This is a genomic window from Deinococcus maricopensis DSM 21211 (assembly GCF_000186385.1).
GTDB classification, from domain to species: Bacteria; Deinococcota; Deinococci; order Deinococcales; family Deinococcaceae; genus Deinococcus_B; species Deinococcus_B maricopensis.
On sequence record NC_014958.1, the window covers coordinates 2,403,869 to 2,514,756 of the forward strand.

At 69.9% G+C, this 110,888-nt stretch carries 106 protein-coding genes and 1 pseudogene (2 of these 107 running past the window's edge); 56 read left to right on the top strand and 51 right to left on the bottom strand.

Annotation, left to right across the window (positions count from 1 at the left end):
• From DEIMA_RS11180 to DEIMA_RS11195, 4 genes are all read left to right on the top strand, one after another.
• Positions 1-179: the end of an FAD-dependent oxidoreductase gene (locus DEIMA_RS11180; RefSeq protein WP_013557366.1), read on the top strand. It extends 1,222 nt beyond the left edge of the window; only the last 179 of its 1,401 coding nucleotides appear in the window; the start codon falls outside the window, past its left edge; the stop codon is at positions 177-179.
• A 179-nt stretch (positions 180-358) separates the two neighbouring features.
• Positions 359-5,875 (top strand): HAMP domain-containing protein, encoded by a 5,517-nt coding sequence (locus DEIMA_RS11185; RefSeq protein ID WP_013557367.1) that lies wholly within the window; start codon positions 359-361, stop codon positions 5,873-5,875.
• Between the two features lie 120 nt (positions 5,876-5,995).
• Positions 5,996-6,781 carry a CheR family methyltransferase gene (locus DEIMA_RS11190; protein ID WP_280985085.1) on the top strand — a complete coding sequence of 262 codons (786 nt, stop codon included), beginning with the start codon at positions 5,996-5,998 and terminating at the stop codon, positions 6,779-6,781.
• Positions 6,778-8,451, top strand: coding sequence for a sensor histidine kinase (locus DEIMA_RS11195; RefSeq protein WP_013557369.1), 1,674 nt, complete (start codon positions 6,778-6,780; stop codon positions 8,449-8,451). Before DEIMA_RS11190 ends, DEIMA_RS11195 begins: the two co-directional genes overlap by 4 nt.
• 54 nt (positions 8,452-8,505) lie before the next feature.
• Here the strand turns inward: DEIMA_RS11195 and DEIMA_RS18285 are convergent, their stop codons facing one another.
• The 11 genes from DEIMA_RS18285 to DEIMA_RS11245 all read right to left on the bottom strand — a co-directional run bounded on the left by DEIMA_RS18285 (position 8,506) and on the right by DEIMA_RS11245 (position 19,097).
• A complete protein-coding gene (locus DEIMA_RS18285; protein WP_013557370.1) occupies positions 8,506-8,676 on the bottom strand; it encodes a hypothetical protein in 171 nt (56 codons plus the stop codon).
• 54 nt (positions 8,677-8,730) lie between these two features.
• The gene (locus tag DEIMA_RS11200; protein WP_013557371.1) at positions 8,731-9,882 is read right to left on the bottom strand and encodes an aminotransferase class V-fold PLP-dependent enzyme; all 1,152 of its coding nucleotides are present in this window, start codon (positions 9,880-9,882) and stop codon (positions 8,731-8,733) included.
• Between the two features lie 64 nt (positions 9,883-9,946).
• Complete coding sequence (locus tag DEIMA_RS11205; RefSeq protein ID WP_013557372.1) at positions 9,947-10,540, bottom strand: LiaF domain-containing protein; 594 nt, start codon at positions 10,538-10,540, stop codon at positions 9,947-9,949.
• A 151-nt stretch (positions 10,541-10,691) separates the two neighbouring features.
• On the bottom strand, positions 10,692-12,308 hold the full coding sequence (serA, locus tag DEIMA_RS11210; RefSeq protein WP_013557373.1) for a phosphoglycerate dehydrogenase: 1,617 nt from the start codon (positions 12,306-12,308) through the stop codon (positions 10,692-10,694).
• Positions 12,309-12,479: 171 nt separating this feature from the next.
• Positions 12,480-15,500 (bottom strand): PAS domain S-box protein, encoded by a 3,021-nt coding sequence (locus DEIMA_RS11215; RefSeq protein WP_013557374.1) that lies wholly within the window; start codon positions 15,498-15,500, stop codon positions 12,480-12,482.
• 15 nt (positions 15,501-15,515) lie between these two features.
• Positions 15,516-16,163: a leucyl/phenylalanyl-tRNA--protein transferase gene (gene aat / locus DEIMA_RS11220; RefSeq protein ID WP_013557375.1), complete on the bottom strand. Its 648-nt coding sequence runs from the start codon at positions 16,161-16,163 to the stop codon at positions 15,516-15,518.
• A 1-nt stretch (position 16,164) separates the two neighbouring features.
• Positions 16,165-17,256: a M23 family metallopeptidase gene (locus tag DEIMA_RS11225; protein ID WP_013557376.1), complete on the bottom strand. Its 1,092-nt coding sequence runs from the start codon at positions 17,254-17,256 to the stop codon at positions 16,165-16,167.
• Positions 17,257-17,323: 67 nt separating this feature from the next.
• The gene (gene dtd, locus DEIMA_RS11230; protein WP_013557377.1) at positions 17,324-17,770 is read right to left on the bottom strand and encodes a D-aminoacyl-tRNA deacylase; all 447 of its coding nucleotides are present in this window, start codon (positions 17,768-17,770) and stop codon (positions 17,324-17,326) included.
• Positions 17,770-18,030 carry a DUF1844 domain-containing protein gene (locus DEIMA_RS11235; RefSeq protein ID WP_013557378.1) on the bottom strand — a complete coding sequence of 87 codons (261 nt, stop codon included), beginning with the start codon at positions 18,028-18,030 and terminating at the stop codon, positions 17,770-17,772. Before DEIMA_RS11235 ends, dtd begins: the two co-directional genes overlap by 1 nt.
• A gap of 39 nt (positions 18,031-18,069) precedes the next feature.
• Positions 18,070-18,720, bottom strand: coding sequence for a uracil-DNA glycosylase (locus tag DEIMA_RS11240; protein WP_013557379.1), 651 nt, complete (start codon positions 18,718-18,720; stop codon positions 18,070-18,072).
• Complete coding sequence (locus DEIMA_RS11245; RefSeq protein ID WP_013557380.1) at positions 18,717-19,097, bottom strand: hypothetical protein; 381 nt, start codon at positions 19,095-19,097, stop codon at positions 18,717-18,719. The genes DEIMA_RS11240 and DEIMA_RS11245 overlap by 4 nt, the downstream gene beginning before the upstream one ends.
• 355 nt (positions 19,098-19,452) lie before the next feature.
• Between DEIMA_RS11245 and DEIMA_RS11250 the strand changes: the two genes are divergently transcribed.
• Positions 19,453-20,073, top strand: coding sequence for a LysM peptidoglycan-binding domain-containing C40 family peptidase (locus DEIMA_RS11250; RefSeq protein ID WP_013557381.1), 621 nt, complete (start codon positions 19,453-19,455; stop codon positions 20,071-20,073).
• 124 nt (positions 20,074-20,197) lie between these two features.
• Here the strand turns inward: DEIMA_RS11250 and DEIMA_RS11255 are convergent, their stop codons facing one another.
• Positions 20,198-20,854, bottom strand: coding sequence for an outer membrane lipoprotein carrier protein LolA (locus DEIMA_RS11255; RefSeq protein WP_013557382.1), 657 nt, complete (start codon positions 20,852-20,854; stop codon positions 20,198-20,200).
• A 130-nt stretch (positions 20,855-20,984) separates the two neighbouring features.
• Positions 20,985-21,848, bottom strand: coding sequence for a hypothetical protein (locus DEIMA_RS11260; RefSeq protein ID WP_052303308.1), 864 nt, complete (start codon positions 21,846-21,848; stop codon positions 20,985-20,987).
• Between the two features lie 87 nt (positions 21,849-21,935).
• Between DEIMA_RS11260 and DEIMA_RS11265 the strand changes: the two genes are divergently transcribed.
• Positions 21,936-22,430, top strand: a complete 495-nt coding sequence (locus DEIMA_RS11265) for an LEA/WHy family protein (protein WP_013557384.1) — start codon at positions 21,936-21,938, stop codon at positions 22,428-22,430.
• Positions 22,431-22,432: 2 nt separating this feature from the next.
• On the opposite strand, the gene DEIMA_RS18290 is transcribed toward DEIMA_RS11265, so the two are convergent.
• Positions 22,433-22,597 carry a hypothetical protein gene (locus tag DEIMA_RS18290; RefSeq protein WP_013557385.1) on the bottom strand — a complete coding sequence of 55 codons (165 nt, stop codon included), beginning with the start codon at positions 22,595-22,597 and terminating at the stop codon, positions 22,433-22,435.
• Between the two features lie 58 nt (positions 22,598-22,655).
• Between DEIMA_RS18290 and DEIMA_RS11270 the strand changes: the two genes are divergently transcribed.
• The 5 genes from DEIMA_RS11270 (at position 22,656) to DEIMA_RS11290 (ending at position 27,561) form a co-directional block, all read left to right on the top strand.
• Positions 22,656-23,822 (top strand): amidase, encoded by a 1,167-nt coding sequence (locus DEIMA_RS11270; protein ID WP_013557386.1) that lies wholly within the window; start codon positions 22,656-22,658, stop codon positions 23,820-23,822.
• Between the two features lie 32 nt (positions 23,823-23,854).
• Positions 23,855-24,664, top strand: coding sequence for a hypothetical protein (locus DEIMA_RS11275; RefSeq protein WP_013557387.1), 810 nt, complete (start codon positions 23,855-23,857; stop codon positions 24,662-24,664).
• Positions 24,661-25,086, top strand: coding sequence for a hypothetical protein (locus tag DEIMA_RS11280; protein WP_013557388.1), 426 nt, complete (start codon positions 24,661-24,663; stop codon positions 25,084-25,086). The genes DEIMA_RS11275 and DEIMA_RS11280 overlap by 4 nt, the downstream gene beginning before the upstream one ends.
• Positions 25,087-25,207: 121 nt before the next feature.
• Positions 25,208-26,956 (top strand): N-acetylmuramoyl-L-alanine amidase, encoded by a 1,749-nt coding sequence (locus DEIMA_RS11285; protein WP_013557389.1) that lies wholly within the window; start codon positions 25,208-25,210, stop codon positions 26,954-26,956.
• A gap of 68 nt (positions 26,957-27,024) precedes the next feature.
• Positions 27,025-27,561 carry a hypothetical protein gene (locus DEIMA_RS11290; protein ID WP_052303309.1) on the top strand — a complete coding sequence of 179 codons (537 nt, stop codon included), beginning with the start codon at positions 27,025-27,027 and terminating at the stop codon, positions 27,559-27,561.
• A gap of 49 nt (positions 27,562-27,610) precedes the next feature.
• Here the strand turns inward: DEIMA_RS11290 and miaB are convergent, their stop codons facing one another.
• Positions 27,611-28,993 (bottom strand): tRNA (N6-isopentenyl adenosine(37)-C2)-methylthiotransferase MiaB, encoded by a 1,383-nt coding sequence (gene miaB / locus DEIMA_RS11295; protein ID WP_013557391.1) that lies wholly within the window; start codon positions 28,991-28,993, stop codon positions 27,611-27,613.
• Positions 28,994-29,168: 175 nt separating this feature from the next.
• Between miaB and DEIMA_RS11300 the strand changes: the two genes are divergently transcribed.
• Positions 29,169-29,354, top strand: coding sequence for a hypothetical protein (locus tag DEIMA_RS11300; protein ID WP_013557392.1), 186 nt, complete (start codon positions 29,169-29,171; stop codon positions 29,352-29,354).
• Positions 29,355-29,402: 48 nt separating this feature from the next.
• Here DEIMA_RS11300 and DEIMA_RS11305 read toward each other — a convergent pair whose 3' ends face one another.
• Positions 29,403-29,822, bottom strand: coding sequence for a GatB/YqeY domain-containing protein (locus tag DEIMA_RS11305; RefSeq protein ID WP_013557393.1), 420 nt, complete (start codon positions 29,820-29,822; stop codon positions 29,403-29,405).
• 156 nt (positions 29,823-29,978) lie between these two features.
• On the opposite strand from DEIMA_RS11305, the gene trmFO reads away from it, so the two are divergent.
• Entirely contained in the window at positions 29,979-31,367 is a 1,389-nt protein-coding gene (gene trmFO, locus DEIMA_RS11310; protein WP_013557394.1) for a methylenetetrahydrofolate--tRNA-(uracil(54)-C(5))-methyltransferase (FADH(2)-oxidizing) TrmFO, read from the top strand.
• Between the two features lie 156 nt (positions 31,368-31,523).
• Positions 31,524-31,682 carry a hypothetical protein gene (locus DEIMA_RS18295; protein WP_013557395.1) on the top strand — a complete coding sequence of 53 codons (159 nt, stop codon included), beginning with the start codon at positions 31,524-31,526 and terminating at the stop codon, positions 31,680-31,682.
• A 52-nt stretch (positions 31,683-31,734) separates the two neighbouring features.
• On the opposite strand, the gene DEIMA_RS11315 is transcribed toward DEIMA_RS18295, so the two are convergent.
• Positions 31,735-32,757, bottom strand: a complete 1,023-nt coding sequence (locus DEIMA_RS11315) for a zinc-binding alcohol dehydrogenase family protein (RefSeq protein WP_013557396.1) — start codon at positions 32,755-32,757, stop codon at positions 31,735-31,737.
• Between the two features lie 88 nt (positions 32,758-32,845).
• On the opposite strand from DEIMA_RS11315, the gene DEIMA_RS11320 reads away from it, so the two are divergent.
• The 4 genes from DEIMA_RS11320 to DEIMA_RS11335 all read left to right on the top strand — a co-directional run bounded on the left by DEIMA_RS11320 (position 32,846) and on the right by DEIMA_RS11335 (position 34,806).
• Positions 32,846-33,217, top strand: a complete 372-nt coding sequence (locus tag DEIMA_RS11320) for a winged helix-turn-helix transcriptional regulator (RefSeq protein WP_013557397.1) — start codon at positions 32,846-32,848, stop codon at positions 33,215-33,217.
• A 9-nt stretch (positions 33,218-33,226) separates the two neighbouring features.
• Positions 33,227-33,874 carry an ankyrin repeat domain-containing protein gene (locus DEIMA_RS11325; RefSeq protein ID WP_013557398.1) on the top strand — a complete coding sequence of 216 codons (648 nt, stop codon included), beginning with the start codon at positions 33,227-33,229 and terminating at the stop codon, positions 33,872-33,874.
• A 103-nt stretch (positions 33,875-33,977) separates the two neighbouring features.
• On the top strand, positions 33,978-34,529 hold the full coding sequence (locus tag DEIMA_RS11330; protein WP_013557399.1) for a hypothetical protein: 552 nt from the start codon (positions 33,978-33,980) through the stop codon (positions 34,527-34,529).
• Positions 34,530-34,533: 4 nt separating this feature from the next.
• Entirely contained in the window at positions 34,534-34,806 is a 273-nt protein-coding gene (locus tag DEIMA_RS11335) for a hypothetical protein (protein ID WP_148234949.1), read from the top strand.
• Between the two features lie 57 nt (positions 34,807-34,863).
• Here the strand turns inward: DEIMA_RS11335 and DEIMA_RS11340 are convergent, their stop codons facing one another.
• From DEIMA_RS11340 to DEIMA_RS11350, 3 genes are all read right to left on the bottom strand, one after another.
• Positions 34,864-36,711: a hypothetical protein gene (locus tag DEIMA_RS11340; protein ID WP_013557401.1), complete on the bottom strand. Its 1,848-nt coding sequence runs from the start codon at positions 36,709-36,711 to the stop codon at positions 34,864-34,866.
• A 148-nt stretch (positions 36,712-36,859) separates the two neighbouring features.
• On the bottom strand, positions 36,860-37,171 hold the full coding sequence (locus tag DEIMA_RS11345; protein ID WP_013557402.1) for a Rieske 2Fe-2S domain-containing protein: 312 nt from the start codon (positions 37,169-37,171) through the stop codon (positions 36,860-36,862).
• A 28-nt stretch (positions 37,172-37,199) separates the two neighbouring features.
• Positions 37,200-38,171: a Gfo/Idh/MocA family protein gene (locus DEIMA_RS11350; protein ID WP_013557403.1), complete on the bottom strand. Its 972-nt coding sequence runs from the start codon at positions 38,169-38,171 to the stop codon at positions 37,200-37,202.
• Positions 38,172-38,302: 131 nt separating this feature from the next.
• Here DEIMA_RS11350 and DEIMA_RS11355 point away from each other — a divergent pair, with 131 nt between their 5' ends.
• Together DEIMA_RS11355 and DEIMA_RS11360 are read left to right on the top strand one after the other, a co-directional pair.
• Positions 38,303-39,136, top strand: a complete 834-nt coding sequence (locus tag DEIMA_RS11355; RefSeq protein WP_148234950.1) for a S1 family peptidase — start codon at positions 38,303-38,305, stop codon at positions 39,134-39,136.
• Positions 39,137-39,189: 53 nt separating this feature from the next.
• Positions 39,190-39,669: a cupin domain-containing protein gene (locus DEIMA_RS11360; protein ID WP_013557405.1), complete on the top strand. Its 480-nt coding sequence runs from the start codon at positions 39,190-39,192 to the stop codon at positions 39,667-39,669.
• A 107-nt stretch (positions 39,670-39,776) separates the two neighbouring features.
• Here DEIMA_RS11360 and sufD read toward each other — a convergent pair whose 3' ends face one another.
• The 4 genes from sufD to sufC form a co-directional block, all read right to left on the bottom strand.
• Positions 39,777-41,132, bottom strand: a complete 1,356-nt coding sequence (gene sufD / locus DEIMA_RS11365; RefSeq protein ID WP_013557406.1) for a Fe-S cluster assembly protein SufD — start codon at positions 41,130-41,132, stop codon at positions 39,777-39,779.
• A gap of 110 nt (positions 41,133-41,242) precedes the next feature.
• Positions 41,243-42,646 carry a Fe-S cluster assembly protein SufB gene (gene sufB / locus DEIMA_RS11370; protein WP_013557407.1) on the bottom strand — a complete coding sequence of 468 codons (1,404 nt, stop codon included), beginning with the start codon at positions 42,644-42,646 and terminating at the stop codon, positions 41,243-41,245.
• Positions 42,647-42,658: 12 nt separating this feature from the next.
• The gene (locus tag DEIMA_RS11375) at positions 42,659-43,027 is read right to left on the bottom strand and encodes a hypothetical protein (protein ID WP_013557408.1); all 369 of its coding nucleotides are present in this window, start codon (positions 43,025-43,027) and stop codon (positions 42,659-42,661) included.
• 7 nt (positions 43,028-43,034) lie between these two features.
• Positions 43,035-43,793, bottom strand: coding sequence for a Fe-S cluster assembly ATPase SufC (gene sufC, locus DEIMA_RS11380; protein WP_013557409.1), 759 nt, complete (start codon positions 43,791-43,793; stop codon positions 43,035-43,037).
• A 272-nt stretch (positions 43,794-44,065) separates the two neighbouring features.
• Between sufC and DEIMA_RS11385 the strand changes: the two genes are divergently transcribed.
• From DEIMA_RS11385 to dnaJ, 7 genes are all read left to right on the top strand, one after another.
• Positions 44,066-44,734, top strand: coding sequence for a MotA/TolQ/ExbB proton channel family protein (locus DEIMA_RS11385; protein WP_013557410.1), 669 nt, complete (start codon positions 44,066-44,068; stop codon positions 44,732-44,734).
• Entirely contained in the window at positions 44,731-45,129 is a 399-nt protein-coding gene (locus DEIMA_RS11390) for an ExbD/TolR family protein (protein ID WP_013557411.1), read from the top strand. The genes DEIMA_RS11385 and DEIMA_RS11390 overlap by 4 nt, the downstream gene beginning before the upstream one ends.
• Positions 45,104-45,751 (top strand): hypothetical protein, encoded by a 648-nt coding sequence (locus tag DEIMA_RS18435; RefSeq protein ID WP_179943986.1) that lies wholly within the window; start codon positions 45,104-45,106, stop codon positions 45,749-45,751. Before DEIMA_RS11390 ends, DEIMA_RS18435 begins: the two co-directional genes overlap by 26 nt.
• Complete coding sequence (locus tag DEIMA_RS11395) at positions 45,717-46,985, top strand: hypothetical protein (RefSeq protein WP_013557412.1); 1,269 nt, start codon at positions 45,717-45,719, stop codon at positions 46,983-46,985. The genes DEIMA_RS18435 and DEIMA_RS11395 overlap by 35 nt, the downstream gene beginning before the upstream one ends.
• A gap of 53 nt (positions 46,986-47,038) precedes the next feature.
• Positions 47,039-47,728 carry a hypothetical protein gene (locus DEIMA_RS11400; RefSeq protein ID WP_013557413.1) on the top strand — a complete coding sequence of 230 codons (690 nt, stop codon included), beginning with the start codon at positions 47,039-47,041 and terminating at the stop codon, positions 47,726-47,728.
• Between the two features lie 90 nt (positions 47,729-47,818).
• Positions 47,819-48,622 (top strand): type III pantothenate kinase, encoded by an 804-nt coding sequence (locus DEIMA_RS11405; protein WP_013557414.1) that lies wholly within the window; start codon positions 47,819-47,821, stop codon positions 48,620-48,622.
• Positions 48,623-48,717: 95 nt separating this feature from the next.
• Complete coding sequence (gene dnaJ / locus DEIMA_RS11410; RefSeq protein WP_013557415.1) at positions 48,718-49,842, top strand: molecular chaperone DnaJ; 1,125 nt, start codon at positions 48,718-48,720, stop codon at positions 49,840-49,842.
• 55 nt (positions 49,843-49,897) lie between these two features.
• Here the strand turns inward: dnaJ and DEIMA_RS11415 are convergent, their stop codons facing one another.
• On the bottom strand, positions 49,898-50,578 hold the full coding sequence (locus DEIMA_RS11415; RefSeq protein WP_013557416.1) for a hypothetical protein: 681 nt from the start codon (positions 50,576-50,578) through the stop codon (positions 49,898-49,900).
• Positions 50,579-50,612: 34 nt separating this feature from the next.
• Positions 50,613-51,152 (bottom strand): hypothetical protein, encoded by a 540-nt coding sequence (locus DEIMA_RS11420; RefSeq protein WP_013557417.1) that lies wholly within the window; start codon positions 51,150-51,152, stop codon positions 50,613-50,615.
• 293 nt (positions 51,153-51,445) lie between these two features.
• On the opposite strand from DEIMA_RS11420, the gene DEIMA_RS11425 reads away from it, so the two are divergent.
• Together DEIMA_RS11425 and DEIMA_RS11430 are read left to right on the top strand one after the other, a co-directional pair.
• Positions 51,446-52,384 carry a ribose-phosphate diphosphokinase gene (locus tag DEIMA_RS11425; RefSeq protein WP_013557418.1) on the top strand — a complete coding sequence of 313 codons (939 nt, stop codon included), beginning with the start codon at positions 51,446-51,448 and terminating at the stop codon, positions 52,382-52,384.
• A 218-nt stretch (positions 52,385-52,602) separates the two neighbouring features.
• The gene (locus DEIMA_RS11430) at positions 52,603-52,911 is read left to right on the top strand and encodes a hypothetical protein (protein ID WP_013557419.1); all 309 of its coding nucleotides are present in this window, start codon (positions 52,603-52,605) and stop codon (positions 52,909-52,911) included.
• A 136-nt stretch (positions 52,912-53,047) separates the two neighbouring features.
• Here the strand turns inward: DEIMA_RS11430 and DEIMA_RS11435 are convergent, their stop codons facing one another.
• The gene (locus DEIMA_RS11435; protein ID WP_043816695.1) at positions 53,048-53,329 is read right to left on the bottom strand and encodes a DUF427 domain-containing protein; all 282 of its coding nucleotides are present in this window, start codon (positions 53,327-53,329) and stop codon (positions 53,048-53,050) included.
• A gap of 102 nt (positions 53,330-53,431) precedes the next feature.
• On the opposite strand from DEIMA_RS11435, the gene DEIMA_RS11440 reads away from it, so the two are divergent.
• From DEIMA_RS11440 to DEIMA_RS11450, 3 genes are all read left to right on the top strand, one after another.
• Complete coding sequence (locus DEIMA_RS11440) at positions 53,432-56,443, top strand: alpha-amylase family glycosyl hydrolase (RefSeq protein ID WP_013557421.1); 3,012 nt, start codon at positions 53,432-53,434, stop codon at positions 56,441-56,443.
• 132 nt (positions 56,444-56,575) lie between these two features.
• A complete protein-coding gene (locus DEIMA_RS11445; protein WP_013557422.1) occupies positions 56,576-57,214 on the top strand; it encodes a DUF47 domain-containing protein in 639 nt (212 codons plus the stop codon).
• Positions 57,215-57,227: 13 nt separating this feature from the next.
• Positions 57,228-58,232 carry an inorganic phosphate transporter gene (locus DEIMA_RS11450; protein ID WP_013557423.1) on the top strand — a complete coding sequence of 335 codons (1,005 nt, stop codon included), beginning with the start codon at positions 57,228-57,230 and terminating at the stop codon, positions 58,230-58,232.
• Between the two features lie 64 nt (positions 58,233-58,296).
• Here the strand turns inward: DEIMA_RS11450 and DEIMA_RS11455 are convergent, their stop codons facing one another.
• Positions 58,297-59,190 (bottom strand): ABC transporter substrate-binding protein, encoded by an 894-nt coding sequence (locus tag DEIMA_RS11455; RefSeq protein WP_013557424.1) that lies wholly within the window; start codon positions 59,188-59,190, stop codon positions 58,297-58,299.
• On the bottom strand, positions 59,190-60,221 hold the full coding sequence (gene tdh, locus DEIMA_RS11460) for an L-threonine 3-dehydrogenase (RefSeq protein ID WP_043817325.1): 1,032 nt from the start codon (positions 60,219-60,221) through the stop codon (positions 59,190-59,192). The genes DEIMA_RS11455 and tdh overlap by 1 nt, the downstream gene beginning before the upstream one ends.
• Before the next feature lie 200 nt (positions 60,222-60,421).
• Here tdh and DEIMA_RS11465 point away from each other — a divergent pair, with 200 nt between their 5' ends.
• The 3 genes from DEIMA_RS11465 (at position 60,422) to DEIMA_RS11475 (ending at position 64,383) form a co-directional block, all read left to right on the top strand.
• Entirely contained in the window at positions 60,422-61,441 is a 1,020-nt protein-coding gene (locus DEIMA_RS11465) for an imelysin family protein (protein WP_013557426.1), read from the top strand.
• Between the two features lies 1 nt (position 61,442).
• The gene (locus DEIMA_RS11470) at positions 61,443-63,743 is read left to right on the top strand and encodes an FTR1 family protein (protein WP_013557427.1); all 2,301 of its coding nucleotides are present in this window, start codon (positions 61,443-61,445) and stop codon (positions 63,741-63,743) included.
• A gap of 241 nt (positions 63,744-63,984) precedes the next feature.
• A complete protein-coding gene (locus DEIMA_RS11475) occupies positions 63,985-64,383 on the top strand; it encodes a hypothetical protein (protein ID WP_013557428.1) in 399 nt (132 codons plus the stop codon).
• 61 nt (positions 64,384-64,444) lie between these two features.
• Here the strand turns inward: DEIMA_RS11475 and DEIMA_RS16980 are convergent, their stop codons facing one another.
• The 3 genes from DEIMA_RS16980 to dinB form a co-directional block, all read right to left on the bottom strand.
• Entirely contained in the window at positions 64,445-65,119 is a 675-nt protein-coding gene (locus DEIMA_RS16980; protein WP_013557429.1) for a phospholipase A(2), read from the bottom strand.
• 300 nt (positions 65,120-65,419) lie between these two features.
• Positions 65,420-67,312: a 2',3'-cyclic-nucleotide 2'-phosphodiesterase gene (gene cpdB, locus DEIMA_RS11485; RefSeq protein ID WP_169311961.1), complete on the bottom strand. Its 1,893-nt coding sequence runs from the start codon at positions 67,310-67,312 to the stop codon at positions 65,420-65,422.
• Between the two features lie 92 nt (positions 67,313-67,404).
• On the bottom strand, positions 67,405-68,499 hold the full coding sequence (dinB, locus tag DEIMA_RS11490; protein WP_013557431.1) for a DNA polymerase IV: 1,095 nt from the start codon (positions 68,497-68,499) through the stop codon (positions 67,405-67,407).
• An 86-nt stretch (positions 68,500-68,585) separates the two neighbouring features.
• Here dinB and DEIMA_RS11495 point away from each other — a divergent pair, with 86 nt between their 5' ends.
• The gene (locus DEIMA_RS11495) at positions 68,586-69,470 is read left to right on the top strand and encodes a hypothetical protein (RefSeq protein ID WP_013557432.1); all 885 of its coding nucleotides are present in this window, start codon (positions 68,586-68,588) and stop codon (positions 69,468-69,470) included.
• 53 nt (positions 69,471-69,523) lie between these two features.
• On the opposite strand, the gene DEIMA_RS11500 is transcribed toward DEIMA_RS11495, so the two are convergent.
• The gene (locus tag DEIMA_RS11500; protein WP_013557433.1) at positions 69,524-70,495 is read right to left on the bottom strand and encodes a helix-turn-helix transcriptional regulator; all 972 of its coding nucleotides are present in this window, start codon (positions 70,493-70,495) and stop codon (positions 69,524-69,526) included.
• Between the two features lie 71 nt (positions 70,496-70,566).
• Here DEIMA_RS11500 and DEIMA_RS11505 point away from each other — a divergent pair, with 71 nt between their 5' ends.
• A complete protein-coding gene (locus tag DEIMA_RS11505; RefSeq protein WP_013557434.1) occupies positions 70,567-71,061 on the top strand; it encodes a DinB family protein in 495 nt (164 codons plus the stop codon).
• Between the two features lie 59 nt (positions 71,062-71,120).
• Here DEIMA_RS11505 and DEIMA_RS11510 read toward each other — a convergent pair whose 3' ends face one another.
• The 5 genes from DEIMA_RS11510 to DEIMA_RS11530 form a co-directional block, all read right to left on the bottom strand.
• On the bottom strand, positions 71,121-72,458 hold the full coding sequence (locus DEIMA_RS11510) for an erythromycin esterase family protein (protein WP_013557435.1): 1,338 nt from the start codon (positions 72,456-72,458) through the stop codon (positions 71,121-71,123).
• On the bottom strand, positions 72,455-73,102 hold the full coding sequence (locus DEIMA_RS11515; RefSeq protein ID WP_013557436.1) for a phosphoribosyltransferase: 648 nt from the start codon (positions 73,100-73,102) through the stop codon (positions 72,455-72,457). Before DEIMA_RS11515 ends, DEIMA_RS11510 begins: the two co-directional genes overlap by 4 nt.
• A gap of 581 nt (positions 73,103-73,683) precedes the next feature.
• On the bottom strand, positions 73,684-75,201 hold the full coding sequence (locus tag DEIMA_RS11520) for a histidine kinase N-terminal 7TM domain-containing diguanylate cyclase (protein WP_013557437.1): 1,518 nt from the start codon (positions 75,199-75,201) through the stop codon (positions 73,684-73,686).
• A gap of 170 nt (positions 75,202-75,371) precedes the next feature.
• Positions 75,372-76,565, bottom strand: a complete 1,194-nt coding sequence (locus DEIMA_RS11525) for a thiolase family protein (protein ID WP_013557438.1) — start codon at positions 76,563-76,565, stop codon at positions 75,372-75,374.
• A gap of 119 nt (positions 76,566-76,684) precedes the next feature.
• Positions 76,685-79,018: a 3-hydroxyacyl-CoA dehydrogenase/enoyl-CoA hydratase family protein gene (locus DEIMA_RS11530; protein ID WP_013557439.1), complete on the bottom strand. Its 2,334-nt coding sequence runs from the start codon at positions 79,016-79,018 to the stop codon at positions 76,685-76,687.
• Positions 79,019-79,208: 190 nt separating this feature from the next.
• On the opposite strand from DEIMA_RS11530, the gene DEIMA_RS11535 reads away from it, so the two are divergent.
• The gene (locus tag DEIMA_RS11535) at positions 79,209-79,706 is read left to right on the top strand and encodes a PH domain-containing protein (protein ID WP_013557440.1); all 498 of its coding nucleotides are present in this window, start codon (positions 79,209-79,211) and stop codon (positions 79,704-79,706) included.
• A 3-nt stretch (positions 79,707-79,709) separates the two neighbouring features.
• On the opposite strand, the gene DEIMA_RS11540 is transcribed toward DEIMA_RS11535, so the two are convergent.
• The 4 genes from DEIMA_RS11540 to DEIMA_RS11555 form a co-directional block, all read right to left on the bottom strand.
• A complete protein-coding gene (locus tag DEIMA_RS11540) occupies positions 79,710-79,988 on the bottom strand; it encodes a hypothetical protein (RefSeq protein WP_013557441.1) in 279 nt (92 codons plus the stop codon).
• Positions 79,985-80,740, bottom strand: coding sequence for a sulfite exporter TauE/SafE family protein (locus tag DEIMA_RS11545; protein ID WP_013557442.1), 756 nt, complete (start codon positions 80,738-80,740; stop codon positions 79,985-79,987). The genes DEIMA_RS11540 and DEIMA_RS11545 overlap by 4 nt, the downstream gene beginning before the upstream one ends.
• Before the next feature lie 72 nt (positions 80,741-80,812).
• Positions 80,813-82,042 (bottom strand): S41 family peptidase, encoded by a 1,230-nt coding sequence (locus DEIMA_RS11550; protein ID WP_013557443.1) that lies wholly within the window; start codon positions 82,040-82,042, stop codon positions 80,813-80,815.
• Positions 82,043-82,106: 64 nt separating this feature from the next.
• Complete coding sequence (locus DEIMA_RS11555) at positions 82,107-82,880, bottom strand: fumarylacetoacetate hydrolase family protein (RefSeq protein ID WP_013557444.1); 774 nt, start codon at positions 82,878-82,880, stop codon at positions 82,107-82,109.
• 162 nt (positions 82,881-83,042) lie between these two features.
• Between DEIMA_RS11555 and DEIMA_RS11560 the strand changes: the two genes are divergently transcribed.
• From DEIMA_RS11560 to DEIMA_RS11575, 4 genes are read left to right on the top strand one after another with little or no spacing between them, the layout of a single operon-like run.
• Complete coding sequence (locus DEIMA_RS11560; RefSeq protein WP_013557445.1) at positions 83,043-83,963, top strand: DUF1206 domain-containing protein; 921 nt, start codon at positions 83,043-83,045, stop codon at positions 83,961-83,963.
• A complete protein-coding gene (locus DEIMA_RS11565; protein ID WP_013557446.1) occupies positions 83,953-84,900 on the top strand; it encodes a lysylphosphatidylglycerol synthase transmembrane domain-containing protein in 948 nt (315 codons plus the stop codon). The genes DEIMA_RS11560 and DEIMA_RS11565 overlap by 11 nt, the downstream gene beginning before the upstream one ends.
• Before the next feature lie 16 nt (positions 84,901-84,916).
• Positions 84,917-85,843: a diacylglycerol/lipid kinase family protein gene (locus DEIMA_RS11570; RefSeq protein WP_013557447.1), complete on the top strand. Its 927-nt coding sequence runs from the start codon at positions 84,917-84,919 to the stop codon at positions 85,841-85,843.
• Entirely contained in the window at positions 85,840-86,589 is a 750-nt protein-coding gene (locus DEIMA_RS11575; RefSeq protein WP_013557448.1) for a PHP-associated domain-containing protein, read from the top strand. The genes DEIMA_RS11570 and DEIMA_RS11575 overlap by 4 nt, the downstream gene beginning before the upstream one ends.
• A gap of 75 nt (positions 86,590-86,664) precedes the next feature.
• Here DEIMA_RS11575 and DEIMA_RS18955 read toward each other — a convergent pair whose 3' ends face one another.
• Together DEIMA_RS18955 and DEIMA_RS18960 are read right to left on the bottom strand one after the other, a co-directional pair.
• Positions 86,665-86,985 carry a DUF2716 domain-containing protein gene (locus tag DEIMA_RS18955; RefSeq protein ID WP_083810862.1) on the bottom strand — a complete coding sequence of 107 codons (321 nt, stop codon included), beginning with the start codon at positions 86,983-86,985 and terminating at the stop codon, positions 86,665-86,667.
• Positions 86,931-87,359 (bottom strand): annotated as a pseudogene (locus DEIMA_RS18960) (DUF2716 domain-containing protein); the annotation flags it as partial. The gene DEIMA_RS18955 and the pseudogene DEIMA_RS18960, both read right to left, overlap by 55 nt.
• Here DEIMA_RS18960 and DEIMA_RS11585 point away from each other — a divergent pair.
• Together DEIMA_RS11585 and DEIMA_RS11590 are read left to right on the top strand one after the other, a co-directional pair.
• A complete protein-coding gene (locus DEIMA_RS11585) occupies positions 87,279-88,733 on the top strand; it encodes a class-III pyridoxal-phosphate-dependent aminotransferase (RefSeq protein WP_013557450.1) in 1,455 nt (484 codons plus the stop codon). The pseudogene DEIMA_RS18960 and the gene DEIMA_RS11585 overlap by 81 nt on opposite strands.
• Before the next feature lie 63 nt (positions 88,734-88,796).
• Positions 88,797-89,933, top strand: coding sequence for a citrate/2-methylcitrate synthase (locus DEIMA_RS11590; protein WP_013557451.1), 1,137 nt, complete (start codon positions 88,797-88,799; stop codon positions 89,931-89,933).
• 67 nt (positions 89,934-90,000) lie between these two features.
• Here the strand turns inward: DEIMA_RS11590 and DEIMA_RS11595 are convergent, their stop codons facing one another.
• The 3 genes from DEIMA_RS11595 to DEIMA_RS11605 form a co-directional block, all read right to left on the bottom strand.
• Positions 90,001-90,408 (bottom strand): hypothetical protein, encoded by a 408-nt coding sequence (locus DEIMA_RS11595; RefSeq protein ID WP_013557452.1) that lies wholly within the window; start codon positions 90,406-90,408, stop codon positions 90,001-90,003.
• 181 nt (positions 90,409-90,589) lie between these two features.
• On the bottom strand, positions 90,590-91,069 hold the full coding sequence (locus tag DEIMA_RS11600; RefSeq protein ID WP_013557453.1) for a hypothetical protein: 480 nt from the start codon (positions 91,067-91,069) through the stop codon (positions 90,590-90,592).
• Positions 91,070-91,173: 104 nt separating this feature from the next.
• Positions 91,174-92,151 (bottom strand): MBL fold metallo-hydrolase, encoded by a 978-nt coding sequence (locus DEIMA_RS11605; protein WP_013557454.1) that lies wholly within the window; start codon positions 92,149-92,151, stop codon positions 91,174-91,176.
• Positions 92,152-92,357: 206 nt separating this feature from the next.
• Between DEIMA_RS11605 and pstS the strand changes: the two genes are divergently transcribed.
• From pstS to phoU, 5 genes are all read left to right on the top strand, one after another.
• Positions 92,358-93,380, top strand: a complete 1,023-nt coding sequence (gene pstS, locus DEIMA_RS11610; RefSeq protein WP_013557455.1) for a phosphate ABC transporter substrate-binding protein PstS — start codon at positions 92,358-92,360, stop codon at positions 93,378-93,380.
• Positions 93,381-93,566: 186 nt separating this feature from the next.
• Positions 93,567-94,577 carry a phosphate ABC transporter permease subunit PstC gene (gene pstC / locus DEIMA_RS11615; protein WP_013557456.1) on the top strand — a complete coding sequence of 337 codons (1,011 nt, stop codon included), beginning with the start codon at positions 93,567-93,569 and terminating at the stop codon, positions 94,575-94,577.
• Positions 94,574-95,440, top strand: a complete 867-nt coding sequence (gene pstA / locus DEIMA_RS11620; protein WP_013557457.1) for a phosphate ABC transporter permease PstA — start codon at positions 94,574-94,576, stop codon at positions 95,438-95,440. Before pstC ends, pstA begins: the two co-directional genes overlap by 4 nt.
• A gap of 31 nt (positions 95,441-95,471) precedes the next feature.
• The gene (gene pstB / locus DEIMA_RS11625; RefSeq protein ID WP_013557458.1) at positions 95,472-96,227 is read left to right on the top strand and encodes a phosphate ABC transporter ATP-binding protein PstB; all 756 of its coding nucleotides are present in this window, start codon (positions 95,472-95,474) and stop codon (positions 96,225-96,227) included.
• A 55-nt stretch (positions 96,228-96,282) separates the two neighbouring features.
• A complete protein-coding gene (gene phoU, locus DEIMA_RS11630) occupies positions 96,283-96,957 on the top strand; it encodes a phosphate signaling complex protein PhoU (RefSeq protein ID WP_013557459.1) in 675 nt (224 codons plus the stop codon).
• Positions 96,958-97,038: 81 nt separating this feature from the next.
• On the opposite strand, the gene DEIMA_RS11635 is transcribed toward phoU, so the two are convergent.
• On the bottom strand, positions 97,039-98,553 hold the full coding sequence (locus DEIMA_RS11635) for a S8 family peptidase (RefSeq protein ID WP_013557460.1): 1,515 nt from the start codon (positions 98,551-98,553) through the stop codon (positions 97,039-97,041).
• 495 nt (positions 98,554-99,048) lie between these two features.
• A complete protein-coding gene (locus DEIMA_RS11640) occupies positions 99,049-100,242 on the bottom strand; it encodes a S8 family peptidase (protein WP_013557461.1) in 1,194 nt (397 codons plus the stop codon).
• Between the two features lie 379 nt (positions 100,243-100,621).
• Here DEIMA_RS11640 and hisB point away from each other — a divergent pair, with 379 nt between their 5' ends.
• From hisB to DEIMA_RS11660, 4 genes are all read left to right on the top strand, one after another.
• Entirely contained in the window at positions 100,622-101,206 is a 585-nt protein-coding gene (gene hisB / locus DEIMA_RS11645) for an imidazoleglycerol-phosphate dehydratase HisB (protein ID WP_043817331.1), read from the top strand.
• Complete coding sequence (hisH, locus tag DEIMA_RS11650; protein WP_013557463.1) at positions 101,203-101,841, top strand: imidazole glycerol phosphate synthase subunit HisH; 639 nt, start codon at positions 101,203-101,205, stop codon at positions 101,839-101,841. The genes hisB and hisH overlap by 4 nt, the downstream gene beginning before the upstream one ends.
• A gap of 85 nt (positions 101,842-101,926) precedes the next feature.
• Positions 101,927-103,780 (top strand): 1,4-alpha-glucan branching protein GlgB, encoded by a 1,854-nt coding sequence (gene glgB / locus DEIMA_RS11655; RefSeq protein WP_013557464.1) that lies wholly within the window; start codon positions 101,927-101,929, stop codon positions 103,778-103,780.
• Positions 103,781-103,836: 56 nt separating this feature from the next.
• On the top strand, positions 103,837-104,085 hold the full coding sequence (locus DEIMA_RS11660) for a hypothetical protein (RefSeq protein WP_245528316.1): 249 nt from the start codon (positions 103,837-103,839) through the stop codon (positions 104,083-104,085).
• Positions 104,086-104,142: 57 nt separating this feature from the next.
• On the opposite strand, the gene DEIMA_RS11665 is transcribed toward DEIMA_RS11660, so the two are convergent.
• Positions 104,143-105,960, bottom strand: a complete 1,818-nt coding sequence (locus tag DEIMA_RS11665) for an alpha/beta hydrolase (protein ID WP_013557466.1) — start codon at positions 105,958-105,960, stop codon at positions 104,143-104,145.
• A 233-nt stretch (positions 105,961-106,193) separates the two neighbouring features.
• A complete protein-coding gene (locus DEIMA_RS11670) occupies positions 106,194-106,946 on the bottom strand; it encodes a hypothetical protein (protein ID WP_013557467.1) in 753 nt (250 codons plus the stop codon).
• 60 nt (positions 106,947-107,006) lie between these two features.
• Here DEIMA_RS11670 and DEIMA_RS11675 point away from each other — a divergent pair, with 60 nt between their 5' ends.
• The 3 genes from DEIMA_RS11675 to DEIMA_RS18870 all read left to right on the top strand — a co-directional run.
• Positions 107,007-108,110: a class I SAM-dependent methyltransferase gene (locus DEIMA_RS11675; RefSeq protein WP_148234955.1), complete on the top strand. Its 1,104-nt coding sequence runs from the start codon at positions 107,007-107,009 to the stop codon at positions 108,108-108,110.
• 109 nt (positions 108,111-108,219) lie between these two features.
• Positions 108,220-109,797 carry an RNA polymerase sigma factor RpoD gene (rpoD, locus tag DEIMA_RS11680; RefSeq protein ID WP_013557469.1) on the top strand — a complete coding sequence of 526 codons (1,578 nt, stop codon included), beginning with the start codon at positions 108,220-108,222 and terminating at the stop codon, positions 109,795-109,797.
• Between the two features lie 93 nt (positions 109,798-109,890).
• Positions 109,891-110,888: the 5' portion of a DUF4129 domain-containing protein gene (locus DEIMA_RS18870; protein ID WP_013557470.1), read on the top strand. The gene runs 400 nt beyond the window's last position; the window shows 998 of its 1,398 coding nt (coding positions 1-998); it begins with the start codon at positions 109,891-109,893; its stop codon lies off the right edge, out of view.

A 110,888-nucleotide genomic window follows, 5' to 3' on the forward strand; every position in this document is an offset into this window, starting at 1 on the left:
ACGCGGTGAAGCGGGTGGACGTGCTGGCGGCCACGCTGCACGCCCGGGGGACCGTGCATGACCTGGAGGCGTATGACCTGGCGTACGCGCCGCCGTTCAGCACAGTATGGGACGCCCTGCTGGTGGCGGCGGGCCGGACAGCGCGCGCGCTGGGCAGGCCCCCCCCGGATGACGGCTGAGGGTACAAATGAATTGTGTCTTTTTTCCTATGAATCAGGTTCGGGAGTTTCGCATGAGAGAACCTGGATTTTAAGTTCATCTTTGGTTCATTTCACGTGTATGAGGGCTTACGGTTCCATATTCTTTGGGGCAGTGTCGGCAACGTAATTTCCCTGCGCCTGCTGGCTCCCCCACCCTTATGACTGACATCTCCCCCACCGCACAGCCGCTCGATGAACACCTCCTTCTCGCCGCGCTGAACGCCTATAAGAAAGGCGACTTCACCGCGCGTCTGCCCGTCACCTGGACGGGCGTCGCCGGCAAGATCGCCGACGCCTTCAACGAGGTGCTGGAAAACAGCGAACGCATCGCCGCGGACGTCGCCCGCGTGGGCCGCATCGTCGGCAAGGAAGGCAAGGTCACGCAGCGCGTCCCACTTGGCCCCACCACGGGCTCCTGGGTGCAGCTGATCGAGGGCATGAACGAGCTGATCGACGACCTCGTGTGGCCCACCAGCGAAATGACCCGCGTCATCACCGCCGTCGCGAACGGCGACCTGTCGCAGACCATGGCGGTCGAGACGAACGGGCAGCCTATTCAGGGGCAGTTCCTGCAGACGGCGCGCACCGTGAACACCATGGTGGACCAGCTGAACAGCTTCGCGGGCGAAGTGACGCGCGTGGCGCGCGAGGTGGGCACCGAAGGCAAACTCGGCGGGCAGGCCGAGGTGAAGGGCGTCGGCGGCACCTGGAAGGACCTCACCGACAACGTGAACTACATGGCGTCCAACCTGACCAACCAGGTGCGCAACATCGCGGAGGTCACGACGGCGGTGGCGAACGGCGACCTCAGCAAGAAAATCACCGTCGATGCGCGCGGTGAGATTCTGGACCTGAAGAACACCGTGAACACCATGGTGGACCAGCTGAACAGCTTCGCGGGCGAAGTGACCCGCGTCGCTCGCGAGGTGGGCACTGAAGGCAAACTCGGCGGGCAGGCCGAGGTGAAGGGCATCGGCGGGACGTGGAAGGACCTGACGGACAACGTGAACTTCATGGCGTCCAACCTGACCAACCAGGTGCGCAACATCGCCTTCGTCACCACCGCCGTCGCCAACGGCGACCTCAGCAAGAAAATCACCGTTGACGTGCGCGGCGAGCTGCTCGAACTCAAGAACACCATCAACACCATGGTCGACCAGCTCAACGCTTTCGCCAGCGAAGTCACCCGCGTCGCCCGCGAGGTGGGCACCGAAGGCAAACTCGGCGGGCAGGCGAACGTCCCCGGCGTCGGCGGCACCTGGAAGGACCTCACCGACAACGTCAACAGCATGGCCGGCAACCTCACCGGTCAGGTGCGCGGCATCGCCCGCGTCGTCACCGCCGTCGCGAACGGCGACCTCAAGAAGACCCTTACCCTCGAAGCGAAAGGTGAGATCGCCGAACTCGCCGAGACGATCAACAGCATGATCGACACCCTCGCCACCTTCGCCGAGCAGGTCACCGGCGTGGCCCGCGAGGTGGGCGTCGAAGGCAAACTCGGCGGGCAGGCCAGCGTCCCCGGCGCCAGCGGCACCTGGAAGGACCTCACCGACAACGTGAACTTCATGGCGGGGAACCTGACGGATCAGGTGCGCAACATCGCCTTCGTCACGACGGCGGTGGCGAACGGCGACCTCAGCAAGAAAATCACTGCGGACGCCAAGGGCGAGATCCTCGAACTGAAGAACACCATCAACACCATGGTGGACCAGCTCAACGCCTTCGCGGGCGAAGTGACGCGCGTGGCGCGCGAGGTGGGCACCGAAGGCAAACTCGGCGGGCAGGCTGAGGTGAAGGGCGTCGGCGGCACCTGGAAGGACCTCACCGACAACGTGAACTTCATGGCGTCCAACCTGACGGATCAGGTGCGCAACATCGCCTTCGTCACGACGGCGGTGGCGAACGGCGACCTCAGCAAGAAAATCACCGCGGACGCCAAGGGCGAGATCCTCGAACTGAAGAACACCATCAACACCATGGTGGACCAGCTGAACAGCTTCGCGGGCGAAGTGACCCGCGTCGCTCGCGAGGTGGGCACCGAGGGTCGCCTGGGTGGCCAGGCGGACGTCCGCGGGGTGGGCGGGACGTGGAAGGACCTGACGGACAACGTGAACTTCATGGCGTCCAACCTGACCAACCAGGTGCGCAACATCGCCTTCGTCACCACCGCCGTCGCCAACGGCGACCTCAGCAAGAAAATCACCGTTGACGTGCGCGGCGAGCTGCTCGAACTCAAGAACACCATCAACACCATGGTCGACCAGCTCAACGCTTTCGCCAGCGAAGTCACCCGCGTCGCCCGCGAGGTGGGCACCGAAGGCAAACTCGGCGGGCAGGCGAACGTCCCCGGCGTCGGCGGCACCTGGAAGGACCTCACCGACAACGTCAACAGCATGGCCGGCAACCTCACCGGTCAGGTGCGCGGCATCGCCCGCGTCGTCACCGCCGTCGCGAACGGCGACCTCAAGAAGACCCTTACCCTCGAAGCGAAAGGTGAGATCGCCGAACTCGCCGAGACGATCAACAGCATGATCGACACCCTCGCCACCTTCGCCGAGCAGGTCACCGGCGTGGCCCGCGAGGTGGGCGTCGAAGGCAAACTCGGCGGGCAGGCCAGCGTCCCCGGCGCCAGCGGCACCTGGAAGGACCTCACCGACAACGTGAACCAGCTCGCCGCGAACCTCACGACGCAGGTGCGCGCCATCGCGGAAGTCGCCACGGCCGTGACCGCCGGGGACCTGACGCGCTCCATCAACCTCGACGCCCGCGGGGAACTGGACGCGCTGAAGGACAACATCAACGCGATGATCCACAACCTGCGCGACACCACCGAGAAGAACAACGAGCAGGACTGGCTCAAGACCAACCTCGCGAAGTTCACGCGGATGCTGCAGGGCCAGCGTGACCTGCTCACGGTCAGCCGCCTGATCCTCAGCGAGCTCGCGCCACTCGTGCGCGCGAACCACGGCGTGTTCTACACCATGGACGAAGAAGCGAACGTGCCCACCCTGCAGCTGCAGGCGAGCTACGCGTACCGCGAACGCAAGGGCCTCGCGAACCGCTTCCGCCTGGGCGAGGGCCTCGTCGGACAATGCGCGCTGGAGCAGGAACCCATCGTGCTCACGCACGTGCCGCACGACTACGTGCAGATCAACAGCGGCCTCGGCGCGGCCACGCCCAGCAACATCGTCGTGCTGCCCGTCGTGTTCGAGGGCGAAACCAAGGCCGTGATCGAGCTCGCGTCGTTCGAGATGTTCAGCGCCACGCACCTCGCGTTCCTCGAGCAGCTCACGGAATCCATCGGCATCGTGCTGAACACCATCCAGGCGACCATGCGCACCGAGACGCTGCTCACGCAGTCGCAGGGCATGGCGCAGGAACTGCAGAGCCAGCAGGAAGAACTGCGCCAGACCAACGAGGAACTCGAGGAGAAGGCGCGGCTGCTCGCCGACCAGAACCGCGAGGTGGAGCACAAGAACCGCGAGGTCGAAACGGCCCGCCAGGCGCTCGAGGAGAAGGCCGCGCAGCTGGCCCTCACCAGCAAGTACAAGAGCGAGTTCCTCGCGAACATGAGCCACGAGCTGCGCACGCCGCTCAACAGCCTGCTGCTGCTCGCGAACCAACTGCGCGACAACCCCGAGCGGAACCTCAGCGAGCAGCAGGTGGCGTACGCGCGCACGATCTTCGCGTCCGGCAACGACCTGCTGAACCTCATCAACGACATCCTCGACCTGAGCAAGATCGAGTCCGGCACCGTCACGGCGGACACCGCTGACGTGCCGCTGCGCGCCGTGCGTGAGTCCGTGGAGTCCACGTTCACGCACATGGCGGCGGACAAGGGCGTGGCGTTCGCGCTGGACTTCGACGCGCGCCTGCCCGGCAGTCTGGTCTCGGACGAGAAGCGCCTGCTGCAGATCCTCAAGAACCTCCTCTCGAACGCGTTCAAGTTCACGGAGCGCGGCGAGGTGCGCCTCACGGTCACGCCCGCCACGAGCGGCTGGAGCAGCGACCACCCGGCCCTGAGCCGCGCGCCGGGCGTCATCGCGTTCCGCGTGTCCGACACCGGCATCGGCATCGCGCCGGACAAGCAGCGCGTCATCTTCGAGGCGTTCCAGCAGGCGGACGGCACGACCAGCCGCAAGTACGGCGGCACCGGCCTGGGCCTCGCCATCAGCCGCGAACTGGCGCGCATCCTCGGCGGGGAAATCACCCTGCAGAGCACGCCCGGCACCGGCAGCACCTTCACGCTGTACCTCCCCACGAACGGCTACACCGAAACGCCCGCACCGTCCGGGTCGGGCAGCCGCGTACTGCCGGGCGCGCTGCCCACGGCGGCTACCCTCAGCCCGGCCAGCGGCGCGCCGAGCGCCCTGGCGACGCGCCCGGAGCCGCGCAAGGCCGCCCCGGACGTGCAGGCGGACCTGAGTCCCGCGTCGGCGCCCACCCCGGTGGCGGACGCCACGCCGATCTTGTCGGATGACCGCGCGTCCATCCAGCCGGGGGACCGCACGGTCCTGATCGTCGAGGACGACGCGACGTTCGCGGGCATCCTGCTGGACCTCGCGCACGAGCGCGGCTTCATGGCGCTCATCGCGTCGCGCGGGGAGCAGGCCATCACGCTCGCGCAGACGTACCGCCCGTCCGCGATCACGCTGGACCTCAGCCTGCCGGACACCAGCGGCTGGGCGGTCCTCGACCACCTCAAGCACGACCCGGTCACGCGGCATATCCCCGTGCACATCATCAGCGGCGAGGAGGCGACGCTGCTGGGCCGCAAGCTCGGCGCGCTCGACCACGTCACCAAGAGCGGTGACCGCGCGGCGCTGCACCAGGCGTTCGAGAACCTCGAGTCGTTCATCGCGCGGCGCGTCAAGAACCTCCTCGTCGTCGAGGACGACCTGACGCAGCGTGAAAACATCGTGGACCTCATCGGGAACGGCGACGTGAAAACCACCGCCGTGAGCAGCGGCGCCGAGGCGCTCGGCGCCCTGGCGACCACCGCGTTCGACTGCATCGTGCTGGACCTGAAGCTGCCCGACATGAGCGGCTTCGACCTGATCACGACGCTGCAGAAGAACCCGGCGTTCCGCGCCATCCCGATCATCGTGTACACCGCGCAGGACCTCACGCGGCAGCAGGAGACGCAGCTGCGCAAGGCCGCGAAAAGCATCATCCTCAAGGACGTCCGCTCGCCGGAACGCCTGCTGGACGAGGTGACGCTGTTCCTGCACCGCGTCGAGGCGAACCTGCCCGAAGCGAAACGGCAGATTCTGGAAGGCGCGCGCCAGCAGGACCCGATGCTGCGCGGCAAACGCGTGCTCGTCGTGGACGATGACATCCGCAACATCTTCGCGCTCACGGCGGTGCTGGAGCGCCACCACATGACGGTGTTCACCGCCGAGAACGGCCGCGACGCCATCAACATGCTGGAAAGCACGCCGGACATCGACGTGATCCTGATGGACGTCATGATGCCCGAACTCGACGGGTACGAAACGACCCGCCTGATCCGCCAGAACCGCAAGTTCAAGAACCTGCCGATCATCTCGCTGACCGCCAAGGCCATGCCCGGCGACCGCGAGAAGTCCATCGCGTCGGGCGCGAGCGACTACATCAGCAAACCCGTGCACAGCGAGAAGCTGCTGTCCCTGCTGCGCGTGTGGCTGTACCGATGAACACGCCCGGCGCGCGCCCCGCCCCGCTAGTGGCGGGCGCGCCCGGACAGGCCCCCCGGAGAACGACGTGATGAGCGCCCCGCCCCCCCCGACACCCTCGAGGACATCGAAATCGCGCTGCTGCTCGAAGGTGTGTACCGCCGGTACGGCCATGACTTCCGCGCGTACGCGCCCGCCACCATCCGGCGGCGCGTCCTGCACTGCCGGCACGCCGAAGGGCTCGAAACGGTCAGCGCCCTGCAGGAGCGCGTGCTGCGCGACCCACAGGCGATGAACCGCCTGATCGAGTGCCTGAGCATCAACGTCACCGAGATGTTCCGCGACCCCACCTTCTTCCGGGCGTTGCGGGAGCAGGTGATTCCGGTGCTGCGCACGCACCCGTTCATTCGCGTGTGGCACGCCGGCTGCGCGACCGGCGAGGAGGTGTACAGCATGGCGATCCTTCTGCACGAGGCGGGCCTGCTGGAGCGCACGCGCCTGTACGCCACGGACATGAGCGCGGCTGCGCTCGCGGCGGCCAGGAGCGGCATCTACCCGCAGGACAAGCTCAGCGCATACGCGCAGGCGTACGCGCTCTCGGGCGGCACCGGCGACTTCGGCGCGTACTTCACGCAGCAGTATGATCACGGCATCGTGCACGCCAGCCTGCGGCGCAATATCATCTGGGGACAGCATAACCTCGCCACGGACGGCTCGTTCAACGAGTTCCACCTGATTTTGTGCCGCAACGTCATGATCTACTTCAAGAAACCCCTACAGGAGCACGTGCACGCGCTGCTCACCGAAAGCCTCGTGCCGTTCGGCGTGCTGGGCCTCGGGCGGCATGAGTCGCTGGACTTCAGCGCGCACGCCGGGCGGTACTCCACCCTGAACCTCACCGAGAAGCTGTACCGGAGAATCGCGTGAGCGCCGCGAACCCCACGCCGTCCGCGAACATCCTCATCGTCGACGACCAGGACGCCAAGCGCCTCGCGCTCGCGGCGGCCCTGTCGCCGCTCGGGCAGAACATCGTGATGGCCTCGTCGGGCCGCGAGGCGCTGCGCCTGCTGCTGCAAGACGAGTACGCCGTGATTCTCCTGGACGTGCGCATGCCCGACATGGACGGATTCGAGACGGCCAGCCTGATCCGCAGCCGCAAGCAGACCGAGGGCACGCCGATCATCTTCGTGACGGCGTACGACCGGGCCGAAGCGGACATGCTGGGCGGGTACTCGCTCGGCGCGGTGGACTTCATCTTCTCGCCGGTGCAGGCGGAGGTGCTGCGCGCGAAAGTCAGCGTGTTCGTGGACCTGCATCTCAAGACGCTGATGGTGCAGGCGCACGAGCGGCGCCTGCGGGAACTGGAGGCGCAGCAGGCGCGCGCGGCGCAGGACCGGCTGCGCCGCGCGAACGAACGGGAGCGCATGCGCGCGCAGCAGGAAATGCGCAAGCTGTCGAGCGCCGTGGAGCAGGCCGCCGACCCGATCTTCATCGCGGACCGCGAGGGCGTGATCGAATACGTGAACCCGGCGTTCGAGCGCGTCACCGGGTACGCGCGCGACGAGGCCATCGGGCAGCACGCGAGCATCCTGTGGCCTGAAGGCGTGGGGCAGGTGTTCACGCAGGAGGTGTGGCCTGCGCTGCTGCGCGGCGAAACGTACCGCGGGGACGTCATGAACCGCCGCAAGGACGGTAGCTTGTACCACAAGGAGAAAACGCTCACGCCCATCAAGGACGAGCGCGGGCGGATCACGCACGTCGTGTCGACCGGCAAGGATGTCTCGGACCGCAAGCGCATCGAGGCGGAACTGGTCGCGCTGAACCTCTCGCTCGAAGCGCGCGTGGAAAGCCGCACCGCGCAGCTTGAGGACGTGAACCGCGAACTGGAGGCGTTCGCGTACAGCATCTCGCACGACCTGCGCACGCCGCTGCGGCACATCGCGAGCTTCGCGGACCTGCTGAGCCGCGACACGCAGGGCCTGCTGCCCGAGAAGGCCACGCGGCGCCTGACCATCATTCAGGAGTCCGCGAAGCGCATGGACGGCCTGATCAACGACCTGCTGGAGTTCGCCCGCACCGGCCGACAGGACCTGGTGTTCCGCGAGGTGCCGCTCGGCAGCGTCGTGCAGGAGGTCATGCAGGACGTGGAACGCGCCAATGAGGGCCGCGTGATCGAGTGGGACGTGCAGGACCTGCCAACCGTGTACGGCGACCCGGCGGCGCTACGGCAGGTGCTGATGAACCTGGTGGCGAACGCCGTGAAGTACGCGCGGGACCGCACGCCCATCCGGGTGGCCCTGTGGGGCGAGACGGGCGCGCGCGAGGACGTCGTGCACGTGCGGGACAACGGCGTGGGGTTCAACATGGCGTACGCGCACAAGCTGTTCGGGGTGTTCCAGCGGCTGCACTCGCCGGACAGCTTCGAGGGGACCGGCGTGGGCCTCGCGAACGTGAAACGCATCGTGGCGCGCCATGGCGGGCGCGTCTGGGCGGAGGGCACGGAGGGGCAGGGCGCGACGTTCAGCTTCTCGCTGCCGCGCGAGGAGACGACCGGCCCGCGCGTGCCGGTGGCGGCAACCGCGTCCAGCGAAGCCTGAACACGGCGGCGAGGAGGCACTCCCGGACCGGGGGCGCCTCCTCTGCTGCAGGGGTCAGCGGCGGCGGTCCTGCATGCCGACCAGCACCAGCGACAGCACGAACAGCACGAGGCCCACGATGATGAGGACGTCCCGCTCGAGGATCAGGCCCACGAACGTGAGCGCGAACGTCAGCACGGCGATGGCCTCGGCGGTTTTCTGGGCGGGCGCGACGGACTGGGACATCAACGGCATTGTACGGGGGGCGGCGCGTCGCCGCCACCCCGCACGGCGAGCGCGTCAGTCCTCGCCGAGCGCCTGCCACGCGGCGTGCACGGCCGCGCCCCGCTCGAAGCGCACGCCGAGGCCAGCGAAGGCGTCCTCCAGCATGCCAGCGATGCCGAGCGCGTCGTACCGGTCCGCGTACCCGAGCGTGCTGATGCGGTACACCGCGTCCTCGTGCGGCGCCTGCCCCGGCAGGGCCCGCTGCCCCATTTCCGCGAGGCGCGCCGCCACCTGCCGCCCGGTCAGGCCCGCCGGCGGTTTCAGGACCGCCACGGCCGGGGATACGCGCGCCGCCCACGGGTCGCTGCCGAGCGCGCGGCCCGCCGCGACGAGGGCGTTCACCTGCCGCCGCTTCTCGGCCCACAGGACCTCCAGCGGCACGGCGAGCAGGCGGTCCAGGGCGGTGCTGAGGGCGTAGATCAGGTTGATGGCGGGCGTCTGCGGCGTGTCGCCGTTGCGCTGCCCCTTCAGTTCCCGTTCGAGGTCGAGGTAGAAGCCCTTGCGGGTGCCGCTGATCAGGCGCGCCTGCGCCCGCTCGCCGAACAGCACGAAGCCCAGGCCGGGCGGCGTGGCGGTGCCTTTCTGGCTGCCACTCACGATCACGTCCACGCCCCACGCGGCCGGGCGGAGTTCCGCGACGCCGTAGCTGGTGATGCAGTCCGCGATGATCAGCAGGTCCGGGTTCACGGCGCGCGCGGCGCGCGCGATGGCTTCCAGGTCGTGCAGGGCGCCCGTGCTGGTTTCGCTGTGCGTGATCAGCAGGGTGTGCGCGTCGCGCGCGGCGTCCGCGACCTCACCGGCGTCGAGCAGTTCACCCCAGGGCCGCTCGACTTTGACGGTGTCGTACCCGAGGCGCTCGGCCATGTCGCCCCAGCGTTCGCTGAACTTCCCGGCGCTGGCGTTCACGACGCGCGCGCCGTCCGGCACGAGGCTCACGAGCGCACCCTCGAACGCGCCCGTGCCGCTCGTGCTGGTGATGACTGCCTCGTACGGGTCGCCGAGCAGGCGCGTGAGCTTTTCGCGCGCTTCGAGGAGTTTCGCGCGGCCCTCGGGCGCGCGGTGGTGCATCTGCGGCTGCGCGAGTTCCAGCAGGACGCGCGGTTCGACTTCCACGGGGCCGGGCGCGATCAGGCGCGCGCGGTTCAGGGGCAGGTGGTCTTCGGGCATGCGCGTACTGTACGGGCTGCGCGGCGGCGCGTGGCGCAGGTGTCCAGACGCACGCCGCCGACCCTCAGCGCAGGTCGACGTCGCCTTCGTTGACGACGATGCTGAGCTTCACGTGGTGCTTCGAGGTGGCGTAGTTCGGCGTGCGGTACGTGCCAGTCACGTTCAGGCCGTTTGCCACCTCGCGGTCCGCCACGCGAACGTGTCCGCGCGTGACACTCACCGTGGCGCTCACGCCGACAGTCGCGGGCGCGGTGATGCTCACGTTGCCCTGGCCGTTCACGATGGACGCACTCAGCGGGCCGGATGGCAGGGTGACGTGCAGGTCCCCGACCTCGTGGTTCACGCTCGCGGCGGTGAGCGTCAGGCCGCGCAGGTCGAGAGTCAGCGTGCCGGTTTCGTGGCGGACCGTGAGGGCCAGCGGGAGTTTCGGGCTGACGCCGACCGTCCAGTCGCCGACCTGATGGACGGCGCGGACGCTGGCAACGCCGTCGCGCACGCTGGGGGTGCGCGCGCCGAGCGTCGGTGAGGCGCTCGCCATGGCGCGGACGGTGAAGTCGCCGGTGCCCTGCGTGAGGGTGAGGTCCACGCTGCGGTAGGGCGTGGCAGCGCCGCCGAGAGAGGCGAACGCCAGGACGGTCATCAGGAGGGGTCGTCGCATGAACGGGTCCTTTCCGCGCCGGGGTGGCGCCGCCACCCAGCCTACCGGGGAGGGCCGGCGCCGCACAGCACTGGAATGTTGGGCGTCTCATCATGCAGGCGCGCGGGGGCGCCAGAGCAGGCTCCGGCGCCCCTGCGCGTGACGCCTAGGGTCAGACCTGCACGAGGTACGCGTTCTCGACGACGTCGAGGTCACGGATGGCCCGCAGCTGCTCGGGCGTGAGGCCGTCGTCGAGGGTGAGCGTGAACAGCGCCTGCCCGCCGCGCTCGCTGCGGCCCAGCGACATCCCCGCGATGTTGATGCCCCAGGTGCCCAGCAGGTTGCTGAGTTTCGCGACGGCGCCTGGTTTGTCCTGGTTGCTGACGATCAGGATGAACCCCTCGGGCGCGAGTTCCACGCGGTAGTCGCGCAGGCGCGTGAGGCGGGCCATGCGGCCGAACACGGTGCCGCCCACGGTGCGGCGGCGTTCCCCCTGCCGGGCGAGGACGCGCATCTCGGTGGGGTACTCCTCGGGCGCCTCGACCTCGCGCGTGACGATGCGCACGCCCCGCTCGCGCGCCAGGGCGCGCGCGTTGATGAGGTTCGGGGTGTCCTCGGTGGTGCCCGCGAGGTACCCGACGAGCGCCGCGGTGACGAGCGGGGCGGTGTCGGCGGGGAACTTGCCGTAGAACTCGATTTCCAGTTCGCTCGCGCCGGGCAGGAGCTGCGCGGTGATCTTGCCGAGCTTCTCGGCGAGGTCGAGGTAACCGCCGAGGGCGGCGCGGGTGGCGTCGTCCATGGCGGGGGCGTTCACGGCGCCGCGGCTCACGTCGCCGCGCAGCGCGGCGAGGACGCGGTCCACGATTTCCGCGCCGACGCGCTCCTGCGCTTCCACGGTGTTCGCGCCGAGGTGCGCGGTGATGCTGAGGTTCGGGGCGCTCAGGAACGGGTGGTCGGCAGCGGGCGGTTCGTCCTTGAAGACGTCCACGCCCGCGGCGAACAGGTGACCGCTGTGCAGGGCGTCCACGAGGGCGGCTTCGTCGACGATGTTGCCGCGCGCGGCGTTCACGACGATGGCGCCCGGGCGGAGCCGCGCGAGCTGCTCCGCGCCGATCATGCCGTCCGTTTCGTCGGTGAGGGGCGTGTGGACGGTCAGGAAGTCCGCGCGGTCCAGCAGGTCGTTCAGGGTGGCGGCGCGGTCCACGCCGAGCTGCGCGAACTTCTCGGCGCTGACGTACGGGTCGAACGCGACGACGTGCATGCGCAGGCCCTGCGCGCGGCTGGCGACGATGCTGCCGATGCGGCCGAGGCCGACGATGCCGAGCGTCTTGTCCTTGAGTTCGACGCCGAGGAACTTGCGGTCCCACTTGCCGCTTTTCGTGAGGGCGTCGCTGCGGGTGAGGCCGCGCGCGGCGGCCATCAGGTGCATGACGGCGAGTTCGGCGGCGGACACGTTGTTGCTTTCGGGCGCGTTCAGGATCAGCACGCCGCGGCGGCTGGCGGCGTCGAGGTCGATGTTGTCCACGCCGACGCCGCCGCGACCGACGACCTTGAGGCGCGGGCCGGCGGCGTCGAGCAGTTCGACGTCCACACGGGTGCGGCTGCGAGTGATAAGCGCGTCGAATTCCGGAAGGCGGCGCAGGATGTCCTCGCGCGGCATGTTCGGGATGTACTCGATGTCGAACCCGTCGAAGTTCAGCTCGCCGGGGTTCATTTCGTCGCAGATCAGGACGCGCAGGAGGTCCGGGCGGGTGGTGGTCGCCGGGTCGGGGTGCGGGCTCGCGGTCATGCGTCAGGGTAACGCGGCGCTCCGCGCTCTGCCACACGGCCCGCGCCACCCGCCGACGCACGCCAGGGGACCGCGAGGGCGTGCTGGCGCGGGAAAACGCGGTTCGGGCGGCGCGCGGCTTTGTCTAGGGCAGGGGACCTGAGGCACTCCCCCACCGCGCGCCGGGGCCGTTCAGGCGCGCGGCAGCGTGAAGTGGAAGGTGCTGCCCTCGCCGGGCGTGCTGGTGACCCACAGGCGTCCGCCGTGCCGCTCGATGATCTTCTTGCACACCGCGAGGCCAATGCCGGTGCCCTCGTACTGGTCGCGGGTGTGGAGCCGCTGGAAGATCTCGAAGATCCGCTCGAAGTACGCTTCCTCGATGCCGATGCCGTTGTCCTGCACCAGGAAGTGCCACATGGGCCCGTCCGGCTGCGCGCTCACGTGCAGGCGCGGCGCCACGTCCTCGCGGCGGTACTTCACGCCGTTCAGGATGAGGTTCTGCAGCACCTGGTCGAGCTGCGAGGCGTCCGCGAGCACGTCCGGCAGTGGACCGGCGGTGACCTGCGCGCCGCTGGCCTCCAGGTCGCCACTCAGACGCGCGAGGACAGCGCTGAAGATGCTGGCGCTGTGGACGCGTTCGGGTGGGCGTTGCAGCGTGTGCACGCGCGAGAAGGTCAGCAGGTCGTCCACGAGGCGTTTCATGTGCTGCCCGCCCTCGGTGATCTGCCGCAGGTACGTGAGGCCGCGCTCGTCGAGGACGTGCGCGTAGCGGCGCGCGATGATGTCCGCGAAACTCGTGACGGCGCGCGCAGGCGCCTGCAGGTCGTGGCTGGCGATGTACGCGAACTGTTCCAGTTCCCGGTTGCTGCGCCGCAGTTCCTCGTTGCTGCGCCGCAGGTCCGCTTCGGCGCTGCGGCGGGCGGTGATGTCGCGGAAGCTCAGCACGGCCCCCTCGATGTGCCCGTGTTCATTGCGGATGGGCGTGCTGGTGTAGTCGACGGGCACGGCGCTGCCGTCGCGGCGCCAGAACACCTCGTCGTCCACGTGGTGCACCTGGCCGTCCGTGAAGGCCGCGTAGATGTGGCAGGCTTCTGCCGGGTACGGCGTACCGTCCGGGCGGGTGTGGTGAATGAGTTCGTGCTGCGGCACGCCGATGAATTCCTCGGGGGTGTACCCGAGCATGCGCAGCGCGGCGGGGTTCGCGAAGGTGGTGCGGCCCTGGGTGTCCATGCCGGTGAGGCCTTCGCCCATGTTGTTCAGGATCAGTTCGTTGAAGCGCAGGGCGGCGCGCAGTTCGCGTTCGGTGCGGCGCTGTTCGGTGACGTCGTTCACGAAGCCGACCATGTGCGTGACCTGACCGTCGGGGCCGCGCATGAAGTACCCGTCGTCCTGCACTTCGCGGACGCTGCCGTCCTGCCGGACGATGCGGAACTCCAGGTGGAAGGTGTCGCTGTGCTCGATGACGCGCGCGATTTCGGTGTTGAAGGCGTCCCGGTCGTCCGGGTGGATGAGGCGTTCCGTCCAGTCGCTGAGGTTGCCGGCGAGGTCGTCGGGGGCGTAGCCGGTGATGGCGCGCACCGCGCCGCCGTACACGATCTGGTCGGTGGTGGGGTTCCAGTCGTACAGGAGGTGCCCGGAGCCGTTCACGGCGACCTCGTAGCGTTCACGCCAGCGGCTGACCTCCTGGGTGCGCTGCTCGAGGTGCGCGATGCTCTCGGCGCGTTCGAGGGCGAGGCCGAGGCTGTGCACGGCCGTTTCGAGAACGGCGCGGTCCGTGGTGGACCAACGGTGCTGGCGGAACAGGGCGATCACGAACACGCCCTGAACGCGGCCATGCACGAGCAGCGGCAGCGAGGCGGACGCGCCGATGTGCGCGACGCGCTCGCCGAGGTCGTCGGTGGTGGGATCGTAGTGGTCCTGGTAGTACCCCTGCCGGGTGCGCCACGGCGTGAGGAGGTTCCGGGTGGTCTCGAAGGGCAGGCCGGCGTTGATGGCGCGCTGCAGGTCGGCGTTGCCGAGGTCGCCGGTCTGCACGGCGGCGTGCCAGAGCTGCCTGCGCGGTTCGTAGTACACGGCGAGGCCTTCGGGGAGGAGGCCGAGGACGATTTCCTGCGCGCGGCGCACGAGGACGCTCGGGTCGGTTTCGGTGGCGAGGTCGCGGGTGAGTTCCGCGAAGCTTTCGAGTGCGCGCGTGCGCGCTTCGAGTTCGGCGGTGCGCTCGCGGACTTTGGCCTCGAGGTGTCCGCGCTGCTCTTCGAGGGTGCGCTGCGCGGCTCTGTGGGCGCGCAGGTCCTGCAGGTACCCGACGACGAGCTGCTGGCCGCGTTCCTCGTAGCGCATGAGGATCAGGCTCAGGGGGAGGCGCTCGCCGGTGCGGGTGAGCATCTCCTTTTCGTACTGGTCGGACGCGCCGTCCCGGAAGGCCTGCTGGAAGGCGCGATCGTCGGCTTCGCGGTACTCCTCGGGGGTGAGAGACGCCCAGTCGATGCGTCCCTGGTCGAAGTCGTCGCGGGTATAGCCGAGCAAGTGCAGGTACGCGTCGTTCACGAGGATCAGGCGTCCGTTGATGTCCCCGGCGGCAATGCCCACGGGGCTGGCTTCCACGAGGCGCCGGAAGCGGGTTTCGCTGGACTGCAGTTCGCGTTCGGTGGCGCGGCGCATTTCGAGTTCGGTGGTGAGTTCGTTCAGGAGGCGCGCGCGGCCGAGCGCGAGGGCGCACTGGGCGGCGAGGGTGCGCAGGAAGCGCCGCTCCTCGGCGGTGAAGTCGTGCGGTTCCTTGAAGTCGAGGACCAGCACGCCGAGGGGACGCTCGTCGAGGAACATCGGCAGCACGCTCGTGGCGACGGGCGCGACGCTGCCGGTGCGGGCTTCCAGTTCGGGGTAGTCGTGCAGCAGGGCGTCGCGGTGCTCGTAGAACAGGGCGTGGCGGTGCAGGAGGGCGTCGCCGGCGGGGATGTTCACCTGCACCGGGCCGTCCTGCCAGATGGTCTGGGCGTCCTGGGGGTAGCCCTGGCGCGCGGCCATGCTGAGGGTGTCCCCGGCGTCGTTCACGAGCAGCACGGCGCCGGCGATGGCGTTCAGGGCGTCGAGGGCCGGGTGCAGGACCACGCGGTACACGTCGTCGGCAGTGCGCGCGGCGGCGAGCGCCTCGGTGACGTCTTGCAGGCGTTCGCTGAGGGCAGGCGGCGCGTCCGCGACGGACTGTTCGGGCATGGGATCAGGATAATGTCACGCGGGGGGCGTGTGGGGGGCGAACGGCCACGATTGAGGCGGTTCGGGGGCGCGCAGCGTCGCGTCGCGCGTGAGGGCGTCCTGCAGGGTCTGCTGGTAGGTGTCGCTGCTGATTTCGGTCGTGCCGAAACGGGCGAGATGCGGGTTCTGGATCTGCGCGTCGAGCAGCGTGAAGCCGCCGCCGTGCAGGGCGCGGGCGAGGTGCACGAGCGCGACCTTGCTGGCGTGCGTGACGGCGTGGAACATCGTCTCGCCGATGAACGCGCCGCCGAGGGCGAGGCCCAGGACGCCGCCGGCGAGGCGGCCGTCCTGCCACGTCTCGAAGCTGCGCGCGAGGCCGGTGCCGTGCAGGTGGCGGTAGATGTCGGCGAGTTCGTCGCTGATCCAGGTTTCCTCGCGGGCGCGGCAGCCGTCGAGGACGCCGTCGAAATCGCGGTCCACGTGCACGTCGAAGCGGGTCAGGTGGCGGCGCAGGCTGCGGGGGACGTGCAGGGCGTCGCCGAGCGGTACCAGGGCGCGTTCGGGGGTGGTGTACCACTGCAGGCCGTCGCCGTTGTCCATCAGGAACGCGCCGGTGGCGTAGCCGCGGGCGATCTCGCGCGTGAGGGGGTCGGGGTGGTGCAGGAAGGGGTGCGCGGTGGGCATGTCAGGGGAGCAGGCGGTTGTACCAGTCACGGGCGTCGGTGGCTTCGCCGCGCACGCGCAGTTCGAGGTGCAAGTGCGGGCCGTTGGACAGGCCGGTGGTGCCGACCAGGCCGATCTGCTGCCCGCGCGTGACCTTCTGGCCGACCTTCACGAGGAGTTTGCTCTGGTGGAAGTACAGGCTGGTGACGCCCGCGCCGTGGTCGATGACGACGAGGCCGCCGCGCACCGGGTACGTGCCGGCGAGGACGACGGTACCGTCGTTTACGGCGGTGACGGGCGTGCCGGTCCGGGCGGGGTAGTCGAGGCCGTAGTGGTACAGGACGGGACCGCCCGCGACGTACGTGCGCGGCTGCCCGAAGCTGCTGGCAACGGCGCTGGTGCGCAGGGCCGGCTGGAACGGCCGGGTCCATGCCTGCGGGGTGCGGCGTTCGTAGGCTTTGTTGACGGCGGCGTCCTCGGCGGCCTTGCCGGGGTCGGTGAGTTTCTTGCTGATGTTGGGCGGCAGGTTGAGGTTCTGGACGCGCTGCGAGAGGCCCGTGACGGGGATGCTGCCGCGCAGGGTGGCGTCGCCGACCTTGATTTCGTAGGTGACGGGGGTGGTCTTGCCGAGCACGACGCGCCCGAGGACGCTGTACTCGCCAGCGGCGCCGAACGGCGTGAGGGCCTCGTTGGGGGCGCGGACGTCCTCGCCGACCTCGCTGGGGAAGCGGACGGTGGCGCGCGCGGCGTCCGTGCCGCTCAGACGCACAGTGAAGGCCTCGCCGGCGCGCAGGCTGGTGGGCGTGCGGACGGTGACGCCGCCGACGCGCTGCGTGGCGATGGGCGCGGCGGGCGTGCGGGGGGGCGTGGACGCGGGGGCGCCGGGGGGGCGGCCCGGAGCGCCCGGGGCGGCAGCGTCGGGCAGCTTGAGGGTCTGCCCGACGCTGATAGTGTCCCCGGGCAGGTCGTTGGCGGCGCGCAGCGCGTCGACGCTGACGCCGGCGCGCGTGGCGATGCGGTAGAGCGTGTCGCCGGGCTGAACGGTGTACGTGCCGGCCGCGGCGGCGACGGTGAGGGCGCCGAGCAGCGCAGCGACGGCGAGGGGGCGTTTCATGGCGCGCAGCATACCGGGCGCGCATGAAAAACGTGCCGGGCGTTCGCCCGGCCGTGGGGCTGAGCCGTCAGGGCGCGTCGGTGTCGAGGAGGAGCGTGACGGGGCCGTCGTTGACGAGGCTGACCTGCATGTCCGCGCCGAACTCGCCTTCTTCGACGGTGAGGCCGTGCGCGCGCAGGGCCCCGTTGAAGTGCGCGTACAGCGCGCGGGCGTGATCGGGCGCGGCGGCGCCCGTGAAGCTGGGGCGGTTGCCGCGGCGCGTGTCGGCGTACAGCGTGAACTGGCTGACGCTGAGGATGGCGCCGCCGGCGTCGTGGACGTTGAGGTTCATCTTGCCGGCGTCGTCGCTGAACACGCGCAGCTTGGTGATTTTCGCGGCGAGGGTGTCGGCGTGCGCGGGCGTGTCGCCGGGGGCGACGCCGAGCAGGATCAGGAAGCCACGGTCGATCTGGCCGGTGACGCGCTCACCGACGGTGACGCGGGCGCCGCTGACGCGTTGCAGGACGGCGCGCATCAGTTGCCGAGGCGGGTGCGGAGCGCGTGGATGGCGTTCGTGAGGACGTCGGCCTCGTCGAAGGTGAGGTTGCCGCGGGTTTTCTCGGCGAGGGTGACGAGGAGGTTCAGGCTGCGCTGTGCGACCTGGCGGGCGCGTTCGTCGCTGACGCCGAGGCCGTCGCGGCGGGCGAGGGCGCTGGCGGCGTTCAGGTCGCCGAGGGCCGCTTCGGCGGAGGCCTGCAGGCTCTGGACGAGTCCCATGAATTCAGGGCTGGACATGCGCGCAGGATAACGCCTGCTGCGCAGGTCCGGGGGCGTTCAGAGCAGGCGGGTCTGGGCGGCGTCGGGCGGGCGCTCGTTGGCGTCCGGGGTGGGCGCGCCGTCAAGGGCGGCTTTCACGGCCTGGATGTCACGCCACGTGAGGCTTTTGGGGCCGCCGGGCGCGCGGGTGTCGTTGCGGAGCAGGTAGGCGGGGTGGAACATCGGCAGGAGCGGCGCGGTCCACAGGCGCTCCGCCTGCGCGTAGGTGTACCACTGACCGCGCGTGCGGGTGATGCCGGTGCGGGTGCCGAGCATGTACTGCGTGGGGACGTTGCCGAGCGTGACGATGACGCGGGGGCGCAGCAGCGCGAGCTGCCCGCTGAGCCACAGGCGGGTGCACACCTCGATTTCGTCGGGTTCGGGCGTGCGGTTGGCTGGTGGTCGGCATTTGACGATGTTGCTGATGTAGGCGTCGTCGCGGGTGAGGCCGACGGCGCCGAGGATCTTGTCGAGCAGTTGGCCGGCGCGGCCCACGAAGGGGCGGCCGAGGCGGTCCTCGTCGCCGCCGGGGCCTTCGCCGAGGATCAGCAGGGGCGCGTCGGGGTTGCCGTCGGCGACGACGACCTGGGTGCAGGTGGCGCGCAGGCGGCAGGCGGTGCAGCCCCGGGCGGTGGCTTCGAGGTCGGCGATGGCGCGGCGGCGGGTCATTCCGTGGCGGCGGGACTCCCGAGTTTGCTGCGGGCGCTGCGGGCTTCGCGGCGGACCTTGGGGTCGAGGCCGACCATCAGGAAGAAGTTCTCGAGGGCGTTTTCGCGGCCTTTGATGTCCGGGTGCTCGTGTTCGGGCGTGCCGGTGACGAAGGGCAAGGCCTTGTAGAGCGTGATGGCGTGCGTGATGACTTCGTCGGGCGCGGCGGTTTCGGCGAGCGTGCCGAGTTCGGTGTAAACGGCGCGGCGTTGTTCGGCATGGGTGAGGAACGCATCGGGGTGGGGCGTTTCGGACGCGCGCAGCATGTCCTGGCGGGCGATGCGGCGGTAGTGTTTGAGGCCTTGCAGGATCTGTTCGGTGGTCAGCAGTTCCTTCATGCGGGTGTCCTCTCGCTGGGGGTGTGGGCGCGCAGCCTTGGCGGCAGTATACCCGGGCGGTCTGCGTGTATACCTGGGAGCCTTCGGCTGACGCGAGCCTGATTTGTGAAGAACCCGTACTATGAATGAATGTCATTTTTATGAGAGAACGTAAACAAACGTTAATCCAAAAAAGAGCGTTCTGGAGGGTGTTTTCCCCTTTTGACCCCGCTCTACCCGCCGTGATAAGCATGAGAGGTCACGTTCCTGAAACGTTCCGGAAGCGCGCATAAACAGCGTATTGGTGCATAAATTTCGTGGCTTTGACCATCAATTAAGGCCGAATAAATTAAGCCATGTTAAACTTCCTGTGTCGATGAAAACGTTCCGTGCTTTGATCCTCGCGGTCGCCGCTGTCTCCAGCGCTGCTCACGCCGCCTCCACCTACACCGTCAAACCCGGCGACACGCTGTATAAAGTCGCGCAGGTCAACAAAATGGACCCCGTCGCCCTGATGAAGCTCAACGGCCTGAACAGCACCACCATCCAGGTCGGCCAGAAGCTCAAGGTCAGCGGCGCCACCGCCACCGCCAGCGCCCCCCAGGCCGCGGCCAAACCGGCCCCCGCGAACGGCAACGCCGTCATCCGCACCGCCGCCAGCCGCTACCTCAACATCCGTTACGTCCTGGGCGGCACCAGCGCCCGCGGCATCGACTGCAGCGGCTACACGCAGGCCGTCTTCAAACAGCTCGGTGTGAACCTCCCCCGCACCGCCCGCAGCCAGTTCGGCGTGGGCCGCTCCGTGCCCCGCGGCGACCTGCGCAGCGGCGACCTCGTGTTCTTCAACACCACCGGCGCCGGCGTCTCGCACGTGGGCATCTACCTCGGCAACGGCGAATTCGCGAACGCCAACAGCTACCAGGGCCGCACCATCATCGAGAAGATGAACAGCACCTACTGGGCCACCCGCTACGTCGGCGCCCGCCGCGTCCTGTAACCGGCGTTCACCGCATCGACACGGAACGCCCGCGCCCACCGAGCAGTCGGTGGGCGCGCATCATTGACACACCAAGGAGGGCCACCCGGTTTCAGGTGGCCCTCCTTGGTGTCGGCGCTCCGCCTCAGCGGCGGATGACCTGCGCGTCCTTCGGCAACGAGCGCAGCGCCGTCACCGTCAGGCCCGCGTTCACCTTGTAGTTCGTGACGTTCAGGTCCGCGACGACCTTCCCGCCTGTGCTCAGCACCTGCACACGCGTGGGGCGCCACCCGGCGTCCGTGATCCACACACGCGTCCGGTCGCCCGCGCCGCCCATGCTCGCCTCGAGCTGGTAGAGCTTCGCACCGCCCGACGAGGTCGTGCCGACCAGTTTCACGTCGTAGTTGCGCAGCAGCGCCGCCGTGTTCGTCAGCTGCGTGAAGTCCACGCCGCCCAGGCCCGCCTGCCCCGCCGCCTTGTTCAGCGGCGTCTCGGTGATCTGGTTCGTGAGGTACAGATAGTTGCGGACCGTCTGCTTGTCCGCGACGATCACGTTGTCCGCGAGGCTGTCCGGGGCGTTGAAGGTCACGCGGGCCAGCGACTGCGCCGGAATGGCCTTCACGTCAAAGTCGATCTTCTGGCTGCTGCTTTCCACGTTCGCGGTGCCGCTCACCTTGAAGCTGACGTCACGCGCGTTCTTCTGCGCGGCGTCCACGCGGCTGATGATGTCCTTGGCCGTTTGTGCACTCGCGAGGCTGCCGCAGGCCGCCACCGCAAGCGTGAGAGTCAGGGTTCTCTTCATGCCTCGCAGTATCGAGTGACCCCGCATGAGAAGGACCGCGCGCGCCTGACCGGGTTTTCACGCGCCGTGACGACGCACACGATGAACGCGCGTGGCGGGTGGGGAGCTCCCCACCCGCCACGCGCGCCACTCATTCGCGGCCGACGTTGAACCGGACCGTGCCGCGCACGCCGAGGCCACCCGAACCCCCGCGGGCGTCCACGCTGACCTCGCCGTTCGGGGTGGGCACGGTCACTTCCGCGCCGTACCGGGCGGGCAGGCTCACGTACCGCCACGGCTCGTACACGCCGTACAGACGTACGCTGCTGCCCTCACCGAGCACGTCGGCGACGCTCAGACTGCCGCTCAGGCCGCGCTCGTCCGTGCCCGGCCCGATCAGCGCGTCCGCCGCGAGCGTCACCGTGTCGGACGCGCGCCACGTGACCCCGCCCGTCACGCCCAGGACGCCGGCGCCTGCGCGTCCGCCCAGGCGGTAGCTCAGGTCCCCGCGGCGCCACTCGCCGAACGCCGCGACGTTCGGCTGGCCGCCCACGCTGCCGCTGACATTCAGGATCACATCGCGGTTCACGCGGTAGCGGGCGTTCGCGTCGAGCGCCCAGCCGCGCGCGCGCAGGTCCACCGGCGCTTCCGCCCACGCGACCAGGGGCTCCACCCGCGCCGCGCCCACCGTCCAGCCGCTCAGCGTCACGCCCAGCGCCACCGGCCCGAGCGCCGCGTTCACGGCGGTACCCAGCCGGTACCCCTGCCCGAACGCAAACGCCGCGTCCGTGCGGGACGACACGCCGCCCACTGCGGGAAGATCCACGCCGAAGGTCACGTGCGCGTCGGCGGCGCGGTTGCTCACGCCGAACCCGGCGGTCACATTCCCCAGACGCAGGTCGGTTACGGCGGCGCGCAGGGTCAGGGGGGACGCCGCGCTCAGTTCCAGGCCCACGGCCCCCGCGCCGCCGCTGCCGAGCAGCGCGAGGGTCGTCATCAGGTGCAAGGTCTTCACGGGCGCAGCGTAGCAGACGTCACGCACGCGCCAAGCGCATCAGGTGCGCGTCAGGCACGCGCCGGGCGTGCCCGGTACACTCGGGCCATGAAACGCCTCCTGCTTCCGGCGTTCGCCGTGCTCGCTGCGACGCTCAGCGCCTGCGTGCCCGGCCAGCCGCTGCTGCAAGTCCCGACCTTCCAGGTGGACGGGGCCCGCCTCACGAGCATCACGCTGCCCGGCGGGGGCCGCCCCGCCACCGCCACCCTGACCATCGCGCTGCGCGTGCAGAACCCGAACCCGCTGCCGCTGCGCGTCGCGAACATCGGCGGGGCCGTCACGCTGGACGGGGAGGACGTGGGCCACGTGGACTTCCCGAACATCGCCCTGCCTGCGCGCGGTGAGGCGCGGCAGCAAGCGGTCGTGACGCTGCCCATCACGTTCGCGAACGCCGGCGTGTTCCTGCGCGTCGCGCGCGGGCAGCAGGTCGCGTACCGCGTGGACGGCACCTTCACCGTGGACGCGGGGCCGCTGGGCCGACCGACGTTCGGTCCGTACACGCTCGTGCAGGGCGTGCTGCAGGAACCCGCCATCCTGCCCTGACCTCAGGGCGAACTGTCCAGCAGGGCGTGCAGCACCCAGCCGATCAGCCGCAGCGGCAACGTCAGCACGAACCAGACCACCTCGAAGCCGTCCAGCAGGACCTCCCCGGCGACCTCCAGCCAACGGTGATGGGTTCGGCGTCGGGAACGGCGACGTGAAGTGCGCATGCTGCCAGTACGGGCGCGCGGCGCGGGTCGTTCCCGCGCGGGCCGGTAGACTCCGGGCATGACGAATGACGTGTTCGGCGCGTGGGCGTACCGCCCCGCCACGCCCCTGCGGGGCGCCCCGGGTGGGCCCCTCGCGGACCTGACCTTCAGCGCCAAGGACCTGTACGGCGTGCCCGGCTGGCCGCTCGGCGGCAGTTCCCGCGCGGCCCTGCCCGCCGTGGCGCCCAGCCCGCTGGTGGCACACCTGCGCGCCCTGGGCGCCACGCTGGTCGGCAAGACGCACCTGCATGAGGTGGCGCTCGGCGTGACCGGCGCGAACGCCTTCGGCGGCACCCGCAACCCCCTGGACGCCACCCGCGTGGCCGGCGGGTCGAGCAGCGGCGCGGCTGTGAGCGTCGCCACCGGCGAGGTGGACTTCGCGCTCGGCACGGACACGGGCGGCAGCATCCGTGTGCCCGCCGCGTGGTGCGGCGTCGTCGGCTTCAAACCCACCAAGGGGCACGCGGCGTGGCCGACGGACGGCGTGCTGCCGCTCAGCCTCACGTGCGACCATGCCGGTCCGCTCGCCCGGGACGTGCAGGTGGTGGCGCGCGTACACGGGGCGCTGACCGATCAGGTCATCACGCCGCGCGCGTGGGCAGGGGTGCGCGTCGGGGTGTGGGACGTGCCGGGGTGGGTCACGCCGGAGGTGTGGGCGACCGTGGAGCGCGAAGTGGCGCGCCTGACGGCTCTCGGCGCGAGCGTCGTGCGCGTGCCGTTCCCGGAGGTGCTGGACGCGTATTCCCCCATTGTCCTGAGCGAGGCCGCGCGCGTCCACGCGGGTGCGCTCGCCAGTGCCGCGCCGGGCTTCACGCCCGCCACCGAGGCGAACCTCCGCGCGGGCGCGCAGCTCACCGACGCGGACATCACGGCGGCGCGCGCGCGGCGCGGCGCCTACCAGCAGCAACTGGCGGACACCTTCGGCGCGGTGGACGTCCTGCTCGGGCCGGCCGTGCCGGACATCGCCCCGCACCCCGACCAGGAAGACCTCCACGTGACGGAAGGGACCGTGCCGGTCCGCCGGGCCGTGCTGCGCCTCACGGCGCCGTGGAGCCTGCTGGGCGCGCCGACCCTCAGCCTCCCCCGCCCGCTCGGGGCCTTGTCAGTGGGCGTGCAGCTGGTTGCCCCGTGCGACCAGGATGAGTGGCTGCTGGGGCTGGCGCTCGCGCTGGACACGCGCTCATGAGGCCGTCAGGGGCTCCCCGTACGCTGAGCGGCATGAAACGAGCCCTCGCCATCCTGACCCTGCTGCTCGGCGGTGCGTCCGCCGCGAACAGCACCGCCCCCCTCGCGTGGGGCCCGTACACCGTGACGGTTACGCCCCGCACGGACGCCGCGAACAGCACCGCGCGCGCCGTCGTCCGCCGCGGCAACGACGTCGTGTTCACCGCGACCGGCTGGAACATCGAGGCGTTCCTGGAGCCCCTGCGGCCGGGCGGCCTGCCGGAACTGGTCCTCACCGGCTTCAGCGGCGGCGCGCACTGCTGCAGCACGTACGCGATCTTCACGGCGGACACCGGCACACCCACGAACCTCGCGGTCATCTGGGGCGGCAACTACGGCGGGCGGTTCGTGGACCTCAACGGCGACGGCAACCGCGAGATGATCCTCGGCATCGACAGCCTCGCGTACTACGACTACAGCTACGCCGGCTCGCCAAGCCTGCTGACCGTGCTCGGCTGGGACGGCGTGCGCCTGGCGGACCGCACGCGCGCGTACGCGTACGTGCCCGCGCAGAACGCCGCCCGTGACCTCGCGCGCCTCAACCCGAAGACCGGCGCGGACGACGAGAACAACCGCTCCGCGCTCAGCGGGTACTTTGGGAACATGATCCTGGCCGGGCGCGGCCCCGAAGCGGAACAGCTGCTGAACACGCGGGTGTTCCCGGCGGCGCCGTCGCTGCGCACATGGTTCACGGCGCACCGCTCAGACCTGATCAACGCCACGTACGCGCAACCGGAGGGCCGCGTGCGCGTGGAGCAGCGCAAGACGTACAACCTCGACCTTCAGGAGGACGAACAGCCATGAAGAAGATCCTGACCGCCGCCCTGCTCACCTTCGCGCCCACCGCGAGCGCCGCCGCGCTGTGGGGCGGCGTGGACGTCAACACGAACAGCCTCGGTGCGCACGCCGGGTTCGCGCTGCTGCCCGTCCCGTTCATCGGTACGCTCGGCCTTGAGGGCGGCGTGGAACGCCCGTGGCCCGCGCCGGGCACGCCGGACACCACGGACTTCTCGGTCGCGGCGACGCTGCGCGACCTGAACCTCCCCCTCACCCGCACGGACGCGTTCGTGTCCGCCGGGGTGCTGCTGCGGGAGTCACGCGTCACACCGTTCGCGGAAGCGGGCCTGCGCTTCCCGGTGCTGCTCAACGCGGGGCTGCGCGTCGCCGCGCGCGCGGACACCGATGGTCGCCTGCGCGCCGGCGCCGGCCTCGAACTGCGCTTCTGATCTGACGCCGGCAAGCGAGGGGGCCCAGAGATCACGCCCGGGGCGCCCTCGCCCGTGCACGCTCCCGGGACGACGCCCACCCTGCGCGTTGGTCCGCGGGGCAGGCACTTTATCCTGCGGTATGCGTGCTCTGCTGATCACCGCCGCGCTCATGGCCCTGGGGGCCGCGCGCGCCGCCCCGGACGTATCCATCGCGTACCCGCCTGACGGGCACCGCGTTTCGTACGACCACGTGCTGCTCGAAGGGAGCGTGACGCCGGGCGCGACGCTGAGCGTTAGCGGCACGCCGGCGAGCGTGGGCCCGGACGGCCTATTCATCCTGTGGTGGCCGCTGCGGGCGGGCACGAACGACCTGCGGCTCGTCGCGGTCAGCGGCGGCGCGCAGGCGACGCGTACGCTGCGCGTCGTGCGGACGCTACCCGCCGCCGTGCCCACCGCGACGCCCACGCGGATCGCGGTGGGCAGTGTCACGCCGACGACGGACGCCGCGTGGTGGGACGCCCCGGCGGACCCGGCCGCGGAGCGGACGCTGGTCGTGGCGTTCCGGGGGTCGCCGGGCGGGCGCGGCACGGCGCAGGTGGGGACGCTCGCGCCGGTGTCGGCGCGGGAGGTTCGCGCGGGCGTGTACGAGGCGCGCCTCACCCTGAGTGGCGCGGAGGCGCTGGAACGGGCAGCGGTGCGCGTGTCCCTTACCGGCCGGGATGGCCGCACGGTCTCGGCGGGCGCGCCGGGCCGTGTGACCGTGCGGGCCGGGCGGGCGCGGGTGGGCGTGTTCACGGCGCCGGTGATCGGGCAGGCGATCAACCCGTCGACGACGGTGGCGGAGACGCCCGACGGGCGCCCGCTGCTGTACCCGCGGTCGGGCATGACGTTCGAGGTGGCGGGCGCGGTGGCGGGGCAGTTGCGCGCGCGGCTCGCGCCGGGCGTGAGTGCGCTGATCGACCCGGCGAACGTCGCCCTTCTGCCGGAAACGGCGTTTCCACCGCGCGGGACGCTCGGGTCGCCCCTGGTTGAGGACCCGGGCGGAGCGGGCGAATGGACGCTGCGGCTGCCGCTGGGGACGCGCATGCCGTTCACGGTCACGAACGACGGGCCGGCGCTGCGCGTCACGCTGTACGGCACGCAGCCGGACGCGACCTTCGCGGTACCGGCCGTGCCGGGCACGCTGAGCGTGACGCGCACCCCGGACCGCACGACGCTCACCCTCACGCCCGAGCACGCGCTGTGGGGCTTCGCAGCGAACTACGACGCGAGCACCGCGGACCTGGTCCTGAGCGTGCGTCGCCCTCCCGCCGTGGATGCCGCGCAGCCCTTGGCCGGCCGCGTGATCGTGCTGGATGCCGGGCATGGTGGCAGCGAGTTCGGGGGCGCGGGCGCGCTGCGCACCCCGGAAAAGACGCTGGTGCTGGACATCACCCTGCGCGCCGCCGAGCAGTTGCGCGCGCGCGGCGCGGACGTCGTCCTCACGCGCAGCACGGACGAGCGCGTGCCGCTGTACGACCGGCCGCTGCTGGCGGAGTCGCTCGGCGCGGACCTGCTGGTGAGCGTGCACGCGAACGCGCTGCCGGACGGCCGCGACCCGCGCGGTCCGCGCGGTCCGGGCGTGTACTACACGCACGCGCAGGCCGCGCCGCTCGCGCGCGCGATTCAGGCGCGGCTGCGGGCGATTCCGGGCCTCGGGGATGACGGGCTGCATCCGGGCGCGGACCTGGCGCTCACCCGGCCGAGCGGGCAGCTGAGCGTGCTGGTGGAAACGGCGTACCTCACGGACCCGCAGAACCTCCGCACGCTGATGAGCGACACGGGCCGGGCGCAGCTTGCGGGCGCCGTCGCGGACGGGATTGAGGATTTCCTGCGCGGCGCGCCGTGAGCGGCTTCGTGAAGGTTTCCGGCGTGGCCGGTCACGCGGGCGTCAGCGGGGGTGCGTACGCTGGGCGCATGTTGACGTTCATGACCCGCGCCGTCCTGACGCTCGCGCTGCTGCCGGGCGCGCTCGCGCAGTCCACCGTGCCCGCCACGCCGCCGGCCCCGATCAGTGCGCCGACGACCGCGCCCGCCGAACTGGACCGGCCGCTCACGCCGCGCGTCACGCTGGAGAACGCGCGCCTCACGGCCACGGCCACGCCGGGCGCGGGCACCGCGACCGTGCGGCTCAGCGTGCAGAACACCGGCACGTCCGCCTTCACGCTCAACGCGAACCGCGACAGCCTGCAGGGCTGCCAGGTGGCTCCGCACGTGCGCGTGCTGAAGGTCGGGTCGCGCGAGGTCGTGTACCCGGACCCGGCGGGCGTGCGTCTGTGCGCGCAGGACATCGTGACGCGCGAGGTGCCTGCGGGCGGGAGCGTCGAGTTCGCGCGGAACCTGACGCTGCCCGCCGGGGAGTACCTCGTGGAGGTCTGGTTCCAGGGGTTCGTGGGCGAAGGCGGGGAGCGCGTGCGCGTGGCCGCCGAGGCGGTGCGCGTCCGCGTACAGTGAAGGCCGACGCGCGGCCCCGAGGGTGACCTCGGGGCCGCGCGTTCATGCGTCAGGCCATCTGGAGGGGGTTGGTCATCGCGGCCGCCTCGGGCGTGAGCTTCGGCAGTTCCGGCAGTTCCTGGCCGTGCGCGTCGAGGAGCTTGCCGTACATCATGTGCGGCGTGGCGTGCTCGATGCGCGCGGTGTACACGCCGGCCGCGTCCGCGCCGAGCGCTTTGGGCACCACCACGGGGTGGTTGCCGCGCGTGTGCCCTTCCAGGAAGCCCTCGGTGACGGCGTCGCCGCGCAGCAGCACCTCCTGCGCGCTGCCGACGAGGGCGGCGTTGCGCCGCTGACTCCACTGCTTCTGAAGCTCCACGAGCCGCCCGAGGCGTTCAGTCTTGAGTTCCTTCGGGAGGTCCTCGAAGTGCTTATGGCTGGGCGTGCCGGGGCGGGCGCTGTAGATGAACATGAACGCCTGGTCGTACCCGACCTCGTCATACAGGTCAAGGGTCTGCTGGAAGTCCTCTTCGGTCTCGCCGGGGAAGCCGACGATCACGTCCGTGCTGAGCACGGCGTTCGGGAGGTGCTTGCGGATGTCCGCGATGTGCTGCAGGTACTGCTCGCGGGTGTACTCGCGGGCCATGCGGCGCAGCACGCGGTTGCTGCCGCTCTGCATGGGCAGGTGAATGAACTCGCAGATGGCGGGCGTGTCCGCCATGGCCATGGCGACGTCCTCGGTGAAGTTCATGGGGTGGCTGGTCGTGAACTTCACGCGGCGAATGCCGGTGCGGCCCACCAGGCGCAGCAGGTCCGCGAAGGTGGGCAGGCCGGCCATGCGGGCGCCCTGATCGAAGCCGTACGCGTTCACGTTCTGGCCGAGCAGCGTGACTTCCTGCACGCCGGCGGCGAGAAGGGTGTCGAGTTCGCGCAGGATGCTGTCCGGGTGGCGGCTGACCTGCGGGCCGCGCGTCTGCGGGACGATGCAGTACGTGCAGTGGTGATCGCAGCCACGCATGATCGTCAAGTGCGCCTGCAGGGTGCCCTGCGGGGGCGGCGGGGGGATGTGGTCGTGGAGTTCGTCACGGAAGTTCAGCGCCCAGAATTTCTCGTTGTTCTCGAGGACGCGGCCGATTTCGAGGAGGCTGCCGGGGCCGATCAGGACGTCCACGCCGTACTCCTCGGCCATGTCCTGGCCTTCCTGGAGTTGCGCGAGGCAGCCCATCATGCCGACGACGATGGGGCGGCGGGTTTTGAGTTTGCGGAGGTCGCCGAGCAGCGAGCGGACCTTGTTGACGGGCCTGCCGCGAATGGCGCAGGTGTTGATGAGCACGAAGTCGGCTTCGTCGACGCTGTGCACCATGTCCGCGCCGAGGCTCACGAGCTGGCTCTGCACGGTGTGGGTGTCGTACTCGTTCATCTGGCACCCGTAGGTGATCATGTGGGCCTTCATCAGTGTGTCTCCAGGGCGGCGCGGGGCGGGTGGGCGGCGCGCCGCGTCATCCGGTGATTTTACCGTGCCGGGCGGCGGTGCGCGGGGGGAGGGCCGTCACCTTTGCCGGTCGTTGCATGAAGGTCCGCTCACGCGCGGCGGGGGCGCGTTTCAGGTGGCGCTGCTTTGCTGGGGTATGAGCGACAGTAACCGGCACGACCTGCACGACGGGAACAACGACCCCAAGACCGGCGACAAGAAGCACCAGACGGACCACAGCCAGGAGCGCCACGACCATCAGCATGACCGGGACGGGAGCGGCGCGCAGGGCAGCGAGGGGAACGAGCCGCACGGAACGGACAGCGACTCCGTGCACCCCTGAAAGTCAGGGGGCCCCACCAGAATGGTAGGGCCCCCTCCCTGACGTGGCTTACGCGCGGGCGAGACGCGCGGCGAGCGCGCCGTCGTACCCGTTGGGGTGCGCCGCCTTGAGGTGCGCCATGACCTGCGCGATGTTCGCGCCGGGGTGCTGCGCGCGGAACTGCTCGATAACCGCCCGGAGTTCATCCTCGCTCAGCAGGGTCGGCAGGTACTGCGCGAGCAGCGCGAGCTCCCGATCCTGCTCGGCCGTGTCGATGCCGCGCTCGCGGTATGTCTGCACGGTCCCTTCGAGGGCTTTGCGGGTCTGCTTGATCACGCCGAGAGCGACCTCATCGGTGAGGCCAGGCGCGCCGGGCGCTTTCGCAGCGGTTTCCACGGCGCCGACCAGAGTGGTGAGGGTCGTGGCGGTCGCGGTGTCGCGGGCTTTGCGGGCGGTGAGCAGGTCGGCTTTCAGGCGGTCGTACAGCATGAGGTGATCCTTTCGTGGGCGAGCGGTTATGGGTCGCCGCTGTCCATGGTGCCGCGCGGACGCGCACGACACCATGAGCGAAGTGACGTACGCCAGCGGGCTGCGCGTGAGGGTACGCCCATTGCCGGGCGCACGTGGGCGCTAGAGTGGCGCGTGATGAAGGCTGTGACGGTAATTGGTGCGGGCCTGGCGGGCTCGGAAGCGGCGCTCGCAGCCGCAAACGCGGGCGTGCCCGTGACGCTCTTCGAGATGCGCCCGGTGAAGATGACGCCCGCGCACCGCAGTGGGAAGTTCGCGGAACTGGTGTGCAGCAACAGCCTGGGCGGCGAAGGCGAAACCAACGCCAAGGGCCTGCTGCAGGCCGAAATGCGCGCGGTGGGCAGCACGGTGATCGCGGCGGCGGACGCGTCGCGCCTCCCGGCAGGCGGGGCGCTCGCGGTGGAACGCGAGGGCTTCAGTGACCACGTGACGCGGGCCGTGCGGAACCACCCGCTGATCACCGTGCGCGACGAGGAAGTGACGGCGCTGCCCGAGGGCGTCACGGTGCTCGCGACGGGGCCGCTCACGTCGGAGGCGCTCGCGGAGGACATCGCGCGCGCGACCGGCACGGAACGCCTCGCGTTCTACGACGCGGCCGCGCCGGTGATCGCATTCGACAGCATCAACATGGACGTCGCGTTCCGCGCCGGCCGCTACGACCAGCCCGCCGACTACATCAACTGCCCGATGGACAAGGAGCAGTACGCGGCGTTCTACGCGGCGCTGGAGCAGGCGCGCAGCCACACGCCGCACGACTGGGAGAAGCTGGAGTTCTTCGAGGGGTGCATGCCCATTGAGGAGATCGCGCGGCGCGGCCCGGACACGCCCCGCTTCGGCCCCATGAAGCCGCGTGGCCTGACGGACCCGCGCACGGGCCGCTGGCCGTACGCGGTCGTGCAGCTTCGCCAGGAGGACGCCGAGGGGCGCATGTGGTCGCTGGTGGGCTTCCAGACGGGCCTGAAGTGGGGCGACCAGAAAGCCGTCGTGCAGCTCATTCCGGGCCTGGAGAATGCGGAGATCGTGCGGTACGGCGTGATGCACCGCAACACGTACCTGAACGCGCCGGAGGTGCTCACGGAGACGATGCAGCTGCGCGCGGACCCGGAGAAGCTCGTGGCGGGCGTCCTCGCGGGCACCGAGGGGTACCTGGAGTCGGCAGCGACGGGGTGGCTGGCGGGCCTGAACGCGGCGCGGCTCGCGCAGGGCCTCGAGCCGGTGTGCCCGCCGCAGGAGAGCATGCTGGGCGGCCTCACTCGGTACCTCGCGACGGCGAACCCGAAGAACTACCAGCCGATGAACACGAACTGGGCGCTCGTGCCGGAGTTCAAGGTGGAGGGCCGCCGGAAGCTCGGGAAGCGCGAGAAGCGTCCATTGATGTTCGCGCGCGGGTACGACGCGTTCCTGGGGTGGGCGCGCGGCGTGGGCCTGAACGTGACGGAACGCGTGGTGCCGACGTCTGAACCCGCCCCTGAGGTGCCCGGCACGGCGGAACCCGTCGGCGCCTGATTCGCAGCCACTCCCTTCGTCGCGGCTTCGTACCCTGTGGGGAGGAGGCCGCGACGACTTTCTGGTGGTGGCGGCGGGGTCGCGCGAACCGTGGAGCGCTTCAGCCTTCAGGCCACCCAGCAGTTCACGCGTGCGGCCCAATGAAGGGGCCGAGGCATGATCGGGGCGTTTCTGATGGTTCTGGGCGTGGTTGGGGTGGTCGGCGCGGTGTTCGCGCGGCAGCAGGCGCACCTGAGCCGCGCGGTGCAGGATCTGGGTGAGGGGCCGCGCGGCAGCGGCCCGCACGTCGGCCCGAATATTCCCGGGCCGTACTGACCGGCCCGGCAAAGGCGGGCGCCGCATGACCCCGCCTTTGCCGCAACCTTGTTCAGTCCTCCCAGCCCTCAAGGACGATCTTGCCGATCACGCCGCGCGTTTCGAGGCGTTCGTGCGCGGCGCGGAGGTTCGCGGCGTTGATGGGCCGCAGCGTCTCACGGAGGGTGGTGCGGACGTGCCCGGCGTCCACGAGGTCCGCGACGCGGTTCAGCAGGTGGTGCTGCTCGATCATGTCGTCCGTCTGGAGGGCGGGGCGCGTGAACATCAGCTCCCACGCGAACGTAAGGCTCTTGGCCTTCAGGGCGTTGAGGTTCACGTCGGTGGCGGTGTCGATGGCGACGATGCTGCCGCCCGGGCGGAGCACCTGCACCATGGCGTTCCAGTGCTGTTCGGTGCCGTACGTGCAGTACACGTGGTGGACGCTGTCGATGCCGAGGTCGCGCAGCTGCGCGGGGATGTCGCCGGTGTGGTCGATGACGTGGTGCGCGCCGAGGTCGCGGACCCACGCGGCGGATTCCGGGCGGGACGCGGTGGCGATGACCGTGAGGCCGGCGTGCCGCGCGAGCTGAATGGCGACGCTGGGGACGCCGCCGGCGCCGCCGATGACCAGCAGGGTCTTGCCGGCGTCCTGGCCGTCCGGGCGGAGGTGCAGGCGGTCGTACAGGCCTTCCCAGGCGGTGATGGCGGTCAGGGGGAGGGCGGCGGCCTGCGCGTGCGTGAGGGTGGTGGGTTTGCGGCCGACGATGCGTTCGTCCACGAGTTGAAGTTCGGCGTTGCTGCCGGGGCGGTTGAGGTCGCCTGCGTAGTACACCTCGTCGCCCACCTGGAATAGCGTGACGTCCGGCCCGACCGCTTCGACGACGCCGCTCGCGTCCCAGCCGATCACCTTGGGCGGGTGGTGTTCCAGGTTGCCGGGCTTGGGCGCGCGGACTTTGGTGTCCACGGGGTTCAGGGCGGTGGCGTGCACGCGCACCAGCAGGTCACGTCCGGTGGGGACGGGGTCGGGCAGCTGGACGTCCTGGAGGCTGCTGGGGTCGCTGATGGGCAGGTGGTGCGTGAAGCCGACGGCGTTCATGCGGGCAGTATGCGCACAGCGCTTTGCGAACTCAAGTACGCACAGTGTTGATCCGTAGTGACAGAATTGTGCCTATGAGGCGTTCGTCATGAAGCCGCCGCGCGCGCTGAACTGCGCGCCCGGCTGTCCGGTGGAGGTGACGCTGGAGGTCATCTCGGGGCGGTGGAAGTGCGTCATTTTGTATCACCTGTTGCGCGGGCCGGTGCGGTTCGGGCAGTTGCGACGCCTGATCCCCGGTGTGACGCAGCGGATGCTGACGTTGCAGCTGCGGGAGCTGGAAGCGGACGGGCTGGTGGAGCGGACAGCGTACCCGCAGGTGCCGCCGCGCGTGGATTACCGCCTGACGCCCCTCGGGGAGAGCCTGCGGGCGGTGGTTCTGGCGATGCTCGCGTGGGGTGAGGCGAATCACGACACCGTGATGGCCCTGCGCGGCGGCGAAGTGGGCGGGGTCGCGTCGTAGCATGAGGGCATGTCCCACGAGGCGTTTTTTGCGGCGCTACACACCGGGAATGCGGAGCGGGTCGCGGCGCACCTGGACGCCGACCCGGCGCTCCTGACGGCCACGAGTCCCAGTGGCCTCTCCCCTGTCCTGTTCGCCACGTATTACCGTCAGCCGGCGCTCGCGCAGCTCCTGATCGAGCGGGGCGCGCCGCTCACGGCGTTCGAGGCGGCCGCCACCGGGCATGCGGAGGTGCTGCAGCCGCTGCTGGACGCCGATCCGCGTCTGGTGGCGGCGTTCAGCGCAGACGGGTTCACGCTGCTCGGCCTCGCGGCGTTCTTCGGGCAGGTGGAGGTCGCGCGCGCGCTTATCGCGCGCGGCGCGGACGTGAACGTCGCCAGCCGCAACGGCTTGCAGGTCACGCCGCTGCATTCAGCGGTGGCGGGTCGGCACGCGGACCTCGCGGCGCTGCTGCTGGACGCGGGCGCGGACGTGAACGCGCGGCAGCATGGCGGGTTCACGCCGCTGATGGGCGCGGCGCAGAACGGCCACGCGGACCTCGTGCGGGCGCTGCTGGCGCGCGGCGCGGACCCGGCGGCCCGCACGGACGACGGGGACAGCGCGGCGGTGTTCGCGCGGGACTGGTCGGACCCGGCGCTGCGTGAGCTGCTGCCCTGACGCCGTAAAGAAACGGCGAACGGTCTCTGAAGGGCGCTGCGGGCGTCACTCAGCGGGCGCGCACGGCCGCGCGCGACACTGAGCGCATCCGAGGAGGCCCGGCATGAACGAATCGAACAAACACACGGATCAGGCGCACGCGCAGCAGGACCTCGTGGCGGAAACGCCGCGCGGGACGTACGACGCGCCCCAGGACCCGAAAGACGACGCGCAGCGCCACTACACGACGACCCCCGCCAAAGACGAGAACGGCGCGCGGGACGAGACCGGCCCGGGCGAGCCGATGCCGCAGGACCCGGACCCGCAGGAGACGCTCGCCCGCAGTTTCAAGGGCACGGACCATCCCGCGGTCACGCGCGACCCGTACGCTGCCGAGCGGCACCTGCAGGACCCGGATTACGCCGGGAGCGAGACGGTCAGTGGCATCAGCACGGACACCCTCGATGCCCTGCAGCCCGGCGTGAACCTGGGCTTCAACCCGGTGGCGGTCACGCAGGCGTCGCCGGTGCTGGGCGCGGTGGATCAGAACCCTGCGTACGTGCCGCCGAGCGAGCGTGGCCCCGCGCACGTGGGTGAGCAGCGCGAGGACCTCCCGGCGGACCTGCCGAATGCTGCGCGCGTGGACGACCAGACGCGCCGCGGTGGGGACCGGTGAGCGCATGACGGACTACACGAACGGCCTGGGCGCGGACACGAACGTCGACGTGGACGACACGATGGGGGGCGTGCAGAGCAGCGCGACCAGCACCACCCCGAGTGGCGTGCCCGGCCCGGCGGATCAGGCGGGCGTGAGCAGCGATACGGGGCCGCGCAGCATGGAGCCCGAGGAGGACGTCAGCCTGCGCGATGAGCTGGAAGGCGCGCCGGCACCGGTCGCGGACGGCCTGCCGACGTCCGTGAACGGCGACCGCAACGCGGACACCGCGGAGTAAGGGCCGCCGTGAAGGAGGGGGACGGCACGCTGTCCCCCTCCTTCACGGCGGCTGGAGTTACTTGAGGGTGACCTCGATGATCAGCTGCCCCTGCTGGCCGGGCGTGAGCGCCGTCATGTTGCAGGTCTGCACGACGTCCAGGTTGTAGGTCTGCACGGCGGTCACGGCGCGGGTCGTGGTGTCCGGGCAGGTGAGCTGCGCGAGCTGCGGGGTGAGGCGTGCGTCGAGGGTGTCGGTGAGGGCAAAGTTCGTGAAGGAGCGGGCCGTGCCGTTTCCGTAGGTGATGGTGTAGCGCAGGCGGTCGCCGGGCAGGGCGCCCGCGCCGCTGCGCGTGAGGTTCGTGACGGCCTTCTGGATGGTGGGGGTGGCGGCGTTCCCGCAGTCCGCGCCGAACGGAAGGCCCTTGATGCCGGCGGTGGTGATGGTGTTGATGGTGCCGACCGCGCCGGGCTGCGCGCCGAACTGCAGTTTGGAGGTGAGGGTGGTGCCGTACGTGCCGAACGTGGCACTTCGGGTGCCGGTGTTGGCGTAAATGACGCCGCCGCCGCCGCCGCCACCGGGACCGTGCGCGTCGGCGGTGGCGCCGGTGGTGGCGGGCGCTTTGGTCGGCCAGGCGTCCGCGCCGTTCGCGCCGTTCGCGTTGATGGTGAGGGCCGCGGTGGAGCTGCCCGCATACAGCAGGACGCTGCCGCCCGCGCCGCCGCCGCCACCGCCGTCGTTCTCGGGGGCGGGCGGGGTGGTGCCGTTCGCGGTGATGGTGGCGGTGCCGCTGAGGGTGCCGGCACGGACGAACACCGCGCCGCCGCCCGCCCCGCCGCTGCTGGCCCCGGCGCTCACGGACGTGTTGTTGCGGGTGCCGGCCCCGCCGCCGCCGCCCAGCAGGAGGCGACCGGTGGGCACGGCGACGCCGCCGAGGCCGCCGACCGGCTGGTTACTGTTCCACGAGTTGCCGCCGAGGCCGCCGCGCCCGCCGTTGCCGCCGCCGCCGCCGCCGCTGTTCTGGTCGTTCGCGGTGGGGTTGTAGTCGTTACCGCCGCCGCCGGCGGTGCCGGGCGCGCCACGCGCGGCGTCGCCGCCCGAGGGGTAGGTGGTGGTGGCTGTGCTGACGCTGGGGGTGGTGCTGGTGGCGTTCAGGCCGTACACGTAGGCGGGCGTGCCGATGCTGCCTTCGCCTTTCACGCCGTGCGCGAGGGTGGTGGAGGGCGTCACGTAATCGAAGGACGTCGCGCCGCTCGCGGCGCCGCTGGCAGTGCGGAAGCCGCCGCCCCGGAAGCCGCGTCCGCTCACGTCGATGCCGGCGTTCAGCTGCAATTTCCCGCTGACGTCGAGGGCCACGATGCCGCCGACGCTGCCGTTCCAGGGGAGCGCGGTGACGGTGGCCGAGAGCGTCGCGGAGGAGTAGCTGGGCACGCGGATCACCTGGAACCGGGCCGCGCCCACGTTCGTGTAGGTGTTGACGAGGCCGCTGTTCGTCCCGGCGCCCTTGATGGTGAGGGTGCCGGTGTTCACGGCGGTGACGGTGGCGTACTCGTACAGGCCGGCGCTGCCCCAGGCGGTGACGCCCTGGCCGGTGCTGCCGTCCCCGTACGTCCGGGTGGTGCTGGTGGTCGTGTTGGTGTTGTTGATGGTGCCGTCCTGCATCTGGACGATGAGGATCAGGTCGCCGACCTTGAGGGGGGTGGCGGTGTTTGCACCCGCGCCGCTGCCGACCGTGAGGGTGGTCCCGCCAGCGCTGGCGGTGCCGATGCCGGGGTAGTAGGTGTTCAGGACGCCGCTGAGCGTGCCGATGCCGTCCTTGCCGGTGTAGTAGCCGCAGGCGCTGGAGGGCTGGATGCTCTGGGCGCTCAGCGGGGGGGTGAGGCTCAGCAGGGTGAGGGTGGATAGCAGGTAAGCGCGACGCGACACGGGTCCTCCTGTAGGTCTGCCGGTCGCACCACTGGCTCCGCACGTCACCTTGGTGCCCGCGTGGGCGACGTGTTTCCTTGCGTCGCGGGCAGTGTACATGAGACGCCCTTTCGAGTTCCTTACACGTTCGGGGGGTGCAGCGGGCGCCTCAGAGCGGGTGGACGTATACCTGATCGCCGTCCACCTCGGTGCGGTAGATGCGGACGGGTTTCACGGCAGGCAGGGTACGGGGCTTGCCGGTGGCGAGTTCGAATTTCGCGCCGTGTTTCTCGCAGGTGATGCGGCCCAGGCTGACGTCGCCGCCGAGCAGCGGGTAGTCCTTGTGGGTGCAGTTGTTGCGCAGGGCGTAGTACGCGCCCTCGTGGTGCACGACGACGACGCTCACGCCGTCCACCTTGATTTCGGTCTGGCTGCCTTCGGGCAGGTCTGTGGTGGGGCCGACCAGCACGCGTTCACTCATGGCGTGAGTGTAGTGCGTGCCGGGGCGCTCAGGCGTCCGGGCTGAGGCGGACAGGGGTGCTGGTGCGGACGCTGTGCAGGAGGGCGTCGAGCACGCGGGCCTGCGCGACGGCGTCCTGCGGGGTGTACCGCAGGGGCGTTTCGCCGCGTCCGGCGGCCTGGAAGTGCTGCACCATGCGGGTGTAGCCGTTCTCGGCGGGGAGGTTGCGCACCTCGCCGTTGACGGTGAGCGTGACGGGGCGACCGGGGTTGCTGTCGTACGCATCGGTGAGGGTGAGGGTGCCGTGCGTACCGGTGACGTGCAGCGCCTGGGTGGGGCCGGCCCAGTCGAAGCCGCAGCTGATGGTGGCGAGCGCGTCCGGGTAGGTGAGGACGCCGCTGAGGCCGACGTCTACGCCGCGCTCGGTGAGGCGGGCCTGCGCGGTGACGCTGGAGGGCTCGCCGAGCAGCAGGCGGGTAACGTTCACGGGGTAGCAGCCGACGTCGTAGAGGGCGCCGCCGCCCTTGGTGGGGTCCCAGCGGAAGTCGTCGGGGCGGTCAAGGGGGAAGCCGAACGCGCCGTGCACGGCGCGGACGTCGCCGAGTTCACCGGCGTGCACCAGGCGCAGGGTTTCCTCGATGTGCGGGGTGAAGCGGTACGCGAAGGCTTCGAGGCACAGGCGGTCGGTGCTCTGGGCGGTGTCTGCGAGTTGTCTGGCCTGGTGCGCGTCGAGGGTGAGTGGTTTTTCGACGAGGGCGTGCTTACCGGCCTGGAGGGCGCGGGTGGCCCAGGGGAGGTGCGCGTCGTTGGGAAGGGGGACGTAGACGGCGTCGAGGGTGGGTTCCTGGAGCAGGTCGTCGTAGGTGCCGGCCAGGGGAATACCGTGCTCGTCGGCGAAGGCGCGGGCGCGATGAGGGTCGCGCGCGCCGATCATGTGTACCTGACCGCCTGCCGCGCGAATGGCGGGCACGAGGGCCCGGGCGATTCGCGCGGCGCCGAAGATGCCCCAGCGCCATGTCATGGGGGCAGTGTACCTGAAGCGTTTCAGATTGCACGCCCCTGAAAATTAGTCTAGACATTAAGCTCAGTCCACATGACACCCTCGGAAGAGCCGTGTTACGTTTTCCAGCACATCACAACCTGGGGAGGGAAATGATGCTGAAACGTATGTTGTCCGCAGCGGCCATTTCGATGGTCGCCATCCTGAGTGCTTGTAACCAGACGGCCGTGGTGCCCACGTCCACCGACGCGCCGGTCGCCGCCACGCCCGCCAAGGGCGTCGATCAGCAGATCGTGTACGGCACCGTCAGCGCCTACGGCAGCCGCCCGTACCAGGTGGCCGTTCTGCCCAGCACCCGCCCGAACAGCGCGTACTGCGGCGGCACCCTGATCGGCAGCAACTGGGTCATGACCGCCGCGCACTGCGTGTACGGCGCGAGCGCCAGCAGCCGCATCGTCCGCGCCGGCGTGTACACCCTCAGCAACAGCACCGAAGGGCAGAAGCTGAACGTCGCGCAGATCTACGTCCACCCGAACTACCGCAGCAGCGCCGACAGCTACGACATCGCCCTGCTGCGCCTCAGCAGCGCCGTCACCACCAGCGCCGCCAAGCCTGCCGCGCTGCCCAGCAACAGCGTCGAAAGCGTCCTCGACGTGGACGGCAAGTACGCCGTCGTGAGCGGTTGGGGCATTACCGAGAGCGGCAGCGCCAGCGACAAACTCCGCGAGGTGAGCATTCCCATCAGCCCCACCAGCGGCGACTGCGGCAGCCGCCCCGGCAACACCATCTGCGGCAAGTACGCCAGCGGCAAGGACTCCTGCAACGGCGACAGCGGCGGCCCGCTCGCCCAGACGTACAACAGCAAGTTCTACGTCCTCGGGATCGTCAGCTACGGCCCCACCGAGTGCCGCGGCTACGGCGTCTACACCCGCGTGAACGGCTACCTCAGCTGGATCCAGTCGGTCAGCGGCATCACCGCGCAGTAAAGACACCCTTCAGGAATGGGCGGCCCCGTCGGGCCGCCCATTTACGCTGGCGTATGGCCACGGAACGTTTCGCTTTCCCCGACGACGAACGCACCCCCAACAACCCCATCCCCGCACGCGTGTACCGCGCTGCGCTGCCCGCCGACGCGAACGCGCAGGCGCAGCACTTCGCCGGGCACGGCTGGACGAACAGCTGGCAGGACGGCGTACACCCGTACGACCACTTCCACACGACCGCCCACGAGGTGCTGGGCGTCGCGCGCGGCGAAGCGACCCTCACGCTCGGCGGGGAACGCGGCACGAGCGTCACCGTGCGCGCCGGTGACGTCATCGTCCTGCCGGCCGGCACCGGCCACAAGAACGACGGCAGCAGCGAGGACTTCCTGGTCGTGGGCGCGTACGCGCACGGCCTGGAGTGGGACACCTGCCGCCCGGGCGACCTCGATCTGCACGAGGCCCGCGCACGCATTCAGGCCGTACCCACCCCGGACCTCGACCCGGTCAGCGGCCTGCCCTGGGCGGACACCGAATAAGGACTTGAAGCGCCCTGCCCACGCGTGCGCGTGGCCGCCGCGCTGTCGAGGGCCAAACGCAGGGGAGGCTCGCCATTCGCGGCGAGTCTCCCCTGCTGGGGCAAGGCTCAGTTCGCGCCGACCTTCTCCGCGATGATGCCTTCGATGTACTTCACGACGCTCTTGAGCGGCACGCGGCTCAGGACGTCCTCCAGGAACGCCGTCACGAGCATCTTTTCCGCCTGCTCCTTGCTGATGCCGCGCGAACGCAGGAAGAACAGCTGCTCGGCGTTCACGGGGCCGGTGGTGCTGCCGTGCGAGCAGCGCACGTCGTTCGCGTTGATCTCGAGCTGCGGGACGCTGAAGTTCCGCGCCTCGCTGCTGAGCATCAGGGTGCGGTGCTTCTGGTACGCGTCGGTCTTCTGCGCGCCCAGGTCCACCTTGATCATGCCGCTGAACACGCCGACCGCCTGGTTGTCGCCCACGCCCTTGTACAGCAGGTCGCTGTGCGCGTGCGGCGCGGCGTGGTGCTGCAGGGTGTAGTGGTCAAAGTGCTGGTCCTCGTTCGCGAAGTACAGCGCGAGCATTTCGCTGTCGCTGCCCTGGCCGCGCAGGTAGGACTGCATTTCGGTGCGGCTGAGCGTGCCGCCCATGGTGACGACCAGGCTGTTGAGGGTGGCGTCGCGGTCCACGTCGCCGCGCTGACGCTGGATGTGCGTGACGCCCTTGCCCCAGTTCTGCACGCTGACGTAGCGGACGCGCGCGCCGGCCTTCACGACGAGCTCGACGGCGCCGAACGCGTACGTGCCGGGCAGTTCGTCGCTGTCCTGCTCGTCAATGAAGGTGACCTGCGCGTTCTCCTCGGCGACGACGAGCGTGCGGGTGGCGGTGTACGTGCCGGCCTCGCTCATCACACGGAACGACCCGAGCGGCAGTTCCACTTCGACGCCGCGGGGCACGTACACGAACGCGCCGTTCGTCCACAGCGCGGCGTTCAGCGCGCTGAATTTGCCTTCGCTGGGGTCAGGGCTCTTGCTGGGCGTCGTGCCGGGCGCGGCGATGGTGGTGTCGTCCGGCACTTCGGCGGGCACGACGCTGTACAGGTACTGCTGGACCTTGTCGGCGTGCTGCTCCACAGCGGTCTTGAGGTCCGTGAAGATCACGCCCTTCGCGGCCACGTCGGCGGGCAGGTCGGTGCTGTAGACGACGTCCGGGCCGTCGAACACGAGGTAGCCGCCCACGTCGGTGCTGCGGAGACGCTTCTGGACGCGCTCGGGCAGCGCCTCGACGCCGCTCACGCGGTCGCGTTTGCCGTGCGGGCGGAGCGCGCCGAAGTCCACGTCCACCTGCGTGTACTTCCAGGCTTCGACGTTCTCGGTGGGGGTGTTCAGGTCATTGAAGAGCTTCAGGCTCTCCTGGCGTTTCGCGGCGAGCCACTCGGGGCTGCCGGAAATCAGGGTGTCATTGATCAGCGCTTGGGTCATGTGTACTCCGGGTGCGTTCAGTCGGGGCGGCGGCCAGGGCGGCCTTGCGGCGCAGGCCCAGCAAGGCGGCTGAGGTGCGCCCCTGGGGGTGCCCTCAGCCTGGTCCGTCGTCAGCCGACGGAGCCTTCCATTTCGAGTTCGATCAGGCGGTTCAGTTCCACGGCGTACTCCAGCGGGAGTTCCTTCGCGATGGGCTCAATGAAGCCGCGCACGATCAGGCCGGCCGCTTCGTCCTCGCTGAGGCCGCGGCTCTGGAGGTACAGGATCTGCTCGTCGTTGATCTTGGACACGGTCGCTTCGTGACCCACCGAGGCGTCCTTCTCCTCGATCTCGATGTACGGGTACGTGTCGGTGCGGGCTTCCTCGTCGAGCAGGAGCGCGTCGCATTCGACGTTGGTCTTGCTGCCACGCGCGCCTTCGTAGATCTTCACGAGGCCGCGGTAGCTGCTGCGTCCGGAGTCCTTACTGATCGACTTGCTGACGATGGTGCCGCTGGTGTGCGGCGCGAAGTGCACGATCTTGGCGCCGGCGTCCTGGTGCTGGCCGCGGCCCGCCATGGCGATGCTGAGGACCTCGCCGCGCGCACCTTCCTCAAGGAGGTAGCAGGCGGGGTACTTCATGGTGACCTTGCTGCCGAGGTTGCCGTCCACCCATTCCATCACGCCGTTGCCGTACACGGCGGCGCGCTGCGTGACAAGGTTGTAGACGTTGTGGCTCCAGTTCTGGATGGTGCTGTAGCGGAAGCGCGCGCCGGGCTTCACGATGATCTCGATGACGCCGCTGTGGAAGCTGTCGCTGTTGTACGCGGGCGCGGTGCAGCCTTCGATGTAGTGCGCCTGCGCGCCCTCATCGACGATGATCAGCGTGCGCTCGAACTGGCCGCTCGATTCGGCGTTGATGCGGAAGTACGTCTGCAGGGGGATGTCGACCTTGACGCCCTTCGGGACGTACACGAAGCTGCCGCCGGACCACACGGCGCTGTTGATGGCCGCGAACTTGTTGTCTTCGGGCGGCACGACGGTCGCGAAGTGCTCGCGGAACAGCTCCGGGTACTGGCGCAGGCCGTCCTCGATGCTGAGGAACACCACGCCGAGCTTCTCCCACTCCTCTTTGAGGTTGTGGTAGACCATCTCGGATTCGTACTGCGCGCCGACGCCGGCGAGGGCGGCGCGTTCCGCTTCGGGAATACCGAGGCGTTCGAAGGTCAGCTTGACGTCCTCGGGCACATCGTCCCAGGAGCGGGCGTTGTAGCCTTCGGGCTTAATGTAGTAGTAGATCTCGTCGAGGTTCAGGCCCGAGAGATCCGCGCCCCATTCCGGCATGCGCTTGCTGTAGAAGATGTCGAGCGCCTTGAGGCGGAAGTCCAGCATCCACTGGGGTTCCTCTTTGGCTTTGCTGATCATCTCGACGACTTCGCGGCTAAGGCCCTTGGGCGCCTTGATGGCGTACTTCTCGGGGTTGCTCCAGCCGTATTCGTACTGAGCGTTGATGTTGGCAACTTCAGGGTTCGTCATGAGGGTACTCCGTTACAGGTCGTAGGCGAGGGTGAAGGGCTGGTCGCGCTCTGCGAGGCGCACGAGGACGCGTTCGGCGTCGTGCAGGTCCGCCTGGACGCTTTCCGGGAGGGTGTGGGCGTGCCGCTGCAGCGCCCGGATGGTGCGGAGGCCCTCTTCGGCGGGGTGCCAGGTGGTGCCGTGCGGTGCGGAGGCGGGAAGGTGGAGGTCGTCTTCGAGGCCGTACTCGTGGATGACGTCGGTGCCGACGAGGTCGCTGAGTGGGGTGACGCCGACTGTGCGGGCGAGCGCGTCGAGGGCGCTCAGGTGCTCGCTCAGGGCGCGGCCGTCCATGTCGGTGGCTTCGGCGGGGTCCGGCGTGGCGATGAAGAGCGCGACCATGGCCCGCTCAGGCCCGCGCGAGTTCCTTGACCCAGTCGTAGCCTTCGGTGTCGAGCTTGCGCGCGAGTTCGGGCCCGCCGGTCTGGACGACTTTACCGCCGACGATGATGTGGACCTTGTCGGGGACAATGTAGTCGAGGAGACGCTGGTAGTGGGTGATGATGAGGCCGCCGAGGTTCGCGCCGCGCAGGCTGTTGACGCCTTTGGCGACGATCTTGAGGGCGTCGACGTCGAGGCCGCTGTCGGTCTCGTCCATGATGATGTAGTTGGGGTCCAGCATCAGCATCTGGAGGATTTCGTTGCGCTTCTTCTCGCCGCCGCTGAAGCCTTCGTTGAGGTAGCGTTCGACGATGCTCTCGTCCCATTCGAGGACCTTGAGGGCGCTTTGCAGCTTGCCGTAGAACTCGGTGAAGCTGACTTCTTCGCCTTCGGCCTTGCGGGCCTGCATGGCCAGACGCAGGAAGTTCGCGATGGTGACGCCGGGGATCTCGACGGGGTACTGGAAGGCGAGGAAGACGCCGAGGCGGGCGCGTTCGTCGGGTTCCATCTCGAGGATGTTCTGGCCGTCCACGAGGACTTCGCCTTCGGTGACGGTATATTCGGGGTCACCGACGATGACTTTGGCGAGGGTGCTCTTGCCGTTGCCGTTGGGCCCCATGATGGCGTGGAGTTCGCCGCGGGGCACGGTGAGGTTGATGCCTTTGAGGATGGGCTGGTCGCCGACGCTGGCGTGCAGGTTGCGGATTTCGAGTTGGTATTCGCTCATGTGGCCTCCGGGGATCAGGCGCTCCTTATTAGGAGTCATTCCTAAAATGCCTATCCATCTTACGCGCCAGGACGCCTAAAGTCGAGTGCTTAAGTGGGATTTCCAGGCGGCCCGAACGCCCGACGTTCTCACAGGAAAACCCGCGTCCCACGCGCGCAAAAGGCCGCCCCTCACCGCCGCGTCAGATTCACTTCACGCTCCCCACGAACGCGCGTGCTACCGCTGAAGGTGATGACGCACCCCCTCCTCCCCGCCGCGCCGCAGGTGCACGCATGAACGCCCTCACCCTCATTCAGGCGGCCGGGCCCCTCCTGTGGATTCTCGCGGCCCTGTCGCTGTACGTCGTGTACCTCGCCGTGCTGCGCGCGCAACTGCTCACGCGCCTCGGCCGCGACCCCAGCGCCACGCTCGCCCGCACGCACGCCGTCCTGCTCGAACGCGGCCCGCACGCCGCCCTCGCGGAACTCGACCGCACCGGCGAAGCCACGCCCGCCGTGAACGTCCTGCGCGCCGGCCTCACCCGCGCCGACCGCGGCGTGGGGGCCGCGCAGGCCGCCATGAACGACGCCGTCCTCGCCGAGGACGCTCGACTGTACGCGGGCCTCACCGCGCTCGGCACCGTTGCGCAGATCGCGCCGCTGCTCGGCCTGCTCGGCACGGTGTTCGGTATGGTCCGCTCCTTCCTGGTGTTCAGCCAGACGACCGCGCCCACCCCCACGCAACTCGCCACCGGCATCAGCGAGGCGCTCGTCAACACCGCCGGCGGCCTGATCGTCGCGATCCTCGCGTACGTGGCCCGCAACGCCCTGCGCGCCCGCGCGGACCGCATCGCCGTGAGCGCCGAACGCGTCCGCGAGGTGTTCCCTGCGTGGCTGAGCGCGCCCGTCCCGCAGGTGCCGCACATCGACTTCGCGGCGGTGCCCACCGAGGTGGCCCGGTGAGACGCCGCCTCCGTGACGACACGGGCGTCACGTTCGACTTCGCACCGATGGTGGACATCGTGCTGCTGCTCGTCATCTTCTTCATGCTGACCAGCAGCCTCGCCACGCGGCAGGACGCGCTGCCCCTCGACCTGCCGCGCGCCTCCCAGACCGTCAAGGAAACCCCGGACCTGCCGGTCGTGAGCGTCGACGAGGCCGGGAAGGTGTACCTGAACGGCAAAGCCACCACGCTCACCCGCCTGGAAGGCCAGCTCAAGCCGCTCGTGGCCGAGTCCGGCGGGCTGGTGGGCCTGCGCGCCGACGAACGCGGCAACTACGGCACCGTGGTGCGCGTGATGGACAGCATCAAACGCGCGGGAGGGGAGCGTCTTGCGCTCGGCAGCCGCCGACCTTAACGGCGCGGACCGCGCGCGGGCGCTGGGCGCGACCGCCGTGCTGCACGGCGCGCTGCTCCTGGGCCTGCTGGCGCTGCAGGTGTGGCGGCCAGCAACCCCTGCCCTGCCGGCGGCGAGCAGCACCCCGCGCGCCACGCCCGACGTTCGGCGCGCGCCGCTGGAAGTCGTGACGCTCGCTGACCCCGTCGTGACGCCCACGCCCTTGACCAGCACGCCCGCACCCACGCCCGTGACGCCCACGCGCCCGGCCGTGACGCGGCCCACGCCCACGCGGACACCCGCGCCGCGCCCCCCCGCGCCGGTCCGCACCACCCCCCGCGAAACCCCGCCGACCCCGACGCCCGCTCCCACTCCGGCGCCCACGCCCCCGGCCCCCACGGCCACGCCCAGCCCGGCGCCCGTTGTGTCCACCCCTACCGCCACTGCACCGGCCGCCCCGGCGTCCACCCCCGCGCCCACAGCAGCGGCACCGTCACGCGCGCCCGCCCCCGCCCCGTTCCGCCGCGCCGGAAACGCCGCGCGTAACGCCCGAGGCGCCGCCGGAGCCCACCTCCGTCGCGGACACGCCCGAACCGGCCGCGCCGGACGTGGCCTCCGAACCGGCGCCCGCCCCGACGCGTGAACCCATCAGCGAGCCGGAACCCGCCACGGAATCCATCACGGCCCTGCCACGCCGGGAGGACGCCGCCCGCACGCCCGCGGACGAGCCTGCCGAAGCGGCGCCCGCCCGCGGGCAGACCGCCGCGACAGCCGACACGCCCGGCGACGCGCCCGCACCGACGCGGGGTGGCGCCACCGCCAGCATCCCTGCAGCGGCGCCCACCGCCCGCGCTGACCGCCGCGGCCCAGCCGAAGCCGCGCCGGAAGCGCCCACCCGCGAGCGCGGGACGGTGGCCGCCACACCGAACGCGCCCGAAACCGCCAGCGGCCGCACGCGCGACGCGCAAAGCGCCACGCCTGCCGGCCAGCCTGACGCGGACGCCCCCGCGCGCAGCCGCACACCCGGCGAAACCGCCAGCGCGCCCGCCCCCACCGCGCCGGAGCGCAGTGCGCCGGAACGCCCCACACCGGCTGAACCCACCGCGGGCGCCCGCCCCACCCCGCGCCCCGACCCCGCCCCGGCCAGCGAAGCGGGCAGCGGCGCGCAGGCCCCCGCACGGCCCGGCGGCACCCCGGACGCCACGGACGGCCCGACCACCGCCGCCACGCCCCGCGAAGGCACCGCCACCGCCGGGCGCACCTCGACCCCCGCGCCCACCCCGGCGCCACGCGGGACGCCAACCCCGAGCGGCCCGCCAGACGCCGGTGCACCCACCACCGGCCGCGACGGCGGGCGCACCGCACAGGCGGGCCCAGGTGGCAGCGGCGAGAACCCCACGCCGGGCACGCCCGGACGCACGCCGGGCGGCACCGGCACGGGCAACACGCCCGGGAGTGGGACAGGCACGGCCGCCGGGCGTCCTGCCGGCGGCGCGGGCGGCACGGCCGCCGGCACGGAGACGCGCGGGCAGCTGTGCACCGTCGCCGTGGACGTGCGCGGCCTGAGCGGCACGCTGCAGCGCGCCATGACGAGCTTCGTCGTGGACGAGGGCGGCGCGCAGGTCTGGCCGGACGCCGCCCTCGTCAAAGGCGTCGACAGTGAACTCGTCATTCGCGGGGAGATGCACACGTACGTGCGCGGCGAAGGCGGCCTGAGCGCCTTCAAGAACGTCACGGTCGTGAAAGCCGCGAAGCTCGCCCCGAACCGCCAGGCGCCCAACAGCGACTACATCACGGACGCCGTGCTGGACGCCACGAACGCCGCGAAGTTCCGCTCGGCCGGTCAGGCCTGCCGCCTCGTGTACGTGCTCCCCTGACCGCGGGCGGCCTTCATCAGATCAACGTCACCCTTCTCCTCTGAGGTATGTATATGCGGAACACCCTTCTTCTGACCGCCCTTTCTGTTCTCGTGTCCGCGCCGGCACTCGCGTGGGTGCCGAAACTGGAGGACACCACCACCAAAGCCGTGATTGACAGCGCGTACGGCCGCCGTGACCCTGTGAGCACGTACCTGACGCTGGACCTGGGGGTTCAGGACGGCAAGTTCAAGGCCGGTGACGGCGTCGTGCGCGCTTTCGACGGTGGCGACGCGTGCGTCACGGATTGGCTCGCCAAACCCGCCGATTTCAGCGGCGGGAGCCGCCTGGCGTCCATGACGCTGAGCGGCCAGGCGGACCAGCTGTTCTTCCAGGCGCAGGAGGCGCGCGACAGCTTCAAGAACCTCAGCGTCAAGGACGCCCTTGCGGGCGGCGCGACGCGCCTGCCGGACGGGCAGCTGCGCGTGGACATGGAAGTGCGCGGCCTGCCGTCCGAGAAGGCCCGCAGCGCGTACCTCGTGCGCCTCAAAGGCCCGGACGGGAAGCTGATCGCGCCCGTGAAGACCAGCTACGTCAACGACTGGAAGCAGGAGGAGGGCGGCTGGCACGGGACGCTCGTGTACTACTTCGAGCCGCTCAAGGCCGGTCTGGGCGCCAGCGACAAGGTGGATTTCCTGGTGCGCACCGAGGCCGACACGAGCTGCGCGTACGCGGTGACGGCGGACCTCAGCAAGTTCAACTGAAGCTGCATCCGGGGCGGGCGGAGGTGGCTGGGTGCCGTTCCGCCCGCCCTCGTTCGTGGGGCGCGGCGGATGCCGCCCTAGAATGCGCGCATGACGTCTCCTCTGCTCGTCATTGACGTGGGGAACACCAGCACGGTGCTGGGCCTCACGGACGGCGACCTGAACATCGTGCACACCTGGCGGGTCCGGACGAACCGCGATCAGCTTCCTGATGACCTCGCGCTGCAGGTGCGGGGGCTGCTGAGCCTGTCGGGGGCGCCGGCGCCGGGCCGGGCGGTCCTGTCGAGTGTGGCGCCGCCCGTCGGTCAGAATTACGCGCTGGCGTTGGAGCGGCATTTCGGCGTGCCGGTGTTCGAGGTGAGCGCGGAGAACCTCCCGGACGTGCGCGTGGAGCTGGACGTGCCGGGGAATATCGGCGCGGACCGCCTGTGCAACCTGTTCGGCGCGGAGCGGTACCTGGGGGAGCACGCGTATGTGATCGTGGTGGATTTCGGGACGAGCACGAATTTCGACGTGATCGGGCGTGGGCGGCGGTTCCTGGGGGGGGTGCTGGCGACGGGCGCGCAGGTGAGCGCGGACGCGTTGTTCGCGCGGGCGGCGAAGTTGCCGCGCATTGACCTGGTGGCGCCGGCGTCGGCGCTCGGGAAGAACACGGTGCACGCGCTGCAGTCGGGGTTGGTGTTCGGGTACGCGGAGATGGTGGATGGGTTGCTGCGGCGTCTGCGGGCGGAGCTGGACGCGCCGGCGCTGGCGGTGGCGACGGGGGGGTTCTCGCGGACGGTGGAGCGCATCTGCCGTGAAATTGACGTGTACGACGATACGTTGACGTTGCGGGGGTTGGTGGCGTTGTGGGCGTCACGACCGGCTGAGGTGGCGGGGGTGGATCGCCGCTGAGGGTGTGCAGGGTGCCTCACTTCTCTTGAGTGCCCTCGTGTTAAGCTGGTGGGTGTGACGGCGCGCGACGCGCCCGCAACCGGAGGCCCCCCAGCATGGATTTTTACGAGCTGCTCGGCGTGTCGCGCACTGCGAGCGCCGACGAGATCAAGAGCGCGTACCGGAAACTCGCGCTGAAATACCACCCCGACCGCAACAAGGAAGACGGCGCGCAGGAGAAGTTCGCCAAGATCAACGAGGCGTACGCGATCCTGAGCGACCCTGAGAAACGCGCGCATTACGACCGCTTCGGCAGCGCGCCCGCGGGCGGCATGCCCGGCGGCGACCCGTTCGGCGGCATGGGCGGCGTCGACCCCATGGACCTGTTCGAGCAGCTGTTCGGCGGCGGCCTGTTCGGTGGCCGCGGCGGTGGCCGCCGCGGTCCGCAGCGCGGCGACGACCTGGAAACCGAGGCGCACGTTACGCTGCAGCAAGCGCGCGAAGGGGCCGAGATCGAGGTCGAGGTGGACCGCTTCACGACCTGCGAGCACTGCCACGGCGAACGCAGCGAACCCGGCGGGAAACCGCCGAAGGCCTGCCCGACCTGCAAGGGCAGCGGCGCCGTGCAGGTGCAGGCGCGCACCATTCTCGGCACCATGATGACGCAGCAGCCGTGCCCGACCTGCCGCGGCGAAGGCGTGCAGATCGAGGAACCCTGCACCGTCTGCCACGGGCGTGGGCGCACCCTGAAGAGCGAACGCGTGAAGGTCCGCCTGCCCAAAGGGATCGACGAGGGGTACCGCATTCGCGTGGCCGGCATGGGCCACGAGGGTCCGGGCGGCCCCGGCGACCTGTACGTCCACATCGAGATGGAACGCCACCCGGAGTTGCGCCGCGAGGAGGAGCACCTCGTGTACGTGGCGCGCATCGGGTACGCCACGGCGGTGATGGGCGGCACCATCAACGTGCCGACGCTGGACGGCACGCACACCGTGGACGTGAAGCCGGGCACGGCGCACGGCGAGATGACGCGCCTGCGTGGCCTGGGCCTGCCGCGCCTGCAGGGTGTCGGCACTGGCGACCTGGTGGTCGTGTTCGAGATTGCCGTGCCGAAAGCGGCGCAGCTCAGCGCCGAGGCGCGCGAGGCGCTGCGCGCGTACGCCCGCGCCGTCGGGGACGACGTGCCGGAGCACCGCGAGGGCTTCTTCGAGAAGATCGGGAAGGCCATCCGCGGCGAGTAACCCGGCCCTGAGGGGTCACGGCAGGGGGCGCGGCTGACCGCGCCCCCTGCCGCGTTCAGTCCTCGCGCAGGCGCTCGTACTGATCCCCGACGCAGTCAGCGAGGCGCGCCTGCATGGATTGACGCTCGAAGGTGTACGTGGCGCCGACGCGCAGGGTGGGGTCGGCGCTGCGCGTGAGCGTGAAGTGGAGCGACGGCGTGCGCTCATCCGGCGGGTAGGTGGGCAGGCCAGTCGTGGTCGCCGCAGCCCCTGCAGGCCAGGTGACGACGCAGCGGTTGAGCGTGTACGCGGGGGTCTTCTGGGGCAGGCCCAGCGCCGCGCAGGTGAGGGGCGTGCCCGCCCGGTTTTGGCCAGCGCGTTCCAGGGCCGCCTTCAGGTTCGCCCTGAGCGTTTCGCGGGCGGTGTGCACGTCACGCAGGGTGGCGGCGCTGCCGCCCGGCGCCGCGCGGATCGTGACGGTCTGATCCGCGGCGAGCCGGACTGTCCAGGTGCCCTGCGCGGCGCTTGCGGACGTTTGCGTGGACCACGCGTACCACTGCGCGAGTCGCGCGGGCGGCACGGGGTACGTCAGGCAGGTGAGGGTGACGTCGGGCGTGCGCGCCGCGCCGCAGGGCCGCGTGGTGTGCGGCGTGTCCCGCAGGGCCGCGCGGGCGCTCGCGATGGGCGGAAGTGGAGGCAGGCAGGCCTGGGCACTGCTCCAGCAGGCGGCGAGGGCGAGGCCCCAACGGATGCTCATGCGAGTGCTCCTGCGCGGTCAGCGGCGTGGGGGCTCAAAAGGTGCAGTACCCGGTCCAGGGGGCGGTGCCGGGCGTGCTGGCGCGGCTCAGGGTGTACGTGGAGACGTAGTACCCCAGGCCGGAACTCTGCTGCCGCTCGAACGTGAGCTTCATCGGGCCGAAGGTCTGCTCGTCGTTCGAGGCGTCGCGGGCGTTCACCTGCTGCACCCACGCGATCAGGCCGGCGCGGCGGCTCGGCAGGAGGTTGAAGCACTTCAGGGCAGTGTCCGCGATGACGCGCGCGGCAGTGTTGAGCTGCGGAGACGTGAGGGCAGGCACCCGCGGATCGCCCTGCTGCACGTCGAAGGCCACGCGGCGCAGGCGCGGCGGCCCCTGCAGAGTGAGGCCCAGGGTGTAGTTCACGGTGAAGGCGCGGCCGCCGGGGAGGCGGTACTCGTACGCGCCGTACCCTTCGCCCGCATCGGCGGCGCGCGTGAGGACCCGCGCACCCCGAAACAACGTCTCGAATGGAACGGCAGCGGCCTGCGCGGCGGTCGCCACGCTCAGCATCAGAATCAGCAGGGGAATACGCACGCTTTCTCACTCCTTGAACACGCAGCGAGCCCAGGGTTCCGCAGGCGCTGCACGCCCAATTGTGGCGGCGGCCCTGCTTGCATTCCCAGGGCGCCGGGCAAGCAGACGCGGGGCGCGTCCCCCACGCGGTGACGACCGGCCTGACACGCCCGGGACACTCGCGGGGTGTTCCTCACGCCGTAAACGGTATGCTGCCCAGGGTAGCGGCGCGTGCGCCGCGCTCCCCGATCGCTTACTTCCACCGTTCCCTTCCCCGCCAGAGGTTCCCTGTGCAAACGAATCGTGGTCCCCTCATGGTTTTCTCCGGGCAGAGCAACACCGCGCTCGCCGAGAAGATCTGCCAGCACCTGAACATCCCGCTCGGCCGCAGTGAAACGCAGAAGTTCACGAACGACAACATGATTGTCCAGTACAGCGAGTCGCTGCGCGAAGGGGACGTCTTCATCGTGCAGTCCCTGTCCACGCCGGTCAGTGACGCCATCATGGAACTCCTCCTGATGATCGACGCGGCCAAGAGCGCGTCGGCCGGGCGCGTCACCGCCGTCATCCCCTACTACAGCTACGCCCGCAGCGACAAGAAGGACGCGCCGCGCATCAGCATCGCCGGTCGCCTCGTCGCGGACCTGATTCAGGCGGCCGGCGCGGACCGCGTGCTCACCATGACGCTGCACAGCCCCCAGGTGCACGGGTTCTTCAAGGTGCCCGTCGATCACCTGTCCTCCGACGTCGTCATCGCCGACCACCTGCGCGCCCGCGTGCCCGATGCGGACCAGGGCGTCGTGCTCGCGCCGGATGCAGGCAGCATCAAGCGCGCGGCGGCCATCTCGCACCGCCTGAACTGCGGCCTGGCGTTCATCGACAAGCAGCGCGTATCGGACACTGCCGTCGACCCGCGCGCGCTGATCGGCGACGTGCAGGGTAAGCGCGTGTTCATCGTCGACGATGAGATCAGCACGGCCGGCAGTCTCGTGGAGGCCGTGAACTTCGCGAAGCGCATGGGCGCGCTGGAAGTATACGTGGCCGTCACGCACGGCGTGTACACCGGCCCGGCCGTGCAGCGCATCCGCGAACTGGACGCCGTGGAGGTGGCGAGCACGAACACCGTGCTGGTCCCGCAGGAGAAGGTGGACGGCACAGACGGGAAGCTGTCGGTGCTGGACGTCGCGCCGCTGTTCGCGCGGGCGATCAGCAACATCCACACGGGCGAGAGCGTCAGCACGCTGTTCGAGTAAAGCGGAATGCAAGGCGCGCACCCCAATGGGGTGCGCGCCTTGCGGTTGGCGGTCCGGCAGGGGCGGTCGCTCGCGGCGTCGCGGCCCGCGCCGGGGTGCAGCAAGGGGCCGCAGGTGGCCCCCCGATCGGGTGGAGTGGCAGATGTGCGCGGACGCGCACCAGAAACGCGCTACTTTAAAAGCACGCTGGACGATTCAACGTCCGACGACCCACAGCAATGACTGAGTCTCCCCTTCCTGTCCTGACGCACTGGCGCGTCGTACTGCACGGCGGCCCCATCACGGTCGTCGGGCTGGTGTACGGCCACCCGGAATTCCGCAATGGCGCTGCCATCGAAACCAGCGAGCTGTCCTCGTGCTGCGCCGCCACGGGCGTGATCGCCACCCTGAGCGGCAGCCGGTACCGTCTCGCCACCCACGCCCTGATCACCGAACGTGACCGCGACCAGGCCCTCACGGCCCTGGAGGACGTCCTGAACGTCAACGAGTTCGGTGCGCCCGCGCGGACGTCCACCGCGCTGCACTAGCAGCCAAGCGGGAATGGAAAAGCGCGCACTCACGTCCCCCCGGACTGGTGCGCGCCGCGTCAACATAGCAGATTCGGTCGCTGCGCGGTAGGTGGCCACGCCCAGGCACGCGTGGGGCAGGACGGTACCTGCCCGGTCAGGGTTCGATGGTGACGCCGCGCCAGAAAGCGACCCGGCCGGCAATGCGGCGCGCCGCGTCGCTGGGCGTGGAGTAGAACCAGGCGGCGTCGCGGTTCTGCTGGTCGCCGACCTGCAGGGTGTAATAGCTGGCCTGGCCCTTCCAGGGGCAGGTGGTGTGGGTGTCGCTCGGGATGAGGTAGGCGTCGTTGACGCTGTCGCGGGGGAAGTAGTGGTTGCCTTCGACGACGACCGTGTCGTCACTCTGGGCGATGGTGGCGCCGTTCCAGGTGGCTCGCATGGCCTTACGGTAGGCGCCTGCCAGGCGGCGGACCGTCAGGTGCGCGACGGTTACGGGCCGGATTGACACGTCAGGGCCGGTGGGGGCACGATGGGCGCACATATGAAACGCTTCCAGAACGTGGGGCGCGCAAGCGCCCTGGTCGGCTCCATGCTGCTGCTCGGCGCCTGCACCCCCAGCGCGCCCCGTCCTCCGGCGAGCACGACGGACTGGCGTCAGGACGTCATCTACTTCGCCGTGACGGACCGCTTCGCGGACGGGAACGGCCTCAACAACGCGGGCGTGGACCGTCAGAACCCCCTCGGGTGGCACGGCGGGGACCTCCGCGGCCTCACGGAGAAGATCCGCGCCGGGTACTTCCAGAAGCTGGGCTTCACGGCCGTGTGGATCACGCCCGTACAGCTGCAGGTCCCAGGCACCACCGCCAGTGACGGGCCGAACAAGGGCCGGACGTTCGCCGGGTATCACGGATACTGGGCGGACGACTTCATGCAGATCGACCCGCACTTCGGAACGGTGGCGGACCTCAAAGAGTTCGTGCAGGCCGCGCACCGCGCGGGCCTGAAGGTCATTCAGGACGTCGTCGTGAACCACGCCGGGTACGGCTCGCGCCTCGTCACGCAGCACCCCGAGTGGTTCCACACGGACGCAGACTGCAAGGCGTCCACGAACACCGACGTGGACTGCGCGCTCGCGGGCCTGCCGGACTTCAAGCAGGACCGGCCGGACGTGCAGGCGTACCTGAACACGTTCGTGAACACCTGGGTGCGCGAAACGGGCGTGGACGCATTGCGGCTGGACACCATGAAGCACGTGCCGGACATGTACTGGCAGCAGTTCTTCGCGGCGGGCGGCCCCGGCGACCCCGGCAAGGTCTGGTCGGTCGGCGAGGTGTTCAACGGCGACCCGAGCGTCCTGGCGAAGTACCTGAGGCTGGGTGCACCGAGCGTGTTCGACTTCCCGCTGTACTTCGCGATGAAGGATCAGCTGACGAGCGCGAACGGCAACCTCGACCGCGTGGCGGACGTGTTCGCGCAGGACGGCGTGTACCCGGACGCGTCGCGGCTGACGACGTTCGTGGACAACCATGACGTGCCGCGGTTCGTGAGTGAGGCGGTGAGCCGCGGCGCGAGTGCCGAGGAGGCGCGCGCGCGGCTGGACTTGGCGTTGAGCCTGATGTACGTGTCGCGCGGCACGCCGAGCGTGTATTACGGGACGGAAATCGGCCTGGCCGGGAAGGGCGACCCGTACAATTACCCGCTCGGCGAGTCGAACCGGGAGGACATGGTGTTCTCGGGCGTGGACGCGTCCCCACTCAGCGCGCGCCTGCGGGCCCTGGCGGACGCGCGCCGCGCGAACCCGGCGCTCACGAACGGCGTGCAGCAGGAGCTGTGGCGGCCGAACGGGGGCGCGCCGGTGCTGGCGTTCCGGCGGGTCCTGAACGGCGCCGCGCCGGTCGTGACGGTCCTGAACGGCGGGAACGCCGACCTGAACCTCGCGGATCTGCCGGGCGGGGGGATTCCGCTGCTGGGCACGTTCGCAGCGGGCGCGCTGCGGGAGGTGACGGGCCGCGCGAGCGACCTGCGCATAGAGGGCGGCAAGCTGGTGGGGACGCTTCCGGCGCGGACGCTGCTGGCGGTCACAGGGGCGGCGGGCGCCGGCGCGGACGTGACCGTGAACCCGAACCTCGTGGACGTGACGGGCCTCAGCGCGCAGGGGGGCGACGCAGCCGTGCAGGTCCGCTGGACGGACAGCACCGACGCGAACGTCACCGGGTACCGGGTGTACGCGCGGGCGGCGGGCGGTTCGGAACGGCTGCTGAATTTCGCGCCGCTGCCGCTCGGCACGGACGCGTACCTCGCGCGGGGCCTCGTGAACGGCGCGGCGTACACCTTCCGGGTGGTGGGCGTGGACGCGCAGGGCCGCGAGAGCCGGGGCGCCAGCGTGGCGGGCACGCCGGACAGTCACGCGACGGCGAAGGTGACGTTCACGGTGGACGCCCGCAACCAGGGGAACGGCGCGGTGGAATTGCGGCGGTTCGACACGGGGCAGCAGATCACGTACCCGATGACGCAGGTGTCGCGCGGCGTGTGGAAGACGGACGTGACGCTGCCACTGTTCCGCGAGGTGAAGTTCAAGTTCGGGAACGGCGCGGCCGGCGCGAAAAACAGCGGGTACGAGGGACCGGGGCAGAGTGACCGCAGCGTCGTGGCTGTGGACGGCGCGGCGTACAGCGGCACGTACGACTACATCACGCAGCCCGCGCCGACGACGTTCGTGGAGGGCACCGTGACGGGCGCGGGCGCGCCGCTCGCGGGGGCGCTCGTGGAGGGGAACGACGCCTCGCTGCAGTACGCGTTCACCTTCGCAGACGGTTCGTACACCCTGCCCGCCCCGGGCGGCGAGCAGACGCTGCGGGCGAGCGCGGCCGGGTACACGACGAGCGCGCCGCGGGTGGTCACGGTGCCGGCGACCGGCGTGAGCTTCGACCTCGCGCGGAACCTCACCGGGAAGTACACGGTCGACGGGGACCTGGCGGACTGGACAGCGCCGAAAGTGAACCTCAGCAGCCCGGACGCGGGCGTATTCGGGGAGAACAACAACCTCCTGGACCTCCGCGCGGACAGCGACGACACGTTCCTGTACCTCGCGTACCGCGCGAAGGTCGCGGGGAACAGCGCCATCGTGTACGTGGACGCAGGCGACGGCGGCGCCGTCCGCGCGGACGCGTTCGAGACGTGGCCGCGCGCGGCGTCGTTCGGAACGGGCGTAGACGCGTTCGTCGCGGCGTACGAGAATCAGGCGCCGCAGCTGCGCCGCGTCACGGGCGACGTGGCCACGCCGGAAGTGAACGCGGGCGCGTACCTGAAGGCCGCGCGCGGCACCCTGCCGGATCAGACGGTGGAGCTCGCCATTCCGTGGACGGCGCTGGGGTTGAGTGGCCGCCCGAACCACGCGGTGAACCTGTACGCGGGGGTGTTCGGCGGGGACGGGTACGGCGCGGGCGACATCGTGCCGAACGCCACGAGCACTCCGGCAGGCGCGAACACCATCGGCAGTGAGGGCGAGCAGCGCCGGGCGACGTTCACGGCGCCGCTGACCTTCACGCCCTGACTGTTCCCTGGTGGCGCGGGCGTCCGGGGGGCGCCCGCGCCTTGACTTTCCAGAGACGAAACGTCAGCGTACAACAGGATGGGTTCGCGCACGTCAACCCTCCGCAAATCTTTTCCTGCTCAGGAGCGCACCATGGTTTTCTCCCGCCTGTTACCCAAGAACCCTCAATTCGGCGTGCTGTTCACGCGCGCCGCCGTGAACGCCCACACCACCGCCACCGCGCTGGTGGACCTCTGTGAGCGCTTCGAGAACGTCGAAGCGAAAGTGCATCGCCTGCGTGACCTGGAGCACGAGGGCGACCACGTGTCCGGCCAGCTGACGATCGCGTTGCAAGACGCGTTCATCACGCCGTTCGACCGTGAGGACATCATCGAGCTGAACAACCACCTGGACGATTTCGTGGACCTGATCGAGGAAGCGGGCCGGCGCATGTGGCTGTACCGCATCGACCACCCGGGCGCGCCGGCGCTGCAGATCGCGCGCGTCATCGAGCAGCAGGCGCAGCTGCTCGCGCAGGCCATGCCGATGATCGAGGACGCCGGGAAGAGCGCGGAGCTGAGCAGCTACACGCAGCAGATCCGCAAGCTCGAGGACGACGCGGACCGCATCAGCGACGCGGTGCAGCAGGCGCAGTACGACGGCGTGACCGACATTCCGGGCATGATCCGCGCGATGCGCCTCGGGGAGATCATGGCCCTGCTGGAGGACGCCACCGATCAGGCGCAGCGCGTCGCGAAGACCATTGAGGGCATCATCCTCAAGAACGCCTGAGGGTGAGCGCAGCATGGATACAGCCCTGATTGGCTTGCTGGTGATCATCGCCCTGGCGTTGATCTTCGATTTCATCAACGGTTTCCACGACACCGCGAACGCCATCGCGACGTCCGTGGCGACGCGCGTCCTGACGCCCGCGCAGGCGGTGCTGATGTCGGGCGTCCTGAACTTCGTGGGCGCGATGCTGGGCGAGCAGGTCGCGAAGACCATCGCCAAGGACATCGTGAAGCCCGAGGCGACGACGCTGCTGCTGGTCGGCGCGGCCATCATGAGCGCCATCGTGTGGAACCTCGTGACGTGGTGGCGGGGCATTCCGAGCAGCAGCAGTCACGCGCTGGTGTTCAGCCTGGTCGGTGCGGGCATCGCAGCGGGCGGCCTGGGCATCATCGAGACGAAGGGCATCGTGAAGACGCTCAAGGGCCTCGTGACCAGCCCGGCGCTCGGGTTCGTGATTCCGATCATCATCATGCTGCTGCTACTGCAGTTGGTGCGGCGCTGGCGCCCGCGGACGGTCACGCGCCTGTTCGGTCGGCTGCAGATCCTGTCGGCGGCGTACATGGCGTTCAGTCACGGCAAGAACGACGCGCAGAAGGCGATGGGGATCATCACGCTGGCGCTGGCCGGGTACTACGGCTGGAGTGGCAGTGAGATTCACGTGCCGGTGTGGGTGAAGCTCGCCGCGGCCACCGCGATGGGTCTGGGCACCAGCATCGGCGGGTGGCGGATCATCAAGACGATGGGCCACAAGGTCGTGGAGCTTAAACCCATCGACGGGTTCGTGGCCGAGGTGAGCGCCGCGACGATCATTGACGGCGCGGCGCGCCTGGGCATTCCGGTCAGCACGACGCACGTGATCAGCAGCAGCATCATGGGCGTCGGGACCGTGAAGGGCTTCCGGAAGGTGAAGTGGCAGGTGGCGGGCCGCATCGTGAGCGCGTGGGTGATCACGATTCCGACGTGCATGGCGCTCGGCTGGCTGTTCTACGAGATCGGGCACCTGTTCGTGCGCGCGTAAACGCACCCGTGCAGTGAGCGGGGCGGCCCATGGTGGGCCGCCCCGCTGTGCTCCTGAGGGCGCTTCAGGAGAGGCGGACGCTGGCGCCGTGGGTGGGTTCGCCGCGCAGCAGGGCGGCGAGCACTTCGGCGCCGCGCACCACGCCGAGCGACGGGCGGGAGTACAGGGCGTTCGCGTCGGTCGCCCACAATTGCCCGGCCTGTACGGCGCGCAGCGTGCGGGCGGGCGCGTGGGCGCGCAGGTCCTGCGCGAAGCGGACGTTGTCGGCGAGGCCGTATCCGCAGCACATCACGACGATCACGTCCGGGTTGAGGGCGCTGATGTCTGCCCAGGTGGCGCGGCCGCTGTCCTGCCCGGCCCGCCCGAGGACGTTCACGCCGCCGGCGCGTTCCACCTGTTCCGGCACCCAGTGCCCGCCGTAAAAGGGCGGGTCGGTCCATTCGAGCGTGAGGACGCGCGGGGCGTGCGCGGCGGGCGTGATGGCCGCCCAGCGGTCGCGGGCGGCCCGGGTGAGCGCCTCTCCCCTCTCCGGCACGCCGGCGGCGTCCGCGACGCGCTGCACGTCCCCGAGGATGCCGCTCAGGGTTTTGCCGTCCAGGCTGAGGGTGCGCGCGTCGGTCGGCAGGCTGTCCGGGAGGGCGCGCAGGGCGTCCTGAATGGTGCCGGGCGTGACGGCGCACACCTCGCAGACGCCCTGGGTGAGCAGCAGGTCCGGGCGGACGGCGTCCAGCACCTCCGCAAGGACCTGGTAGAGCGGGCGGCCCTCGCGGACGGCGGCGCTCACGGCCGCGTCGATGTCCGCCGGCGGGAGGTGCGCGCCGATGCTGCTGCGCGTCATGACGGGCAGCCCGGCGGCGGCGGGGTGGTCGCAGCTGTGGCTAACGGCGACGAGCTGCCCCGCCAGGCCGAGGTCGACAGCCATGTCGGTGGCGCTCGGCAGCAGCGAGGCGACGCGCATCACTGCTCCCAGTTGAGGATGACCTTGCCGCTCTGGCCGCTGAGCATCGCGTCGAAGCCCTGCTGGAAGTCGCGGATGCCGTAGTGGTGCGTGATGATGGGCGTGAGGTCCAGGCCGCTCTGGACGAGGGCGGCCATCTTGTACCACGTTTCGAACATCTCGCGGCCGTAGATGCCCTTGATGATCAGGCCCTTGAAGATCACGTCGTTCCAGTCGATGCTGACGCCCGCGCTGGGAATGCCGAGCAGCGCGATCTTGCCGCCGTGGTTCATGGTCTTGATCATCTGGTTGAAGGCGGCGCCGTTGCCGCTCATTTCCAGGCCGACGTCGAAGCCCTCGGTCATGCCGAGTTCCGTCTGCGCGACGGTCCAGAGGTCCTCGCGGGCGACGTTGACGGCGCGGGTGGCGCCCATGTTGCGCGCGAGGTCGAGGCGGTAGTCGTTCACGTCGGTGATGACGACGTTGCGCGCGCCGACGTGGCGGGCGACGGCGGCGGCCATGATGCCGATGGGGCCGGCGCCGGTGATCAGGACGTCCTCGCCGACCAGGTCGAAGCTGAGAGCGGTGTGGACGGCGTTGCCGAACGGGTCGAAGATGGCGGCGACGTCGTCGGGGATGTCGTCGGGGATCTTGAAGGCGTTGAAGGCAGGGATAACGAGGTACTCGGCGAAGGAGCCGGGGCGGTTCACGCCGACGCCGAGGGTGTTGCGGCACAGGTGGCGGCGGCCGGCGCGGCAGTTGCGGCAGTGTCCGCAGGTGATGTGCCCTTCGCCGCTGACGCGGTCGCCGACGCTGAAGCCGCGCACCTCGCTGCCCATGTCCTCGACGACGCCCATGTACTCGTGGCCGACGACCATGGGGACGGGGATGGTCTGGCTGGCCCAGGCGTCCCAGTTGTAGATGTGCACGTCGGTGCCGCAAATGCTGCTTTTGCGCACGCGGATGAGCAGGTCGTTGGGGCCGGGGGTGGGAACGGGTTGGTCGGTCATCCAGATGCCGACCTGTGCTTGGCTTTTGCTGAGGGCTTTCATGGTGGGCGGGGTCATGGCGTCTCCTGTGGGGCGGGTGAACGCGCGACTAACGGGCGTTCGGTTCGCGTCCGTTCTACCGTCCGCGTGGCCTGCGCGGCAAGGGCCGAGGCACCTTCCGTGCCGTGGCCGGCGCGTGGGCACGACGGTGTCCGCGCACCCCAAAGTTGACTTAGCTCATCGGATTAACTCAGTATTGAGGTATGCACCGCGCGCTCGCCCTGACCGCCGCCCTCCTCGCCTCGGCTGGCCTCGCCGCCAATCTGAGCGGCGTGAAAACCTACCTGAACGGCAAACTCGACACGCAGCTCGCCGGTACCGCCGCGCTCACCGCCGCCGCCGACCAGTACTACCAGCTCGCCCGCGCCGCGAACTTCGACTACCGCAAGCTCGCGCAGCAGCCCCAGGCGCGCGCCGCCCTGCAGGCCGCCCGCGCCGGCTGGGAAAAAGCCAGCCCCGCCTACGAGGACATCGAGGGCATCGTCGCCGGCGTCGAATCGCTCAGCAGCTACGACCTGATCCTTGACGCGGGCACCAGCGCCGAAGCGGGCGGCGAGGCCGTCGTCCCGTTCGACCTGCGCCTCCCCAACGGCAAGACCCTCAAGAAACCCGGCAACCTGTTCGGCGTGAACGAAGGCACCCTGTGGGGCACCGCCCCCGCGTACAGCAGCGGCGTCGCCGCCGACCTGAACGGCAACGGCAAGCTCGACTTCGGCGACCGCCTGCCCGACGCGAACGTCCTCAAGGCCGCCGCCGCCGAACTGCACCGCCAGAGCGGCAACCTGCAGCGCGCCGCGCGCGCCTGGACGCCCACCCGCGAGGACGTGTTCGGCGCGCTCGTCGCGAACGTCCCCACGGTCGGCCCGGTGTTCTTCGAGGACTGGAAGTCCAGCCCGTTCGTGCTGGGCACGCGCAGCACCCGCCGCGACTTCGTGGTGATCTCGCGCATGTCCGACCTGAGCGGCAACGTCCGCTCCTGGAAGGCCATGTACACCGGCCTCAGCGCCGACATCAAAGCGAAGAACCCTGCCCTTGACCGCCAGATTCAAGTGGGCCTGAACGACCTCGACACGTTCGTCGCGAAACTCGTGAGCCGCGAGCGCACGCGCCGCTACACGCCGGAGCAGGCCGAGCAGCTGCAGCGCGAAGCGCAGAACCGCGCGACCGTCATCACGGGGCGCATCACGCAGGCGGCCGCGCTGCTGGGCCTGCGGGTGGAGTGACATGCGCGCCCGCTCCCTCCTGCTCGCGCTGATCGGCGCCGCGGCCCTGAGCGGCGCGCGCGCCGCCGACCTCGCCACGCCCGCCGAAACCATGCGCGCGCGCCTCGCCGAGGCGGAACTGGAACTCACCTTCGACTCGGCGAACGCCGCCCGCCTCGTCAAGGAGGCGCAGACGGCGTTCCGCGCCGTGCAGGGCACCTGGACGCGTGCAGACGCGCGCGCCACCGCCGACGTGCAGGCCGCGCTGCGGACCGCCGCGCAGGCCGCCGCCCGCGCGGACGGCCCGGCCCTCGCGAGCGCCAACGCGCGCGCGTGGACGGCCCTGCTGCGCGGCGCGAACGTCGGCCTGGAATCCAGCATCACGGCCGGGCAGGCCAGCGCCGCCCGTGACTGGCTGGCCGTGCGGGAATTCCGCGTGGCCAGCCCCCTCACCCGCCTGAACGCGGACGCCACCACCGCCGTCGAGGACCTCGCGGCGGGTCGCACCACCCCGCAGGCAGCGCTGAGCGCCGTGCGCGCCGACGTGCTCGACAGCTACCAGGCCCGCTTCGCGGACGCGCTGCGTGAACTGCAGGCGTCCGACGCGCGCGGGTTCCGCACGCTCGCCGCCGGACAGAAAGCGCTCGCGCAGGGGTACTTCGCGCTGCTCGCGCCCGCCTTCACGCAGCAGCGCGGCGCCGATCAGGCCGCCGCCGTCGAGCGCGACCTCGCGGCGCTGCCCGGGTCGCTCACGCGCGTGCAGACGGAACTTGAAGGGTTCCGCGCCGCGCCGCTGGGGGAACGCGAGGTGCAGGCGCGCGCGTCGCAGGTGACGCGCTTCCTGGCGCTCGTGCCGGTGGAGTACGCGCGCGGCGTGGTCGTCACGAACGGCCGCGCGCACGTCACACAGGACGTCGAGGTGAACGAGGGCCGCACGTTCCTGAGCGGCGCCACCAGCGCCCTCGCGGACCTCGCGCCGCTGCTGCCGGACCGCGCCGCCGCGCGCGACCTGACGGGCGCGTTCGCAGCGCTCGGGCGGACGCTCGCACCGCAGGCGCTGCGCACCCAGACGCCCACGCCCGACGAACTCCGGACGCGCGTGGACGCCCTCCTGAAGCAGGTGAACGCTGCCTTCCCCGCCGCGTGGCAGAAACGCGACGCGGGCGCGGACCTCGACATCGTCCGTACGCAGCTTGACGCTGTCGTCGCGGCCGCACAGGCGGGCGAGTGGGCAAGCGCCGAAACGGCCCGCCTGGACGCGTACGCGCTGCTGGAAAGCGGCACGGAAGCGCGCATCGCCGTGTTCAACCCGGAGCTCAAGACGCGCCTGGAGGACCTGCTGTGGAACGGGCAGCGCCCGCGCGGCTTCGCGCTGCTGATCCGCGAGCACGCGAGCGCCGCGGCGTTCCGCGCCACCCGCGCGGAGCTGCAGGCGGCCCTGCAGGACACCGCGAAGGTGCTCGGCACCGAGGTGGCGCCCGCCGCGGTCGCCACGAACGCCGGCATCATCGTGTTCCGCGAGGGCCTGGAAGCCGTGCTGATTCTCGCGGCGCTGATGGGCAGCCTGCGCCGCAAGGAGGTCGTGCACCTGCGCCGCCCCATGTGGCTGGGCGCGGCGGGCGCGTTCCTGGCGACGGCCGCGACGTGGTTCGTGATGCAGGGGGCCCTGTCGCTGCTGGGGCGGTACGGCGAGAAGCTTGAAGCGGTCGTGAGCATCATCGCGATTGGCGTGCTGCTGCTGATCATGAACTGGTTCTTCCATCAGGTGTACTGGACGGACCGCATGGCGGCGTTCCAGAAGCACAAGCATGAGCTGACGCACGGGGCGCGCGGCGCCATGCGCGCGCAGTGGGTGGGCCTGGCGGTGCTGGGGTTCACGTCCATTTACCGTGAGGGGTTCGAGACGGTGCTGTTCCTGCAGTCGCTGGTGCTGCAGGCGGGCGCGGCGTCGGTGCTGAGCGGCACGGCGCTGGGCCTCGCGGCGGTGGTTGGCGTCGGGTTGCTGGTGTTCCGCTGGCAGGCGCGCCTGCCCATGAAGAAGCTGCTGGTCTGGACGGGCGCGCTGATCTGCGCGGTGCTGGGCGTCATGGTGGGCAACACCGTGCACACGCTGCAGCTGGTCGGTTGGATGACCGTGCACCCGCTACCGTTCGCGCTGCCGGGCTGGCTGGGCCTGTGGCTCGGGCTGCACGCCACGTGGGAAGGCATCGTGCTGCAGGTCCTGTCGGTGATCGCGGTGATCGGGAGCTTCTTCGCCGCCGAGGCGCTCAAGGAGCGCGAGTTGCGCGCGCGCCGCGCCGGGCAGGTCGAAACGGCCAAGTAACCCCTGGCCAAGCCGCGTGGGCCTCACCGTCGGGTGAGGCCCACGCGGCTTGAGGGGGAGCGCTCCCTGAGTTCAGGGGCTTCGGAGCCGGCGCGCCCGCGCATCAGCAGGGTCCGCTGTTGACGCGGACGCTCCAACACGCTGCGCGTTGGGCGCTCAAGCTCTAAGCTGAGGGCATGATGTCGTTTACGCGTCCTGTTTCCGTTGTCCCCCTGGCCCTGACGTTCGCGGCGGTGCGCGCGTGACCCGCCCGAACGCCGGGGAGCAGCTGCGCAGCACCGCGAGTGGCCGGTACGTGATTCCCGGCTGGACGCAGGTGGGCGGCGAGAAGCCCGACGCGATCGAGGTGCAGTTCGACGTGGCCGACGCGGACCTGGCGCGCGAGAGCGGCCTGATGCTGGTGGAGTACTGGGCGACGCCCGAGGAGATCACGCTGCAGACCATCGTGCCGTTCCGCGCGTTCCGCGAAACGAAGGACGGCTGGTGCGTGTTCGTCCCGGCGGTCGGGAAGCTGATCGTGCGCGTCATGGACCCGCAGCCGACGCCGCCGGTGCTGGCGACGCACTGGCTGAACCTCGACCCGAACACGCAGCCGGGCACGACGGTGAACATCAACATTCACTTCAACCCGCGCGCGTAAGCCGGGCGCAGCAGAGAGGAGGCCCGTCCGTGGACGGGCCTCCTCTCTGCTGCGGTGAGGTTCAGTTGTAGAAGGAGCCGCGGCCGCCGTGGCGGACAGCCGCCCAGAAGATCTCCGCGTCGGCGTAGCAGCCGGGGCGCAGCAGGATGTTGCGTTTGCTGCAGATCGTGCGCATGTGCTCCTTGAACTGCCCGTCGACCCAGCCGCGGTGGTTTTCGTTCATGAGGTTGGGGTACGCGCGGGCGTTGCGGTAGCCGAAGTCGTGCTGCACGCAGGCGGGGTGGAAGACGATGTACTTGGAGGCGGCGTCGGGCAGGCCGGGGATGCTGCAGCCGTCGTTCCCCCAGTTGAAGCGCGGGAAGGTGCGTTTGTTGTAGGCCAGGTTGCCGGTGAAGTTGTTGTCGGCGGCGATGTCGGTGTAGATGCGCTGGGCGTACGCGGCCTGCGCGGAGATGACTTCGTTGGTGGGCGCGGCAAGGGGGTGCGCGAGGTCATCTTCGATCTGGCCGATGAGTTTCTGGAGGTCGACGGGGTTGCCGTCGCTGTCGACCGGGGCGGGCATTTCGCCGCGGCTGACCTGCACCTGAAGCTGCTTGAAGGCGTTCAGGTCGTTCTGGATGGTGCTGGTGGCGCTGGTGGGGGCGGGGTCGGCGGCGGTGGGGGTGCTGGCGGTCTGGTTGCAGGAGGCGAGGACGAGGGTGCCGAGAAGCAGGCCGAACAGTGGGGCGTTACGCATCAGAGACTCCTGTGTAAGAAGAATGAGTTCCGGGTGGGTGGTGGGCGGCGTGGCACGCGAAGCGTCCGCGCGTGGGGCGGGCGGCGCGTGCGCATGCAACACGTTCCGACCTGCTCAGAGCGTACGCGGCGGCGCGTTTCGGCTGTACTGCCGAAAGATAGTTCCGTTGCTTAAGGGGTCTTCATGAATCTCAGAGGACCGGCATGACACCCGCCCGGTACCTGCATATCCAGCCGCGCGGCGGCGCGCACGTGGCAAGCAAAAACCCCCGCCAAAGCGGGGGTACGGGGCCTGCGGGGCTTACCAGCTGAGCTGGTACTCGGCGAAGCCGTCCTCGCGGGTGTTGAGGTACTTCGCGCCGCTCGGCAGGGTCTTCTGCGCGGTGGGGCTGCTGAAGTACGTGACGGTCGCACCCGGGATCGGCGTGAGCTTCCAGTTGTTGTCGGCCGTGGGGTTCACGGTCTTCTGGTCCTGGAAGTACTTGATGATCGCCTGGCGGGTTTCGTCGGGCGCCTGCAGGATGATGTTCTTGCCGGTCAGGCCGGGGAAGCTGCCGCCGCCCGAGGCGCGGTAGTTGTTGGTGGCGACGACGAACTGTGCGTTCGGGTCGATGGGCTTGCCGCCGAACATCAGGTTCTTGATGCGGTTGGCGCCCGCGTTCACGACCTTGCCGCTGCCGTCGTACTTGCTGGGCTGCGTGACATCGATCTCGTACGTGACGCCGTCGATGATGTCGAAGTTGTAGGTCGGGAAGCTGTTGTCCACCAGTTCCTGCGGGTTCTTGTTGTTCGGGTCGATCTGCTTGAACTGCCCGGCGGCGCGTTCCAGCCATTCCTTGACCTGCGCGCCGTTCACGAGGACGGCCTGCACGGTGTTCGGGTACACGTACAGGTCCGCGACGTTCTTGATGGCGAGCGTGCCGGCGGGGATGTCCGTGTAGTAGCTGGCGCCGGAGCGGCCCCCGGCCTTGAAGGGCGCGGCGGCGCTCAGCACGGGGAGTTTCTCGTACTGGGTGCCTTTGAGGGCGTTCTTGACGTACGCGATCTGCGCGTTGCTGACGAGCTGCACGCTGGGGTCGTCCTGCGTCAAGGACCAGTAGCTGTTGATGGGCGCGCTGAGGTCCGCGACCTTGCCGCGCACGTACGCGAGGGTGCCTTCGTGCGCGGCCTTGACGGCCTGCGCGATGCGCGGGTCGGGCGTCACGAGGTTCTTCTTGGCGGTTTTGTCCCAGATGGGGCGCAGGCTGCTGGTGCCGTCGACGATCTTCCAGCCCTGGCCGTTGCGTTCGAGTTTCAGGTCGATGATGCCGAGGTCGTTGCCCCAGAAGCCGGCCATGACGACGGGTTTGCCGTTGATGGTGCCTTTGGTGATGTCGGCGCCGGGGATGCTCTTGTACACGGGCCCAGGGAATTCCTGGTGGCTGTGGCCGCTGAGGACCACGTCGACGCCGGGCACCTTGGTGAGTTCGGTGGCGGCGTTCTCCTGGCCGGGGGTGTAGTCGGCGTTGATGCCGCTGTGCGCGATGGCGACGATGATGTCGGCGCCCTGGGCCTTCATTTCGGGGATGAACTTGCGGGCGGTTTCGACGATGTCGCGGGTGGTGACCTTGCCGTCGAGGTTGGCCTTGTCCCACTGCATGATCTGCGGGGGCAGGAAGCCGATGACGCCGACGTTCACGACGTACGGACGGCCGGTGGTGTCGTACACGACCTTGCGCTGGATCAGGTACGGCGTGAAGGCGTTCTTGTCGTTGTTGGGGTTGGCGTCGCCGTCGTCGACGTAGACGTTGGCGCTGACGTACGGCATGGGCGCGGCGCCGAGGACCTGCTGCAGGAACGGCAGGCCGTAGTTGAACTCGTGGTTGCCGAGGTTGCCGGCGTCGTACTTGAGGACGCTCATGGCGGCGTGCATGGGGTGTTCCTGGCCGAGTTTGAGCGGGTTGACGCGCGCGACGTAGTCGCCGAGGGGGTTGCCCTGGATCAGGTCGCCGTTGTCGAACAGCAGGGTGTTGCGTTTCTGGTCGCGGGCCTGCTTGATGAGCGTGGCGGTGTATTCGAGGCCGAATTCACCGGTGGGTTTGTCCTGGTAGTAGTCGTACCCGAGCGCGCTGGTGTGCAGGTCGGTGGTTTCCATGATGCGCAGTTCAACGGTCTGGGCCTGCGCGACGCCCGCCAGCGCGAGCGCCAGCGTCATCGTTTTGATGATTTTCACAAAACTCGTTATACCGCGTCCATGAGGAAGGTACATCATCGACTTGTCATGCAGGCACGTTTTCACGAAAAAATCTAACGTTCGTTAGGTGTGGTGGGCAGTAGGTCTGTGAACAGCGGCACCTGCGCGAACTGCCCCTGCGGCGACAGGCCGGCTCCCGTAATACCCACGAGACGCACCCCGCGCCCCCCCAGCATTTCGGGCATCAACAACCGGGCGGCCACCCGCGTCAGGTCCGCCGCCGCACGCACCGGCACCGGCAGCGTCGCGCGGCGCGTCACGGTCGTGAAATCCGCGAACTTCAGCTTCAGCACGACCACGCGCGTCTCCACGCCCGCCCGCTCCAGCCGCCGCTCCACCGCGTCCGCCAGGGCCGGCAGCGCCGCGCGCACCGCCGGCACGCCATGCAGGTCGTGCGGGAACGTCTCCTCCGCGCCGATACTCTTGTGCGGGCGGTCCGCCTCGACCGGCCGGTCATCCACCCCCCGCACCACGCGGTACAGGTGCGCGCCCAGCCGCCCGAACAGCCCGGTCAGTTCCGCTTCCGTGAGGCGCCGCAGGTCGCCGCCCGTCCGGACCCCCGCCTCCGCGAGCCGCCGCGCCGTGGCCGGCCCCACGCCGTGCAGCGCCCTCACGTCCAGTGTGGCGAGCAGCGCCTCGGCCTGGGCGAGCAGCAGCACCGTCAACGCGTCCGGTTTTTGTAGACCGCTCGCGAGCTTCGCGAGGAACTTGTTCACGCTCACGCCCGCGGTGGCCGTGAGACCGGTGGCCGCGCGAATGTCCGCGCGGATGGCCGCCGCGATCCGCGTGGCGCTCGGCCCGCCCGCCTTCGCCGCGGTCACGTCGAGGTACGCCTCGTCGAGCGACAGGGGCTCCACGACGTCCGTGTACGTGCGGAACACCTCCTGCACCTGCACGCTCACCTCCCGGTACGCGTCGAAGCGGGGCGGGACGACCACGAGGTCGCGGCAGCGCGCGAGCGCGTGATGCAGCGGCATGGCGCTGCGCACGCCATACGGCCGCGCCTCGTAACTGGCGGTCAGGACGACGCTGCGGTTCCCACCCCACGCCACCGCGACCGGACGGCCACGCAGACGCGGATCGTCGCGGACCTCCACGCTGGCGTAGAAGGCGTCCATGTCCACGTGGATGATCTTGCGCGTCTCCATTCGCCGAGCCCTGAATCCAGCATACGCGCTCCGCTCAGGGCAAAACCGTTCCCCGCAGCGTGCAGCATGCTCTAAAGTGCCCTGTTATGCGCCGCGCCGCCCTCCTGCTCACCAGTGCCCTCGCCGCCTGCGCGCCCGTGAACCTCACCCCGGGGGCTGCGCCCACGTACGCCGGGCCCCTCACGCCCCGGCCGCCCGGCACGCCGGACGTCCTGATCCTCGGCGTGAGTGGCCACTGCTCCGTACCCTGCGACCCCGCCGGCAACTGGGACTACCTCACGCCGCGCGGCACGCTCGCGGCGCTCGCGGACACCCTGCGCGCCCAGGGCCTCCAGGTGGAGACGCGCGGGTACAGCGCCCGCCTCGTGGACCACAGCAGCCCGTACGCGCCCAGCGTGCAGCGCGGCTTCCTGAGTCTCGAACGCGACCTGCTCGACGCGAACCGCGACCTCGTGTGGGGCCGCCGCAACCCCACCCGCATCGTGCTGGTGGCGCACTCCCACGGCAGCACCTGGACGCACCAGCTCACGCGCCTGCACCCGGAAGTGCCCGTCCGCCTGATGATCGACCTCGACAGCATCTGCCTCGCGTGGCAGACCGACAACATGAACGACTTCCGCACCCTCAGCGCCGACGCGCGCGCCGCGTGGAGCACCGATCCGGCGTTCGGCTGCTCGTACGCGCGCCTCGGGAACCGCACGTACCGCGTCAAGGACCTCGTGTGGCCGAACGTCCGCTACAACCTTGAGGTGCAGAGCAAACGCCTCCCCCACGCGCCCGACGGCAGCCCGCACGCCCGCGCTGTCAACGTCCTGTTCGAGAGCACCCCGAACGTCCGCACGGACGGCACGCACAGCGGCCTACGCACGTACGTCAGCCCCATCGACGACCACAGCGCCGTCGCGTACCCGAACAGCGACGCCGGTCGCTGGCTCGCCGCGCAGCTGCCCACCCTCGACTGGACCCCCTGACCGGACCGCCCGGATCGTCCCAGACGCCCACGGCCCGCTTCCACGCCCGGACCTCAAGCCTGAGGATGGGGGGCGTCCGGCGCGCTCGCCTGCACGCACCGTCCGGCGAGCCGCCCGAACACCGCGCGCAGCTCCGGCGGGTCGTCCACGCGGAAATCGCAGCCGAGGCCCAACAGGAACCCCGCGAAGGCGTCCAGGCGGTCGCGCCACGTGCGCAGGCGCGTCCCGCCCGCTTCGGGCGTCAGCGTGGTGTTCCACAGGGACACGCGCCCCGCGAGGTGCTCAGGGGCGCACGCCATCCACACGCTCACGTGGAACGCCGCAGGGGCGTCCGGCAGGGTGCGGCGCAGGTACGCGAGCGCGTCGAACCCCTCGGGCGGGCTGAACGGGGCGTCCAGCACACGCAGGTGCGTCATGCGGTCCAGGCGGAACGACCGCAGCGCCCCGCGCAGGTGGCAGTGCCCCACCGCGTACCAGCGGCCGTCCAGGTGCACGACGCGGTAGACGTCCACGCACCGCTGCGTGTCGTCCGCCACGCGCGAGCGGTACGCGAACTGCACCGTCCGCGCAGTCCGGACGCCGTCCAGCAGCGCCGTGAGGAGTTGCGCGTCCGTCGTGATCACCCAGGGGGAGGCGTCCAGCTGCACGAGGTCCTCCAGGGCCAGCACGGCGTCCCGCAGCGGCTGCGGCAGGGAGCGGCTGAGTTTCGCGCTCGCCGCTTCCGCTGCCGGAGCGAGCGCCGACAGGCCCAGCAGGTGCAGGGCCATCAGGCCCAGCACGAGGCTCAGGGCCTCCTCGCCCGTGAACATCAGCGGCGGCAGGCGGAACCCGGGACGCAGGCGGTACGCGCCGCCCACGCCACGGCGGCCCTCCACGGGAATGCCGAGGTCCTGGAGGCGCGCCACGTACCGCTGCACGGTGCGCGGACTGACCTCCAGGCGCCGCGCGAGTTCCGCGCCGGTCACGCACTCGCGGGCCTGCAGGAGTTCCAGCACCGTCAGTACCCGCATGGAAGGGTCGTACATGATGAAATCATGCGCTCAAAAGGCGTCAGGTGTTGACGGGAATGCCGCCTACGCTGCGGGTGGAGGTCACCATGAACCAACAAGGCATCCTCAGCCCCGAGACGTTCCTCTCCCACTGGCAGGGCCACCGGCACCTCACCCGCCGCGTCATTGAGGCGTTCCCGGAAGCGCAGCTGTTCACGTTCACGGCCGCGCCGCCCATGCGGACCTTCGGGGAGCTCGCGTGGGAGTGCTACGGCGTCGCGGCGTACACCCTGAGCGGCCTCGTCACCGACGAGTGGCCCGCCCCTGACCTGAACGGCCCGAGCCCGCAGGACAAGCGCGCGCTGCTGGCCGCGTGGGACGCCCTCACGGCCCGCCTGGACGCGGAACTGCTGACCGTGCCGCCCAGCCGCTACGACGAGATGAAGGTGATGTTCTGGGGCACCATGACCGCGTTCACGGCCGCGATCTACGCCGTGGACAACGAAATCCACCACCGCGCTCAGGGGTACGTGTACCTGCGCGCCCTCGGGATCGAGCCGCCGCCGTTCTACGAACGCGGGCAGGTGCCCGTGTCCGCCTGACGCCGCAGCTCACGCGCCGCCCCGGATCCGGGGCGGCGCGTGAGCGTTCAGGGCCAGCGCTACAGCCCGGCGGGGTAGGTGTCGGGCAGCTCGTCGGCATCCTCGGCGCCGCTCGTACGGTCCAGGGGGACCAGCGCGCTCGTCTCGTCGAAGTACAGCAGCGCGTCGTACTCCTCGGCCACGCGCGTGTGCACGTAATGACTCTGCCGCTCGGTGTCCGGGCGGTAGATCACGCCGATGAACCGCTGCAGCCGCTCCGCGTGAAGCGCGTCCGCGAGGGCGCCCGACGCGCGCAGGTCCAGCCAGAAGTTCGGCTCCGCACGCTCCCCCGCGGCGGCGTGCAGCAGCGCCTCCACGCTGCCGGGCAGGCCCGGACGGACGCGCTTGCGGCGTCCCGGCGCGTCCCAGGTGTCCGCGGCGAGCACGTCACCGCTGTGCGTGCTGAGGCCCAGCAGGAACGTCTCACGCGGCCAGCGTTCCCGGACGAGCTGCCCCACGTTCAACTCCCCGTACCGCCACCCCATCTCTGTCGCGCGCGCGTCCCCGAGGTGTGAGTTGTGCGCCCACACCACGAACCTCGGCGTGCGCCCCCCGTCCTCCTGATGCCGCGCGAGCGCCGCGATGGTGTCCGTCATGTGCGTGTCGCGCAGGTTCCAGGATTCATCGCGGCCGCGGAACATCGAGCGGTAGTACCGCTCCGCGTTCAGGGCGAGGCGCGCGTTCTGCTCCGCGTAGAAGTGCTCATCCTCCTCCAGCACGCTCCCGCCGTCCGGGTCGAGTCGGCTGACCTCCAGGAACTGCTGCACGGCGGCGTCCTCGCACGGCTCACCAATGCCGTACGCGGCGGACATGCCGTACGTCTGCGGGTCCTCACCGTACGGCTCGAAACACGCGTACCGCCCGCGCGCGCGCCGCGCCGCCTCCGGGTCCACGCCCTCCAGGTACTCGATCACGGCGTGCATGCTGCGGTGCATGCTGTAGAGGTCCATGCCGTAGAAGCCGACGCGCGCGCCCGAGCGGGTGTTGTGCCCTCGCAGCCACTCCGCGAAGTGCTGGACGTCCTCATTGCGCCACATCCATTTCGGGAAGCGCGTGAAATCCCCCAGCGCGTCCAGGGCGCTGGCGTCGTCGCCTTCCCCGAGGACGTAGCGGTTCACGCGGTACGCGTCGGGCCAGTCGGCCTCCACGATCACGGCCGTGAAGCCGCGCTCCTCGATCAGACGGCGCGTGAGTCGCGCGCGCTCGCGGTAGAAGTCGTGCGTGCCGTGGCTCGCCTCGCCGATCAGCACGAACCGCGCGTCGCCGATACGGTCCAGCAGCGCGTCGTAATCGCCGGACGCGCCCGTGACCGGTTGAAGTTCCCCCGCGATGATCGTGGTCAGCTGCTCATCGTTCATGCCCTCTCCCCCTTCCGGGCGCGCGCCAGCAGGGCGCGCACCTCATCGTCCGTCGTCTGCCGGAACTCCGCGTACGCCTGCCCGACCGCCACGAACGGATCGGGCATCAGGACGCACACAACGTCGTCCGCGTCGTCCCGCAGGGCCTCCACGGTGTCGGTGGCGCCCACGGGCACGGCCACGATGACGCGCGCGGGCTGCTGCGGGCGCACCGCGCGCACGGCGGCGCGCATGGTGGCGCCCGTGGCGAGCCCGTCATCGACGAGCAGCACTGTGCGGCCCTGCGTCGGCACGGGCGGAAGCCCCTCGCGGTACACCCGCTCGCGCCGCGCCAGCTCCGCCGTTTCCCGCGCCTCCACGCCCGCGAGGTCCGGTACGGTCAGCCCGAAGTACCGCAGGACGTGGTCGTTCCAGACGCGCACGCCGCCGGACGCCACGGCGCCCGCCGCGACCTCCTCATGACCGGGCACCCCCAGCTTCCGCACGACGAACACGTCCAGTGGCGCGCGCAGGACTTCCGCCACCTCGAACGCGACCGGCACGCCGCCGCGCGGCAACGCGAGCACGACCGCACCGCTCAGCGCGTCCTGCCCGGCGAGCAGCGCCGCCAGGTGCCGTCCCGCTTCCTGCCGATTCTGAAACACGCCCTCACGGTACGCACCGCGCGTGTGCGCGGCCCTGCGGTCAACTTAAGGCCGGGTTGGGATTATTGGCCCGGGCACTCCAGAGGCATGAAGGTGTTCTTCGTGTACGCCCCACCGAGCATCACGTGCCCGCATCAGCGCGGCAGCAAGGTAGGAGCGTCGGCCGGGCGTGCGGAGATGGCCGGCAGCTCGGGCTGAAGGGCCTCACGTTCTTGACGTTGGGGATGTCCGTCTCGGCCTCGTTGGGGCGAGCAGGCAGCGGCAGCGAACGGCCCACGCTCTGCCTGCGCAGGCGGGTGCCGCACCAAGGCGGGCAGGGCGTGCCCGCCTTGGGAGGGTGAGGCTCGACCGGCCAAGGTGCAGGTTTCTGGGGAGTTCACCACGTACCTGTCTCCAAGCGCCCTTCTGTCAGGGGCCAGGCCGCCCAGGCGCGCAGCCGTTCGCGGGGCAGGAGCGGGCCAGAGAAGCCACGTTCCGCTCAGTCAGTGCGCAGCAGGCGGACGTGCAGAGGAGACGCCTACGCCTCTTCGGACGGCCCGTTCAGCAAGGACGCACGCGCGACGGCCACGATGAACGGCCCTTCAGGTGAGGCGATCCGCGGTGGTCCGGCGGGCGCGGCGGGCGGATTTGTCCTCGTACATGCGGGCGTCCGCGCGGTCCACCAGCGTGTCACCGTGCCCGTCGTGCGGGAAGTACGCCACGCCGGTGCTGGCGTCCACGTCCGGGAAGCCCTGCGCGCGCACCAGCGTCACGAGTTGCACGACGCGTTCCCACACCGCCGGCTGACCGTCCAGGGCAGCGTGCGCCAGCAGCACCGCGAATTCGTCGCCGCCGAGGCGGTAGGCGCGGTCCTCCGGGCGGAACACGGTCGGCAGGGCCCGTCCGAAGGCCGCGATGAGGGCGTCGCCGTACGCGTGGCCCTGCCGGTCGTTCACGGCCTTGAGGCCGTCGAGGTCGATCATGACGACGCCCATGCTGAGATTGTGCCGGGTGGCGCGCGCCGTTTCGCGCGCCAGGTCCGTCTGGAAGGCGCGGCGGTTCCCGAGGCCGGTCAGGGCGTCTTCGTTCGCGAGGCGCTGCACGCGCGCGTGTTCCTGTACGCGCGTCGTCACGTCGCGCGCGACGACGGTCTGACCGAGGGCCGTGCCGTGCCGGTCCCGCACGGTGGACTGCTGCACCTCCCATACCTGCTCGCCGTGCCGCCACTCCACGGCCAGCTGGTGTTCGTGCAGGTCGGGCCAGCCGGGGAACAGCGCCTGCAGCTGGTGGCCCTGCAGTGCGCGCGGGGTGGCGCCGGCGAGGGCGACGGCGCGGCTGTTGGCTTCCACGATGCGGCGGCGCGCGTCGAGCACGAAGACGGCGTCCGGGAGGTGCTCGACCACCTGGCGGTGCGCGAGCGGCGCGACCCGCAGGAGGCCGTAGCGGGCCATGCCCCACGCGACCGGCGCGAGGCTCAGCGCGAACCCCACCGGCGTGGGGTTGATGCCGGGCAGCACAGGCACGCCCAGGAGGTACAGGGTGTTCGTGACGCTCGGGACGATCACGGCGAGGAGCAGCAGCGTGATTTGCGCGCGTTCCGCACCGCGCGCGGAACGCCATGCGGGCACGAGGCGCACCGCGCCCCAGAGCAGCAGCGCGTTGGCGTACAGCACCACGCCGAGCCAGTACCCGGCAGTGCGGTGCACGGTGGTCCAGTCGGGCGTGGGGGTGGCGTAATCCCAGATAAGCCGGTGCGCGCCGTTCGTCCAGATGAGCAGCAGTGTCACGACCGGCACGGCCAGCAGCGCCGCCACGCGGCGGAACGGCATGGGTTCCGGGTGCGGGCGGAGGTAGCGCTCCACCACGGCCAGCCACGCGGCCGGCATGGTGAGGATGCCCAGGAACTGCACCTGCCCCCAGAACCATTTGAGTTCCAGGGTGGCGGCAAAGTTCATGATGATGGCGCCGATCAGCCAGACGCTGTTGCCGAGCAGCAGCGCGAGGAACGCCCGGTGGGTGGGCTGGCGGGCGTGCTGCATGACGTTCCCGATCATCAGGAACGTGACCACCTGTGCGAGCACCAGGGGCATCACCATGGGGGTAAGGGCGTAGTCGGGCATCTTGGCAACGTGAGCGACCCGGAACGTGAGTCGATCTTGAGGTGCCCTTAAGGTACTGAAGGTCTGCTTTCAAAAGCCTGACGTTCGCCGCCGTGACGCGCCACGCGCTCACCCGACCGGCCAGACGGAGCGGGCGGCCCTCAGGGAGGGCCGCCCGCTCCGCTGCTGGCTTAGTCCGCCGCTTGATCTTGCGGGAACACTTCGATGACGCCCGCAGCGCCCATGCCGCCGCCGATGCACATCGTCACGACGCCCTTACCGCCGCCACGGCGGCGCAGTTCGTGAATGATGGTCGCGGTGAGTTTCGCGCCGCTGCAGCCGAGCGGGTGCCCGAGCGCAATCGCGCCGCCGTTCACGTTGACCTTCTCCTGGTCCAGGCCGAGTTCGCGGATGACCGCGAGGCTCTGCGCGGCGAACGCCTCGTTCAGCTCGAACAGGTCGATGTCCTCGATGCTCAGGCCCGTCTGCTTGAGGACTTTCGGGACGGCGTTCACGGGGCCGATGCCCATGAGTTCCGGCTCGACGCCCGCCACAGCGAAGCCCACGAAGCGCGCGATGGGCTTGAGGCCCAGCTCGTCGGCCTTCTCGCGGCTCATCAGGAGCACGGCGGCGGCGCCGTCGCTGAACGGGCTGGCGTTCGCGGCGGTGACCGTGCCGTTCGCTTTGAACGCCGGCTTGACCTTCGCCATGCCTTCCATGCTGGCGTCGCGGCGGATCAGTTCGTCCTGCTCGAAGTTGATGGTGTCACTGACGACCTTCGTGCCCTTGAACTTGTCGACGCGCACCGGCACGGGCACGATTTCGTCCAGGAACTTCCCGGCGTCCTGCGCGGCTGCGGCACGCTGGTGGCTCTGCAGCGCGAACTTGTCCTGGTCTTCCTTGCTGACGCCGTACTTCGCGGCGACGTTCTCGGCGGTGAGGCCCATGCCGATGTACGCGCCGGGGCGGGAGTCCATCAGGGTGGGGTTCGGGCTGGGGTTGTGGCCGCTCATCGGGAGCATGCTCATGCTCTCGACGCCGCCGGCGAGCATCACGTCGGACTGCCCGGCCTGGATGGCGGCGGCGGCCATGGCGACGGTCTGCAGGCCGCTGCTGCAGAAGCGGTTCACGGTGACGCCGCCGACCGTGTCGGGGAAGCCGGCGCGCAGCGCGGCGAGGCGGGCGATGTTCAGGCCCTGTTCCGCTTCGGGGATGGCGCAGCCGAGGTACACGTCCTCGACGAGGTCGGCGCTGATGCCGGCGCGGTCCACGGCGGCTTTGAGGGCGAGGGCGGCGAGGTCGTCGGGGCGGGTGTTGGCGAGGGTGCCTTTCACGCCGCGTCCGACGGGCGTGCGAACAGCAGTGACAATTACGGCTTCACGCATGAAGGGGGTACTCCTTGGGGGTGCGCGCCCCGCGTGCGGGGCTCTCCTGTATTGGAGTGCATTTCGGGGCGCGGCACAGGAAGGTGAGGCTCAAACGGGCGGTTCGGGCGGCGCGTCCCTCAGTTGCGCAGGGGCTTGCCGGTCTTGAGCATGTGGGCGATGCGGTCCTGCGTTTTGCGTTTGCCGCACAGGGTCAGGAAGGCTTCGCGTTCCAGGTCGAGGAGGTGCTGTTCGCTGACGCGCGCCTGGCGGTTGTTGGTGCGGCCGCCGGCGAGGACGTTGGCGACGTGCAGGCTGACTTCCTGGTCGTACTCGCTGATGAAGCCGCCCTGGAGCATGCCGTACAGCGCGCTCTTGATAGCAGCGATGGCCGCTTCGCCCATGACGGGAATGTCGGTGCGCATGACGGGCTGCACGTATTCGGGGGCGAGGGCGAGCACCTGGCGTTTGGCTTCTTCGATGATGCGGTCGCGGTTCATGACGATGGTGTCCGTGGGGCGGAGGTAGCCGAGGCTGACGGCTTCCTGGGCGCTGGTGGACGTTTTCGCCATGGCGATGGTTTCGAAAGCGCGCTGCACGGCGGGCAGGAGGGTGCCGCCGGGCTGGACCTGGTCAGTGAAGCGCAGGAGCATTTCCTTGGTGCCGCCGCCGCCGGGGATCAGGCCGACGCCGACTTCGACGAGGCCCATGTACGTTTCGGCGCTGGCGGTGACGTGGTCGCCGTGCAGGGCCATTTCGGTGCCGCCGCCGAGGGTGAGGTTGAAGGGCGCGACGACGACGGGGTGGGGGCTGAAGCGGAGGCTGGTGGTGGCCTTCTGGAATTCCTTGATGGCGGCGTCGATCTCGTCGAACTCGCCTTCCTGCGCGTTCATGAGGATCAGGGGGAGGTTCGCGCCGGCGCTGAAGTGTTCGCCCTGGTTGCCGACGACGAGGCCGGCGTAGCCGAGGTCCTGCACGGCTTTGTGGGCGGCGCCGACCATGCGGATGGCGTCTTCGCCGAGGGCGTTCATCTTGCTGTGGAATTCGAGGAGCAGGACGCCGTCGCCGATGTCGAGGATGCTGGCGCCGCCACTCTTCTTGACGACCTTGGTGGCGTCCTTCTTGAGGTCCTGGAGGATCAGGTAGGGCGCCTGGTAGGCGGTGGGTTCGCCGGCGGGGGTGACGATCTCACCGTTGGTGTAGAAGCGTTCACGGCCCGTGTCCTTCATGCGTTGGAGGAGCGGGGGGAGTGCGCGGCCTTCCGCTTCGAGGTTCGCGATGACGGTCTGGACGCCGAGGGTGTCCATGGTTTCGAAGGGGCCCTGTTCCCAGCCGAAGCCCCATTTCATGGCGTTGTCGATGTCCTGCAGGCGGTCGCTGACGACGCCGGCCATTTTGCTGGCGTACCAGAAGCTGTCGTTCATGACGCCGCGCAGGAAGTCACCTTCGGGGCCCTGGGCGGTGTAGAGGCCCTTGACGCGCTCGGGGAGGCTGGCGTTCTTGAGGGCGTCGGCGGCGGCCACCTTGATTTTGCCTTTGTCCTCGTACTCGAAGGTGTCGAGGTTGAGGGTGAGGATCTTGGTTTTGCCGCGTTCGTCCTTGGTTTTCTTGTAGAAGCCGCTGCCGGTCTTGTCGCCGAGCCATTTTTTCTCTTCGACGAGGGTTTTGAGGCTGTCGGTGAGGGTGAAGTCCTCGTCGGGGCCGGTGGCTTTGCCGAGGTCGCTGGCGACGTGGTAGATGATGTCGAGGCCGCTGAGGTCGGCGGTGCGGAAGGTGGCGCTCTTGGGGCGGCCGAGGGCGGGGCCGGTGAGGGCGTCCACGATGTCGGGGGTGAGGCCGGTCTGCTGCATGTGCTGCATGGCGCGGACCATGCCGTAGACGCCGATGCGGTTGGCGACGAAGCCGGGCACGTCATTCGCGACGACGATGCCTTTGCCGAGGACCGTTTCGCCGAAGGCACTGAAGGTGTTCAGGACTTCGGGTTTGGTTTTGGGCGTGGGGATGACTTCGAGGAGGTGCAGGTAGCGGGGGGGGTTGAAGAAGTGCGCGCCCACGAAGCGGGACTGGAAGTCTTCGCTGCGGCCCTCGATCTGGAGGTGCATGGGGATGCCGCTGGAGTTGCTGCTGATGATGGCGGTCTTTTTGGCGACGCCTTCGACTTTGGCCCACAGGTCGCGTTTGGCGTCGAGCTTCTCGATGATGGCTTCGAGAATCCAGTCGGCGTCCTTGAGTTTGGCGAGGTCGTCTTCGAGGTTGCCGGGCGTGATGAGCGCGGCGTTCTTTTTGTCCATGAACGCGGCGGGTTTGGCTTTGAGGGCGCGTTCGATGCCGCTTTTCGCGAGGAAGTTGCGGTCTTTCTGGTCGGGCAGGACGATGTCGAGGAGCAGGACGGGGATGCCCGCGTTGGCGAGTTGGGCGGCGATGGCGGCGCCCATGGTGCCTGCGCCGATCACTGCGGCTTTTTGGATCTTCATTCGGCCTCCAGGTGAAACGTCAAGAAAAATTGAACTCGGTTTAAGTTTAGGTGCGGCCCCGGGGTTTGTCCAGCGCAGCCCTCACGGTCACGCCCGGACCGTACCGCGTCCCGCCGCCCTGCACCAGCCCCGCCCCCACGAACGCCTCAGGCCACCCACGCCTCACCTGCGCCCCGTATGCTGAGCGCGCATGCGCTACCCGCCCGTCCCCATTCCCACCCGCGCGGCGCAGTGGATCGCCGCGCTCCTGATCGGCGCGAGCCTGTTCGCCACGCAGCGTGGCTTCCCCAGCGCGTGGATCACCGTGCTGGCGCTCGCGGCCATGTGCGCCGCGTTCCTGCTGCCCGGCGCGCGCCTCGACTACCGCGTGGAGGGCCGCCACCTGATCGTGCAGACCGTCTTCAAACGCCACACCTTCCCGCTGCGCGGCGCGCGCGCCAGCGTAGTCAAGGTGGACGGCGCGCTGCGCACCTTCGGGTGGAGCGGCCTGAATGGCCACCTGGGCCGCTACGCCGTCACGGGCCTCGGCCCCGTCGAGGTGTACGCCAGCACGCTGCGCGGGTCGCTGCTGTTGCTCAGCCTGCCAGGCCGACCGCCGCTGCTGCTCAGCCCGCAGGACGCCGACCGCATGGCCCTCGACCTGAACGGCGAACCCACACCGGCCCCAGAGGACGCCGCGCGGCCCTGACGCCTACTTCAGCAGGCCCTTCACGACGAACACGACCGCCAGCCCCAGCAGCGCCACCAGCGCCGCGACGCTCACCCGGCGGTCCCGGCGCCAGTTCACGACAGCCACGATGACCGCCGCGAGCGTCGGTACGAGCAGCATCCACCACACCGCCCACCCGGCGAGGTCCGGGAACAGCACCCCGACCGCCAGCACCGGCAGCGCCACCCAGAAGCCCAGCGGGTACACCCAGGCGGGCAGCACGTCGTTCTCGGTGTGGTGCGGGTTCGGCACGCCGCTCATGCGGGCCCCCAGTACTTCACGAGCAGCTGCACGGCGGTGAACACGATCAGGACGCTGAAGAAGATCTTCAGCGCGCGGTCCGGAATGCGGCTCTGCAACCCCGCGCCGGCCCGCGCGCCGATCAGCACGCCGAGCGCCACGGCGCACGCGAGGCGCGCGTCCAGCAGCCCGCCCGCCTGGTAGATCAGCGCGTTCGCCACGGCCGTGAGCCCCATGATGAACGTGCTCGTGGCGATGGCCTGCCGGATCGGCACGCCCGCCAGCAAGTTCATGACAGGCACCTGCACCGTCCCGCCGCCGATACCGAGCAGGCCGCTCATGATGCCCGCGAACGTCATGGCGGGCGGCACGAGGCGGCTGGGGGGCCGCTCGACCTCCACGCGCTTCAGGCCGCGCAGCAAGGTGAAGGCGCTGTACAGCAGCAGCGCCGCGAACACCGTCGCGACGGCGCGCGCGGGCAGGATCAGCCCGAGGTAGCTGCCGAGCGCGCCGCCCAGAATCGTGTAGGGGCTCAGCAGGTAGCCGGTGCGGGCGCGCACGAGACCCTGCCGCAGGTACGACGCCGCGCCGGACAGCCCGACGGCGAGCACGCCGACCTGACTGATGGCGACGGCCTGCGCGATATTGAGGTCATGCCCGAAGCGGGGCAGCACGAACTCCAGGGCGGGCACGACGACGACGCCGCCGCCGAGCCCGAGGATCGCGCCGAGCACGCCCGCCAGGACGCCGATGGCCAGAACTGCGAGGATCACCCCCGGAGGCTAACACCCGCTGGGCCCCTGGCGGTACTGCCCGCGCCCCGGCACGCCCGGGGCGCGGGGCGTTCAGTTGCCGCTGACGTCCAGGTCGTTCAGGGCCGCGTCGAGGACCACGTCGCGGCCGTCGCGGGTCAGGACGGTCAGGTCGGCGTCCACGGTCACGTCGGGCGTCACGTGGTCCGGGAACGGCTGGCCCTTCGCGTCGTACGCGCGGACGGTCGTGAGGCTCAGCACGCCCGCGTCGGGCAGGTCAATGAAGTTCACTGCGCTGTTCAGGACGCCCTTGGTGGGCGCGCCGATGACGCGCGCCGCGCCGGCGCGCTGCAGTGTGTACGCGAACACTTCCGCGCAGCTGGCGGTGTTCTCCCCCACCAGCACGCTGGTCTTGCCGGTCCAGCGCCGCTCGTACGGCTGGGCGTGGCGGGCGCTGAGCGGCGGGACGCTCTTGCCGTTCACGGCGGCGTACTGCGCGGCGCCGTACGGGGTGCGCGCGTCGTACAGCGCCGGCGCGAAGGCGCTCGCCGCGGCGATGCACTGGTCGAGGCGACCACCGCCGTTGTAGCGCAGGTCGATGACGAGGGCGTTCGCGCCGCTCCACTTCGCGCGGTCAAGTTCCGCGAGGAACAGCCGGGCGGCGTCGGCGTTCAGGAAGCTGGGCAACTGGATGACGGCGGTGCGGCCGCGCCACGTGGTGGTGGGTACGTCGCGCGCCTTGAGGGGGGCGGGCGTGAGCGTCAGGTCGCGGGGGCCCTGACCGGCACGCGCGACCGTGACGGTCAAGGGCGCGCTCGCGCGCTCCAGCCGGATGAACGCGTTCCCGTCGACCTGCCCGTCGCCGCTGCCGGCCGACTGACCGTTCACGGCGGTGAGCAGGTCGAAGCGCTGCAGCCCGGCGGTGTCGGCGGGACTGCCGGGCGTGACGCCGGTGACGAGCAGGCCCAGCGGCGTCTTGCTGACGCGCGCGCCGGTGCGGGGCACCGTCAGATCCCGCTGGATTTCGCGGAGCCGCTCGGCGCCTTCCGGGTCGCGGAGATTGGTGTGCGCGTCGTGGAGTTCGGCGAGCAGGTCCTTGAGGACCGCGCGGGCCGTGTCGAAGCTGCAGGTGTCTGCGGCGGGCACGCAGGCTTCCGCGAGTTTCGCGGCGTACTGCGCAGTGAGGGCCGCCCGGTCCGCGGCGGACCACCCGTAGTAGTCGTTGAGCAGCGGCGTAGTGGTGGCGCGGAACAGGTCGGTGGCAGGGCTGGCGAGCGCACCGCCGGTCAGGGCGAGCGCGAACGTGAGGGCGCGGCGAAGCACGCCCTCAGCGTACGGTGTCCGGCGGCTTGACAGTGTGCGTTCCTGCGCACCCGCCGGCAGGGGTTCAGACGATGCGCGTCTCCAGCACGCCGATGCCGTCCACCTCGACCTCGACGACGTCGCCGCGCTCGAGCGGGCCGACGCCCTCGGGCGTGCCCGTGAGGACGACGTCACCGGGTTCGAGGGTCACGAAGCGCGTGATGTACGCGAGGATCTGCGGCACGCCGAAGATCATCTGGGCGGTGCGGCCGTCCTGGCGGGTCTGGCCGTTCACGCGCGTCTGCACGCGCACGTCGGCGGGGTCCAGGTCCGTTTCCAGCCACGGGCCGAGCGGGCAGAAGCGGTCCGCGGCTTTCGCGCGGAACCACTGCAGGTCGGTTTTCTGGAGGTCACGGGCGGTCAGATCGAGCGCGCAGGTGTACCCGAGCACGGCGTCCAGAGCGTCCTCCTCGGTGAGGTTCCGGGCGCGGCGGCCCATGACGAGCGCCAGTTCGCCCTCGAAGTGAAAGCTCTGCGTCCAGTCGGGGTACGTGACCTCCCCGGCAGGTTCCGCGAGGGTGTTCGGGCCTTTCAGGAAGATGCCGGGTTCCTTCGGCAGGTCGCCGCCCTGGGGGAGGTTGCCGAGTTCGCGGATGTGGTCGAGGTAGTTGCGGCCGACGCACACGATCTTGCTGGGCGTGGCGGGTGGGAGCAGGCGCGCGCCGGCGAGCGGGAGGGTCTCGCCGGTGCGTGCCCCGTTCGGGCCGGCCGTGACGTGCAGCGTGTCGCCGTCCAGCGTCGCCCAGGTGGACGGATCGCCCTGTTCGGCGCGGGGGTGTTCGATTCGTACGATGCGCATGCGCGGAGTGTAACAGTGCGCGTCTGTGCAGCGCACCGGGCGCGGCAGCGTTCATGAGCGTTCACGCAACACGCCTTGACGCACGTGGGATGCGCGCCACACGTAAACGCCCGGTCAGGTGCGCTTCACGCACGCACGCGGCACGGCTCGTAGGGTGAGGACATGAACATTCCAGGTTCCGCGGCGCGCGGCGCTGCCGCCCTGCGTGACGCCGCGAGCGCCGGGATGGACCACGCGGCACCGTGGCTGGAACGCCTCGCCCGCTTCGGGTACTGGAGCAAGGGCGTCGTGTACCTCACGATTGGCACGCTCGCGCTGCTCCGCACTCTGCAGGTGGAACGCGGGCGCACCATCGACCCGCGCGGCGCGCTCGATACGCTGGGCATGACGCTCGGCACCACCGTCCTGAGCCGCACGTTGCTGCTCACGCTCGCGTTCGGCCTGCTCGGGTACTGCGTATGGCAGGCGCTGCGGGCGCTGTTCGACCCGGAACGCCAGGGGCACGCGCCCAAAGGCCTCATCAAACGCGCCGGGTACCTCCTGAGCGCCACGGCGTACGCGAGCCTCGGGTGGGCCGCCGCGCGGCGCGCCGTGACGGGCGCGCACGCCGCGAACCCGCACGCGGAGGAGGAATGGACGGCGCACCTGCTGAAACTCCCCAGCGGGCGCCTGCTCGTCGCCGTCGTCGGCTTGGTGTTCGTGATCGTCGCCGTGAACCAGCTGTACGTGGCGCTGCGCGCGCTGTTCCTGAAACGCATTCGGCTTACGGACCTCGGCGAGAAACGGCGCGGGCTCCTCACCGCTGTCGGTCAGGTCGGCATCACGGCGCGCGCGCTCGTGGCCGCCGTGATCGGCGCGTTCTTCCTGCAGGCCGCGTGGGACGTCGACCCAGAAGAAGCCGGCAGCATCGGCGAGGCGCTCCTCGCGTACGAAACGGCGCCGTTCGGTTCCGTGCTGATGCCGCTCGTGGCGCTCGGCATGGTCGTGTACGGGCTGTACGCCTGGGTGCAGGCCGCGTACCGCCGCATTCACATCGAGGGGTGCCTCGAACCGGACCCTGGAGAGCCCGCGCATGACGCGTAACGCTCGGGCCCGCGCGTGGACGTGGGCGCTGAACCTCATCGTGCTCGGCAGCCTGCTGCTCGCCGCGCACCGCTATGTGAACGGCGAGGACCTCCTCGGGACGCTGCGCCGCGCGCACTTCGGCGTGCTGGCGCTCGCGGCGCTGCTGGGCCTCACGTACACCTTCATCAAGGGCGTGCGCTTCGTGGGCCTCACGCGGCCTGTCGGCGCACCCCCGGGCCGCACGGTCCTGCACGCCTACATCGCCGCCGAGGCCGCCACGATCCTGCCGGGCGGCGTGGCCATGCGCGCCGCGCTGCTCGCGCAGGCGGGCCTGCCGGTCGCGCGCGGCAGCGTGCCCGTGCTGCTCGCGAGCGTGCAGGACCAGCTGGTGCTCGCCACGTGCGCGCTCCTCGGCACGCTCGCCGTGCCGAGCGCCCGCCCGGCCGTGCTGGGCGCCCTGGGCGCGTTCGCGCTGATCGGCGCGGCCCTGGCCGTGCCGGGCCTGCGCCGCGCCGCGTCCGGGGCGCTGAACGCCCTGCTCACGCGCGCCGGCGCGCCCGGCGCGTGGGCGGCGTTCACGGGCGGCGCGGCGCAGGTGCTGCGCGGGCGCACCCTGCTCATCACGACGCTCATCACGTTCGCGTCTGTGCTCGTGAAAATCATCGCGCTCGCCGCGTGCCTCGCGGCTGTCGGCGCCAGTGCCCCCATCGTCACGCTGTGCCTCGCCACGGTCCTCCCCACCATGCTCGGGCGGCTCACGCCCATTCCGGGCGGCGTGGGCGTCACCGAGGCGGGCATGGTCACGCTGCTCGCCGCGAGCGGCGTGCATACCGAAATGGGCCTCGCCGCCAGCCTGTTGTTCCGCGTCACCACCGTGTTCGTGCCCGTGCTGATCGGCGCGGCCGTGTACTTCCTGACCTGGCGTCCCCGCACGGACCTCCAGCAACCCACCTGAAGAAGGGAACCTCACCATGCAAGCCACCCTGATCTACAACAAACGCGCCGGCGGCAGCGACCGCAGTGACCCTCAGGCCCTCGTGGACGCCCTGCACGCCGCCGGGTACGTGCCCGTGTACCGCGCCACCGACCACGAACAGGCCCTGCGCGAAGCGCTCTCGGACGTGCAGGGCACCGTGTTCGTCGCGGGCGGTGACGGCACCATCCGCGCTGCCGCCGGGCACCTCATCGGGCGCGGTCTTACCCTCGGTGTCCTCCCGCTCGGCACCGCCAACAACATCGGGCGGACGCTGGGCGTGAGCGGCGAACCGCTCGACGTCATCGCCCGCTACGCCGGCGCGCAGGCCAGACCGTTCGACGTGGGCCGCGTGACCGCCCCGTGGGGTGAGGACTTCTTCCTGGAGGCGTTCGGGTGCGGCCTGTACGCCGACGTGCTCGCCGCGTACGACCCGGACGAAGGCAAAAGCCCCCTGCGGGCCGCGCAGGCCATCGTCGGCACCCTCGGCAGCTACGACCCGCCCCCCATGAAGCTGAGCATGGACGGCGTGGACTACAGCGGCGCGTACCTCCTCATCGAGGTCCTCAACACCCGCGCGACCGGCCCGCGCCTGAACCTCGCACCGGACGCCGACCCGGGAGACGGCCTGCTGAACGTCGTCCGCGTGAACCGCGAAGGCCGCGACAGCGCCGTCGCGTACTTCACGGCCCTCGCGAGCGGCGCGTTCCCGGAGCTGCCCAGCGTCGGGCACCTGCAGGCCCGCATCGTCGAATTCGAGTGGAATGGCGAGCACTTCCACGTGGACGGCGAGGTGCGCCCCGCCCCGGAAGGCCCCTACCCGCCCGACGTGCCGCCCACCACCGTCGGCACCGTCCGCGTGGAGATCATGCCCGGCGCGCTCAACGTCCTCGTGCCCAACGACCAGCGCGAGGGGCAGGCGTGACGCCCGACCTGCAGGGCCAGCACGTCGAACGCGACGGCGTGCCCGTCATGCGCATCGACCTGCACGTGCACACGGAGGCGTCCCACGACTGCCGCACGCCCATTCAGGCGTTCCCCGCGTGGTGCCTCGCGCACAACCTCCGCGTGCTCGCCGTCACCGATCACGACCAGCACTGGGGCGGCGTCGCGCTGCAGCAGCACGTCCGCGATCTCGGCCTCGACGACCAGCTGTGGATCATCGCGGGCGAGGAGATCACCACGCGCGAAGGGGAGCTGATCGGCCTGTTCCTGCAGGAGCGCATCCCGCCGAACCTCACGCCGGAAGACACCGTCCGCGAAATCAAGGCGCAGGGCGGGCTGGTCATGCTGCAGCACGGTTTCGACCCGCTCAAACGCTACCGCCTGCGGCCCGAAGCGACGGCGCGCATCGCGGACGACGTGGACATCGTCGAGACGTTCAACGCGCGCCTGTCCCGCCCGCAGTACAACCGCGACGCCGCCACCTGGGCGCAGGCGCGGCACCTGCCCGAGTGCGGCGGGTCCGACGCGCACACCCTGCAGGACGTCGGCGAAGGCTGGTCGGAAGCGCCGCTGCAACCCGTCCGCACGCCCGAGGAGCTCCTCGCGGCGCTGCGGGCCGGGCAGGTGCACGGCTCGTGGACGCCGCCCGTATGGGCGTTCGTGCGCAAGCAATGGCGGAACTTGTGGAGCAGCGCGAGCGGACGAGGGCGGCAGACACCGGAGTAAGCGCCTGCGGACAACACGCGCAGTGTTTTGGAGCGTCAGCGTCAACAACAGTCCGTTTCGACGCCGCCGACCGTTTTACCCGCAGGCTCCAAAGGGACTCCCGTGGACGCTCAGCGCCGGGTTCCGAGAGGGACCTTCCGGCCGTTGCGGCGGATGACCCGTTGGGACATGGCTGGAGGGGCGCTGAGCGTGTGCGGCCCCGAAGACGCAGACGCTCAGCTCCCAGAGGTGCCCGAGCGTGCCGTACAAGCCGTCCGGCGCGAGCGTCGACGCGCAGTCCCCGTCCGGAAGGAGGCCACGTTCCCAGGGCCCCTCGCCCCGTCTGGGGTGTACGTGGCCACCCGGTGCGGGTCGTACAGAAAGCACGCAGGCTGCCAGTCCAGCGCGTAGAGACACGTCCCGGGCGGTGTGGCTCGCCGAAGATACGCCTGCATCTTGAGGGAAAAGTCATCCCCGTCCGCGTCCGTGCTGTGCGCGGTGAGGCTGAACGTGACGGAAGGCGTGAGCTCCGCGAAGTCGGGCCACTGGGACGGCGCCCCGCTCGGGTTGAACCGGAAGCGGTCATGGACGACCGCCCACACCTCGCTGGTTTCGGCGTCCTGCAGCACCCGCCATATCATGCCGCCGATTCTCGCGGCGCTCATGCGGGCGAGACAAGCTGCCCGCCTCGCTCCCGTAGACTTGCTGGCATGAGTCAAGGTTTCATCCGCGCGGACGACGTGCTGCAGGAGGTTCTGACCCCGGCGGCGGTGCGGCGCCTGGACATGCATTACGGCAACCACGATCTTATTCAGGGCCTGGACCTGCTGGGCCTCGCGGGGCCGTTCTACCGCGTGAGCCCGTGGGAGCTGGAAGACGAGTCGGGCGCGCGGCGCATCAACGCGTCAGGGTACGCGGCGGTGCCGTTCGGGGATATGCCGCCGGAAATCACGTCGTTCCTGCAGCAGTTCCTGGAGCGGAACCGCGCAATGGGGCTGCCGCAGCAGTCGTCGTCGCCGTGGCGGGCAGCGCTGCAGACGAACCTCGTGCGGCTGCTCGCGCGGGAGCTGCCGAGCCACCGGGATTCGCAGGTGTTCTTCTGCTCCAGCGGCACGGAGGCGATCGAGGGGGCGCTGAAGTTCGCGAAGGCGTGGCGTCCGCGCGCGAAGTACACCATCAGTTTCAGCAGCGGGTATCACGGGAAGACGTTCGGGGCGCTGAGTCTCACGCCGAACCCGGAGTACCAGGACCTGTTTCGGCCGCTCGTGCCGGGCGCGCTGACCAGCAAGTACGGCGACCTGGACGCGCTGGCCCGCCTGATCCGCAAGGTGGGCGCGCGCAATGTCGTGGCGGTCGTCGTGGAGCCCATTCAGGGCGAAGGGGGCGTGAACATCCCGCCGGCAGGGTTCCTGCGGGGTGTGGGGGAGTTGTGCCGCGAGCACGGCATCGTGGTGATCGCCGATGAGATTCAGACGGGCCTGGGGCGCACCGGGCACTGGTTCGAGTCGGCGGCGCAGGGGCTGGACCCGGACATCATCACGCTCGCCAAACCGCTCGGGGCGGGCCTGACGGCGGTGGGCGCGACGATCGTGCGCGCGCCGATGTTCAACAAGATGCTGGGGGGCCTGAGCAGCAAGCGGCACAGCAACACGTTCGGCGGGAACGCGCTGGCGATGGCGGTGGGGATGCGCAGCCTGGAGCTGCTGATCGAGCAGGACCTGCCGGCGCGGAGTGCGCACCTGGGCGCGGTGGGGTTGGAGCGCCTACGGGGCCTGCAGGCGAAGTACCCGGCGTTGCTGGAGGACGTGCGTGGTCAGGGGCTGCTGCTGGCGATGCAGTTCCGCCCGATGGTGGGGGTGCCGCTGCCCGGCGTGCTGCGCGAGGTGGTGTTCGAGGCGACGAGCGTCCTGGCGATGCGCGCGCTGCACGAGGCGGGCGTGATGGCGAACCTGAGCCTGTCGAGCAAGCGGACGGTGCGGCTCACGCCGGCGCTGAACATCCCGGAGGGGCTGTTCGATGAGTTGATGGACCGCGTGGCGCGGTTCGCGATGGCGCACCCGACGTCCGGGCGGATTCTGACGAACACCCCGGCGGGGGTGACGGCGCGGCTGGCGCAGTTCGCGCTGGCGGGGTCGCGCGGAAAGAAGTTGTCACCTTCGGGGTGACGTGCGGTCGGGGCACGGAACGGCGCGGGGGGCGGTGGTAACATCGGGTGAAAAAGGAGGAGTATGACCACCACCACCATCGCGAAGGGCCTGGAAGGCGTCCTTTTCACGGAAACCAAACTCACGTTCATTGACGGCACCGCGGGCGTGCTGGAGCACCTCGGGATTCCCATTCAGCAGTGGGCGGAGAAGAGCACCTTCGAGGAACTGAGCTTCGCGCTGCTGCACGCGCGCCTGCCCAAAGCGGACGAACTCGCGCAGTTCGACGCGGCGCTCAAGGCGAACCGCGCGGTCCCGGCGGAACTCGTGAGCCTCATCGAGGCGTTCCCGAAGGGCGTGCACCCGATGCAGGCGCTGCGCACGGCCGTGTCGCACCTGGGCCTGTTCGACGCGGACGCCGAGAACATCACCGAGGAGGGCCGCTACGCGCTGAGCGTGCGCCTGATCGCGCAGTTCTCGACGATCATCGCGGCCATCGCGCGCACGCAGGAGGGCCAGCCGGTCGTCGCGCCGCGCGCGGACCTCACGCACGCCGGGAACTTCCTGTACATGCTGACCGGCAAGGAGCCCACGGAGGAGCAGGCGCGCCTGTTCGACATTGCGCTGGTGCTGCACGTGGATCACGGCATGAACGCGAGCACGTTCACGGCCATCGCGACGGCCAGCACGCTCAGCGACATGTACAGCGCGATCACGAGCGCCGTGGGCAGCCTGAAGGGCCCGCTGCACGGCGGCGCGAACGAGGCCGTCATGGACATGCTCGATGAGATCGGCACGGTCGACAAGGCCGAGGCGTACATCACCGAGAAGCTCGACCGCAAAGAGAAGATCATGGGCGTCGGGCACCGCGTGTACAAGTACTTCGATCCGCGCAGCCGCGTCCTGCGGGACTACGCCGCGCACGTCGCCGAGAAGGAAGGCAAAAGCGATTACTACGCCATCCTGGAGACGATCGAGCGCGTGATCGTGGAGCGCCTGAGCAGCAAGGGCATCTACCCGAACGTGGACTTCTACAGCGGCACGGTGTACAGCGACCTGGGCATCAAGAAGGAGTTCTTCACGCCGATCTTCGCGCTGGCCCGCATTAGCGGCTGGTGCGCGTCCGTGAACGAGTACACCCTCAACAACCGCATTCTGCGTCCGGACGCCGTGTACACCGGCGCGCGCGAGGCGGCGTACGTGGAGATTCAGGACCGCTGAGTCCGGGTTCCCGTGAGGGGAGGGCCGCCAGTCCTGGCGGCCCTCCCCTTGCTGGTGGGGTGCCGGTTCAGGCGCTGAGCTGCTGAACGACGAACACGCCGTAGTGGTTCACGAAGTGGCCGTGGCACGCGCGGAACGCGCCGGCGACCTGTTGCAGGGCGTCCTGGCGGCGGGGTGGGAGGAGCACGGAGACGACGTAGCGGCCCTGGAGGAGCGCGTGGACGTACGTTTCGACGTGTTCGCGTTCGTCGGTGATGCTCTGGACGTAGCGGATGAGGCGGCGGATCAGGCCGTGGTGCTGGCCGTCGCGGTCGAGTTCGCGGGCGCCGTCCTCGCCCATGAGGACCTGGACCTGTTCGTCACCGAGGCCGAGGTCGAGGAGGTGCTGCGTGAAGTCGCGGACGTGTTCGAGGTCGTCGAAGATGCCGTATACGCTGGCGCGTGAGCGGTACGAGATGTGGGAACGGTGGGGCATGGCGAACCTCCGGGGTGCGGTGCGGGTGGGCACAGGCAGGGCGGACGAACGGACGCCAACGCGGCTGAAGGACGTTTGTCCTTAGTTGTAGGCGTCTGCGGCCCCGCGCACATCAGGGCTCCTTACAATCCGGTTACGTGAACGCCGCCCCGCGCGGGCGGGACGGCGTGGGGCGCGGCGTTCAGGCGCGCAGGCTTTTGTGGCCGTGCAGGGTGCGTTCGACGGTGTCGCCGATCTCCCGTTCGAACCGCTGGAGGTGCGTGGCGAGGCGCGCGATTTCCGTTTCGCTGAGGTCCGAGAGGTGCAGGACGCTGCGGCCCAGCACGGCGAAGGTCACGCGTTCCTCGTCGTCGCCGAGCGTTTCGGCAACGTCGTCCTCCTCGTCCTCGTCAGTGACGGGGTCGAGGACGAGTGAGCCGTAGTCGAGGCCCTGGTTCATGAGGTTGACGCCCATCAGCACTTCCGGCAGGGCGTCCTCGTCCACGTACAGGTCGAGGTCGAGGTGCAGGCGCACGAGAATGCCGCCCTCGTCGGCGTGCTCGGCGAACAGCGCGACGCGGGCATTGTCCGTGCGGACGAGCGCGCCGTCGCCGTCGTCGACCGCTTCGACGTTCAGGCCGCTGCGTTTCAGGGCGTCCACGATGCGCTGGAGTTCCGTCATGCCGGGAGTATAGAGCGCGCCGGGGCGCGGCGCGCTGGACGTAAGGGGACGCGCAAGCCCCCCGGAAGCCCGCGCGCCTCGGGGTGCGCGCGGGTTTCCGGGCGTCAGGGGCCGTACACCCAGTGACCGCGGTCCTGCGGGCCGACCCACGTGCGGGTCAGGCGACCGTGCAGGCGCAGGTACTCGGCGTGCGCGAGCGTCTCGGCCAGGGCGAAGCGGCGACCACTCGCGTCGAGGTCGCGGGTGAACAGCACGTAGGAGAGGTCGTAGGCGTTGCGAGGCTGCGCGCGCACGGCCGCTTCGAGGGTGTCGAGGCGTTCGTGGTGGTGCGCGGTGAGCTGCCGGGCGCGCTCGGCGGCGCCCTCCATGGTGGGGCCGTAGTGGCCGACGACGGTCGTGCGCGGATCGAGGCGGGCGATGGTGTCGAGGGTACGGAGGTAGTCGCCGAGCGGGTCGGGGCGGCTGTAGCCGTACAGGCCGACGTTCGGGCTGATGCGCGGCAGGATGGCGTCGCCCGCGATCAGGGTGCTGCTGGGCGCGTGCCACAGGCCGAGGTGGCCGTCGGCGTGGCCGGGCAGCCACAGGACCGTCCAGTCGAGGCCGGCGAGGGGCAGCGTGTCACCTTCGCGCAGGGGCGTGAGGCGCGCGGCGGGGTGCACGCGGGCGCGGGAGCGGCGCGATTCCTCTTCGAGAGTGCTGAGGTCCGTGTCGGGCAGGCCGTGGTCCGTGAAGTGGCGGAGGTGGCCGGGAAGCCACTCCTGCCATTTCTCCCAGTAGCGGGCGCCGCGCGCGATGTCGGTGTCGAGCATGTGGATGGTGGCGCCGCTGCGCTCCTCGATCAGACCGGCGAGGCCGTAGTGGTCGGGGTGGTGGTGCGTGATGATGACGCGTTCGATGTCGGTCCAGTGCAGGCCGAGGGCGGTGAGGGCGTCTTCGATGGCGGCCTGCGCCTCGGGGGTATCGAGGGCCGTGTCGATCAGGGTGACGGGGCGCGCGGTGTCGATCAGGACCGTGACGGTACGCATGGGGTACGGGATGGGGACCTGGACGGCGTGGAGCGTGCCGAGGACGTGCGTGAGCATAGGTGCAGCCTACACCCGCCCCTTGGACTCGGTTCAATGACGGGCACACGGTCCGGAGCCCCCAGTGCGCGGCGCGCGGTCCATGAACTGAACTTCATGGAATTCTCCCCTGCTCAGCCTGGGCCCGCCTATTCGTCACGCAGCCTGACGGAACGCTGACAAACGGGTGACGCGCGCCTGACACTCGCGCCTCAGACTCACAGGCGATGAAGAAGATCCTGACCCTGGGCGCCGCCCTTGTGATGACCGCCGCCTCCGCCGCCACCCTCACCGGCGCCGGCGCGAGCTTCCCGTACCCCCTGTACAGCAAGATGTTCGCGGAGTACAAGAAGGCCACCGGCGACGACGTCAACTACCAGTCGGTCGGCAGCGGCGCCGGCCAGAAGCAGATCCTCGAACGCACTGTGGACTTCGCCGGCAGCGACAACCCCATGAACGACGACTCCCTCAAGAGCGCCCCGGGCAAGCTGCTGCACATCCCCACCGCCATCGGCGCCGTCGTGCCCGCGTACAACGTCCCCGGCGTGGACGGCCGACTGAACTTCACCGGCAAGGTCCTCGCGGACATCTACCTCGGCAAGATCCGCCTGTGGAACGACGCGCAGATCGCCAAGATCAACCCCGGCGTCAAGCTCCCCACGCTGCCCATCACCGTGGCGCGCCGCAGTGACGGCAGCGGCACCACGTACGTGTTCGCCGACTACCTCGCGAAGGTCAGCAGCGAATGGAAGAGCAAGGTCGGCGTGGCCAACAGCCTCCAGTGGCCCGTCGGAATCGGCGGCAAGGGCAACGACGGCGTCGCCGGCATCGTGAAGAGCACCCCCGGCAGCATCGGCTACGTCGAACTGGTGTACGCCAAGCAGAACAAGCTGACGTTCGGCGCCGTCCAGAACCGCGCCGGGAAGTACATCGTCGCCGACAACGGCCCGGCCGCGCTCGCCGCGCAGGGCGTCGTGATTCCCGCGGACACCCGCGTGAGCCTCACGAACAGCGCGAACGCCGACGCGTACCCCATCGCGAGCTTCACGTACGTGATCTTCTACCAGGACCAGAAGTACGGCAACCGCACCGAAGCGCAGGCCAAGGAACTCCGCGACCTGCTGAGCTGGATGGTTTCGAGCGGCCAGCAGTACAACGAGCCGCTCGACTACGCCAAACTCCCCGCGAACGTCGCGGCGAAGGCGAAGAACATCATCAAGAGCATCAACTACGGCGGCAAGAAACTCTGACGCCGATGGCGTGAACCACAGGGGCGGCCCGTCAAGGCCGCCCCTGTTTCCGTACGGCCCCGGCCGTTTGCCAGCGCACTGTCAGGCGCGGGCGCGCACGCCCCGCGTGAAGGTCCGGGTGGGCTGACGCACGCCTGACACTCGCCCGCCACCATGACGAGACGCCCGCGTGGGCGTGGAGCCATCATGAGCCAACCCCCCCAGACTTTGAAACCGGCCCGGCGCGTCCCAACCCCGTCCTCCCGTGGTGACGGGGTGTTCCGTGTGATCATCCTCACACTGTCGCTGCTGATCGTCGCGGTGTTCCTCACGAGCATCTACCAGCTCGGCAAGGAAAGCCTGCCGGCCCTGCAGAAATTCGGGCTGTCATTCCTGACCACCAACGTCTGGAACCCCGTCACGAACCAGTTCGGCGCGCTGAGCATGATCGTGGGCACGCTGCTCACCAGCTTCCTGGCCCTGATCATCGCCGTGCCGCTCGCGATTGCCAGCGCGATCTTCGTGGCGGAGTACGCGCCCCGCTGGCTCGCCAACCCGGTCGGGTACCTCGTGGAACTGCTCGCAGCGGTGCCGTCCGTGGTATACGGCCTGTGGGCGCTGTTCGCGCTCAAGCCGCTGCTAGTGCAGTTGCAGCTGTGGATCATTACGCGCAACCCGGAGTTGTACAGCCAGTGCCAGGCCGCCGCGTACGGCCAGGGGGAGGGGTCATGGCAGTGCTTCTTCATCCCGCCCGCCCCCACCGGCCTGGGCCTGGCGCTCGCGGTGCTGATCCTGTCCGTGATGATCATTCCGTTCACCGCGTCCGTCGCGCGTGACGTGATCCGCCTGGTGCCCGCCGAGCAGCGCGAAGCGATGTACGCCATGGGCGCCACCAAGTGGGAAGTCATTCGCCTGGCGATTCTGCCGTACGCCCGCGCCGGCATCATCGGCGGCGTGATCCTCGCGCTCGGCCGCGCGCTCGGCGAGACGCTCGCCGTCGCCATGGTGATCGGCAACAGCCCGGAATTCGTGAAGAGCCTGTGGGGGAACACCGCCACCATGGCCAGCATGATCGCCAACGAGTTCGGCGACGCGCGCGAGACGCTGCACCGCTCCAGCGTCGTGGCGCTGGGCCTGGTGCTGCTGCTCGTGAGCGTGATCGTGAACTACGTGGCGCGCCTGATCATTGCGCGCCTGACGCCGAAGGGAATCCAATGATGCAGGCCGCCCGCAACTCCGCCCACGTAACGCACACTGTGAGTGCGCGCCGCAAGGCCAGCAACGCCTTCGCGGGCATCATGATCGGCCTGGGCACCCTGATCGTGATCGCGCCGCTGGTGCTGATCTTCGTGTACCTGATCAGTCAGGGCGTCAGCTCCCTGAACGGGGACTTCTTCACGCGGACGCCCGCGCCGGAAGGCGAGGCGGGCGGCGGGTGGCTGAACGCCATCACCGGGTCGCTGGAGATGCTGGCCATGGCGAGCGTCATCGGCGTGGTCGTCGGCGTCGCCGGCGGGCTGTTCCTGTCGGAGTTCCCGCGCCACCCGCTCATGCCGACCATCCGCATGGTCAGCGACGTGCTCGCAGGCATTCCCGCCATCGTGATGGGCCTCGTGGCGTACGGCCTGATCGTCCTGAAGTTCGGCTTTTCGGGCTTCGCGGGCGCGCTCGCGCTGGGCCTGCTGATGATTCCCATCGTGGTCCGCACCACCGAGGAAGTCCTGAAGCTCGTGCCGCTCAGCGTGCGCGAGGCGGGCCTCGCGCTGGGCCTGCCGCAGTGGAAAGTCATCATGAGCATCGTGCTGCCGGCCGCGCGCGGCGGGATCGTCACGGGCGTGATGCTGGCGCTCGCGCGCGTCGCGGGCGAGGCGGCGCCACTGCTGTTCACGGCGTTCGGCAACAACCTCGTGAACCTCGACCCGTCCAAGCCGATGAGCGCGCTTCCGCTGGAAATCTTCCGCGGCGCCACGAGCGCGTACGACGAGAACCAGCGCCTCGCGAAGGCGGGCGCGCTGCTGCTCATCACGCTGATCTTCGTCACCAGCCTGCTCGCGCGCGCCGCCAGCAACCGCCGCAAGTAACGCGCGGCCTCTCCCCCACCCGGAGGTTCCCATGACCATCCTGCAAACCAAGAACGTGAACATCTACTACGGCGAGAAGCAGGCCGTGAAAAGCGTCAGCATGGACATCACGCGCGGCACCGTCAATGCCCTGATCGGTCCTTCGGGCTGCGGCAAGACGACGTTCCTGCGCGCCCTGAACCGCATGCACGACCTCACGCCGGGCGCGCGCGTGGAGGGCGACATCATCCTCGACGGGCAGAACGTGTACAGCGGCGACATCGACCCGGTCGTCATCCGGCGCCGCATCGGCATGGTGTTCCAGAAACCCAACCCGTTCCCGACCATGAGCATTTTCGAGAACGTCACCAGCGGCCTGAAACTCGTCGGCGTCCGTGACCAGCGGACCCTGATGGAGGTCGCGGAACGCTCGCTGCGTCAGGCGGCGTTGTGGGACGAGGTCAAGGACCGCCTGAAAACCCCGGCGACCGGCCTGTCCGGCGGGCAGCAGCAGCGCCTGTGCATCGCGCGCGCGCTCGCGGTGGAACCGGAAATTCTGCTGATGGACGAACCGACCAGCGCGCTCGACCCGCAGAGCACCGCCCGCATCGAGGACCTGATGGGCGACCTGAAGAAGGTCACGACCATCATCATCGTCACGCACAACATGCAGCAGGCGGCGCGCGTGTCCGACACGACCAGCTTCTTCCTGAACGGCGACATGGTGGAGCGCGGCGCGACCAGCGACATCTTCACGAGCCCGCGCGACGAACGCACCGAAGCGTACGTGACGGGACGCTTCGGTTAAGACTCTCCCGGGTTGCACCTGACACGCGGCGCACAGCCCTTTAGGATGATCAAGCATGCGAGACGCCCTCAACACCAGCATTCACGACGTCACCGCGCGGTTCCTGCGTATGCAGAGCCTCACGCTGGAGCAGATCGCGCACATCCGCACCGCCCTGACCGAACGGCACTACGTGGGCCTGGGTGCGCGCGTGAGCGAACTGGAGCAGGAAATTGACGTGCTGGAACGCGAGGTGGAGCAGGCGTGCCTTACGGCCATCGCCCGCTACCAGCCGGTCGCGGGGGACCTGCGGTTCTTCCTGATGGTGTTTAAGAGCCTCGCGGACCTCGAACGGGCCGGGGATTACGGCCGGCACATCGGGCGGGACCTGGAGGAACTGTCGAGCACCATGCGCAGCGGCCCCCTTACGGACGTCCTCCCGATGATGAACGTCCTCGGGGAGATGGTGGAGCGCCTCGCGTACGCCTTCGCGGAGCACGACGCGGACGCTGCCCGCACCGTCATGCGCCTCGACATCGAGGTGGACGCACTGTACGAGCAGCTGCAGCGCGCGAGCCTCACGCGCATTCTGGAAGACCCGCGTGAACTGCAGGCATCCCTGAAGACGACGCGCATGGCGCGCAGCCTGGAACGCCTCGGGGACCACGTCGTGAACGTGGCGGAGCGCGTGGACGCCTTCCTGGCAGCGCGCCCCGGCGCGGAGACGGCCCCGTCCGAAGCGGCCGGTTGACGCCAGGGCGCCAAAAGGAGGGAGGCCGCAGGTTCACTGCGGCCTCCCTCCTTTCCTGACGCGAGCGGTGTCTGCTCGGCGTTACTTCTGTTCGACGAGCTGGAAGTTGCCGCTGCCGCTGTAGCTGTACACTTCCCAGCGGTACGTGCCGTTCGCGGCGTTGTAGGTGATGCCTTCGCTGCTGCTGCTGCCTTCGCTCGCGGCGACGTCCGTCCAGGTCGTGCCGTTGAGTTTCTGCAGGTACAGGTCGAAGTCGGTGTTGCTGGGGCCCGTCAGGGTGGCCTTGAGGGTGCCGCCCGCGTACGTGAAGCCGTTCATGCCCGGCTGGAACGAGGAGACGCCGCGGCCACTCAGCGTGCCGGTATAGGTGGTGGTGCCGCCGGTGGGGGGCGGCGGGGTGGTGCCGCTGCCGGTGTACAGCAGCAGGTTGGGGCTGCCGGTGCCGGCGTTCGTGACCTTGTTGGGTGTGGCGTTGCCCTTAAGGGCGCTCGCGACCTGCGCGGGCGTGGCCGTGGGGTTGGCGGCGAGGTACAGGGCGGCGCCGCCGACGACGTGCGGGGTGGCCATGCTGGTGCCACTGATGGTGTTCGTGGCGGTGTCGCTCGTGTTCCAGGAGCTGGTGATGTTGCTGCCGGGCGCGAAGATGTCCACGCAGCTGCCGTAGTTGCTGAAGCTGCTGCGCGCGTCGGTGTTCGTGGTGGCGCCGACCGTGATGGCGCTGGGGGCCCGGGCGGGGCTGACGTTGCAGGCGTCCTGGTTCTCGTTGCCGGCGGCGACGACCATGGTGAGGCCGCTGTTGGTGGCGTTCAGGATGGCGGTGTCGACGGCGCTGCTGGCGCCGCCCCCGAGGCTCATGTTGGCGACGCCGGCGCCGCTGCGGTTTTTGGCAGCCCAGTCGATCCCGGCGATCACGCCACTGTTGCTGCCGCTGCCCTGGCAGTTCAGGACCTTGATGGCCACGAGCTTCACGCCCTTCGCCACGCCGTACGTGCTGCCGCCGACCGTGCCGGCCACGTGCGTCCCGTGCCCGTTGCAGTCGGTGTTCTGCCCGTCACCGCTGGTGTTCGTGCCCCACGAGGCGCGGCCGCCGAACTCGTTGTGCGTCGTGCGGATGCCGGTGTCGATGATGTACGCCGTGACGTTACTGGCGGTGGTGCTGTAGGTGTAGCTGCTGTCGAGGGGCAGGTTGCGCTGGTCGATGCGGTCGAGGCCCCAGGTGGCGCCGGTCTGCGTGGCGTCCGCGCGCACGGTCGCGTCCTGCTCCACGTACGAGACGGCAGGGTTGCTCTTGAGCTTGGCGAGGTTGGCGTCGCTGAGTTTCGCGGCGAAGCCGTTGAGCGCCGTGCTGTAGACCTGCAGGACATTCACGCCGGCGGCGTCCAGGCCGAGTTGCGTGACGAGGCCGCTGACGCTCTGGGCGTTCATGTTGGCGGTGCTGATCGCGCGTTTGTTCAGGACGACGATGTACTGCCCGGGAATGGCGGTGCCGGCAGTGGGCGCGGTGGTGGAGCTGGGTGTTTGGGCGGTCATGTTGCCGCAACCCGCGAGGAGGAGCGTGAGGCCGAGGATGCCGGTCATGGTGAGCTGTTTGTGCATGTGTGTTCCCTCCCAGGACACAGGTGTTCAGTCCGGGCATGACGCAAATGAAGTTGTGGTCTGACCTCCGTGTCGTATCACGGGGGTGTTTGCCCGTGGGCAAGAGCGGCCTAGACAGGTGACTTCATCGAATCTTGTGGATGAAGCGCGCGCAGAATTAGAGGTCCTTGAACGTCATCAGCATAAGAAACCCCATGCGCAGTGTCTGGAAAAAAATCGGCATTATCAGAATCTCATCATGTGGATTCATTGAGAGCGAACCACGTGATGCCAAATTCCGCAGCACTGGTCGCGACGCATCCACCGCCCCAATCAACCTACGGCCTTCACGGCAGGCTGCTCCCACTCCTGCCCACGCGCCGTGAGCCTACTAAGACCTCTGCCCCTTCTCGCCATGCGATCACCCCTCGGTCTTTGGGTGAAGTTGAGCCGCCAGAAGGCAGGGGACGAAACAGACCCGCAGGATCAACCTGCGGGCCCATGGCGTGTGGAGATTTAGAAGAGGGTGTAGAGGAGCTTGTTGGGGCTGCCGGTGCCGATGTTGCTGAGCACGTTACTGGTCGCGCCGTTCACGATGGCGCTGCGCACCGTGCTGAAGCTGGCGCTCGGGTTGCGCTGCAGGTACAGCGCGGCCGCGCCCGCCACGTGCGGGGTGGCCATGCTGGTGCCGCTGATGGTGTTCGTGGCGGTGGTGCTGGTGTACCACGCGCTGGTGATGCCGGTGCCGGGCGCGAACAGATCCACGCAGTTGCCGTAGTTGCTGTAGCTGGTGTCGCGGCTGTCGGTGCGGGTGCTGGCGCCGACGGTGATGGCGTTCGCGGCGCGGGCGGGGCTGACGTTGCAGGCGTTCTGGTTCTCGTTGCCGGCCGCGACGACCATGGTCACACCGCTGTTCGCGGCGTTGTTCACGGCAGTGTCGGTGGCGCTGCTGGCCCCACCGCCGAGGCTCATGTTGGCCACGCTGGGACCGCTGTGGTTCCGCGCGACCCAGTCGATCCCGGCGATCACGCCGCTGTTGCTCCCGCTGCCGTCACAGCCGAGGACCTTCACGGCCACCAGGCGGACGCTCTTGGCGATGCCGTAGGTGCTGCCGCCGACCGTGCCGGACACGTGCGTCCCGTGGCCGTTGCAGTCGGTGTTGCGGCCGTCGCCGCTGGTGTTCGTGCCCCACGAGGCGCGGCCGCCGAACTGGGTGTGGCTGGTCAGAATGCCGGTGTCGATGATGTACGCCGTGACGCCGCTGCCGGTGTAGTTGTAGGTGTACGTGCCGTTCAGCGGCAGGTTGCGCTGGTCGGCGCGGTCGAGGCCCCAGGTGGCGCCGGTCTGGGTGGCGGTGGCTTTGACGACCTGATCCTGCTCGACGTAGGCGACGGCGGGGTTGCTCTTGAGTTTGGCGAGGTTGGCGTCGCTGAGTTTCGCGGCGAAGCCGTTGAGCGCCGTGCTGTACACCTGCAGGACGCTCACGCCCGCGGCCTCCAGGCCCAGGTCGCTGACCAGCTGCCCGGCGCTCTGCGCGCGGACGCTGCTCGCGCCGTCCTTCAGGACGACGATGTACTGCCCGGGGATGGCTGCGGCGTTCGTGGTGGGCGCCGGGGTGGTCGCGGTGGGCGCCTGGCTGGTGGTGTTCTGGCAGCCGGCGAGGACGAGCGTGAGGCCGAGGATGGCGGTCATGGTGAGCTGTTTGTGCATGCGTGTTCCCTCCCAAGGACACGTGGTGTTCAGGCCAGGCAGAATGAAAACAGGTTGTGGACTGACGCTTCAATTCGTAACATCTTTGGTCATAAATGCAACGCTCGTTTGTCTAGACATATATGGCGGATGAAAATGAGCGCCCAGTGCCGCTTTTTCATGAGCCCTCTAATGAGAGGACCGTTGTTCATTTTTCAGACACAGACAACTTCCCAGTGCTTGCACGCAGCAGGTACTCTGCTGTCAACAAACTAATTCACCACGACACCAAAAAGACCAACTCGACCTGTCTGGACCGCAATGCAAGCCACGCCGCCATCCACCAAGGCGCAACCACTACACTGGCGCCGTGACCGACCGCCCCGCCGCCCCGCCCCACCTGCGCAGCGCCACCGTGCAACGCAACACCCTCGAAACGCAGATTCAGGCGACCCTGCACCTCGACGCGCCCGAACACGCCCACCTGCACACCGGCCACGGCTTCTTCGACCACATGCTCGACCAGCTGCACCGCCACGGCCGCCTCGGGCTGGACGTGCAGGCCACCGGCGACCTCCACGTCGAACTGCACCACCTGGCCGAGGACACCGGCATCACGCTCGGGCAGGCGCTCACCCAGGCCCTCGGCGACCGGCGCGGCATCGAGCGGTACGGCAGCGCCTTCGTCCCCATGGACGAAACCCTCGTGCACGTCGTCGTGGACCTCTCCGGCCGCGCGCACCTTGCCTTCGAACCCGAGCGGCTCGACGTCTGGGGCGACGCGGGCGGCATGACCCACTACCACCTGCGTGAATTCCTGCGCGGCCTGTGCAACCACGCAGGCGTCACCCTGCACGTCCGCCTGCTCGCCGGCCGCGAAGCGCACCACGTCATCGAAGCGACCATGAAGGCCTTCGCGCGCGCGCTGAGGGACGCCGTGCGCCGCACGTCCGACGCGCTTCCAAGCACCAAGGGGGCCCTGTGAGCGCCCGCACCCTGCTGCTCGACTACGGCGCCGGAAACGTCCGCAGCGCCCACAAGGCCCTGGAACGCGCCGGGTTCGACGTGACCGTCAGTGCCGATCCCGCTGACGTGGCGAGCGCCGACGCGCTCGTGGTGCCCGGCCAGGGTCACTTCCGTCAGGTCATGGACGCGTTCGACGCGAGCGGCTTCCGCCAGCCGATCCTCGACGCGGCGCGTGCGGGCGTGCCACTGCTCGGCATCTGCGTCGGCATGCAGATGCTCCTCGACGGCAGCGAGGAGGCGCCGGGCGTGCGCGGCCTGGGCCTGCTGCCCGGCACGGTGCGCCGCTTCGATGCGGCCACCACCGAGACGCGCCTGAAAATCCCGCAGATGGGCTGGAATAGCATCGACCGCGTCGGCGACTCCCCCCTGCTGCGTGACCTCGCCTGCCCCGCGTACGCGTACTTCGTGCACAGCTACTACGTGCCCCTCGACGTGGACGTGGACAGCGGCGCCATCAGCGAGTACGGCGCGAGCTTCTGGTCGGTCGTGAGTCAGGGGAACATCCACGCAACGCAGTTCCACCCGGAAAAGAGCGGCGACGTGGGCCTGAGCATCCTGCGGGCGTTCCGCAAATACGTCGTGGAGGACCGCTGAGGCCCACACGCACATGAACGCTGGATAAAGCCGTTCAAGCCGCGCCGGGAGCGTTTCCAGCATAGGCCCACGTTAAGCTGGGCGCATGCCCGACACGCTTCCCCTCACGGACGACACCCTGCGCGACTTCGCCAACGGCGCGCTCGTGCGCCCCGACCAGCTGCTCGGCGCGCATCCCGACACCCAGGGCGGCGTGACCGGGATGCGCTTCGCCGTCTGGGCCCCCAACGCCCAGAGGGTGAGCGTCATCGGCGACTTCAACGGCTGGAACCACGACGAACACCCCCTGCACCGCCACGGCTGGGGCGTCTGGAGCACTTTCGTGCCGCACGCGCACCACGGGCAGCTCTACAAATACATCGTCACGACGCCCGACGGCCGCGCCGTCCACAAGACCGACCCGTACGCGCACAGCATGGAACTCCGCCCCGGCCTCGCCGCGCGCGTCTGGGCGCCGGAGCCGTACGCCTGGGGTGACGAGCACTGGATGCGCACCCGCGACGCTGGCGTCACCCGTCCCATCAGCGTCTACGAGGTGCACCTCGGCTCCTGGGCGCGCGGCTGGTCGAACGAATTCCTGAACTACCGCGAACTCGCGCACCGCATCGGCGACCACGTCACCCACCTCGGGTACACGCACGTGGAACTCATGGGCGTCCTGGAGCACCCCTTCGACGGCTCCTGGGGCTACCAGGTGACCGGCTACTACGCCCCCACCGCGCGGCACGGCACCCCCGAGGACTTCAAGTACTTCGTGAACCACCTGCACGAACGCGGCGTCGGCGTGCTCCTCGACTGGGTGCCCGGGCACTTCCCGACCGACGAGGGCGGCCTCGCCGCGTACGACGGCACCCCCACCTACGAGTACGCCGACCCCCGCAAGGGCTACCACCCCGACTGGAACACCCTGATTTTCGACTACGGCCGCCACGAGGTCGCCGCGTTCCTGATCGGCTCCGCCCTCTCCTGGCTGCAGGACTACCACATCGACGGCCTGCGCGTGGACGCCGTCGCCAGCATGCTGCACCTCGACTTCTCCCGCCGCGCCGGCGAGTGGCTCCCCAACGGGTACGGCGGGAACCACAACCTCGAAGCGATCTGGTTCCTGAAACGCTTCAACGACGCCGTCCACCACCTCGCGCCCGGCACCATCACCATCGCCGAGGAGAGCACGTCGTTCCCGGGCGTCACGTCACCCACGCCCGACGGCCTCGGCTTCGACTACAAGTGGGCGATGGGCTGGATGAACGACACCCTCGCGTACTTCGAGCAGGACCCCATCTACCGCCAGTACGCGCACCACAAGCTCACATTCTTCAACGTGTACCGCACCAGCGAACGCTACATGCTGCCCATCAGCCACGACGAAGTCGTCCACCTGAAAAAAAGCCTGGTGGAGAAGATGCCCGGCGACTGGTGGCAGCGCCGCGCCGGCCTGCGGGCCTTCCTCGCGCTGCAATGGGCCACGCCCGGCAAGAAGCTCCTGTTCATGGGGCAGGAATTCGCGCAGACGAGCGAATGGAACCATGACGCGTCCCTCCCCTGGCACCTCACGGCGTACGCCGACCACGCGGACGTCATGACGCTCGTGCGGAACCTGAATTTCCTGTACCGGGGGCACCCGGCCCTGCACTGCGGTGACCACCACGAGGGCGGTATGCGCTGGATCAACGCGGACGACGCGCACCGCAACGCGTACGCGTTCGCGCGCCGCGACCCGGGCGGCCAGCACGAGGTCATCGTCGTCGCGAACCTCAGTGCCGTCCCCATGTACGGTTATGGCGTCCGCGTGGACGGCGGGGCGTACCGCGCGATCCTGAACAGCGACGACCCCTGGTACGGCGGTGGCGCCATGCCCATCGGCGACCTCCCCGTTCACGACGGGCACCTGTTCATTGACGTGCCCCCGCACGCCGTGATCTACCTCGAACGCGCCTGAACCCACGGCGAGCGGGCCCGGACGCCTGAGCGTCCGGGCCCGCTATGCTGTCGGGCGTGCCTCCGCAACGCGACCCGTACGCCCTGCTGAACCTGCTGCTGCTCGCCGCGCTCGCGCTGCTGCTGCTGCTGCCCCTGCTGGGCCTCACGCGCCGCCCGCCCATCCCGCTCGTCGCGGCGCTGCTCGCCGCGCGCCTCGCCCTCACGGTCGTCCGCGCCCGGCGTGACCCCCGCTACCGTCGCCCCACCGCCTGGCTGCTCGACGCCGCCCTGGTGGCGCTGCTGCTGTTCGGCACCGAACACTGACGAACACGCAGGCACCGCCGTCGTTGGCGGTGCCTGCGTGGCCTCACTCAGCGGTCGTTACTGACGGGGCAGCTGGCGCAGACCGCCCGGCTGCACCGCGTTCCGCTCGATGATGTCGCGCAGACCCTTCAGGGCTTCCTGCACGCCCACCTCCGACTGGTACGCGCTCGCGCCCACGTTCTGCACGCTCAGGCCCGTCGTCTTGACGTAGTCCTCGCCGACCGGGTACACCTGCGTCTCACCGGGCAGCGGCTTGGCCTGGCACGCCGTGAAGGTGTCCTTGGGCAGCGTGCCGTCCAGGAAGTACTTCGTGATGGGCAGATCCACGCACTCCGTGCCGTACGGGAACGCCGCGTGCTGCGACTCGTTGTCGATGAACACCATGCGCGCGCCCGGCAGGGACTTCCAGCCGTCCAGCGCGCCTTCGCGCGGCGTGGCCGGGTCATACTCGTTCTGGAGCATCATGACGGGCGGCATGTTCGCGGGCACGGCCGGCTTCTTGACCGTCCAGTTCTTCCAGTACGCGCAGCTCGTGTAGGCTTCGGCGCCGCCGATGAGCGGGTAGTCCTTGGCCATCTGGTCGCTGAGTTTCGTCCAGTAGTTCTGGTCGGTGTTCCACGGCGTGTCGTTGCAGGTGATGGCCGTGAACGCCGCGCTGGAGTTCTCCAGTTCCGCCGGTTGGGGCGTGGGGTGGACGAGCGCGTCGTACACGCCGAGCAGCCCGAACGCCTGCTCGCGTGCAGCCGCATCGAGGTCCGCGTCATCGGAGAACTTGACGCTTTGCACGGCCGCCGCGACGGCGTTCACGTCCGCGTCCGGGTGGGCGCTGAGGATCGCCTGCAGGCCGCGCGCGCCGACCAGGGTCTCGCCGATGCTGGGCATGAGGTCCGCGCTGTACATGGCGTGCGCGATGACGTTGCTGGCCGCGTACTTCAGGGGGGCGCTGAGCGCGTCGAACTGCGTGTACGCCTGCTCGCGGGTGCTGCCGAGCTGGTACAGGTCGTTGTGGCGCGCCACGTACGCGAGCGCGACCTCGCGGAAGTCCCGCTCGAACGCCTTGGGTTGCGAGATGAACGTCTTGGCCATGTCGCCGTCCAGACCCATGTTGCCGTCCAGCAGGATGCGGCCCGTGTTGGCGGGGAACAGCTTGGCGTACCACGCGCCGAGCCACGTGCCGTACGAGTAGCCGACGTAGTTGAATTTCTCGTCGCCGAGGAGCTGGCGGGCGAGGTTCAGGTCACGGGCAGTGGCGTCGGTGTTGATGAACGGCGTGATGGGGTTCTTCTGGCAGGCGGCGGCGTCGAGGCGGGCGTTGCGGATCATCGCGTCGATGTTGCGCTGGCTGCGGTCGGATGCGGGGTGGTTGACGGGGGCGTACAGTTCGTTGGTCCCGCAGTAGATGCGGGTGCTGGCGCCCACGCCGCGCGGGGAGAAGCCGATCAGGTCGTACTGTTCGCTGAGCGTCTTGAGGTTCTGGCCCACGGGGGAGCTGGTGCTCGCCTTGGACCACAGGTACCCGTACTGCACGGCGAACGCCAGACCGTCGCCGCCGGGGCCGCCGGGGTTGAAGAAGATGGCGCCCTTGCGGGCGGCGGGCTTCTCGGCGCTCACGCGCAGCAGCGAGAAGCTGGCCGTACCGCGGGTGGGGTTGCTCCAGTCGAGCGGGACGTTCACGTCAGCGCAGCGAGCGCGGTCCCCGACGTATTTCGACAGGTCGAGGTCGAACCCGAGGATGCTCTGGTCGCAGGTGTGCCAGTCGAGCTTCTGACTGGTGAACGAGGCCATGGGGTCCGGGGGGGTCACGCGGGGCCCGCAGGCAGCGAGCGCGAGCGCCGGCAGGATGGCCAGGGCGGCTTTCAGGGACGTATTGGGCATGGGTGTTCCTCCGAAGTCACGGTAACATCGTCTGGCGCGATATTTACGCGATTCCGAGGTGGCAAAAACACATCGTCCATTTGGGCGTTGACAGCCGGTGCACGCTGTGGTTGGTTCAGAGGTTCAGCTGTGGTCGCCCGAACCCTGCGGTGGCCCCTTCCCCGCTGGTGGTGGCCCCTCACGCCAGGGGGCAGGGGCGCGGCGTCAGTACCGCGCCCCTGCCCTCCGCATGCTTACCGTCGGGGTGCGCTGCCGACCGTGAACGCGCGGAACGTTTCGGTCTGAACAGTGCGGGCCCCCTGCTGGACGCTGAGGGTGGCGTGCCCGCCGCTCACGCGCACGCGGTACGTGTACCCGGCGTTCGTGAAGGTGTACGTGCCAGTGCCGCCCGTGCCGCCCGGCACGGTCAAGCTGGGCGTGCTGGTGCGGGCGGCGCCGTCGCCGGGGACGCTGCGCACACCCTGGGTGCTGAAGCGGGCGAAGTCGAAGGTCTGGTACGTGAGGCGCCCGCGGGCGTCCTGGGTGATCAGGACACTGCGGCGGTCCGTGACGCCCATGAAGCGCGTGCCGGGCAGCCAGCGGCAGGTGCGCGCCTGGCCGTTCAGGGTGGCGCCCACCAGCAGCGGCGTGAGTTCTAGCGCGGGGTTGGCGGTCAGGCCGCCGTTCAGGAAGTGCAGGGCATCGTTGGTGCCGCCGGGGGCGTCACTGCGGGCCTTGAGGGGATAGTAGACGTTGCCGGCGCCAGCGTCGGCGCGGCCGACCTGCCACGCGGCGTACCGGTACGCGCCCGGCGTGGTTTTGCTGAGCGTGGTGATTTCCGCGCGGCCCGTGCGGTCGGGCGTGCCGATCACGAGGGTTTCGGGTCGGTCGAGGGCGTCGCACAGGGCCCAGGCGGGCTGCTGGCGGTCCGGCAGATCGAGGCGGGTGGTGGCCGCGTGGGCGGTGCCGAGGGCGAGAAGCAGCAGGGGGAGGAGGGGGGATTGCATGCGCGTATGCTGCGCCGCGTGGACGAGCGCCTCATGAGAACGGCCTTATCCTGGGAGGCGATGACGTACTTCGATGTGGTGCGGGCGGGCGTTCCGCCGAGGCTGTCGGACGTGGAGGTCCGGACGAAGGCGGGCGTGCGGGGCGCGCCGGGCGTGGACGACGCGCAGGTGCTGCTGGTGACCACGCTGCTGAAACGCGGCGTGGAGGGACCGCTGCTGGACCTCACGGCGATGGGCGGGCTGACCCGCGCGGCCCTCGGGGCGGACGTGCAGGTGGTCGAGGCGTCGCGGGCGGCGTTGACGGTGCTGGCCGCGCAGGGGTTCGGCGCGGCGGCAGCGGTGCCGGGGGACGACGTGGGCACATGCGCGCAGGTGAGCGCGGTGCTCGCCGGGGACCGCGGGAACGCGCACGCGGAGGCGTTGACGGCGTGGGCGCACGCGAGCACGGCGCCGGGCGGAACGCTGTACCTCGCGGGGGACAAGGACAAGGGGTTCGAGCGGTACTTCAAGCGGGCGCGCGCGGCCTTCGGGGCGGGCGAGATCATCGCGCGCGACGGGGGGATGCGCGTGGCGGCGTTGACGCGCACGTCGCAGGCGGTGGTGCCGGTGCCGGCGCCAACGACGTACGAGGTGAACCAGTTGCAGATCTCGGCGTTGCCGGGCGTGTTCAGTTCGGCGGGGCTGGATTTTGCGACGCAGTTGCTGCTCGGCGAGGCGCCGGAGGTGCTGGGGCGCAGCCTGGCGGGGCTGGACATCGCAGATTACGGGTGCGGGGCGGGCGTGATCGGCGCGCACGCGGCGCGGGCGGGCGCGCACGTGACGATGCTGGATGATGACCTGTCAGCGGTGCGGTCGGCGCAGGCGACGCTCGCGGCGAACGGCCTGGCGGGGCGGGCGCTGCACAGCGACGTGGACAGCGCACTGGACGCGGAGACGTTCGATGCGGTGCTGAGCAACCCGCCGTTCCACGTGGGCCGGCGGGTGGTGCTGGACGTGACGGCGGCGTTCATTGCGTCGTGGGGGCGGCGGCTGCGTCCGGGCGGGGTGGCGGTGCTGGTGGCGAACGATTTCCTGCCGTACGAGCCGCTGCTGGCTGCGTGGGGCACCGTCGAGGAGTTGACGCGCGTGCGGGGCTTCAAGGTGCTCGCGGCGCAGAAAGCCTGAATGGCCGCGCGCAGCCGCAGCGGTGTCTGCTAGACTGACCCGTTGAACGTGACCCGACGAACCTCTGAGCCGACTGCCACGCATCCGCTGCCACGCACCTGGAGGGCGCATGACTGAGAAGAAGATCGCCGCGCGCGCACGCAAGCCCAAAGCCGAGCAGGACCCGGACGCCGCTGCGGCGCCCGCCCCTGCGGCGAGCGCCCCGAAAACCCGCAAGAAGCCCGCGGTCAGCACGGACGACGTGAACGCGAGCGTTCCGGAGCCCGCGCAGGTGGCCGAGGCCTCCGCCTCGGACGTCACGCCCACTCCCGAGACGCCGAAGCCCACGCGGAAACGCGCTGCGAGCAGCGCGGTGGACGCGCCTGCGAAAGCCGAGAAGCCCGCGAAGGCGAAAGCCGCTAAGCCGGCGACGCGCGCCGCCAAGAAGGGCGACGCTGACAAGGGCGCGGCGCCCGCCCGCACCGCGAATGCGGCGGAGAAGCCGTACTACGCGCACCCGGCGATTCAGGACCTCATCAAGATTGGCCGGACGGCCGGCGTGCTGTCGAGCGAGGACGTCGCGGCGGCGTTGTCCACGGCCCTCGAAGCGAACGGGCTCGATCCGGAGAGCAGCGACGCGTTCGAGGACCTGCAGATTTACCTGCAGGGGTTGAGCATCGACATTCAGGACGTCGATGACGACGAGGACACCGAAGCGGAAGCAGAAGCGGAAACCGACGAGGCGGCCGAGAACGAGGAAGAAGGCTACTTCGATGACATGCCGCGCGCGGTCAGCAACGACCCGGTGCGGCAGTACCTGCACGAGATCGGCCGCGTGCCGTTGCTGACGCTCGAGGAGGAAATCAGCCTCGCGCGGCGCATCGAGGAGGGCGAGGAAGCCCGCAAGGTGCTGGATGAGCAGCCGGAACTCGAGGACCGTCAGCGCCGCCGCCTGCAGCGTCAGGTGGAGGACGGCGCCGCGGCGCGTCAGGGCCTGATCGAGGCGAACCTTCGCCTGGTGGTCAGCATCGCCAAGAAGTACACGGGGCGTGGCCTGGGCTTCCTGGACCTGATTCAGGAAGGCAACCAGGGCCTGATTCGCGCAGTCGAGAAGTTCGAGTACCGCCGCCGCTACAAGTTCTCGACGTACGCGACGTGGTGGATCCGTCAGGCCATCAACCGCGCGATTGCTGATCAGGCGCGCACCATCCGCATTCCGGTGCACATGGTCGAGACGATCAACAAGCTCACGCGCACGGCCCGTCAGCTGCAGCAGGAGCTGTCGCGCGAACCGACGTACGAGGAGATCGCCGAGGCGATGGGGCCCGGCTGGGACGCCGCGAAGGTCGAGGAAGTCCAGAAAGTCAGCCAGGAGCCCGTAAGTCTCGAGACGCCCATCGGCGACGAGAAGGACAGCTTCTACGGGGACTTCATTCCGGACGAGAACCTCGACAGTCCCGTCGAGAACGCCGCGAAGACGCTGCTCAGCGAGGAGCTGGAGAAGGCGCTCAGCAAGCTCACGGAGCGCGAGGCGATGGTCCTGAAGTTCCGCAAGGGGCTCGTGGACGGCCGCGAGCACACGCTGGAGGAGGTCGGGCAGCGCTTCAACGTGACGCGCGAACGCATCCGCCAGATCGAGAACAAGGCGCTGAGGAAACTCAAGTACCACGAGAGCCGCACGCGCAAGCTCCGCGACTTCCTCGATTGAGCCTGCACCGTGACGCCGCCCCTTCGGGGGCGGTTTGTCGTTGGGAACGTTCGCGGGCGCGGGGCGTATGGAGATGAGCAGGGGGAGGTCGGCATGGTGATGCTCAGGGAGGCGCTCGGTCGGTCGCGCGCGGCGGACCGCCGGGGTGCGGCGCTTGCGGCGCTGCTGCCGTGGGTGATGCTGGGCGCGCTGCCCGCGTGGGTGTGCGCGGCGTTCGCGGTCGCGCTGGCGGTGAGCGCGTGGAGCCGCGCGGTGCGGACGCGCAGCAACGAGTGGGCGTTGCCGCTGCTGGTGGCGGGCCTGCTGGCGTTCACGCGCGCGCCGGACGTGCTGGGCGTGGCGACGACGGCGCTCGTGTACGGCGTGGTGGCGGTCCTGCTGGGAGTGGCGTCCGAGGCGCTGCGTGAGGGCGCGCCGTCCGGGGGGTGGGTGCTGGCCGCGCTGTTCCTGTGGGCGCCGTCCGCGCCGGGGCTGGCGGCGTTCCTGCTGGTGTTGGCGCTGCGGGACGGCCCGGAAGGCCGGGCAACGCGTGCATGGCCAGGCTGGCGGGCGTGGGGGATGGTCGCGGTCGGGGCGGCGGCGCTGGCGCTGGCGACGGCGTTCTTGCCGCGCGCGGATGGTTGGGGGGCGCGGCTCGCGGACGCGGCGTCGCCATTGGCGCGCACCGCGCCGCCCAACCGCCCGCCCGGCGCGGTGCTGGGGGGTGGCCTGGGGGCGCGGCAGGGTGCGCGCGGCACCCCCGCTGCGCCGGCCCCACGAGCACGGGCGGAGCCGGACGCGGCCGTTCAGACGGCCGTGACGCTGCTGGCCCTGGGGATGGCGCTGGTGCTGCTCGCCCTTCGGTGGCGGACGCGCGGTCGCGCGGAGGGCGAGGGGGGCCGGCATTGGTCCGATTACGCCCTGGCGGCCGGTGCGGCGCTGATGGCGGCGTCGCTGCTGGTGTACGCGTTCGGTTCGCGTGCGACGCCGCCCTCCACCTCCACGCTCGCGCCGTCTCAGACGCCGCCGAGGGTCAACGCCCCGGCGCGGCCCGCGCCCGCCCCGGCGCCGCGCCCGCCAGTGGCGCGGGCCCCGTCCGTGCCGACTTGGCC

What these genes read in the sequence shown, in the direction of transcription:
- DEIMA_RS11185 (WP_013557367.1), top strand. Translation starts at nt 359, where the DNA reads ATGACTGACATCTCCCCCACCGCACAGCCGCTCGATGAACACCTCCTT.
- DEIMA_RS18285 (WP_013557370.1), bottom strand. Translation starts at nt 8,676, where the DNA reads ATGTCCCAGTCCGTCGCGCCCGCCCAGAAAACCGCCGAGGCCATCGCC.
- DEIMA_RS11200 (WP_013557371.1), bottom strand. Translation starts at nt 9,882, where the DNA reads ATGCCCGAAGACCACCTGCCCCTGAACCGCGCGCGCCTGATCGCGCCC.
- DEIMA_RS11205 (WP_013557372.1), bottom strand. Translation starts at nt 10,540, where the DNA reads ATGCGACGACCCCTCCTGATGACCGTCCTGGCGTTCGCCTCTCTCGGC.
- serA (WP_013557373.1), bottom strand. Translation starts at nt 12,308, where the DNA reads ATGACCGCGAGCCCGCACCCCGACCCGGCGACCACCACCCGCCCGGAC.
- DEIMA_RS11215 (WP_013557374.1), bottom strand. Translation starts at nt 15,500, where the DNA reads ATGCCCGAACAGTCCGTCGCGGACGCGCCGCCTGCCCTCAGCGAACGC.
- aat (WP_013557375.1), bottom strand. Translation starts at nt 16,163, where the DNA reads ATGCCCACCGCGCACCCCTTCCTGCACCACCCCGACCCCCTCACGCGC.
- DEIMA_RS11225 (WP_013557376.1), bottom strand. Translation starts at nt 17,256, where the DNA reads ATGAAACGCCCCCTCGCCGTCGCTGCGCTGCTCGGCGCCCTCACCGTC.
- dtd (WP_013557377.1), bottom strand. Translation starts at nt 17,770, where the DNA reads ATGCGCGCCGTCCTGCAACGCGTCAGCGGCGCCCGCGTCACCGTCGGT.
- DEIMA_RS11235 (WP_013557378.1), bottom strand. Translation starts at nt 18,030, where the DNA reads ATGTCCAGCCCTGAATTCATGGGACTCGTCCAGAGCCTGCAGGCCTCC.
- DEIMA_RS11240 (WP_013557379.1), bottom strand. Translation starts at nt 18,720, where the DNA reads ATGACCCGCCGCCGCGCCATCGCCGACCTCGAAGCCACCGCCCGGGGC.
- DEIMA_RS11245 (WP_013557380.1), bottom strand. Translation starts at nt 19,097, where the DNA reads ATGAAGGAACTGCTGACCACCGAACAGATCCTGCAAGGCCTCAAACAC.
- DEIMA_RS11250 (WP_013557381.1), top strand. Translation starts at nt 19,453, where the DNA reads ATGAAAACGTTCCGTGCTTTGATCCTCGCGGTCGCCGCTGTCTCCAGC.
- DEIMA_RS11255 (WP_013557382.1), bottom strand. Translation starts at nt 20,854, where the DNA reads ATGAAGAGAACCCTGACTCTCACGCTTGCGGTGGCGGCCTGCGGCAGC.
- DEIMA_RS11265 (WP_013557384.1), top strand. Translation starts at nt 21,936, where the DNA reads ATGAAACGCCTCCTGCTTCCGGCGTTCGCCGTGCTCGCTGCGACGCTC.
- DEIMA_RS18290 (WP_013557385.1), bottom strand. Translation starts at nt 22,597, where the DNA reads ATGCGCACTTCACGTCGCCGTTCCCGACGCCGAACCCATCACCGTTGG.
- DEIMA_RS11270 (WP_013557386.1), top strand. Translation starts at nt 22,656, where the DNA reads ATGACGAATGACGTGTTCGGCGCGTGGGCGTACCGCCCCGCCACGCCC.
- DEIMA_RS11275 (WP_013557387.1), top strand. Translation starts at nt 23,855, where the DNA reads ATGAAACGAGCCCTCGCCATCCTGACCCTGCTGCTCGGCGGTGCGTCC.
- DEIMA_RS11280 (WP_013557388.1), top strand. Translation starts at nt 24,661, where the DNA reads ATGAAGAAGATCCTGACCGCCGCCCTGCTCACCTTCGCGCCCACCGCG.
- DEIMA_RS11285 (WP_013557389.1), top strand. Translation starts at nt 25,208, where the DNA reads ATGCGTGCTCTGCTGATCACCGCCGCGCTCATGGCCCTGGGGGCCGCG.
- DEIMA_RS11290 (WP_052303309.1), top strand. Translation starts at nt 27,025, where the DNA reads ATGTTGACGTTCATGACCCGCGCCGTCCTGACGCTCGCGCTGCTGCCG.
- miaB (WP_013557391.1), bottom strand. Translation starts at nt 28,993, where the DNA reads ATGAAGGCCCACATGATCACCTACGGGTGCCAGATGAACGAGTACGAC.
- DEIMA_RS11300 (WP_013557392.1), top strand. Translation starts at nt 29,169, where the DNA reads ATGAGCGACAGTAACCGGCACGACCTGCACGACGGGAACAACGACCCC.
- DEIMA_RS11305 (WP_013557393.1), bottom strand. Translation starts at nt 29,822, where the DNA reads ATGCTGTACGACCGCCTGAAAGCCGACCTGCTCACCGCCCGCAAAGCC.
- trmFO (WP_013557394.1), top strand. Translation starts at nt 29,979, where the DNA reads ATGAAGGCTGTGACGGTAATTGGTGCGGGCCTGGCGGGCTCGGAAGCG.
- DEIMA_RS18295 (WP_013557395.1), top strand. Translation starts at nt 31,524, where the DNA reads ATGATCGGGGCGTTTCTGATGGTTCTGGGCGTGGTTGGGGTGGTCGGC.
- DEIMA_RS11315 (WP_013557396.1), bottom strand. Translation starts at nt 32,757, where the DNA reads ATGAACGCCGTCGGCTTCACGCACCACCTGCCCATCAGCGACCCCAGC.
- DEIMA_RS11320 (WP_013557397.1), top strand. Translation starts at nt 32,846, where the DNA reads ATGAAGCCGCCGCGCGCGCTGAACTGCGCGCCCGGCTGTCCGGTGGAG.
- DEIMA_RS11325 (WP_013557398.1), top strand. Translation starts at nt 33,227, where the DNA reads ATGTCCCACGAGGCGTTTTTTGCGGCGCTACACACCGGGAATGCGGAG.
- DEIMA_RS11330 (WP_013557399.1), top strand. Translation starts at nt 33,978, where the DNA reads ATGAACGAATCGAACAAACACACGGATCAGGCGCACGCGCAGCAGGAC.
- DEIMA_RS11335 (WP_148234949.1), top strand. Translation starts at nt 34,534, where the DNA reads ATGACGGACTACACGAACGGCCTGGGCGCGGACACGAACGTCGACGTG.
- DEIMA_RS11345 (WP_013557402.1), bottom strand. Translation starts at nt 37,171, where the DNA reads ATGAGTGAACGCGTGCTGGTCGGCCCCACCACAGACCTGCCCGAAGGC.
- DEIMA_RS11350 (WP_013557403.1), bottom strand. Translation starts at nt 38,171, where the DNA reads ATGACATGGCGCTGGGGCATCTTCGGCGCCGCGCGAATCGCCCGGGCC.
- DEIMA_RS11355 (WP_148234950.1), top strand. Translation starts at nt 38,303, where the DNA reads ATGATGCTGAAACGTATGTTGTCCGCAGCGGCCATTTCGATGGTCGCC.
- DEIMA_RS11360 (WP_013557405.1), top strand. Translation starts at nt 39,190, where the DNA reads ATGGCCACGGAACGTTTCGCTTTCCCCGACGACGAACGCACCCCCAAC.
- sufD (WP_013557406.1), bottom strand. Translation starts at nt 41,132, where the DNA reads ATGACCCAAGCGCTGATCAATGACACCCTGATTTCCGGCAGCCCCGAG.
- sufB (WP_013557407.1), bottom strand. Translation starts at nt 42,646, where the DNA reads ATGACGAACCCTGAAGTTGCCAACATCAACGCTCAGTACGAATACGGC.
- DEIMA_RS11375 (WP_013557408.1), bottom strand. Translation starts at nt 43,027, where the DNA reads ATGGTCGCGCTCTTCATCGCCACGCCGGACCCCGCCGAAGCCACCGAC.
- sufC (WP_013557409.1), bottom strand. Translation starts at nt 43,793, where the DNA reads ATGAGCGAATACCAACTCGAAATCCGCAACCTGCACGCCAGCGTCGGC.
- DEIMA_RS11385 (WP_013557410.1), top strand. Translation starts at nt 44,066, where the DNA reads ATGAACGCCCTCACCCTCATTCAGGCGGCCGGGCCCCTCCTGTGGATT.
- DEIMA_RS11400 (WP_013557413.1), top strand. Translation starts at nt 47,039, where the DNA reads ATGCGGAACACCCTTCTTCTGACCGCCCTTTCTGTTCTCGTGTCCGCG.
- DEIMA_RS11405 (WP_013557414.1), top strand. Translation starts at nt 47,819, where the DNA reads ATGACGTCTCCTCTGCTCGTCATTGACGTGGGGAACACCAGCACGGTG.
- dnaJ (WP_013557415.1), top strand. Translation starts at nt 48,718, where the DNA reads ATGGATTTTTACGAGCTGCTCGGCGTGTCGCGCACTGCGAGCGCCGAC.
- DEIMA_RS11415 (WP_013557416.1), bottom strand. Translation starts at nt 50,578, where the DNA reads ATGAGCATCCGTTGGGGCCTCGCCCTCGCCGCCTGCTGGAGCAGTGCC.
- DEIMA_RS11425 (WP_013557418.1), top strand. Translation starts at nt 51,446, where the DNA reads ATGGTTTTCTCCGGGCAGAGCAACACCGCGCTCGCCGAGAAGATCTGC.
- DEIMA_RS11430 (WP_013557419.1), top strand. Translation starts at nt 52,603, where the DNA reads ATGACTGAGTCTCCCCTTCCTGTCCTGACGCACTGGCGCGTCGTACTG.
- DEIMA_RS11435 (WP_043816695.1), bottom strand. Translation starts at nt 53,329, where the DNA reads ATGCGAGCCACCTGGAACGGCGCCACCATCGCCCAGAGTGACGACACG.
- DEIMA_RS11440 (WP_013557421.1), top strand. Translation starts at nt 53,432, where the DNA reads ATGAAACGCTTCCAGAACGTGGGGCGCGCAAGCGCCCTGGTCGGCTCC.
- DEIMA_RS11445 (WP_013557422.1), top strand. Translation starts at nt 56,576, where the DNA reads ATGGTTTTCTCCCGCCTGTTACCCAAGAACCCTCAATTCGGCGTGCTG.
- DEIMA_RS11450 (WP_013557423.1), top strand. Translation starts at nt 57,228, where the DNA reads ATGGATACAGCCCTGATTGGCTTGCTGGTGATCATCGCCCTGGCGTTG.
- DEIMA_RS11455 (WP_013557424.1), bottom strand. Translation starts at nt 59,190, where the DNA reads ATGCGCGTCGCCTCGCTGCTGCCGAGCGCCACCGACATGGCTGTCGAC.
- tdh (WP_043817325.1), bottom strand. Translation starts at nt 60,221, where the DNA reads ATGAAAGCCCTCAGCAAAAGCCAAGCACAGGTCGGCATCTGGATGACC.
- DEIMA_RS11465 (WP_013557426.1), top strand. Translation starts at nt 60,422, where the DNA reads ATGCACCGCGCGCTCGCCCTGACCGCCGCCCTCCTCGCCTCGGCTGGC.
- DEIMA_RS11470 (WP_013557427.1), top strand. Translation starts at nt 61,443, where the DNA reads ATGCGCGCCCGCTCCCTCCTGCTCGCGCTGATCGGCGCCGCGGCCCTG.
- DEIMA_RS16980 (WP_013557429.1), bottom strand. Translation starts at nt 65,119, where the DNA reads ATGCGTAACGCCCCACTGTTCGGCCTGCTTCTCGGCACCCTCGTCCTC.
- cpdB (WP_169311961.1), bottom strand. Translation starts at nt 67,312, where the DNA reads ATGACGCTGGCGCTCGCGCTGGCGGGCGTCGCGCAGGCCCAGACCGTT.
- dinB (WP_013557431.1), bottom strand. Translation starts at nt 68,499, where the DNA reads ATGGAGACGCGCAAGATCATCCACGTGGACATGGACGCCTTCTACGCC.
- DEIMA_RS11495 (WP_013557432.1), top strand. Translation starts at nt 68,586, where the DNA reads ATGCGCCGCGCCGCCCTCCTGCTCACCAGTGCCCTCGCCGCCTGCGCG.
- DEIMA_RS11500 (WP_013557433.1), bottom strand. Translation starts at nt 70,495, where the DNA reads ATGTACGACCCTTCCATGCGGGTACTGACGGTGCTGGAACTCCTGCAG.
- DEIMA_RS11505 (WP_013557434.1), top strand. Translation starts at nt 70,567, where the DNA reads ATGAACCAACAAGGCATCCTCAGCCCCGAGACGTTCCTCTCCCACTGG.
- DEIMA_RS11510 (WP_013557435.1), bottom strand. Translation starts at nt 72,458, where the DNA reads ATGAACGATGAGCAGCTGACCACGATCATCGCGGGGGAACTTCAACCG.
- DEIMA_RS11520 (WP_013557437.1), bottom strand. Translation starts at nt 75,201, where the DNA reads ATGCCCGACTACGCCCTTACCCCCATGGTGATGCCCCTGGTGCTCGCA.
- DEIMA_RS11525 (WP_013557438.1), bottom strand. Translation starts at nt 76,565, where the DNA reads ATGCGTGAAGCCGTAATTGTCACTGCTGTTCGCACGCCCGTCGGACGC.
- DEIMA_RS11530 (WP_013557439.1), bottom strand. Translation starts at nt 79,018, where the DNA reads ATGAAGATCCAAAAAGCCGCAGTGATCGGCGCAGGCACCATGGGCGCC.
- DEIMA_RS11535 (WP_013557440.1), top strand. Translation starts at nt 79,209, where the DNA reads ATGCGCTACCCGCCCGTCCCCATTCCCACCCGCGCGGCGCAGTGGATC.
- DEIMA_RS11540 (WP_013557441.1), bottom strand. Translation starts at nt 79,988, where the DNA reads ATGAGCGGCGTGCCGAACCCGCACCACACCGAGAACGACGTGCTGCCC.
- DEIMA_RS11555 (WP_013557444.1), bottom strand. Translation starts at nt 82,880, where the DNA reads ATGCGCATCGTACGAATCGAACACCCCCGCGCCGAACAGGGCGATCCG.
- DEIMA_RS11560 (WP_013557445.1), top strand. Translation starts at nt 83,043, where the DNA reads ATGAACATTCCAGGTTCCGCGGCGCGCGGCGCTGCCGCCCTGCGTGAC.
- DEIMA_RS11565 (WP_013557446.1), top strand. Translation starts at nt 83,953, where the DNA reads ATGACGCGTAACGCTCGGGCCCGCGCGTGGACGTGGGCGCTGAACCTC.
- DEIMA_RS11570 (WP_013557447.1), top strand. Translation starts at nt 84,917, where the DNA reads ATGCAAGCCACCCTGATCTACAACAAACGCGCCGGCGGCAGCGACCGC.
- DEIMA_RS11585 (WP_013557450.1), top strand. Translation starts at nt 87,279, where the DNA reads ATGAGTCAAGGTTTCATCCGCGCGGACGACGTGCTGCAGGAGGTTCTG.
- DEIMA_RS11590 (WP_013557451.1), top strand. Translation starts at nt 88,797, where the DNA reads ATGACCACCACCACCATCGCGAAGGGCCTGGAAGGCGTCCTTTTCACG.
- DEIMA_RS11595 (WP_013557452.1), bottom strand. Translation starts at nt 90,408, where the DNA reads ATGCCCCACCGTTCCCACATCTCGTACCGCTCACGCGCCAGCGTATAC.
- DEIMA_RS11600 (WP_013557453.1), bottom strand. Translation starts at nt 91,069, where the DNA reads ATGACGGAACTCCAGCGCATCGTGGACGCCCTGAAACGCAGCGGCCTG.
- DEIMA_RS11605 (WP_013557454.1), bottom strand. Translation starts at nt 92,151, where the DNA reads ATGCTCACGCACGTCCTCGGCACGCTCCACGCCGTCCAGGTCCCCATC.
- pstS (WP_013557455.1), top strand. Translation starts at nt 92,358, where the DNA reads ATGAAGAAGATCCTGACCCTGGGCGCCGCCCTTGTGATGACCGCCGCC.
- pstC (WP_013557456.1), top strand. Translation starts at nt 93,567, where the DNA reads ATGAGCCAACCCCCCCAGACTTTGAAACCGGCCCGGCGCGTCCCAACC.
- pstA (WP_013557457.1), top strand. Translation starts at nt 94,574, where the DNA reads ATGATGCAGGCCGCCCGCAACTCCGCCCACGTAACGCACACTGTGAGT.
- pstB (WP_013557458.1), top strand. Translation starts at nt 95,472, where the DNA reads ATGACCATCCTGCAAACCAAGAACGTGAACATCTACTACGGCGAGAAG.
- phoU (WP_013557459.1), top strand. Translation starts at nt 96,283, where the DNA reads ATGCGAGACGCCCTCAACACCAGCATTCACGACGTCACCGCGCGGTTC.
- DEIMA_RS11635 (WP_013557460.1), bottom strand. Translation starts at nt 98,553, where the DNA reads ATGCACAAACAGCTCACCATGACCGGCATCCTCGGCCTCACGCTCCTC.
- DEIMA_RS11640 (WP_013557461.1), bottom strand. Translation starts at nt 100,242, where the DNA reads ATGCACAAACAGCTCACCATGACCGCCATCCTCGGCCTCACGCTCGTC.
- glgB (WP_013557464.1), top strand. Translation starts at nt 101,927, where the DNA reads ATGCCCGACACGCTTCCCCTCACGGACGACACCCTGCGCGACTTCGCC.
- DEIMA_RS11665 (WP_013557466.1), bottom strand. Translation starts at nt 105,960, where the DNA reads ATGCCCAATACGTCCCTGAAAGCCGCCCTGGCCATCCTGCCGGCGCTC.
- DEIMA_RS11670 (WP_013557467.1), bottom strand. Translation starts at nt 106,946, where the DNA reads ATGCAATCCCCCCTCCTCCCCCTGCTGCTTCTCGCCCTCGGCACCGCC.
- DEIMA_RS11675 (WP_148234955.1), top strand. Translation starts at nt 107,007, where the DNA reads ATGACGTACTTCGATGTGGTGCGGGCGGGCGTTCCGCCGAGGCTGTCG.
- rpoD (WP_013557469.1), top strand. Translation starts at nt 108,220, where the DNA reads ATGACTGAGAAGAAGATCGCCGCGCGCGCACGCAAGCCCAAAGCCGAG.